The organism is Pectobacterium betavasculorum, from assembly GCF_000749845.1.
In the GTDB taxonomy this organism is placed as follows: Bacteria; Pseudomonadota; Gammaproteobacteria; order Enterobacterales; family Enterobacteriaceae; genus Pectobacterium; species Pectobacterium betavasculorum.
The window spans coordinates 403701-519043 of sequence record NZ_JQHM01000002.1 but is presented as its reverse complement, the minus strand read 5'-3'; the positions used below and the strand labels follow the sequence as shown (position 1 = coordinate 519043).

Here is a 115343-nt window from a genome sequence, read left to right as displayed (position 1 = left end):
AGATCGATAACGAAGAAGTGTTGATCATGTCTGAAAGCGACATTCTGGCAATTGTTGAAGCGTAATTGCGCGTAATCATCTGAACTGAACGAATTTAAGGGAAATATACCATGGCAGCTAAAGACGTAAAATTCGGTAATGACGCTCGCGTAAAAATGCTGCGCGGCGTGAATGTACTGGCTGATGCAGTGAAGGTTACCCTGGGCCCGAAAGGCCGTAATGTAGTTTTGGATAAATCCTTCGGTGCACCGACCATTACTAAAGACGGCGTATCTGTTGCGCGTGAAATCGAACTGGAAGATAAGTTTGAGAACATGGGCGCACAGATGGTGAAAGAAGTTGCCTCTAAAGCGAATGATGCAGCAGGCGACGGCACCACGACCGCAACCGTATTGGCGCAGGCAATCATTACTGAAGGCCTGAAAGCTGTTGCAGCGGGCATGAACCCGATGGATCTGAAGCGCGGTATCGATAAAGCTGTTATCGCTGCTGTTGAAGAACTGAAAGCACTGTCTGTACCGTGCTCTGACTCTAAAGCTATCGCTCAGGTTGGTACCATCTCTGCTAACTCCGACGAGACCGTAGGCAAAATGATTGCCGAAGCCATGGACAAAGTCGGTAAAGAAGGTGTTATCACCGTTGAAGAAGGTACGGGTCTGCAAGACGAGCTGGACGTGGTTGAAGGTATGCAGTTCGACCGTGGCTACCTGTCTCCGTACTTCATCAACAAGCCGGAAACCGGTGCGGTAGAACTGGAAAGCCCGTTCATCCTGTTGGCTGACAAAAAGATCTCCAACATTCGTGAAATGCTGCCAGTACTGGAAGCAGTAGCAAAAGCGGGTAAACCGCTGGTTATCGTTGCTGAAGACGTTGAAGGCGAAGCGCTGGCAACGCTGGTGGTTAACACCATGCGTGGCATCGTGAAAGTTGCTGCGGTTAAAGCACCTGGCTTCGGCGATCGTCGTAAAGCCATGCTGCAAGACATCGCTACGCTGACTGGCGGTACCGTTATCTCTGAAGAGATCGGTCTGGAGCTGGAAAAAGCGACGCTGGAAGATCTTGGTCAGGCAAAACGTGTTGTTATCAACAAAGACACCACCACCATCATCGATGGTACGGGTGAAGAAGCTGCGATCCAGGGCCGTGTTGCTCAGATCCGTCAGCAGGTTGAAGAAGCAACCTCAGATTACGATAAAGAAAAACTGCAAGAGCGTGTGGCTAAACTGGCTGGCGGCGTAGCCGTTATCAAAGTTGGCGCAGCAACTGAAGTTGAAATGAAAGAGAAGAAAGCACGTGTTGAAGATGCCCTGGCTGCGACTCGCGCTGCGGTAGAAGAAGGCGTGGTTGCTGGTGGTGGCGTGGCGCTGGTTCGTGTTGCGGCCAAACTGGCTTCTCTGACTGCTCAGAACGAAGATCAGAACGTGGGTATCAAAGTTGCGCTGCGCGCGATGGAAGCTCCACTGCGTCAGATCGTTTCCAACGCTGGTGAAGAGCCATCTGTGGTTGCGAATACCGTTAAAGGTGGCGAAGGTAACTACGGTTACAACGCTGCAACTGAAGAATACGGTAACATGATCGACTTCGGTATCCTGGATCCGACCAAAGTTACCCGTTCTGCGCTGCAATTCGCTGCTTCCGTTGCGGGTCTGATGATTACCACCGAATGTATGGTAACTGACCTGCCGAAAGGTGATGCACCTGACTTAGGTGCTGCTGGTGGCATGGGCGGTATGGGTGGTATGGGCGGCATGATGTAATGTGATACCCTTGTCGCCGGAAGCCGTTTTCCGGTGGCAGGAAGTCAGGTTACAGAAGCGCGTCTTTCTGTCCTCAAGAGCACTATCCGGTTGTGTACCGGGTAGTGCTTTTTTTATGTGTCGCATTGCTGAAATGTTGCCACATCGGGGATGAATCGGTTTATAGCGTGTTATCAGCGGAGCATTCTGCGCTACAATAGAGACGCTTACTTTATTTACGAATGCTTTATTGACGAATACTTTTATTTGCAAAGTATCCTGTCCGGAGTAGGGAAATGTCTGACGATGCGTCAACGCTTCTGCGCACCATATCCTGGTTTACTGAACCCCCTTCGGTATTGCCTGAGCACATTGGTGACTGGCTGATGGAAACCAGTTCCATGACGCAGCGGCTTGAAAAATACTGTGCCCAACTGAGGGTCACGCTTTGTCGTGAGGGTTTCATTACGCCACAGATGTTGGACGAAGAACGCGACCAACTACCGCCCGACGAACGTTACTGGCTGCGTGAAGTAGTACTGTATGGTGACGATCGTCCCTGGCTTTTCGGTCGAACGGTTGTCCCGCAACAGACGCTAGATGGTTCCGGTGCGGCGTTAACGGAAATAGGCAATCAGCCGTTAGGTCGTTATCTGTTTGAGCAAAAATCGCTGACGCGTGATTATATTCATACCGGATGCTGCGAAGGCTTATGGGCGCGGCGTTCCCGCCTGTGCCTTTCGGGTTATCCGTTACTGTTGACTGAGCTTTTCTTACCGGAATCACCGGTTTATTACACACCTGGTGATGAAGGTTGGCAGGTAATTTGAGGAGATAAATCCTTGGAAAGAAGTGTTACAGCAGGGAAATGGCTGGCTTATTGTCGCTTGATGCGGATTGATAAACCGATAGGTTCTCTGTTACTGCTGTGGCCAACGCTATGGGCGCTGTGGCTGGCGGGAGGAGGGGCACCTGCACCGTGGACGCTGTTTGTTTTTGTCGCTGGCGTTTTCTTAATGCGTGCCGCGGGTTGCGTCATCAATGACTATGCCGATCGACATTTTGACGGCCATGTAAAACGCACGGCTTCTCGCCCACTGCCCAGCGGTGAAGTGAGTGAGCAATCAGCCAAAGTTCTGTTTGTTGTGCTGGTCTTGTTGGCGTTTGGTCTGGTGCTGACGCTGAATAAAATGACGATCTTGTTGTCTGTCGCTGGGCTGGCTTTGGCATGGGTCTACCCGTTTATGAAACGCGTCAGCCATCTGCCTCAGTTTGTGCTGGGTGCGGCATTCGGCTGGTCGATCCCTATGGCCTATGCTGCGGTGAGCGAAAGCTTGCCTGCAACCTGCTGGATGATGTTTCTGGCGTATATTTGCTGGACGGTGGCTTACGATACGCAATATGCGATGGTCGATCGTGATGACGATCTAAAGATCGGCGTGAAGTCTACGGCTATCCTATTTGGCCGCTTTGACAATATCATCATCGGGTTATTGCAGTTCAGTATGCTGGCGTTGCTGTTGGCTTTGGGAAGCATCTCCGGGCTGGGAATGCCCTATACTATTTCGCTTCTGGTGGCTGCTGGGATGTTTATCTATCAGCAAATACTGACGGCGGGGCGCGAACGTGAGGCCTGTTTCAAGGCATTCCATAATAATAAGTACGTCGGTATGGCGATATTTATTGGCGTTCTGTTTGGCCTGTAAGACGGATCGTCAGAGACAAAAAAGCAGCGATTTATCGCTGCTTTTTTTATGAGAGAATGTTCTGTGTGCTTGCTATACCAGAGATATCCACGGTTTGATGACGGTGTTTCTCCGCCATCTTCCCGTTACTTGCGCTTGGCTATTCCTGCGTTGTCTCTTCCACCGTTTGACTACTACTTGCTTCCATCTCAGTAGATGAGCTGGCGCTTTCGATCGTCAAGCGAACTTCTGGAGTGATCAGATCGCCGAGGATATTGTAGATTGCCACGATATCGCCTTGCGCCACTTCCGCACTATCGGTGATATATCCTTCTGTGCGTAAGGTTGCGACCAGCGTTGAGAACACCGCTTTATCAAAGAATTCCGGCGCATTGATGCCGTGCAGGACGGACAGGCGCTGTGCCATGTTTCGGCTTTCTTTCTCCAGCGTTCCACGGTTAATTTCTGGATTTGCGCATAACAGAGACAGTGTAATCGCATAACGTTGCAGTGTTTCACGCACGCCTGCTGACAGCAGTTGTAGTGTACGAATACGTTGCGGGTTGATGGCTAATTGACCGTCACGGCTGCACAGCAGCTCTTGTCGAATCAGTTCATTAGCCAACGTCTCCAGCACGTCCGGCAACTGCTCTTTGGAATAGTGCAGGAAAAGCTCGGCTTGCAGCAGCGGATAGATCAGCGTGATTTGTCGCACAACTTCGGCAAGTGTAATCCGACGATGGTGAATGACGATGCTGGCAATCAGCGACGGCAAGACCAACAGATGCTGGATATTATTGCGGTAATACGTCATCAAAACAGCCTGCTCACGCGGCAGAATGATGATGTCGCCAATACTGTCCTTCTCCACTTCGAACTTGTTCATGCCTAGCGCGTGTTCCAACAGTTCATCCGCTGTCTTCTTCGGCGCTGTAATATCTTTGTGGTAAGGAACCTGACGCAGCAGTTGCAGGTAGCAATCCAGCTGTTCGTGCATTTGCTCACGTGTGAGTGAACGCTGGCGCGAGGCTAACAGGGCAGTGGAGCACAGATTCATGGCGTTTGCTGCCGCAGAATTATTGATGCGCACCATGATATCCATAGAGATATCCTGCACCGTCGGCGTTAGCCAGCTTGGACGCTGCGCCTCGATAGGGTCAATCGCATCACGCCATTGCGGTACATGTTGGTTCAGATAGGTTGTTAGCGGAAGTGGTTCGCCGAAGTTCACGTAACCCTGGCCCAGATTACGCAGCTTACGCAAACCGCGCACCATCTGCATGAAGCCTTCTTTTTCCTTCACCGCGCCACGCAACTCTTTCGCATAGGTGCCGACCTCCATCACATGCTCGTAACCGACATAAATCGGCACCAGCGTGATAGGGCGTGTGCCGCCTCTGAGCATGGCCTGAATGGTCATGGCAAGCGTACCGGTTTTGGGATCCAGAAGACGCCCCGTGCGTGAACGCCCGCCTTCCATGAAGTATTCAACCGAATAACCACGGGCAAACAGCTCGCCTAGATATTCACGGAAAATCGTGGAATAGAGCTTATTGCCTTTGAAGGTTCGACGAATAAAGAACGCACCCAGACGGCGGAAGATCGGTCCCGCTGGCCAGAAATTAAGATTGATACCTGCGGCGATATGCGGCGGTACTAAGCCTTGGTGGTACAGGACATAGGAGAGCAGCAGATAATCCATATGGCTACGGTGGCAGGGCACATAGACAATGCCGTGACCATCCTGCGCCAACTGCCGAACGCGTTCGGCATTATGGACATTAATCCCCTGATAAAGGCGGTTCCACGTCCAGCTCAATACGCGATCTGACAGACGCACGGCCTCATAGGAGAAGTCGGCAGCGATTTCTTCCATGAGCGCAATGGCATTTTGCTGCGCTTTCTCATGAGAAATCTTCTTACTGCGTGCCTCGTCGTCTACGGCTTTCTTGATCGCTTTGGAATCCAGCAGCTTGTTAAACAGCTCCTGACGTACTGGCAAACGTGGGCCAACTGCTGCCAAACGCTGGCGAGAGAAGTGCATACGCGCGACGCGTGCCAGTTTGTGGGCTATGGTTTTGTCAGTGCCATGTTCGGTCGCCATATAGCGCAGCGACACGGGGCTGGAGAAGCGGACAAAGCTGTCGCGGCCTAACCACAGGACGGCGAAGAATTTTTCAATACCGTTGAGCAATCGCAGGTGTGGCATGGCCTGAGAGTGACCTTCCCGACCTGGAGAGCGCCCAAACATCACGGAAACCGGCACCATCTGCACATCTAAATCTGGATTGGCGCGATGCAGATCCAGATAGTCATGGAACAGCTTGACGGATTTCTGCTTGGGAACGTAATAACGGAAGACGCGCGGCCCGTCATTAATAAAGACGTGGCTAGGGAGTTCAACGCCATTGAATTCGAACGGTTGTGAGGGATCGGGTAAGCCCAATGCCAGACATTTCGCACGTAGCGTCAAGAGATCCGCCTGAGAGTTATAAGGCAGAACATAGAGTATAGGACGTGAGGGGTCTAACCCCAACTCGACCACGGGATCTGCGGGAATAACTTTGCTTTTTACCAGCAGTTTCAGCGGGAGATTCAATAAGTTATAGTAGATTTTACGCCAACCTGACATAACAACGTGGAGCCTCTTGTTAGCAATTCGCCGCAAGGATACCAGAAACTGCGCCGGAGATCTGTGGTGATGAGACAACGTAAGCGCGTTAAAATGCGAACTATTTTGCATATACTCGTCATACTTCAAGTTGCATGTGCGTTGGCTGCGTTTAAATACTCGGCCCGTTGTGGGCCTCGCCCTGAAGGGCCGCTGCAAGCAGCGTTCAAATCTGCTCTCGGCAGATTTGTCACCCGAATCACTTACTTGAGTAAGCTCATCGGGACCCCCTCTCTTGCCGCCTGCCTGAAACTCGAATTATTTAGAGTAAAAAAACGGAGGATAAATGAATAAAGCAACGGGGATGACCCGGATTATTAAGGCGACCGGTTATTCCTTTAAGGGGCTGAAGCAGGCGTGGCAGCATGAGGCGGCATTTCGTCAGGAAACGATACTGACCATTGTCGGTGTCATTATCGCGTGTTTACTGCCGGTTACGCTGGTCGAGAAGCTCCTGCTGATTGGTTCTGTGGTACTGATTATGCTGTTTGAGCTGGCCAATAGCGCCATTGAAGCCGTGGTCGATCGCATTGGTCTCGAGCACCACGAATTATCCGGTCGGGCGAAAGATATTGGCTCGGCTGCTGTTTTTGTTGCCATCTTGTTAGCCGCTGTCGTGTGGGGCAGCATCCTCTGGCAGCATTTTGCCTGACGGTACGCATAAATGAGTAAAAGTCAGAGGCTTTGCCTATATCCCGATTCCCAATTGTGCCTTACCTGTATATACTCACAGCAAGACTGTATAAACAACCAGGGGGCGGGATGAAAGTATTAACAGCAAGGCAGCAGCAGGTTTATGACCTGATCCGCGATCATATTGCGCAAACCGGAATGCCGCCAACGCGCGCGGAAATCGCTCAACAACTGGGGTTTCGCTCTCCTAATGCGGCTGAAGAACATCTGAAAGCGCTGGCGCGTAAAGGTGTGATTGAAATTGTATCGGGCGCTTCTCGCGGTATTCGTCTGCTAATGGAAGAAGAAACGGGTATTCCTCTGGTTGGGCGCGTGGCCGCAGGTGAACCGCTACTGGCACAGGAACATATTGAGTGTCGCTATCAGGTTGACCCCGCAATGTTCAAACCCAGCGCTGATTTCTTGCTCCGTGTCAGCGGCATGTCTATGAAAAATATCGGTATTATGGATGGCGATTTACTAGCCGTGCATAAAACAGAAGATGTGCGTAACGGGCAGATTGTTGTCGCGCGTATTGACGATGAAGTGACGGTGAAGCGCTTGAAAAAGCAGGGTAATACGGTGCACCTCCTCGCTGAAAATGAAGAATTTGCCCCGATTGTTGTCGACCTGCGTCAGCAAAGTTTTTCGATAGAAGGCTTAGCGGTTGGCGTGATTCGCAACAGCGACTGGAGCTAACCATTCGCAGAGATGCACTGCTCGTTCGTCTAGGTCAGTGCATCATGTTCTGTGTGTTAATCTGCTAACCATATATATTTAGTTACATTTCGCGCACGTTTCTACGATTCCTATTATCCTTCTGTTTTTTCACTGCTTTTTGCGGTTATTTTCCCTTTCTTAACGTTAACTCCAGTCACAGATTCTTGATTTTCAATGTTAAGTGAAATATTTGACTATAATTTTTATCGAGGTAAGCATTTTTATCTTGATTGTTCGTTTGCCGATTGATCATTAGCCATCACATTTAGATAGCCCGGTAATCAAGGGAGACAGTGGCGAAGAGCACCGTCATGGTTCACATAGTTATGATGCTGCTTACTGAATAAATCTATTTATCTGACACTGACGCATAAGCCGTTAGTCACGATTTTTTATGCGCAATTCACCTAAGGTACGGAGATTCTTATGAATAAAGACCAAGCCAGCGGTAACTGGAAACAGTTTAAAGGTAAAGCGAAAGAGCAATGGGGCAAATTAACGGATGACGATCTGACGGTCATCGAAGGTAAACGTGACCAACTGGTGGGTAGGATCCAGGAGCGTTACGGGTACGAAAAGGAAGCGGCAGAGAAAGAAGTGAAACACTGGGAAGATCACCACAAATATCACTGGTAGTAAATGTGGTGTCCCCTAAGAAAACGAACGATAGCCCTTAGGGCTATCGTTTTTTAATAGGAACGGTATGGTCGTGATCGCAATGATCCGGCTGCTTGCATGTCGCCACTTCCTGACAGCCGCCGCACAAGCCGTGTGCTTCCACCACGCTGTGACGCAGCGTAAATCCCGACTGTTGCGCCAGACTACGCAGCGTTTCTTCCACACCTTCGGTTTGACGTTCGGTGACTTGCCCACAGCGGTCGCAGATGAAAAGGGCGGACGTATGGCTGTGGTCTTCGATATGGTGACACAGCACGTAGCTGTTGTTTGATTCGACTCGATGAATGAAGCCTTGTTCCAGCAGAAAATCCAGCGCGCGATAGACTGTCGGCGGTTTCGCCTGAGGTTCGGAAACGCGCAGCAGATCCAGCAGGTCATAAGCGCTGATAGCACCAGACTGTTGTGCCATAAGGCGTAAAACCTCTAACCGCTGTGGAGTTAGACGCACAGCGCGCTGCTGACAAATCTGTTCAGCCTGGGCAAGAAGTTTGTCCTGTTTGGTTGAATCCATTGTCATATCACCCTGACGCATTGAGGAACAAGAGGGATATCTTACCACGACTGAGTAAAAACGCCGAGATAGTGGCGTTTTCCTGAGAAGACAATGGACGGAAGAGCTAGACGACCAGATCGATGAGTAGCGCCCGCAACGGTGATTCTGCCTGTAGCGTCAACGTCGTTTCCTCCTTGATAAAGGCTCCGTCACCACAGTGTAATGTTTCAGCGTGCTGGCTGCCTTTCACCGTCATTGAACCATGGATCAACTGGAGGTAAGCCTGATTTCCCTGTAGGGCGATCGTGCTTTGCTCATTGGGCTGGAGATCGACATGATGGATCCAGACCTGCTGGCGCAGTTGCAAACTATCCTGCTCGCCTTCCGGTGATGCAAGTAAAGTATGATTTGATGAATCCAGTCCCATACGCTGTAACGGGCTATTTTCTCGGGTCTGGCAAGCATTCAGCCATAATTGCAGGCGTGTCAGTGGTTTACTGGAATTGGTGTTATGTTCGCTGTAGCTGATGTTCGGTTGAGTGGCGAGCAACAGCACATCTCCCGCTTTAGCCTGAATGTGGTAGCCGTTGCTGTCGCGGTATTCCGCTTCGCCCTGAAGAATAATGTTCAGGATATCTACGCGTGGGTAGGTTCGAGGCTGGAATGAGGCTCCCGGTGCCAACACTTCCTGATTAAGCACGCGAAGAGAAGCGTAGCCCAGTAACTGTGGATCAAAATAGTGACCGAAAGAGAATGTATAGCGTGCCTGCAACCAGCCATAGTCGGCTTGGCCACATTGCTCCGCTGCTCTTCGTGTGATCATAATCTTTATCCCCCAGAGAATTATTTATTAAACTGATAGTAATTGTGTGGACGTTGGATTGTTAGCTAGTTAATCTGGTCGGTATATTCAAAATTCCTGAATGAGTACGAAGATGGCGAGAGAACGAGCATTGACGCTGGAAGCCTTGAGGGTGATGGATGCGATCGATCGTCGTGGTAGCTTTGCCGCTGCGGCAGATGAGTTGGGTAGGGTGCCTTCGGCACTGAGCTACACCATGCAGAAACTGGAAGAAGAGCTTGATGTCGTGTTGTTCGATCGTTCCGGACATCGTACTAAATTCACGAATGTCGGACGAATGCTGCTGGAACGTGGACGCATCCTGCTGGAAGCCGCAGATAAACTCACTACGGATGCAGAAGCGCTGGCACGCGGTTGGGAAACACACCTGACGATTGTGACAGAAGCCCTGATTCCGACTCAGCGGATTTTCCCATTAATCGATAAACTGGCGCTCAAGGCGAACACGCAGGTATCCATCCTGACGGAAGTGCTGGCGGGGGCGTGGGAGCGTCTTGAGCAAGGGCGCGCTGATATCGTGATTGCGCCGGACATGCATTTTCGGGCGTCTTCCGAAATGAATACGCGCAAACTGTACACGATGAATAACGTTTATGTTGCCAGCCCGGAACACCCCATTCACCAAGAGCCCGAACCGCTGTCGGATGCGACTCGTGTGAAATATCGTGGGATTGCCATGGCGGACACCGCGCGTGAGCGTCCGGTGCTAACAGTACAACTGTTGGATAAACAGCAGCGTCTGACGGTGAGTTCACTGGATGATAAACGGCGTGCGTTGCTGGCTGGATTAGGTGTCGCGACCATGCCTTATCCGATGGTGGCGCAAGATATTGCCGAAGGGCGCTTACTGGTGATTGGGCCAGAGCACCAGATGGAAAGTCAGATTATTATGGCGTGGCGGCGCGACAGCATGGGCGAGGCGAAATCCTGGTTCCTGCGTGAAATTCCCAAGCTACTGAACCAACCCTAAATCCCGCACTTTTTTGCGGCAAGGTGTGGAGTCACACCTTGCCCCTGCCTCAGCATTTCATGCTTTAAGCGTAAATCGAAAAAACCTTAGTATAAATCGACAAACGTCTTATCACGGTGGTGAGGTTGATTCAGATCTTGCTCTGGACCCAGCGAAATCACGCCGTGCGGATTAATCGTACCGTGGCTACGATAGTAGTGGTGACGAATATGCGCCATATCGACGGTATCGGCGATGCCGGGCATCTGATAAATATCACGCAGAAAACCGAACAGATTCGGATAATCGCTCAGACGATATTTATCGCACTTAAAATGCGTGTGATAGACCGGATCAAAACGGATCAATGTCGTCCACAGCCGCAGGTCGGCCTCGGTTAACTGTTCGCCAGTCAGGTAACGCTGCTTTGCCAGTATAGTTTCCAAATCGGATAACGCGGCGAAAACGGTGGTTGCAGATTCATCATAGGCTGACTGAGTCGTCGCAAAACCGGCTTTGTAAACACCGTTGTTGACCTTGTCGTAAATCCAGCTGTTCAATTCGTCAATCTGAGTACGTAGTGCTTCAGGGTAGTAATCTCCCGCTATTGCACCTACGCCATCAAACGCGCTGTTCAGCATGCGGATGATATCGGCGGATTCGTTACTGACAATAGTGTGTTGCTCGGTGTCCCACAGGACGGGTACGGTTACCCGACCGCTATAGTCTGATTTGGCGTGCAGATAGAGTTGATAGAGGAATTCATGCTGATAGAGTGAATCACCCGTTGCGGCCTCAAAATCGGTACCGAACGTCCAGCCGTGATCGAGCATGAGTGGGTGAACCACCGAAACGGCGATGTGATCCTCTAACCCTTTCAACTGCCGCATTAACAGCGTGCGATGTGCCCACGGGCAGGCGAGAGAAACATAGAGATGATAACGGCCAGACTGAGCGGGAAAGCCGCCTTTGCCGGTGAGGCCAGGGGCTCCATCGGGTGTTACCCAGTTGCGAAATACCGATTCTGAACGCTTAAAGTGACCGCCGGTAGATTTGGTTTCATACCAGGTATCGTGCCATACGCCGTCAACCAGTTGTCCCATAAATCCTCCCGTTAGTGAATGATGATAAAACGACGGCAAGCCTTGAATGCTTGCCGCCGCTATTGAGTGTATTTGCTATTCAACTATTAAGTGTAGTACAGGCTGGATAAGGTCTGTCTTACCACTTTTTGCCCAGCAGACGGTCGATGCTGAATGCGCCTGGACCAGTAACAGCTAGCAGGAGGTAGCCACCCGCGATGGTCAGGTTTTTCATGAACATCAGTTGGTTCATGCCTTCAGCAAAGTTAGAGTGGAAAAGCAGTGCAGTCAGCAGCGTAAAGCCAGCAGTGAACAGTGCGACGGTACGAGTCAGCAGTCCGAACAGAACCGCCAGACCCCCACCCAGCTCCAGTAGAATGGTCAGCGGCAGCAGGAAGGTCGGTACGCCCATCGCCTGCATGTACTGTTGTGTGCCCGCATAGGCATCGCCCAGCTTGCCGTAACCTGCAACGATAAACAGAATCGGCATTAAGATACGAGCAACCAGCAGTGCAGTGCTTTCTAAATTTTTCATCATCTCTCCAATTAATTTTGTTGTGGGCTATGTCGCCCTGTTTTGTTTGTTGTGGCATGTGTTGTCTGAAAACTTTGCCTGCCATCAGGTTATGGGCAGATAGTATAGAGAGATGATTTGCGCTGCCAGCGAGTATAATTGTTGTTTTATTTCAGAAAAATTGATGTTTGGTTAAATGCATAAGAACGCGCTGTATTTATGAGAGCGCGTTAGGCAAAGTGAGACGAAAAGTGTCGTACAGGAAAGGCTGATAATCGATGTAATAGAAGGGATTACGGACGTTGATCAAATGTTTTGCGGACGAGCCTGAATGTTCCCCACAGCCCGACAAAACGGCGTCCCCAGCGAATCATGCGGCTGGGATGACGCACCCCATATAGCGCTATGAGGCTGGAGCCAACGATCCAATATTTACGCCACTGCATCAGACTTTGCCAGCCGCGATCGTAACGGGCAGTGGCATCCAGCCAGTGTTTCTTGCCTGCCGATAAGTCCAGCCGCTGCTGCTGTATCCGGCGCAGTAGCTGGGCTTTTTCTCTGTCTCGCTGCTGACGTTGGTTCATTTGGGATCGTCCTCTAGCAGCGCTCTGTCGGTCGCCAGCTCCTTGCGCGTCGCTTTTAGCAAGGTAGAACGACGTACCTTCACGAGAGTCCATATACCACCTATCAGCGCCAGCCCTAATAATGTAGCGGTGATGCAACCCAGCGTATAAAGACGGTACTGAGGGTCGATACCCCAGACGATCAGCGCAACCAGACTCATGATGCCAAACATGGTGAAAAGCAGTGTCAGCCCGACCAAAAGAAGCAACTGAATGAGGTTTGCTTTTTCTTCCTCTAACTCAATTATGGCCAGACGCAAACGGCTTTCGACCATCTTGACGACAATGGTAAGGATGCGTTGGGCAGAGCCTATGACCCCGCTAGCGGGGCCTCGTTGTGATTTATCCGTCATAACATTCCGCTAATTAGCGACGAGACAACAGGACGCCAAGCACGACGCCGACTGCTGCGCCAATACCGACACCAGTCCACGGGTTCTGGCGCACATAGTCGTCCGCAGATTCAACCGCTTCTTTGGTGTGGGATGCGATGCGTTCACCCGTCTCGCTCAGACGGCTGCGCGTTTCTTTCAGTGCGCTTTCTGCCTTATTGCGTAGCTTGTCGAGTTCTGCTTTAGATTTATCGCTAGAGGTACTTAATACTTCTTCCAGCGTATCCGCCAGTGATTTCAATTCGGCGCGTAGGTACTCAGAATTTTGATCTTTAGCCATATTAATAACCCTTCATATTTTAAACCTGAATGTTAACTATAGCTGAAGCTAAAATTTATGCCGCCCTAAATCGATAGGGACAATTCTGATAACCCGCTGTAAATTTTAGTGATTTACTTTTTGTTCATAAAATAAACAGATGTCGTGTATTTCGTAGGAACAATGTTTTCCAGGTGCAGTGTGATGATAGTCTATTGCGACGTGCCATTTTCCGCTGCGCGCAATTCTTGCTCGGCTTCAGCCAGCTTTCTTTCTCGCTTGAGGATCTTCTCTGCGTCATCCCCTTTCTTACGGCTTTCGCTCAATTCCTGCTGACGTTCAGCGACTTCTTTACGTTTTTCAGCAACGGCTTCCTGACGTTTCTCTGCCAGCCCGGCATCCGTACAATGATTTTTTACGCCGTCCAGCGCCTTTTCTAATCCACTGATTCGGTTCTGGTTACCGTGCTTGTGTGCTTCATCGATTTGGCGCTGAATATCCTGCGCTTTCTGCTGACAGGTTTCCACCTGGCTGGCGGTATTCGCAAGAGCATGACCGGAAAAAAGGACAGATAGTACGATAACAGTTGGAGACAGTTTCATATTCGTCACCCCAGTTTGGATTGTTTTTGTGTCAGTTTCTGCTGCCAAAAAGGTGCAGGGTTTGTCGCCTGCTGTGCGGTAATCGTGAATTTAGGCAGAGATAAACGCAGCACGTCTCTGGCAGCGATGCTCTGTTCTGGCGAAGCAAGACGGACGATCAGGCTATCTTGCTCTGGCGTAATGCTTTTGATCGCAATCCCTTTTTCATTAAGACGCTGATACACGTAAAAGCCGTCGGGCAATGCGGCTCCACCATATGGCTTGATGTGTAGCATAGCATCGTCTTGGGAATGACGTGGCGACTGGGACTGCGTCAATACGATAATGGGCAGAGCAAGCAATAACAGTATGCGGCCTACTTTTTTGCGGGATAACGTAGAGAATAACCATCGGATTGACACAGTTAGCTCCCTTTTTCTGCATTATTTGCGTTAGCATCGCGTTTTTTACGCCACAGTACAAAGAGCGATCCGAACAGACCGATAAACAGTAGCGCCAACGGCAGCATCATGAGGAAGAACATCAGTTCGTCTTCATACTTCATGAAGACCGTCGTTTTGCCTAAGGCGAAGCCCAGCGTAACCAGAATAAACACCCACAGGAACCCGCTAATCCAGTTAAAGAACTGAAAGCGTACGTTATTCAGACCTGATAAGCCTGCAATAGTGGGTAACAGAGTTCGCACAAAAGCCAGAAAGCGGCCAACTAAAAGCGCGGACAGACCGTGACGGTGGAAGAGTTGGTGGGCGCGTTGGTGATAGTGTGCAGGCAAATGTGAAAGCCAGCCCTGAACCACACCCGTATTGCCAAGCCATTTACCTTGAACATAGCTGGCCCAGCAGCCGAGGCTGGCGGCTGTCGTCAGTAAAAATATCGTAAAAGGATAATTCATCGTGCCTTTGGCGACGAGGACGCCGACCAAAATGAGCAGGCTATCGCCAGGTAAGAAAGCGGCGGGGAGCAGGCCATTTTCCAGAAAGATGATCAGAAACAGCAATATGTAGATGGTCCACACCAGCTTTGGGTCGGCTAAAATATCGAAATCCTGATGCCAGAGTGCGTTTAACAGTTCTTTGATTAATTCCATCCGGTATTCCTAATACTGCTTACATTTTAGCCTTGGCGACAATCACGCTTCTAGACATGACAAGAGTGAATACAGTTTTATACCCCTCATACTTCACGTTATTAAGGGGATATCAGGGCACAGGATTGTGATTTTTTGATGATCTCTGTTTTTTCCGCCTGATAATGACGCTGGTGTCTGACTTGATGCTCGTTTTTCGCTGCGAATCGATAAACAGGCAGCTTGGGGATTGTTTGGTCTTGGCAGACTTTAGATCCAAAGCGGCGGATTAAGCGTAAGAAAGACGCGTTAACTGTAACAAAATAGGTGTTTCTGAGACAGAAAAATATTACGACAACTGGGGCGGTTTCGGGGGATTTTTCGAAGAAGAATTGGGGTTTCTGCGATATTTTACACTCGCTGACAGAAATCAACGTTTTCTGACTTTTTCTCTCAGATTCAAAATTTCCCTCCTCGCTCAAAACGAGGGGGGAAGATTGACATCTTAGGACTTGCCTGTGTGTATTTGATCGAGATGAACGACCGGGTTTTCGGCGAACATATAGCGATCGACGTTAAATTCGAAATCGTCCGTCGTGGCGCGAAACAGCATCTGTTTGGTGTTTTCCAGATGTTGCCACATTGCCAGCTTTGCAGCGTAAGGATCTTTGCGAATCAGCGCCTTAAGGATGCGATCGTGCTCTTCACACCAGCTTTCAATCGACTTGTCGTCAATGTGCTCATGCAGTTTGCGCCAGTAGGGATTGTGAATTCGTTGGCTCCACATTTTCTCGACGATAGTTGCCATTGCTGAGTTCTGTGTTGCGAGCGCGACCTGAACGTGAAATTTGAGATCCCACTGAGAATCACGGAAACGATCTTCCTGACGCGCATATTCCTGAATTTCCATCAGTTGGATGATGTCCTGACGGGTCACTTGCGTTGCTGCAAATTCCGCAATATTGCTTTCAATAAGCTGGCGTGCCTGAAGCAGCTCAAACGGACCTGCTGCGACGAACTCAATGTCACCGCTATTGATAAACGGGTTCTTCTGCTGGTTGGAAATAACGTGGATGCCTGAACCCTTGCGGACTTCAACGTAACCTTCGACCTCCAGCATGATGATGGCTTCACGTACCACGGTGCGGCTAACGTTCATTTCTTCAGAAATATAACGCTCCGCCGGTAATTTTTCGCCGACCTGATACATACCGCTTTCGATACGCTGTTTTAATTCTGCGGCTAACTGCTGGTATAGCCGTCGGGGTTCAGTGAGTGCCATGATGATGTCTACTCTCGATAGATGGCGGTCCATGTGCCACGTCTGGGCCTGAGTGTCTATCTCGTTAATCTTTGAGGGATGATTTGTTATACCACTTAATCATAGCAGCAACCAATGTTGTGGTCACAGTTATTACAATGTGTTACCGGGGAGGTGGCTCACCCGGTATCAGATCATACTGGATGAGTCAGAATAATGCAGGAACTATCAGTGCGGGTTAGCTTCTTTCAATGATTCAGCCGCGGCAGCGACCGGTGTGCGCAACCATCGACGCACAGCAATGCGATGGCGACATAAGGACTGGAGAACAGCCCGATCATACCGAGAGCAATCATTAGTACCGCGCCCATGGTGACAACCAGCTTATGGGAAACGATCAGGTTAACTTTGAAATGTTTCTGGAACAGCATCGGCAGATAGCCACCCAAAATGCAGCCGATATCGGCGAACAACATTGGCATCCAGGCGAACATGGCAATTTCTTTCAGGTTAAAGCTATAGGCTTTAAACATGAACAGTGGGATCCATGCGTTGAAGGTTCCCCAGTCAAACTCAGCCAGGAAATGAGGCAGTGCCATGATTATTTGTCATACATCTTTTAAAGTTGAGTGATATCATAAAGCCATTGCTTTTATAGGGAATAGTGGGTTCTTCATTCAAACAGAGAAAATTCAGCCGTACAGAGCTATGAATGCTGACTTATTGTACTGATTGTTACATTTTTGCGATCGTGACCTCACAAATGCTGTGAGATATCACGCATAATTGGTGTGATATCTTTTAACGACCAACCTATTTGGTGCACAAGAAGCACGGTAAGGAAGAAAACATGCCCCAGTTTCTGAGTGAAGATTTTCTGTTAGATACTGAATTCTCCCGTCGCCTTTATCATGAGTATGCCGTCGACCAGCCTATCTTTGACTACCACTGTCATTTACCGCCTGAACAGATTGCGGAAAACTATCGCTTCAAAAATTTGTATGACATCTGGTTGAAAGGCGATCACTACAAGTGGCGTGCGATGCGTACCAACGGCGTGCCTGAGCGCTTGTGTACGGGCGATGCCAGCGACTGGGAAAAATTTGAAGCCTGGGCTGCTACCGTGCCGCACACCATCGGCAACCCGCTTTACCACTGGACACATCTAGAGCTGCGCCGTCCGTTCGGCGTGACTGGCACACTGCTGTCGCCGGGCACAGCAAAAGACATCTGGGATCGCTGTAATGCCATGCTGGAACGTGATGACTTTACTGCGCGCGGCATCATGCAGCAGATGAACGTGAAAATGGTCGGTACGACAGACGATCCGATTGACGATCTGCGCCACCATAAAGCCGTTGCTCAGGATTCCAGTTTTTCTATCAAAGTGTTGCCGAGCTGGCGCCCAGATAAAGCGTTCAACATTGAGTTGGCAACCTTTAACGACTATATGGCGAAGCTGGGTGAAGTCTCTGACACCGACATTCGTCGCTTCAGCGATCTGCAAACGGCGCTGACCAAGCGGCTGGACCACTTCACTGCGCATGGCTGTAAAGTGTCCGACCACGCGCTGGATGTGGTGCTGTTCGCCGAAGCGGATGACGCAACGTTGGACAAGATTCTGGCGCGTCGTCTTTCTGGCGAAACGCTGAGCGAACATGAAGTGGCACAGTTCAAGACCGGTGTTCTGGTTTGGCTGGGAGCGGAATATGCGCGTCGCGGTTGGGTTCAGCAGTATCACATTGGCGCACTACGCAACAATAACCTGCGTCAGTTCAAGCTGCTGGGGCCGGATGTGGGCTTTGACTCCATCAATGACCGTCCGCTGGCTCAGGAACTGTCTCGTCTGCTCAGCAAGCAGAATGAAGAAAATCTACTGCCGAAAACCATCCTTTATTGCCTGAATCCGCGCGATAACGAAGTGCTCGGCACGATGATCGGTAACTTCCAGGGCGAAGGGATGCCGGGCAAGATGCAGTTCGGCTCCGGTTGGTGGTTCAACGATCAGAAAGATGGTATGCAACGCCAGATGACCCAGCTCGCGCAGCTTGGTTTGCTGAGCCGCTTTGTCGGCATGCTGACCGATAGCCGTAGCTTCCTGTCTTATACCCGTCATGAATACTTCCGCCGCATTCTGTGCCAGATGATTGGCCGCTGGGTGGAAGATGGCGAAGCGCCAGCAGATCTGCCGTTGCTGGGCGAAATGGTGAAAAACATCAGTTTCGATAACGCTAAAAACTATTTTGCCATCGAGCTGTAATTCCGCCGCATCGTACGGTGTGAATTGCGCGAGAGGCACGGCAGTAAGATCCCCCAACCGGTTTACGTCGCGTCTCTTGATGTCCGGTCTTTTGTCGTCGGCATCTGTGATTATTTGATGCTGGTGAATATGAATAAGAGGGCAAGGATGACGGTTTATCGGTCGTGCCCTGAATGTGAGATTCGTCCTGAGGTAGCCTGTTAATGCAAACGTTAAATCGTCGTAACTTCCCCGGCCGTCAACACCCGGATCGCGTTATTCAGTTTGGTGAAGGCAACTTCCTGCGTGCTTTTGTCGATTGGCAGTTGGATTTGCTGAATGAGCACACCGATCTGGATGCGGGCATTGTCGTGGTTCGCCCGATCGATTCTGATTTCCCACCGACGCTGGACACTCAGGATGGTTTGTACACCACCATTATCCGTGGCCTGAACGAGCGGGGTGAAGCGGTTCGCGAACCGCGTCTGATCCGTTCGGTAAACCGTGAAATCAATGTATACCGTCAGTTCGATGAATATCTGGCTCTGGCGCACGATCCAAACATTCGCTTCGTTTTCTCTAATACCACCGAAGCCGGTATCAGCTATCACGCAGATGACCGTCTGAGCGATGCTCCACCTGTCAGTTTCCCAGCGAAATTAACCCGTCTGCTGTATGAGCGCTTCTGTCATTTTGACGGCGCGGCGGATAAAGGTTGGGTTCTGCTGCCGTGCGAACTGATTGATTACAACGGTGTGGCGCTGAAGGTGCTGGTGCTGCGCTATGCCGCGCAGTGGGAACTGACGCCAACGTTTACCGCCTGGCTGAACGATCACAACACGTTCTGCTCGACGCTGGTTGACCGTATTGTCACCGGTTACCCGCGTGCCGAAGTTGAGGCGCTACAGCAGGAAATGGGCTATCAGGATACCTTCTGGGATACGGCGGAACACTTCTATCTATTCGTGATTCAGGGCCCGCAGTGGCTGGCAGAAGAATTACGCCTGAACAAGCTGGATCTGAACGTGCGTATCGTTGATGACATCAAGCCATATAAAGAACGCAAAGTGGCAATTCTCAACGGTGCCCATACCGCGCTGGTGCCGGTCGCGTTTCTGGCGGGTCTGGATACCGTTGGCGAATCGATGAATGATGCCCTGATTGGCAAATTTGTGGAAAAGACCATTGCCGAAGAGATTGTGCCAGTATTGGATTTACCGCATGACGAGCTGACCTCGTTTGCTCAGGCTGTGCTAAGCCGCTTCCGCAACCCGTTCATTCAGCATCAACTGTTGTCTATCTCGCTGAATGGCATGACCAAATTCCGCACCCGCATTCTGCCGCAACTGCTGACCTACCGTGAGCGTCACGGTGAACTGCCAGCGCGCTTGACGTTTGCGCTGGCGGCTCTGATTGCATTCTATCGCGGCGAGCGCAGCGGTGAAGGCGATGCGTTACAAACCTATCCGTTGCAGGATGACGCACACTGGCTGGAGCGTTATTCCACACTGTGGGCGGGCGTGAAAGAAAACACCGTCAGCCTGGCTGAGCTAGTGAATGTAGTACTGCGCGATGCAGACCACTGGGAACAGGATTTAACGCAGGTTCCTGGCCTGGCTGCGCAGGTGACAGAACAGTTGCAAACCATTGTTGAGCGCGGCATGCGCGCTGCCGTGGAAGGTTATTGCTAATCAGCAAGAAGGGTTATCCATGCAAAGTATTATAAAAATTCATTCTCTGGACAATGTGGCTGTCGCCTTGCGTGATGTTGAGCAAGGCGAAACGGTGTCGGTGGATAGCCATACGGTGACACTTCAGCAACCTGTCGTGCGCGGACACAAGTTCGCGCTAGAAACCATCGCACCGGGAGAAATGATTACCAAGTATGGCCTGCCGATCGGCCATGCATTGGTGTCTATTGCGCCTGGAGAACATATTCACTCCCAGAATGCGAAAACCAATCTGAGCGATCTGGATGAATACCAGTACCAGCCTGAATTTCTCGAACTGCCGCCACAGATGGGCGATCGGGACGTGCAGCTTTATCGCCGCAAAAATGGCGATGTCGGTATCCGTAATGAACTGTGGATCCTGCCAACCGTCGGCTGCGTGAATGGGATTGCTCGCCAGATTCAGCAGCGTTTCCTGAAAGAAACCAATGATGCTGAAGGTATCGACGGCGTTTACCTGTTTAGCCATACCTTCGGCTGTTCACAGCTCGGTCAGGATCACGAGAATACCCGTACAATGCTGCAAAACATGGTGCGTCACCCGAATGCCGGTGCCGTACTGGTGATCGGTCTGGGATGTGAGAACAATCAGGTTGATGCATTCCGCACGACGCTGGGTGATTTTGATTCTGACCGCGTCACGTTCATGGTATGTCAGCAGCAGGACGATGAGGTTGAAGCCGGCCTGGAGCGGCTGCATACGTTGTATGAAACGATGCGCCATGACAAACGCGAGCCGGGTAAGCTGAGTGAACTGAAGTTTGGCTTGGAATGCGGCGGTTCCGATGGGCTGTCTGGTATTACCGCCAACCCGCTGTTAGGCCGTTTCTCCGACTATCTGATCGCCAACGGCGGCACCACCGTGCTGACCGAAGTACCGGAAATGTTCGGTGCGGAACGTATTCTGATGAGCCGCTGCCGTGATGAAGCCACGTTTGAGAAAACCGTGCACATGGTGAATGACTTCAAACAGTACTTCATCGCGCACAACCAGCCGATTTATGAGAACCCATCGCCGGGTAACAAGGCGGGCGGGATCACTACGCTGGAAGAAAAATCACTCGGCTGTACGCAAAAAGCGGGGCAGAGCAAGGTGGTGGACGTGCTGAAATATGGTGAGCGCTTACACACTCCTGGGCTTAACTTGCTCAGCGCGCCGGGGAATGATGCTGTTGCAACCAGCGCACTGGCGGGCGCGGGTTGTCATATGGTGCTGTTCAGTACCGGGCGCGGCACACCTTACGGCGGATTTGTCCCTACCGTAAAACTGGCGACCAACAGTGAGCTGGCGAAGAAGAAACCGCACTGGATTGATTTCGATGCGGGGCGTCTGATCCACGATATGCCGATGGATGAACTGCTGAGTCAGTTTGTGGAGCTGATTGTAGAGATTACCGACGGTAAACGGACGAAGAATGAAGTAAACGACTTCCGTGAATTAGCCATATTTAAGAGTGGCGTAACGTTGTAAATATCATTCATTCTAATTAAAATAAAACGGCGTTTCATTTTCATAATGGCGCCGTTTTTTTCGCAGCAACTTTTTAGAGGCAGGGATCATGACACAGTATTGGATTGCCCAGTCTGTTGGTGTACTGGCATTTCTGGTCGGTATCACCATGTTTTTCAACCGTAACGATCAAAAATTCAAAATACAGCTATCGGCATACAGCGCCGTGATTGGCCTGCATTTCTTCCTGATGGGGGCAAATGCAGCGGGTGCCAGCGCAGTGTTGAACTCAGCACGTACGCTCATTTCACTGAAAACGCACAATATTATTGTGATGTTCGTCTTCATCTCGCTCACGCTGTTGTTTGGTTTGTCGGGCATGCATCATGCGATGGAACTGCTGCCGATAGCGGGTACTGTCGTCAGTACCTGGGCGCTGTTCCGCACCTCTGGGTTAACGACTCGCTGCGTGATGTGGTGCTCAACTGCCGGCTGGGTCGCGCATAATATCTGGCTGGGATCGATTGGTGGATCGCTGATCGAAGGCAGCTTCCTGCTGATGAATGGTTTTAACATTATCCGCTTCTGGCGCATGCAGCGGCGCGGCATCGACCCGTTCAGCGCAGAGAAGAAGGCATAATTTCAGGTTTTGCTCCTAACCCTAACGCCGCCCGTTTTGAAGCGAACGGCGCTAGAGGATAATCAATTCCCTAATTAATCACAGCAGATTCAAACGCTCTTTTTCCGCCAGTTTGGCATCTTCCGCGTGACACACGGCGGCGATGAACATCACGTCCGTTGAGGAGTTTACCGCAGTTTCTGCTGAGTCCTGCAAGACGCCGATGATGAAGCCAACGGCAACGACCTGCATAGCGATGTCATTGGAAATACCAAACATGCTGCACGCCAGCGGAATCAGCAACAGTGAGCCACCCGCCACGCCCGAGGCACCACAGGCACACAGTGAAGCCACGACGCTAAGCAGTAGCGCTGTCGGCACGTCGATCTGAATGCCCAGCGTATGGGCTGCCGCCAGCGTCAGTACCGTGATGGTAATCGCTGCACCTGCCATATTGATGGTGGCACCCAGTGGAATGGCGACAGAGTAAGTGTCTTCATCCAGATTCAGCTTGCGGCATAACTCCATATTTACCGGAATATTAGCAGCGGAGCTGCGGGTGAAGAAGGCAGTCACACCGCTCTCACGCAGGCAGCGCAGCACCAGTGGATAAGGGTTGCTGCGAATTTTCCAGTAGACGATCAGGGGGTTGATCACCAGCGCGACCAATAGCATACCGCCGATCAGTACCATCAGCAGATGGGCATAGCCCCATAGTGCGCCGAAGCCAGTCTCTGCCAGCGTTGACGCTACTAAACCGAAAATCCCCAGCGGTGCGAAACGAATCACTACACGTACAATCATGGTGACCGCGTTGGAGGCATCGTTAATCATGTTCTTTGTGCTGTCCGAACCGTGTCGGAACGCAATGCCCAGACCAACGGCCCAGACCAGAATACCGATGTAATTCGCATTCAGCAGCGCGTGAATTGGGTTGGCGATGACGCTCATCAACAGCCCTTCCAGCACTTCGACAATCCCTGATGGCGGCGTGATGTCAGTGGCCTGCGCGTTGAGCGCCAGCGTTGAAGGGAAGAGGACGCTTAGCACCACGGCAATCAGCGCCGCAGAGAAGGTGCCGATGAGGTAGAGAAACAGGATAGGGCGGATATTGGTTTTCTGCCCTTGCTGGTGGTTGGCGATAGAGGCCATGACCAGTACCAATACCAGAACGGGCGCGACGGCTTTCAGTGCGCCGACGAACAGCGTTCCCAATAAACCGGCAGCCAACGCGGCCTGCGTAGACAGAGAGGCCAGGATAATACCGGCCGCAAGCCCCAGAAGGATCTGTTTAACCAGACTACCGCGAGTAATGTACTGTAAAAAACGAGACTGTTGAGTTTCCATAATTTTGACGATGTAGCCGTTCCGTTTAGTGATTGTGTACACGGAGTTGACACCTCTGGCATGTGCCGGGTGGCTTTTTCTTTCCGTAACTAAATGTGTTTGCGTGTATCAGTATATGAAGATTTACTTTTGAGAAAAGCGATGATGTGGCTTTTTATGACGGACATCCTTGTCCGTCACCCTGCGGGCCGTTGCTGTGCAACGTTGAAAAACGCTCCCGACGTTTTTTTATGACGGACATCCTTGTCCGTCACCCTGCGGGCCGTTGCTGTGCAACGTTGAAAAACGCTCCCGACGTTTTTTTATGACGGACATCCTTGTCCGTCACCCTGCGGGCCGTTGCTGCGCAACGTTGAAAAACGCTCCCGACGTTTTTTTATGACGGACATCCTTGTCCGTCACCCTGCGTAGCGCTGATATTCGCGCAGAACGCGCGTGGGAATGATTGAATATAGAAATATTGAATGAGGAAAGATATCTCCGCACAGCGGGAGCCGTGCGGAGAGGGGGGTAAGAATTAGCGCTCGGCGCGTTTGTTCACCCAGACGTTGATCAGCATGGTAATGATCAGAATGCTGGCAACGACGCCCAGAGAGATTGCCACCGGAATATGGAAAATGTCGATGAGCATCATCTTGGTACCGATGAAGATCAGGATGACGGCCAGACCATATTTCAACAGCGAGAAGCGTTCAGCCACGCCAGCCAGCAGGAAGTACATCGCACGCAGGCCCAGAATAGCGAACAGGTTAGACGTCAGCACAATAAAGGGATCGGTCGTGACGGCGAAAATAGCCGGGATACTGTCAACGGCGAAAATCACGTCGCTGATTTCAACCATAATCAGCACCAAAAACAGCGGCGTAGCAAACAGTATGCCGTTACGACGGACAAAGAACTTATCGTCCTCGATGCTATCCGTCATGCGCAGATGGCTACGTAGCCAGCGCACCAGCGGTTTGTCACCGATCGCGCCGTCGCCTTCTTTAGCCAGCGCCATTTTAAGGCCAGTAAACAGCAGGAACGCGCCGAACACATAGAGCAGCCACTGGAATTGCGTGACCAGCCAACTACCGCCAAACACCATTAGCGTTCTGAGAACGATGGCACCCAGCACGCCGTAAATCAGCACGCGACGTTGGTATTGCGGAGGAACGGCGAAGTAGCCGAAAAGCATCAGCCAGACAAAGACGTTATCGACGGCAAGCGCTTTCTCAATCAAATAACCGGTCAGGAAGGCCAGCGACTGCGCGTTAGCGACTTCGCGACCTAACGTGCCGTCGAGATACCACCAGAAACCGGCGTTGAATAGCAGAGAGAGGGTGACCCAGATGATCGACCAGACGGCAGCCTGTTTGAACGTCATTACCGTCGACCCTTTGCGCCCTTGATAGAGCAGGTCGATGGCCAGCATCACTATAACAATGGCAGCGAAGCTGCCCCATAACCATGGCGTGCCGATGGTGTGCATAGCAAGATCCTTAAATAGAAACAAAAACGGCCAACATCGGAAGGACGCTGGCCGCTTGTCATTAAAGCTGCAAATGCACCTCGCCTCCCGGCAAGGTCTCACTTACAACGTTAATGAAGCTGCTTCATTAAGAATCAAGCTTTCATCAAAGTTGCCCAGTAACCGGATGCGGAACGCATCGTAATGACGATTAGCTGGCGGAAAAGTTACTCCCCTTTGCCTGACTGAAGATAGGTGAAAAGATGATCCTGGTCAAATAATTATCGCCGTCTTATTCCGCATTTCCTGGTGTCGCCGCATCGGCGGGAAACACGATGCCCGTTTGGCGGCGAATTTCTGTCAGCAGCCCGGCGACGGTGCGTGATCGTGCCAGCTCCGCATGGTTGATATCGTTATCGCTGACCAGCGCAGCAAAGACTTCCGCTTCGTACAGCATGCTGTTGATATGTTGCGGCTGGCTGAGATCGATCTGCTTGCCTTCACGCGGGATGAATTTCACGTTATGGCATTCGGAGACTTTTTCAATCACCAGTGAACCGTCTTCCCCCTGAACTTCGCTGGGAATGGCGGAGTGACTGACTTTGGAGTGGACGATGGTGACATCGAAATCGCCGTAATTCAGGATGATGCTGCCATGCGCATCCACACCGCTTTCCAACAGTGTCGCGCTGGCCTGTGTCGTGCAGGGTTCTCCCCACAGCGCCACGGCGAAGGCCAGACAGTAATAGCCGATATCCATGGTGGAACCGTTAGAAAACACCGGATTGAACGTATTCGGGTTCTCGCCAGCCAGATAGCGCGGGTAGCGTGAGGAATATTGGCAGTAATTCAGCACGACTTTACGCAACCTGCCGACTTTCGGCAGTGCCTGCTGTACCACGTTAAAGTTGGGCAGACAGGCAGTTTTAAACGCTTCAAATAGCACCACCTGATTTTCTCTGGCACAGGCGATCATTTGTTCGACTTCATAGCGGTTGGAAGCCAGTGGTTTTTCACAGATGACATGCTTACCGTGGCTCAGGAAAAGTAAGGCTTGTTCGCAGTGCAGTGAGTTAGGGCTGGCCAGATACACGGCGTCGATAAGGTCGGATTTCGCCATGGCTTCCAGTGAATCAAAGAGCGTATCCACCATGTAATCGGCTTGAAATGGCTGTGCTTTTTCTGCCGTTCGGGAATAGATGGCGGTGAGCTTCAATTTGCCAGTTTCATGGGCGGCATCAACAAACTGACGGGTGATCCAACTGGTTCCTACAATAGCGAAGCGAATCATAAGCGTTTGGTATCCTGAGGGCATCGATGATGAATAGGCAGATTATCACGGTGAAATCACAAGGCAACGCCAATCATTTCCCTTTCTGGCAGAGAAAAGCATTTACTGATGGGCTATTTTAAGGGATAAACAGCGCAAATTTTATGATGTAGGAGAGGCTAATGAGCCAACTCGAATTGGAAACGTGCAACCTGACGTTGGTGCGTTACCCTCAGGTCGCTGAAAACTCGGCGCTACAGGCGTGGGATGCCGCAGATGAATACCTGCTGCGTGAACTGGCCACCATGGAAATTGCGCCGGGCCCGCGCCTGATTTTCAATGATACGTTTGGTGCGCTGGCCTGTGGCTTGCAAGCGCAATCACCTGTCAGCATCAGCGACTCTTATCTCAGCCAACTGGCGACGCGACATAATCTGGAACTGAACGGCTATGATGTCGATGCGGTAACGCTGTTGGATAGCATGGCAGAGTTGCCTGATGCGCCTGCGCTGGTGGTAATGAAAATACCCAAGACAATCGCGCTGCTGGAACAGCAGTTGAGAATGTTGCGTAAGGTTGTCACGCCGCAAACGCGCATCATTGCCGGGGCGAAGGCGAGGGATATTCATACTTCTACGCTGCAACTGTTTGAGCGCGTGATGGGGCCGACGAAAACCTCGCTGGCCTGGAAAAAAGCGCGTCTGGTTCACTGTGAGTGGGCGGAACTCAAAGTCAGTGAGCAGTCACTTACTACCGAGTGGGAGCTGGATGGCTACGGCTATCGTATTCAAAACCATGCTAACGTGTATTCGCGTAATGGGTTGGATATCGGCGCACGTTTCTTTATGCAGCATTTGCCGGAACAGATAGACGGTAAGATCGTCGATCTCGGTTGTGGCAACGGTGTCATTGGGTTGGCCGCGCTGAAAGCTAACCCGGACGCCACCGTCGGCTTCTTTGATGAATCCTACATGGCGGTGGCCTCGAGCCAGATTAACGTTGAGGTTAACTGCCCGGAGGATGTCGATCGGTGTAGCTTCGTGGTGAACAACGGATTGTCCCGCGTTAGGCGCGATACGTTGCAGGCGGTATTGTGTAACCCGCCATTTCATCAGTTACAGGCAGTGACCGATGAAATCGCCTGGCAGATGTTTATGGATGCTCGCCGCTGCCTTCAGGTCGGTGGAGAACTGCGTATTGTGGGTAATCGCCATCTGGATTACTTCCACAAGCTAAAGCGTCTGTTCGGTAACTGTGAAACGATTGCAAGCAACACGAAGTTCGCCGTACTGCGTGCGGTTAAAACGAATTCGTCTCGCTAAGCTGAACCTGCTTAAACTAGAGTGTTAACGCTAGCCGGGTGGCCTGATCGATTGCCCGGCGAGCGTCTAATTCCTGCGCCACATCAGCACCGCCAATCAGATGAATATGACACCCGGCAGCCAGTAAGGGATCATACAGCTTTCGGTTGGACTCCTGACCGGCGCAAATAATGATGTTATCCACTGGCAGACAGCGTATTTGCTGATCGTGGATAATGTGCAGCCCTTCATCATCAATATGGTGATATTCCACGCCGCCCAGCATCGTCACGCCGTGACGCAGCAGCGTAGCGCGGTGTATCCAGCCTGTCGTTTTCCCCAAATTTTCGCCGGGCTTGCCCGCCTTCCGCTGTAATAAGGTAATGTCCCGCTGGTGGGGAAGCTCGTTAGCGTGATGAGGCAATAGACCACCCCGGTGCTTTAACTGCTTATCAATCCCCCATTCCGCATAAAAGTCGCCGTCCGGCTGAGAAGGGAGGGAACTAAGGCCGTGATTGTGATTAAGGAGATGATTGTGGTTAAGAAGATAGTGCGCAGTATCAAATCCGATGCCGCCTGCGCCGATGATCGCCACTCGCTTGCCGACCGGCTTTTTGTCGCGCAGTACGTCCAGATAGCTCAGCACGCTAGGATGATCGATGCCAGCAATCGCGGGGATTCGTGGCACGATGCCAGAGGCCAGGATGATGTCATCAAAACCGAGTAGATCAGTGGCGGTTGCCCGCGTGCTCAGACGAAGCGTGACGCCGTGTAGTTCTAGCTGTCGACGGTAGTAGCGTAGCGTTTCATAAAACTCCGCTTTGCCGGGAACCTGTTTGGCAATGTTGAACTGCCCGCCGATATAGGAAGACGCTTCAAATAGTGTGACCTGATGTCCGCGAGCGGCGGCGTTGACGGCAAAGGCCATACCTGCGGGACCTGCGCCGACCACGGCAAAGCGTTTACTGACTCGCGCTGGTCGGATAGGTAGTTCAGTTTCATGGCAGGCGCGTGGGTTGACCAGACAAGAGGTGACCTTGCCAGCGAAAATTTGATCGAGGCAAGCCTGATTACAGCCGATGCAGGTATTGATTTCATCGGCACGCCCCGATTGTGCTTTTGCCACCAGTTCGGCATCGGCGAGAAAGGGACGCGCCATCGATACCATGTCGGCACAGCCCTCGGCCAGCAACTGTTCCGCCACGCCAGGATCGTTAATGCGGTTGGTGGTAATCAGCGGGATGCGGACTTTCCCCATCAGCTTCTTCGTCACCCAGCCGAATGCACCGCGTGGCACCAGCGTGGCGATAGTCGGAATTCGCGCTTCATGCCAGCCGATACCAGTATTGATGAGGGTGGCTCCCGCTTGTTCAATCGCCTGTGCCAGTTGAACAATTTCCTGCCAGCTTGAGCCTTCTTCTATCAGGTCCAGCATCGATAAGCGGTAGATCAGGATGAAATCAGGCCCCGTTCGTTCCCGTACGGCGCGGACTATTTCAAGCGCGAAACGGCAGCGGCGTTGAAAGTCACCGCCCCATTCGTCATCGCGATGATTAGTATGCGTCACCAGAAACTGATTAATCAGGTAACCTTCAGAGCCCATAATTTCCACGCCATCGTAACCTGCCTGCTGCGCTAGCCCGGCGCAACGGGCAAAGTCGTCAATGGTTTGCACAATATCCTGCGAACTCATTGCCCGTGGCGCAAAGCGGTTAATCGGTGCCTGAATGGCTGATGGTGCAACCGGATCGGGCTGATAGCTATAGCGTCCGGCGTGGAGAATTTGCAGCGCGATTTTTCCACCTGCATCGTGTACCGCTTGCGTCAGAACCTGATGATGCGCCAACTGCGCGTTGTCGTGTAGGGTGGCCCCCCCTTTGGCGACGGCGCCTTTTTCATTTGGCGCAATACCGCCTGTGACAATTAGACCAACGCCGCCCCGTGCTCGCTCGTGGTAAAATGCCGCCAGCCTTTCGGTGCCATCTGGGTGTTCCTCCAAACCGGTATGCATGGATCCCATCACAACGCGGTTTTTTAACGTCGTGAAGCCAAGGTCGAGTGGGGAAAGCAGCGTGGGGTAGGCAGTCATTACACTCTCCGGCGAAGTTAACTGGTCTGATGAGTTATTGAGTTCAATCTAGCTGTAATTGAGTGAGTTGTGAAATTTATGTTTATTTATTGTGATTGATGTCATTGCCGATTGTAGGGGGAACCGTGTGTAGACAAGGGATCGTGCGCTGGAATGTTTGTTGTCGGGGGCGTGTGACATTATAATCCGCGGGTTTATTGGGCAAAGGTATCGTTATGCGGGTGGAAGAGTTGAAATATCGGCTGGATAGCGCGCTTCAGGCGTTAGAGCAAAGCGTTCAGCGTCAGCAGCAGACGTGGCGGCAGGAACATCAGTCCCTTCAGCAGCAGTTGCTTCAGGCTCAAGAGCGTGATGCTTACCTTTGTACGCAGATCGAACGGCTTTCTGCGAAGCTTAGCTCAATGGATAGTTCGCCGGAGCGAAATCCGCTGATTCAGAAAATGAAAGTCATTCATGCCCACCTTGATGCGTTGGCACAAGACGCTACCGCCTTTAGGCGTTCACTTCCGTAAGCGCACTGCCAGCATTTTTACGCTATTGGCTCGTGGTGCTGTAAAAAAGCACCAAGGGTAAAGCAGTAATATCGTGCCACATCGTTCACGCAATACTCCTGTTCCTTACACAATTCCTCCTCATTCTCCACAATTGCCGCAAATGTGGAGCCGACACTTGCAGAGATTTACCCTTACTCTAATTAACTGAAGGTGTTGGGCCTATACTTTCTCTCGTAGCACGGCACTCGCCGTCGACAAGTCAATTCAGAGAGAGGAATAAAATATGCGTAAACTCACTGCAATGCTGGTTGCTTCTTCTTTGGCATTGGGCGCGGCAGGTCTCGCGCATGCTAATGAAGCACCTAAAGGTCCTGGCTCGGAACACAAGATGATGATGAAAGAGGGCCGGGAGCATCGTGGCATGATGGGGCCGGATGCGATGTTTAAGGAGCTGAATTTGACGGAAGCGCAGAAGCAGCAAATTAAAGACATCATGAAAGATTCCCGCGAGAAAATGCACAAAGCTATGCAGGATGATCGTCGTGATATGCATAGCCTGGTCGCATCAGATACGTTTGATGCCGCGAGAGCACAGGCACAGTTGGATAAAGCCGATGCTGCACACAAGGCCAGAATGCTGAGCGGGCTGGAAACCAAAAACAAAATTTACAATGTTCTGACGCCAGAGCAGAAGAAGCAGTACAACGACAGTTTTGAAAAGCGACTGACTCAGCCGCCAAAACCTGACGGCAAGCCCGTTCCTGCGGAATAACGCGTTCGCGCGGAAATAAATATACTCTAAATAATTCGAGTTTCAGGCAGGCGGCAAGAGAAGGACAAATTCGTCGGGAACGAATTTGACCAGCCAACGGCTGGCCTCCGGTGAGAGACAGGATGTCTCTCATTTAATCCCGATGAGCTTACTCAGGTAAGTATTCGGGTGACTGACAAATCTGCCAGAGGCAGGTTTGAACGCTGCTTGCAGCGGCCCCTGCGGGGCGAGGTACACGTAAGTGTGCCGAGTAGCGCGGCCAACGCACATGCAACTTGAAGTATGACGAGTATAAGTTAGTAAGACCACCGGATTGACGTATTACCTCACGGGGAATGCATCAGTTCGGTGGTTTTTTTATTTATTTTCCCCTCCATCATCACACTGTAAGTAGGGAAATGATTAATGTTATTCTCACGGGAGACAGCAGAAGGGATTATTGGATAGCGGGCGGTAAAGGACAGATGAATAACGATTTGACGTTGAAAACTATAAAATTCATGCCGCTTCTGTTTGTAACCACCCTAATAGTGAGCTGTCTGGGATTTCGGTTTCGAGTGCTGGATGAACTGTCGCTATTTTGGCCTGCCAATATTCTGGTTTTTTGTCTCATGATTAGTTTCAGGGTCAGAAAAGGGACGATAAAAGGCAAAACGTTCTCGATCGGTATGGGTTTTTTGGTGAGTTATGCGGCGATGCTGTTGGCTGCGTTATTGATGGATAATAATTCACCGTTAAAAACCAAGGTACTGTTATGTTTGTGCAATATTATCTTTGTGGTGGCGGCCTGGTGCGCCTTTTGCCTGATATGCCGGTTTACCGGAAAGTGGTCGGCATTTGAAAAGTTCAGCAAATATTACGTCTATATTATTTTCGCTTCGACGTTTGTAGGCGCGTTCTCATCCGGAATGGCATATGGTTTTTATGCGTATGTCTATGATACGGGGAACCGCTATGACGAGTTTATGGACTGGTTCAGTGAGCAACTGGGAACCGGTATTATTCTCGCGTTCTTTTTCCTGCGGGGTAAAGATATCCTGCGGGCGCTACGGAATATTCCGCTTTGTCCTAAGCACATCAAAGAAAATATTTTTCCCTTTCTGGTCTTTATTATTTTCTTATTGGTTAGCCTGTTTTTTCTGGATGCCAGTCTTATTACACTGTCCGTTATTCCACTCACGCTGTGTGCGTTTAATTACTCTTTCCCGATTATGTCGCTGCTCTGTGCAATTACGGGCGTAATACTGAATTATCTCTATATTAATCAGGTCGGTATACTGATCAATTCAAATTCTGAAGCGTACATTAATTCGTTTCTCACCACGGCACGACTGAATATTGCGATGCTCATTATGGCGATGTTAAGCGTCTCGCATTTTGTCTCGATGAATCGGCGACTGATTAAAATCATCGAAAGTAACAGCCTGAAGGATGCGCTTACGAATACCTTCAATCGTCGCGCTTTCCTCAGTATGTTGAATGGGAGACAGGGCGTGCTGATGAATAAGAAAAAGCGTCAAATAACGCTGTTATTTCTGGATATCGATTATTTTAAGCAGGTCAACGATACCTACGGCCATGCCTGTGGTGATGAATTGATCGCCAGCTTTGCCCGTATGCTGAGCGCCAATATTCGACCGAGCGACATTCTTTGCCGCTGGGGCGGGGAAGAGTTCATTATTGCGGCTTATGACCTGACGGATGAGCAGTCTGAAGCCATGGCCGAAGCACTGCGGCGTCTTACGGAATCCACGCCGCTTATGCTGTCCGATGGCCGGGAAATTTACTTTACTGTCAGCATTGGCGTTGCCATTTTTCCCCAGTATGAAGGTGGCAATATTTACGATCTCATCGGGCTGGCGGACGAGCAACTCTATAAAGCGAAGGCTCAGGGGCGTAATTGTGTTTGCATGCGTCAGGCTGATGGTTCCTGAATCTTTTCTTGACCTTCCCCTTACTGGAACGTCTACCCTCAAAAAAGTACTGTGACTGATTGAGAGGTTGTGATGAAGAAAGTTCATTTGTTATTAACGGCGACCTTGCTGGTTCCATTTCTCTCGTTTGCGGCCGACAGCGCCCATAGCGGCCATGGTTCAACGAAAGGTGAGTCGTCTTCCCAACAGGCGTATACGAAAGGCATGGATGCGATGCATACCGAAATGATGGAAGGTATGAAGTCCAGCGACCCTGATATTGCCTTCGCCAAAGGGATGATTGCACATCACCGCGGCGCGATTGATATGGCTAAGACGGAACTGCAATACGGCAAAGACCCGGAACTGCGCAAGCTGGCGGAAGAGATTATCAAAGCCCAGCAGCCGGAGATCGACCAAATGGAAGCCTGGCTGAATAAGCAGGGCAAACAATAAAATTCGCCGATGGCGCTTCTTTGAGAAGCGCCTTTTTGTTTATAGAAAACAAAAAGGAGTCACGCTATTAACGTAACTCCTTGATATATCTGGTGGCCCCTGCTGGACTTGAACCAGCGACCAAGCGATTATGAGTCGCCTGCTCTAACCACTGAGCTAAGGGGCCGAATGGGCGATGATTATACGGTAATGTGCAGGGGAAGGTCTATAGCCTATCTGCCGGGTGGTGGTTTTATACTCAAGATAGCTTGTTGTTATTCTTATCAGAATTTACGATGGGCGTAGTCAACGGCAGTAGGTAAAGACATGATTACTGATATTCTGGCAATAAATCTTCAGGTTGTTTTCTGCGGTATTAACCCTGGGCTGTCGACGGCTCATCACGGTTACCATTTTGCTAATCCCAATAATCGCTTCTGGAAAGTGATTCATCAGGCGGGTTTTACCGAACGTTTGCTGACACCTGCGGAAGAGCAGTGTCTGCTGGACACCGGATGCGGCATCACCATGCTGGTGGATCGCCCAACGGTTGAAGCAACCGAACTGGGGCGAGATGAGCTGCTGCAAGGCGGGAATGCGATCGTTGAGAAGATGACGCGTTATCAACCGCGTGCGCTGGCCGTGCTGGGGAAACAGGCGTTCAGTCAGGCGTTTGGCATCAAAAAGGTTTTATGGGGGCGTCAGGAGTGGCGTATTGGCGAGACGCAGGTCTGGGTACTACCGAACCCTAGTGGGCTGAATCGTGCGACGCTGGAGTCACTGGTGGCGTCATATCAGGAACTACATCAGGTATTGCAGGATAATATATAAGCACGGCTGAATATCCTGACTGGCAAAAAATAACCCCGGCGAACCGGGGTTATTGAGTGTGTGGCTATTTATTAGCGTGGATTAGCTGAGAGATGAATTAATCATCCAGGAAGCTACGCAACACTTCGGAACGGCTTGGATGGCGCAGTTTACGCAGCGCTTTCGCTTCGATCTGACGAATACGTTCACGCGTAACGTCAAATTGTTTGCCCACTTCTTCCAGCGTATGGTCGGTGTTCATATCGATACCGAAACGCATGCGCAGGACTTTTGCTTCACGCGCCGTCAGGCCAGCCAGTACGTCGTGTGTAGCAGAACGCAGGCTTTCCGACGTCGCGGAATCCAGCGGCAGCTCCAGCGTCGTATCTTCGATGAAATCGCCCAAATGTGAATCTTCATCATCACCAATCGGGGTTTCCATTGAAATCGGCTCTTTCGCGATCTTCAGCACTTTACGGATCTTGTCTTCTGGCATCAGCATACGTTCAGCCAGCTCTTCCGGCGTCGGTTCGCGGCCCATTTCCTGCAACATCTGACGAGAGATTCGATTCAGTTTGTTGATCGTCTCAATCATGTGTACCGGAATACGGATGGTACGCGCCTGATCGGCGATAGAACGGGTAATCGCCTGACGAATCCACCAGGTCGCATAGGTCGAGAATTTGTAACCACGGCGATATTCAAACTTATCTACCGCTTTCATCAGACCGATGTTGCCTTCCTGAATCAAGTCGAGGAACTGCAAACCACGGTTGGTGTATTTCTTCGCGATAGAAATAACCAGACGCAGGTTGGCTTCCACCATTTCTTTCTTGGCGCGACGAGCTTTCGCTTCACCAATCGACATACGGCGGTTGATGTCTTTAACTTGCTCGATCGTCAGGCCGGTTTCTTCTTCGATCTGCTGCAGTTTTTGCAGACTGCGACTGACGTCTTCTTCAACATCATTCAGCTTTTCAGACCAAGGTTTGCCCATCGCTACTGCTGCGGCAAACCAGGTGTTGTTGGTTTCATTGCCAGTGAACATGGTGACGAAGTTTTTCTTCGGCATTTTGCACTGCTCAACGCACAACTTAATAATCAAACGTTCCTGAGTACGGACGCGATCCATCATGGAACGCATGCTGTTAACCAGGAAATCAAACTGTTTTGGCACCAGACGGAACTGTTTGAAGACTTCAGACAGATTCAGGATTTCCTGTGCTGCCAGCGCATGGCTACGACCGTTGGCTTTAATCACCTGACGCGTCGTTTCATATTGATCACGCAGTTCGGTGAACTTTTCACGCGCCAGCTCAGGATCGATACTGTTATCGTCTTCTTCTTCCTCGTCTTCTTCCTCGTCGTCATCGTTTATTTCTTCGCTCGAAAGCTCGGAACCAACGTGAGTCGCGGTAGGGGCAATGTCCTCTTCCGCATTAGGATCGACGAAACCGATGATCAGATCGGACAGGCGGCTTTCGCCCGCTTCGACACGATCATATTGTTCCAGCAGATAGGTAATGGCTTCAGGATACTCTGCTACAGAGCACTGAACCTGATTGATACCGTCTTCAATACGCTTGGCGATATCGATCTCGCCTTCACGCGTTAACAGTTCAACGGTACCCATTTCACGCATGTACATGCGAACCGGATCGGTGGTACGACCAATTTCCGATTCAACACTGGATAGAACCTGAGCAGCAGCTTCTGCCGCATCTTCATCGGCATCATTGGTGTTTTCGGCCAGCAACAGATCGTCGGCATCCGGTGCTTCTTCCATCACCTGGATGCCCATGTCGTTAATCATCTGGATGATATCTTCGATCTGATCCGAGTCGATGATATCTTCCGGCAGATGGTCATTGACCTCAGCATAGGTCAGGTAGCCTTGCTCCTTACCACGGGTAACAAGCAGCTTCAGCTGTGACTGCGGGTTTTGCTCCATAAGACGGTATCCACACTTCAGAGTATTTGGGTTGGTGTCGGTCAGCGTAGTTCGCTAACAATAGCATTAGGGGTATTTTTCTTATCGCCGCGCCCCTGTAGCGGCTCTTGCAGGGCTCAACCCTGCTATTTATCGGCAATTAAGCCTCTGTATCAGTGTTTTCTGGTCAATGCCAGTTGCAACGACCAAAGCTCTTTTTTTTCTTTGGCGTTGAGCCCATGCGTTCTGTCACGGGCAATCAATGTTTCTTGTCGCTGTTTCAACAGTTGATCGTAGAGCTCTGCCAGACTGATTCTGAACTTCTCGTCGAGCTCTTCCTCTTCGATCATATGGTTCCATGAAGCCATGGTTTCAAGCTGTTTGCGGTACTTGCTGTCGCGATATTTTTCCAACAGCAGACCCATATTCATTCCAGGGCTGGTATTACAGGTTCTCACCAAATCCTGAAACAGCGATAAACCAGCAACTTTGTCTTCTTCAATGCCCTCCAGCGCGAGGTCAGGCACCTCCGCCGCCAGTCTCGGGTTTTGTACTAAAAGTCCTACAAGTATACGCATAGTTGTGACTTTTAGTTGCGGCGGCTGGTAGGATTGAGCCTGCACTGCCACTTTGGGTAGCAATCTATCTAACTGGCTGTCGTCCAAAATACCCAGTTTGTTTCCGAGCTGCTGGCGCAAATACAGCCGCAGCGTTTCTCCCGGTACCTGGCCTATCAGCGGCAGTGCCAGCGTGCTGAGCTTGGTACGGCCGTCGGGCGAACTCATATCCACCTGTTGTTGCAAGGTCTCAAACAGAAACTGCGACAGCGGCAGAGCCTGTTCCATGCGCTGCTCAAACGCTTGCTTGCCTTCTTTACGTACCAGCGTGTCGGGGTCTTCACCGTCTGGCAGGAACATAAAGCGTAGCTGGCGACCATCGTTCAAATAGGGTAGTGCAGTTTCCAGTGCGCGCCATGCCGCTTCACGTCCGGCACGGTCTCCGTCGTAACAACACACCACCAGGTCTGTAGCTCGAAATAGTAACTGAATGTGATCGGCTGTCGTGGAGGTCCCCAGCGATGCCACCGCATAATCAATATCAAACTGTGCCAGCGCCACCACATCCATATAACCTTCAACAACCAGCAATCGCTTGAGTTCTGGGTGGTTTTGCTGCGCTTCATACAGGCCGTACAGTTGGCGACCTTTATGAAAAATCTCTGTTTCCGGTGAGTTAAGGTACTTTGGGATACCGTCTCCCAATACGCGTCCGCCGAAGGCTATCACTCGGCCCCGTTTGTCGCGAATGGGAAACATCACTCGCTCACGGAAGCGGTCATACGTTCGACCCTGATCGTTAGTCACCAGCATGCCAGCATCGTTCAATGTGCTGCGATCGTCATTATTGCGGCCAAAGCGTTTTAACACGTTATCCCAGCCGGGAGGGGCGAAGCCAATCGCAAAATGGCTGATAACCTCTGCGCTTAAACCACGCCGTTGCAGATACTGCAACGCTGGCGTACCAACGGATTGACTCAGGGCTTGCTGATAGAACCCGCTGAGCTGTCCCATCAATTCGTACAGGCTTTGCCGTTGGTGACGCTCTAACTGGGTTGGGCCCGTACCGGTTTCATAAGGCACTTCGAGGCCGTATTGGGTGGCCAGTTCTTCAATAGTTTCAACGAATTCGAGGCGATCGTAATTCATCAAAAAATCAATGGCGTTGCCGTGTGCGCCACAGCCAAAACAGTGATAGAACTGTTTGTCACCGTTTACGGTGAATGAGGGGGTTTTTTCGTGATGGAACGGACAGCACGCATGGTAGTTTTTGCCCTGCTTTTTCAGTTTGACGCGCGCGTCGATAAGATCGACGATGTCGGTGCGAGCCAGCAGGTCATTAATAAATACGCGTGGGATTCGTCCAGCCATAAGCCCCTGGTGTATACCTTTTTGTAACGTGGTTACATTGGATATAGCTTATAAACGACAACAAGCCGCGCTTCCTTACGGAAAGCACGGCCTTCGTATGCAACTGCTAAGTCTGCGGATTAATCACGCGTTGGAGGGAAACCCTCCTGAAAATTAATACAGACGAGTGCGGCGTGCGTTTTCTCGAGCCAATTTCTTCGCGTGACGTTTCACTGCAGAAGCTTTAGCGCGCTTACGTTCGGTCGTTGGTTTTTCATAAAACTCACGACGACGAACTTCAGCCAGAACGCCCGCTTTTTCACAGGAACGTTTGAAGCGACGCAGAGCTACGTCGAACGGCTCGTTTTCACGTACTTTAATTACCGGCATGTGCCTCTCACCTCAATAAATTCGGTTTGCCGCTGGCCTTGTGCCAGCCTTTTCAAAATGGTGCGGAATTCTACTGCAAACGTGACACCTTTGTAAAGCATTGCGGTGATCATAAAACACCCAACCGCGGCCAGCGCAGAAATCAGGCCGCTTATGGTAGACTATCCGTAGTTTGAAGCAAGCAGCATTTAACGCGTGCTTTTGTCGTCATTAAAGTAGGAACAGTAATGCGCGTATTAGGTATCGAGACATCCTGTGATGAAACCGGAGTGGCTATCTATGACACGGAAGCGGGTTTGCTCGCCAATCAGCTATACAGTCAGGTTAAATTACATGCTGATTATGGTGGCGTCGTGCCCGAGCTTGCCTCGCGCGATCATGTGCGTAAAACAGTTCCTCTGATTCAGGCGGCGCTGCGTGAAGCCGGGTTACAGGCTGACGGTATTGATGGTGTGGCGTACACCGCCGGCCCAGGCTTGGTTGGTGCATTATTGGTGGGCGCGACTATCGGTAGGTCTTTGGCGTTTGCCTGGGGGGTGCCAGCGGTTCCTGTGCACCATATGGAAGGGCATTTGTTGGCGCCGATGTTGGAAGATAACCCGCCAGCGTTTCCGTTTGTGGCGCTGCTGGTTTCTGGTGGTCATACGCAGCTCATCAGCGTGACAGGTATTGGCGAATATCGCTTGCTAGGCGAGTCGGTTGACGATGCGGCGGGCGAAGCGTTTGATAAAACGGCGAAGTTGCTGGGGTTGGATTATCCCGGTGGTCCAATGTTGTCGAAAATGGCGCAGGCCGGTGACTCTCAACGCTTTACATTCCCGCGTCCGATGACCGATCGCCCAGGTTTGGATTTCAGCTTTTCCGGGCTAAAAACGTTTGCTGCCAATACGATTCGTAGCAACGGTGATGACGAGCAAACGCGTGCTGATATTGCGCGTGCTTTTGAGGATGCCGTCGTGGATACGCTAGCGATAAAATGTCGTCGTGCATTGGATGGCACGGGCTTTAAACGACTGGTCATGGCCGGTGGTGTGAGCGCAAATCGGACATTGCGCCAGCGCTTAGGTGAAGTGATGGCAAAACGCGGTGGTGAAGTATTTTATGCGCGGCCTGAATTCTGCACGGATAATGGCGCGATGATTGCCTATGCGGGCAGCATACGTCTGCTGCATGGCGCAAGCCAGACGCTGGGCGTATCCGTTCGTCCACGTTGGCCGTTGGCTGAATTGCCGGCGGTGTAAGCGTACGAGCGATACTCACTGCGTGTAGTCGATCTACACGTAGTGAGGAAGACGCAGCAAAGAATGAGTAGCAAAAAACGGCAGCGGACGAGCGGAGTTACAACTCTTGTTCGAACAGCACCAGAATCGCTTCGTAAAGCTGTTTGACGCTGAAGCCTCTTGCCGGGGTGGTGAAGATGGTGTCATCACCTGCGATGGTGCCAAGAATGCCTTCTGATTTCCCTAGTGAGTCCAGCAGACGAGCAATGAGCTGTGCGGCACCTGGGCTGGTATGGATCACGATAACCGCGTCGTTGTAGTCTACGTCCAGCACCAGATTCTTCAGTGGGCTGGATGTGGTAGGGACGCCGAGTTCAGCAGGGAGACAATACACCATTTCCATTTTTGCATTGCGTGTGCGCACCGCGCCAAATTTCGTTAGCATGCGTGACACCTTGGATTGGTTGATGTTTTCAAATCCTTCGTCTTGCAATGCCTGAACAATTTCACTTTGAGAGCTGAACTTCTCTTCCTTTAGCAGCGCTTTAAACGCTTTAACGAGGTCTTCTTGTTTTGTCGAATTTCGCATTCTGCACCGGATTAATTGTTATGGTTAATCTTCCTATTATGCAGTTGTGTGAATTTTTATGCAATTAAATTGCGTATAATTCCAGTCTGTTTCCCCATATATGCGCTAGTCGCTGTTTTCAAAATAATTCAACCTTCCTGTTCGTCTGAAAAATGCGTCCTGCGTCACATAAAAGTAAATCAAATGTTATCAGAATGATGTTGTTTGGACGCCGTTGATCGGTGTAATGTAGCCCACTGGTTAAACGCACGTGAATGAACACCACGTTATAGCTCAATAGCTTATTAACTTTACTTACCTTTCTAACGAATGGTTGTTTTTGATTTATTATTAGAGACATAGCGAATTTTTTGTCTCTCGTTCATTTGTTGAAAAGATAGGTAGACTGGTTTTATCCCCACTTTTATATTCTGTTTATAACCAAATGAATTCACGGCACTTTTTTATTTTACTATAATAAGGAGTTTAGGATGAAAGTTGCAGTTCTCGGAGCAGCAGGTGGTATCGGTCAGGCACTCGCACTCCTCCTCAAAACCCAGCTTCCTTCAGGTTCAGAACTATCTCTCTACGATATTGCTCCGGTAACGCCGGGGGTTGCCGTCGATCTGAGCCATATTCCTACAGCAGTGAAGATCAAAGGCTATAGCGGTGAAGATGCTAAACCAGCGCTTGCTGGCGCAGATATCGTGCTGATTTCTGCGGGTGTGGCGCGCAAACCAGGCATGGATCGTTCCGATCTGTTCAACGTCAATGCTGGCATTGTGCGTAACCTGGTAGAGCAAATTGCGGTTACCTGCCCGAAAGCCTGTATCGGTATCATCACGAACCCGGTGAATACGACAGTCGCGATAGCAGCCGAAGTGCTGAAAAAAGCTGGTGTGTACGACAAAAATAAACTGTTCGGCGTCACAACGCTGGATATCATCCGTTCCAACACGTTCGTTGCTGAGCTGAAAGGCAAACAGCCGCAGGATATTAATGTGCCGGTTATCGGTGGGCACTCTGGTGTGACGATTCTGCCTCTGTTATCCCAGGTTCCAGGTATCAGCTTCAGCGAGCAGGAAGTGGCCGATCTGACCAAACGTATCCAGAATGCTGGCACTGAAGTTGTTGAAGCCAAAGCAGGTGGTGGATCGGCAACGCTGTCTATGGGTCAGGCAGCTGCGCGTTTTGGTCTGTCTCTGGTTCGCGCGCTGCAAGGCGAAAGCGGTGTGGTTGAGTGTGCATACGTTGAAAGCGATGGTAAACATGCGCGCTTCTTCGCTCAGCCAATTTTATTAGGCAGGGATGGTGTCGCCGAGCGTAAAGATATCGGCACATTAAGTGCTTTTGAGCTAAATGCACTGAATAGCATGCTGGATACGCTGAAGCAGGATATTGAGCTAGGCGAGACGTTCATCAAGTAATTGATTACTCGTCATACTTCAAGCTGCATGTGCGTTGGCAATACTTGGCTCATTTCTGAGCCTCGTCCTAGAGGGCCGTCGCAAGCGACGTTCAAATTGGCTTAGCCAATTTGTCCACGCTCACCCCAGTCACTTACTTATGTAAGCTCCTGGGGACTCTCTGCGTCGCCGCCTGCCTGCAACTCGAACTATTTAGGGTATTATTGAATGTTAATAATACCCTAAATAAAAAGCCGTAGATCTCGATCTCCGGCTTTTCTTTTTTAATCGGGGCGGATGAGTTTTTTTCTGTCGATAAGCTCATTGGTCTCTGGATTGTAATACCGGCTAGGCCAAATCTCTGATGGGTGAATATTTAGCGCATCAGCAATAAGCCATTCCCCCTTGGGCCAAGGGCGTGAAAGTGCGTTGGCTAACGTAGATGAGCTTAATCCGGCTGCTCGCGATACTGCCGCCAGCGTCGTATTTTTCTTGCGCAGTGCGGCAATGATATCAGCGGGATGCCAGTCTTGTTTCCTTAAAATCATAATCCTTCCCTTATTTGCTATAAGACGACTGTCGATTAGTGGTATAAATAACGGATGTTAGTTATATGCTGAGCTAACATGACATTATTATTTGGAAATAATATAGCATTAGTTTTCCTTAAAACTCTCAATTAATTTCCAAATGATCGCGTTTTTGTTAGGGATGGCACTATCAGGATGAATGGCAATGAAAAAAGAGTGGTTTGCTACCAGCGAATTGGTTGGAGTCGGCGGCCTTCCGAAATCAAGACAAGGATTAAATAAGCGCGCCCGCGAGGATGGATGGGAGAAGCGTCGCCGTAAAGGCGTCCAGGGAAGAGGAGTAGAGTATTCAATTCACAGCTTGCCGGATACGGTAAAAAAATCCCTATTACTCGAAATCGAGCCTTCCGCCTACTCGGCGAAACAGCCTGCGGCATTGGCCGTATGGATGCAGATTTATCAGCAACTATCTGAAAAAGAAAGAGATGAGCTAATTGCTTATATTCTGCGAGTTGGGGTGTCTAGTACGCTGAACCAGTTGGGTATCACACCATCAGATGATGAACCTGCCACATCAATGGTAATTGACTGATTCGCTGCTGGCGATCTTTTCGAACATTAACCTTAACGGTAAAAAGGAATCTGTATTCTCTCTCGCGTTGTCGCATTTTTCTGGCCGCGATGTTTGGACACTGTGCAGAATTTCATCATTTCTTCTATCACTTAGGTGTGCCGGTAACGTGTAAAAGTTAGCGGTTTAGGTAATTATAGTCTATTATATGGAAACTTTTGGGCGAGTTGACGTAATGCCTGTTCAAAACAAACAAGGGAGTGACGAGTATGGACAAAGAATGGTTTGCAACAAGTGAGCTGGTTGGCGTGGGTGGATTGCCTAAATCCCCACAAGGGCTGAACAAACGAGCACGTGACGACGGTTGGGAAAAACGCAGACGAAAAGGGGTTCAAGGGCGTGGCGTCGAATACTCTATTCGCAGTTTGCCGAATGAGGTCAGGAACTCTCTACTGGTAAAAGAGAATCCGCCAACCGAATATTATCGTATAGATAATGAGCCGACCCTGCTGTCATCGTGGGTGCATATTTTCCATCAACTTTCCGTTGAGGAACGAACCCGGCTGATTAATTTCATCTTGCGTGAAGGGACAATAGCGATGCTGTCTCGGCTGGATGATGTCACAATCGACCAGACTGCCTAAGTCTGGCGAACGAGTAGCGCTGCAAGGCAGCGCTACTTATGCAGAATCAAACAAATTGGATGAATTAACGATGTTGTCGGATAAGAATCTACGCTACGTTAGAAATCACGCTGTACAGCTAGGTGGGCGAGGCCTTCAAGTGCTATACGATATGGCGTTTCCGGTAGCAGCTGTAGTGCGCTGATCGCTTTATCCGCCTCTTCTTCCGCACGTTGGCGCGTATAGTCGAGTGAACCACATTGCTGCATCGCAGCAAGAACCGGCTCTAGCAAATGACGCCCGTTTCCTTCTTCAATCGCTTTACGAATTAGCGAACTCTGTTCCGCATTACCCTGACGCATAGCGTGAAGCAGTGGCAACGTCGGTTTGCCTTCATTGAGATCATCGCCCGTGTTTTTGCCTAGCGTTTTACCGTCTGCACTGTAGTCAAGCAGATCGTCAATTAACTGGAACGCGGTACCCAGGTAGCGCCCATAGTCTTGAAGTGCTTTTTCTTGCTCTGGTGTCGCGCCAGCAAGGATGGATGAAGACTGGGCTGCGGCTTCAAATAAACGCGCTGTTTTGCTGTAAATGACGCGCATGTAACTTTCTTCTGTGATATCTGGGTCATTGCAATTCATTAACTGCAAGACTTCCCCTTCAGCAATTATGTTTACCGCTTCTGACATCAGTGCCAATACGCGTAACGATTCAAGGCTGGTCATCATCTGGAAGGCGCGGGTATAAATGAAATCTCCAACCAGCACGCTCGCTGCGTTGCCAAAGGCAGCATTCGCTGTCGCTTTACCCCGGCGCATGTCAGATTCATCTACCACATCATCATGTAACAGTGTTGCGGTATGGATAAATTCGATCAGTGCAGCGACGGTAACATGTTTGTTACCTTCATAGTCGAGGGCTTTGGCTGCAAGCACAGCAATCATCGGGCGTATACGTTTCCCTCCACCGCTGATGATGTAATGGCCAAGCTGGTTGATCAAAACGACGTCGGAATTTAGTTGTTCAAGAATGACTTTATTAACAGCTGCCATATCCTGCGCAGTTAATGTTGTAATTTGTTCTAGATTCATGTTTTGTGCCAACGTATGTCTTCAACACTGCCGTAAGATTGCTGTTGCATATCGGCAAGACGAAACTGATTAAGCCGATTGTACTTGAAAAATGAGAGAGATAAACGGCAGTTCATACGTTGTATTCTTTTTCTTCACATCCGTTGATTATGCACTTGTCATCCTCAGTATTTTTGCGTAGAATTCGCGCCCTATTATGAATATTTATAGCGTGCTCTGAAACCTATTAACGGGTGCGCGGAAAGCGGAGTTTTATATGTACGCAGTTTTCCAAAGTGGTGGTAAACAACACCGAGTAAGCGAAGGTCAAACCGTTCGCTTGGAAAAGCTGGACATCGCAACTGGTGAAGCCGTTGAGTTTGACCAGGTTCTGATGGTTGCTAATGGTGAAGAAATCAAAATCGGCGTTCCTTTCGTCGATGGCGGTAAAATCAAAGCTGAAGTTGTTGCTCATGGTCGTGGCGAAAAAGTGAAGATCGTTAAGTTCCGTCGCCGTAAACACTACCGTAAGCAAGCAGGCCACCGTCAGTGGTTCACTGACGTGAAAATTACCGGCATCAGCGCTTAAGATTAGGAGAGCGGATTAAATGGCACACAAGAAAGCTGGCGGTTCAACCCGTAATGGTCGTGACTCTAACGCACAACGTCTGGGCGTAAAACGTTTTGGCGGCGAAAGTGTACTGGCTGGCAACATCATCGTTCGTCAACGTGGCACCAAATTCCACGCAGGAACTAACGTTGGCTGCGGTAAAGACCATACTCTGTTTGCTTTGACTGATGGTAAAGTTCAGTTTGAAGTTAAAGGCCCGAAAAACCGTAAATTTATCAGCATCGTTTCTGAATAATTTTTCGCGTTAGGTCTTACGGATTTAAGCCCCGCAATTCTTTGCGGGGCTTTTTACATTCTGATTCTGAGTAAGCCATCTGGATAAGTATGCATACTAAACAACAGACGGGTATCGGTCTTTGTCTGGCGCTTACCACAGCTGTTTGCTGGGGGGCGTTGCCGATAGCCATGAAACAGGTTCTGGTGGTTATGGAGCCTTATACGATTGTTTGGTATCGCTTTATTATCGCTTCAATTGGACTCGGAATTATTTTGTCATCCCGTAAGAAGCTACCGCCAATGCGAGTTTTCCGTCATCGGCGTTGGTGGGTTCTGCTGCTGATTGCGACGGCGGGGCTGTTAGGTAATTTTGTTTTTTTTAGCTCGTCTCTGCAATATCTGAGCCCGACAGCATCTCAGGTTATTGGGCAACTTTCCCCCGTTGGTATGATGTTCGCCAGCGTGCTTATCCTAAAGGAAAAGATGCGTGGCACGCAGATCATCGGGGCGATCATGCTGATCTGTGGCCTGATCCTATTCTTCAATACCAGCCTGATCGAGATTTTTACTCGGTTGACGGACTACACGCTGGGTGTACTGCTGGGTGTGTGTGCTTCGGCGGTATGGGTATCCTATGGCGTGGCGCAGAAAGTTCTGTTACGGCGTCTGACTTCACCGCAGATTTTGTTTCTTCTGTATGTTCTGTGTGTCGTCTTTATTACGCCTTTTGCCAAGCCTGAGGTTATTTTCCAACTTAGCGGATGGCAGCTTATCTGCCTGCTATTCTGTGGCGCCAATACATTGATTGGGTATGGTGCGCTAGCAGAGGCTATGGCACGCTGGCAGGCGTCACAGGTTAGCGCGGTCATTACGTTAACACCGTTGTTTACGCTGTTATTTTCCGATTTGTTGGCGTTAGGGTGGCCGACTTTTTTTGCTGCGCCAGTGTTAAATTGGATTGGCTATGTTGGAGCGTTTGTCGTTGTTGCTGGCGCTATGTTTTCAGCGATCGGACATCGCCTTTTCCCTGGAAAGAAAGAATTTGTGCCGCCATTGATGGCGCAAAAATAGCTTAAGAGAAAGCGTATTGCAGTGGTCACTGCCGTATTTTGACATTCTGCACGTGTTGTTTATTTTTAATACAGATGAAATTATTGAAGCGGGCAGGTACAATCCTGCTCCTTTGCTGGAATGCGTTCTGGTGCGTCAGTTTTTTTAATGGTGAGTAGATATACTCTACATACCGTAAAATCAAAAAGTTACGCCAAAGAGAACCAATAACAAGCCTAAAACACGTAGATATTCTCTATTGGTTTTTTGCGGAGAGAATCAATGAAGTTTGTAGATGAAGCCACAATTCTCGTTGTGGCGGGCGATGGCGGTAACGGTTGTGTCAGCTTTCGCCGTGAAAAATATATTCCTAACGGTGGTCCAGACGGCGGTGATGGCGGTGATGGCGGTGATGTTTACCTGCTGGCAGACGAAAACCTGAACACGCTGATCGACTACCGTTTTGAAAAATCCTTCCGCGCTGAGCGTGGACAAAATGGACAAAGCCGTGACTGCACCGGTAAACGCGGTAAAGATATTACGATTAAAGTCCCTGTCGGTACCCGCGTTCTGGATCAGGGCACCGGCGAGGTGCTGGGTGATATGACGCGTCATCAGCAGAATCTGATGGTGGCGAAAGGCGGCTGGCACGGTTTGGGTAACTCTCGTTTTAAATCATCCGTCAACCGTGCTCCCCGCCAGAAAACCAACGGTACGAAGGGTGAAGAACGAGAGTTGACGCTAGAACTGCTGTTGCTGGCCGACGTGGGAATGCTTGGCTTGCCTAATGCGGGTAAATCGACCTTTATTCGTGCGGTATCTGCGGCGAAGCCAAAAGTGGCCGATTATCCGTTTACTACGTTGGTGCCGAGCCTTGGCGTGGTCCGCATGGATAGCGAGCAGAGCTTTGTTGTGGCGGATATTCCTGGTTTGATCGAAGGCGCATCCGACGGTGCCGGGCTGGGTATTCGTTTCCTGAAGCACCTTGAACGCTGCCGTGTGTTGCTCCATTTGGTTGATCTGGCACCGATCGATGAGTCAGATCCGGTTGAAAATGCCAAAATTATTATCAACGAGTTAGAGCAGTATGGCGCAGGTTTGGCAGAAAAACCGCGTTGGCTGGTGTTCAACAAGGTTGATTTGATTGATAAGGCTGAAGCAGAGAAACGTGCCAAAGATATTGCGGCTGCGCTTGGCTGGGATGATAAATACTATCTGATCTCTGCGGCAAACCGTGAAGGTGTCACTCCACTTTGCTGGGACGTGATGAACTTCCTGAAAGCCAATCCGAAAATAGCAGCGATTGCTGAAAGTGCACCGGAGAAAGTTGAGTTCATGTGGGATGATTATCACCGTGAACAACTGGCTGAAGTAGAAAAAGAAGCCGAAGAAGAGTGGGATGATGATTGGGACGATGAAGATGATGAAGGCGTTGAGATTATCTATCAAAAATAATCCATTCTTCAGCTAGTCAATTCTCGCCTATCGCGGCCTTATCCTGTCAGGATAAGGCCGTATTCTTATATTAGTTGCTCTGATAAATGTCTTTGTAGAGGCGGCCTTCAAACCTTACTAACGGGACGCGACGTGCACGCTGGTCTTCTGGCGGTACGGCATAGCCGGACAGGAACTGCACAAATGCCATACGCTGTCCGCTCGCGGTGGTAATGAAGCCAGCGAGATTGTATACGCCTTGTAATGCCCCGGTTTTAGCAGAAACCTTGCCGTCAACGCCAGCCTCATGCAGGCCGCCACGATAGCGTAACGTACCGTCATAGCCGGAAAGTGGAAGCATGGTGATGTAATTCAGTTCATTATCATGTTGCGCGATATACTGTAATACCTGCATCATTGTTTCCGGTGAAATCAGGTTGTGTCTTGACAGGCCTGAACCATCCACGACAATGCTGTTTCCTAAATCCACCCCCGCCTTCTGGCGCAGGATCTGGCGCACGGCATCTGCACCTGCACGCCAGGTTCCTGGTACGCTAAAGCGTTCATGCCCAATGGTGCGAAAAACCGTATCCGCAATCATGTTGTCCGATTTTTTCAGCATGATAGTGAGCAGATCGTGTAACGGGGCTGATTGTGTCTGAGCGAGTACACTTCCCGCTGAACCCGGCTGTGTCTGACGGCGAAGGCTGCCTTTAATGCGGATATCCGCCTGCTGAAGTTCATCTTTAACGATAGCGCCAGCATAGCTGGCCCCATCTTGAATAGCGAACGCCAGCGGAAGTGGCTCCGTGCGCTGAGTCAGGCAGCCAGTGAGCGTAAAGCGATTCAATTCTCCGGGGACTACATCCAGTTCGCAGTACTGGGCATCGGGAGAGCCTTTAGCTAGCGTGCGCACTTCGCTGAACATCTGCACCGGATAATAGGATGCAACGCGGATAAATGCATTATCACCCGCTTTAGGCGCACTGTAGAGTGAGACGGAAAAGCAGTTACGATCGACAATTGCAGCACCCGGCGGGGCGCTGAAGCACTGTGTCATGTCGTTCCAGGGCCAGCCTGGTGCTTTGTCGTGACTGGCAAAAACTGAAGTATCGATCAGCACATCGCCTGAGATTTCCTGTATCCCTCGTTTCCTTAATTCCTGCACCATATTCCGTATTTGTTGGCGCTTCAGGGTTGGGTCGCCGCCAAACCGTACGATCAGGTTGCCGTTCAAAATGCCGCTGGTTACCGGGCCATGGCTCTCCATCGTGGTGATGAATCGATAATCTGGACCCAGTTGCAGTAATGCAGCTAATGCGGTTATCACCTTTTGCGTACTGGCAGGCAGCGCCATTTGCTGGCTATTGAAGGCCATGCTGGGTGTTGTTGCACCAACTTTTTGTACCAATAACGCCAAATTGGCGCCATCAGGCAGATATTGACGATGATCTTCAACAGAAGCTGCATTGGCATGCAGAACAAAAGCGCAGGCGAGTCCAGTAACAATCGATGAAAAACGCATAATCTCAGCTAAGAACGGGGTAACGTGTGGTCATACTACGGTGCAATAAGGTCTAAAGTAAACGATGACCCTCATTGAACTCTGGGGTAAAATACGTATCAAAATGCAAAACCGCTGCTAGCCTGGAAATTTTGTTCCGGGGCTGGTTGCTTTTGTTTTATGTCCAGTGAGGACTGGGACGTTGCAGAGACTCCGTCTCCTTTGATTTTTAGCGCGTCAGGATGACGATTATTTGAGTCTTACAGACTTTTTAGAGGTATAGATAATATGAAACAATTTCCGATGACGTTGCGTGGCGCTGAAAAGTTGCGCGAAGAGCTTGACCACCTGAAATCTGTTCGCCGACCTGAAATTATTGCGGCGATTGCCGAAGCGCGTGAGCACGGCGATCTGAAAGAAAATGCAGAATATCATGCTGCACGTGAGCAGCAGGGCTTCTGTGAAGGGCGTATTCAAGACATTGAAGCCAAACTGTCTAACGCGCAGGTTATCGATGTAACGAAGATGACTGCGAACGGACGGGTTATTTTTGGTTCGACCGTGACAGTGATGAATCTGGATACGGAGGAAGAGCAAACTTACCGGATTGTTGGTGATGATGAAGCCGATTTTAAACAAAATCTGATTTCTGTGAATTCACCGATTGCGCGTGGCTTGATTGGAAAAGAGCAAGATGACGTTGTGGTCATCAGCACCCCCGGAGGGGACGTGGAATATGAGATTCTGAAGGTCGAATATCTATAAATTTTTGCCGCATTGTTGATTAAAACAGCAAAAATTGTAAAGAAAAGAAAAAGGCCGCTTGCGGCCTTTTCTCTAACCGAGAGGCGTGGCACCTTTCCGTTAAAACCGAGTATCCTGAAATAAAAAGTGTTATCGTGGTAACACAATTTTACGTTCTTTCGCGGGACGGTAGAGCACCAACGTATGGCCGATAACCTGAACGTTAGCGGCACCCGTTTCACGAATAATTGCCTCCACAATCAAGGCTTTGGTTTCGCGGTCTTCTGTTGCGACTTTTATCTTGATCAGTTCGTGATGTGCCAATGCTTGTTCGATCTCAGCCAAAACACCTTCGGTGAGACCGTTATTGCCCAGCATGACAACCGGTTTTAGCGGATGTGCCAAGCCTTTCAGGTGTTGTTTTTGTTTATTACTTAGGTTCATTGTCTTTTTTACTTAGGTTGGGATTGAAAACGGTTCATTCTACCGCCATCTCATGATTATAACCAATTTGACTGTTCTGATTGGTAATATGTGAGAAGTTTCTCCCCACCACGAGCGTGTTACTGAGAATAGTTGGAAAATCGATGGCGAATAAAAAGCGTTCTGCAAGCTCCAGTCGCTGGTTGCAGGAACACTTTAGCGATAAATATGTGCAGCAAGCCCAGAAAAAAGGGCTGCGCTCACGTGCTTGGTTTAAACTTGACGAAATACAGCAGGGCGACAAACTGTTTAAACCCGGTATGACGGTTGTAGATTTAGGTGCTGCGCCTGGCGGTTGGTCACAATATGTGGTCACGCAAATTGGTGGAAGTGGTCGAATTATCGCGTGTGATATTTTACCGATGGATCCGATTGTTGGCGTCGATTTTCTGCAAGGGGACTTTCGTGATGAACTTGTCCTCAAAGCCTTGCTCGAAAGGGTTGGCAATAGCAAAGTTCAGGTGGTGATGTCTGACATGGCCCCTAACATGAGTGGTACACCAGCTGTTGATATTCCGAAGTCGATGTATCTGGTTGAATTAGCACTTGGTATGTGTCGGGATGTATTAGCGCCAGGCGGAAGTTTCCTGGTGAAAGTGTTTCAGGGAGAAGGCTTTGATGAATACCTGCGGGAAATTCGCTCCCTGTTTACGAAGGTGAAAATTCGTAAACCAGACGCCTCACGTGCTCGGTCTCGTGAAGTGTATATTGTAGCGACAGGGCGCAAACTGTAGTACCCTAACGCTGTTTTTTAACACAGTTGTAATATGAGGTTAATCCCTTGAGTGACATGGCGAAAAACCTAATTCTCTGGTTAGTCATCGCAGTTGTGCTGATGTCTGTTTTCCAGAGCTTTGGGCCCAGCGAGTCGAATGGCCGTAGGGTGGATTATTCAACCTTCTTGACTGAAGTGAATCAGGATCAGGTCCGTGAAGCACGTATCAACGGGCGTGAGATCAGTGTTATCAAAAAAGACAGCAACAGATACACGACTTACATTCCTGTCAATGACCCCAAGCTACTGGATAACCTGCTAACGAAGAACGTGAAAGTCGTTGGTGAGCCACCGGAAGAACCGAGCTTGTTGGCTTCTATCTTTATTTCCTGGTTCCCAATGCTGTTACTGATTGGCGTCTGGATTTTCTTCATGCGTCAAATGCAAGGCGGCGGCGGTAAAGGTGCCATGTCCTTCGGCAAGAGCAAAGCGCGCATGTTGACTGAAGATCAGATCAAGACGACGTTTGCTGATGTAGCCGGTTGCGACGAAGCGAAGGAAGAGGTTAGCGAGCTGGTCGAGTACCTGCGCGAGCCTAGCCGTTTCCAGAAACTGGGCGGTAAAATTCCGAAAGGCATTCTGATGGTCGGCCCGCCGGGAACAGGTAAAACGCTGTTGGCAAAAGCGATTGCCGGTGAAGCGAAAGTGCCTTTCTTTACGATTTCAGGTTCTGACTTCGTTGAAATGTTTGTCGGTGTCGGTGCTTCGCGTGTCCGTGACATGTTCGAACAGGCAAAGAAAGCCGCGCCTTGTATCATCTTTATCGATGAAATCGACGCCGTTGGCCGTCAGCGTGGCGCAGGTCTGGGCGGTGGTCACGATGAACGTGAACAAACGCTGAACCAAATGCTGGTTGAGATGGACGGCTTTGAAGGCAACGAAGGCATTATTGTTATTGCGGCGACCAACCGTCCCGATGTTCTTGACCCCGCGTTGCTGCGTCCAGGCCGTTTTGACCGTCAGGTTGTTGTTGGTCTGCCAGATGTTCGTGGTCGTGAACAGATTCTGAAAGTTCACATGCGCCGCGTACCGCTGTCTCCAGACATCGATGCATCCGTTATCGCTCGCGGTACACCTGGTTTTTCCGGTGCAGATTTGGCGAACCTGGTTAACGAAGCTGCATTGTTCTCCGCTCGTGGTAACAAACGCGTTGTTTCGATGGTTGAGTTTGAGAAAGCGAAAGACAAAATCATGATGGGTGCAGAGCGCCGTTCCATGGTAATGACTGAAAAGCAGAAAGAATCGACGGCGTATCATGAAGCGGGGCACGCCATCATCGGTCGCCTGGTTCCAGAGCACGATCCGGTCCATAAGGTGACGATCATTCCACGTGGTCGTGCACTGGGTGTGACTTTTTTCCTGCCTGAAGGTGACGCGATCAGCGCGAGCCGTCAGAAGCTGGAAAGCCAAATCTCTACGCTATACGGTGGTCGACTGGCTGAAGAAATTATTTACGGCGTGGAGCACGTTTCTACTGGTGCGTCCAATGACATCAAAGTTGCAACCTCGATCGCCCGTAACATGGTGACGCAGTGGGGTTTCTCTGAAAAACTGGGTCCATTGCTCTATGCGGAAGAAGAGGGTGAAGTATTCCTCGGTCGCTCAGTAGCAAAAGCCAAGCACATGTCAGACGAAACGGCGCGCATCATCGATCAGGAAGTGAAATCTCTGGTTGAACGTAACTATGTTCGTGCTCGTGAACTGTTGATGGCAAATATGGACATCCTTCATTCAATGAAAGACGCGTTGATGAAGTATGAAACCATTGATGCACCGCAGATCGACGATCTGATGGGACGTAAGAAAGATGTACGTCCACCAGCGGGTTGGGAAGAGTCTCGCTCTGACAACGATTCTGGTAATGGCGGCGGTACACCTAAAGCCCCTACGCCAGTGGATGAGCCGCAAACGCCTAATCCTGGTAACACAATGTCTGAGCAAGTGGACGACAAATAATTCGCTCGTGATAGACGTCTGTAACGTTACGAAACCCCAGCTCAGGCTGGGGTTTTTTACTGGTAATGTTCTTCAAATCATATTTCATGCTAACTACACCAGAATGCGGAGGTAAAGCATGCAACTGGTTGCCAGAGATTCAACGCTGGATCTTTCCTGCCCACACGTTATGGGTATTCTTAATGTTACGCCGGACTCTTTTTCCGATGGTGGCAAACACAATAAGCTCGATGCTGCATTACTGCACGTTCAGGAGATGATTACTGCTGGCGCGACCCTGATCGATATTGGCGGAGAATCGACGCGTCCTGGAGCGGCAGATGTGGGCACGGAAGAAGAACTTGATCGTGTGGTACCCGTGGTTGAAGCGATTGCTAAACGCTTTGACGTATGGATCTCGGTCGATACCTCAAAGCCGGAAGTGATGACAGCATCGGCGCAGGCGGGAGCACATCTGATTAATGATATCCGTGCCTTGCAAGAGCCTGGTGCTCTGGACGCTGCTGCTGCAACCGGTTTGCCAGTGTGCCTAATGCACATGCAGGGTATGCCGAGAACTATGCAGCACAAACCGCATTATGATGACCTGATGCAAGACATTGGCGATTTCTTGCAGCAGCAGATTGATCGCTGTGTGAGCGCCAATATTCCGAAAAGTAAGCTATTGCTGGATCCTGGGTTCGGATTCGGTAAGAATCTTGCCCATAATTATGCGCTTCTGGCTCGTCTGAGCGAGTTACATCGTTTTGAACTGCCTCTTCTGGTTGGCATGTCGAGGAAATCCATGATTGGACAGATTCTCAATGTACCGCCTGCGCAGCGGGTTCACGGCAGCATCGCCTGCGCAGTCATCGCGGCGATGCAGGGTGCGCAGATTATTCGCGTTCACGATGTTAAAGAAACGGCTGATGCCATGCGCATTGTTGAGGCCACCCTTTCTGCGAAGGAATAAAAATAAATGAGTAACCGCAAATATTTTGGTACCGATGGTATACGTGGCAAGGTTGGCGATACGCCGATTACCCCTGATTTTGTGCTTAAACTTGGCTGGGCAGCAGGGAAAGTGCTAGCGCGACATGGTTCGCGTAAAATTATTATCGGCAAAGATACCCGTATTTCTGGCTATATGTTGGAGTCTGCGCTGGAAGCTGGGCTGGCCGCTGCCGGTTTGTCGGCTTCTTTTACTGGCCCGATGCCTACGCCTGCGGTTGCTTACCTCACTCGAACATTCCGTGCTGAAGCCGGTATCGTTATTTCTGCTTCTCACAACCCGTATTACGACAATGGTATTAAATTCTTCTCGATTGACGGCACAAAACTGCCTGATGACGTGGAAGAAGCCATTGAAGCTGAGATGGAAAAATCGCTGACGTGTGTTGAATCCTCTGAGTTAGGTAAAGCTAGCCGCATTGTGGACGCGGCTGGGCGCTATATCGAATTTTGTAAGGGGACTTTCCCGAGCGAGCTGAGCCTTAATGGCTTAAAGATTGTTGTCGATTGCGCCAATGGTGCCACCTATCATATCGCACCCAGCGTCTTGCGTGAGCTTGGTGCTAAAGTCATCGCGATTGGCTGTGAGCCGGATGGCATGAATATCAATGAAGAGTGCGGCGCAACGGACGTCAGACAGCTACAGGCTCGCGTTCTGGCTGAAAAGGCGGACGTTGGTTTGGCCTTTGACGGCGATGGCGATCGGCTCATCATGGTCGATCATTTGGGTAACAAGGTCGATGGCGATCAGATTCTGTATATCATCGCCCGTGAAGGCCTACGTCAAGGGCAACTACGTGGTGGCGCGGTGGGTACTCTGATGAGCAACATGGGGCTTGAGGTCGCCTTAAAGCAACTTGGTATCCCGTTTGCTCGTGCCAAGGTGGGCGACCGCTATGTGTTAGAAATGATGCAGGCAAAAGGGTGGCGCATCGGTGCGGAAAACTCCGGCCACGTCATTCTGTTAGATAAAACCACGACGGGTGATGGTGTGATTGCCGGTTTGCAAGTCCTTACCGCGATAGTGAAAAACCATATGAGTTTGCACGATTTATGCAGTGGTATGAAGTTATTCCCACAGATACTGGTTAACGTGCGGTTTACGGGTGAAAACGATCCGCTGGAAGACCGCACTGTGCAGCAGATTACGCAGGATGTAGAAAAAGAGTTGGCCGGACGCGGACGAGTATTGCTGCGTAAATCTGGTACTGAACCACTTATCCGCGTTATGGTTGAAGGCGAACACGAAGAGACAGTGATAGCGTTGGCGAATCGTATTGCTGATGCAGTGAAAGCCGTCAACTGAGGTTTTTGATCCACCAATCAGGTAGATAAGGTTTTCGATAGGCATCTTGCGTCGAAAGCCGCTGTTTTTTTCTGCAATCAAGCTGCGGTGACCAAATTACCCTTGCGTACGCTACATCCTTTGGTTAGTATTCAGACCCGCTTGATAAGGGATTTACACTATATCCTGCTTAGCGGAATGACACGCGGTTTACCGCCAGAATACAGCATCTCCATGAATCATGGGGAAAACGGTTAACGGGTACGACTATGTACGAAGCTCTATTAGTAATTTTCCTGTTGGTATCGATCGGGCTGGTAGTCTTGATCATGCTTCAGCAGGGTAAAGGTGCTGATATGGGAGCCTCGTTCGGAGCAGGTGCTTCTGCCACTTTGTTCGGTTCGAGCGGCGCTGGTAATTTCATGACCCGCATGACGGCGATACTGGCGACCTTGTTCTTCATTATCAGTCTTATTCTGGGCAACTTAAGTTCGCTACAGAAAAGAGGCGGAGCATGGGATAACCTGAGCCAGCCAGAGAAAGTTGAGCAGACGACAACACCTGCTGCGCCTTCAACGCCGGCGAGTGACATTCCGAAGTAAACGTTTTAAAGCAGTAACTGTGATGCCGTGGTGGTGGAATTGGTAGACACGCTACCTTGAGGTGGTAGTGCCCGATTGGGCTTACGGGTTCAAGTCCCGTCCTCGGTACCAACATAAAAAATAGACGTCTATCGACGTCTATTTTTTTGTCTCAAGCCCACGAATTTGCTGATTTTTCCTTCCGTTCACCCCAGTCCCTCCCTTATTTTCTTGTGTTAGCTTGAGTTAACCCACACCAACATACCTGTGAGTATACATTTTGGCGTATACATTCAATCCTCGTCGTTAGCATATGCCAGGATATTGCAGCCTCCCATCAGGATGCCATTACTGACATAAATAAGCTGATGGCATTATGGTAAAAAGCTGGTCAGACATAACAATATGACGTACAAACTGATGCTTATCGGCGGAGGGGTTGAAAACACATAGCGTGATGATACTTTTCTCCATATTTAATTGCGCTTTGAACGAATAATTTTTCCCTTAAACAGCCGCTGAAAGGTGTTAAACGGTTATACATAAAATAGAAATTATTGGCATTTCATAATTCTTCTAACGCATTATTTATTGTTTAAATGATTCAGTTTCATATTTATCTTTCACTAAAAACCACAGGATTATAAACGCTAATTTCCTCAGCCATATTATGATTTTTTAAAGCAGAACTCATATGATTAATTTCTCTTAAATCGGTTTTTAAAGGTTACGTGTCAATATTTACTCCGAGTCTGTGAACGGATTAGGCCAGTCGGCCAATGCCATAAATCGCTCCAGAACAGGCCAACAAAATCATCTATTTTTAAAAGCACTGAACTATGCTTTTTCCTAGGTCGATAAGACCTATTTCTCCCGCTGCTATTACCGGAGTTTTTCTCTCATGTAATACCGTGGGTTTATTGATGGTATGTATTTATTACATGCTTCTGATGGAGAAATTTTATATGGTTTCTATTAAAGATCATCCGGATTTTAATAATCCAATTACCTCCTTACTTGAAGGTAATGGTGCTTCTATTTTGACTGAAGATGCACGTCAGTTACTGGAAGGCGACTTGCTTGCGCTGTCATGGAAAAATCACACAGTTCGTACTGAAAAACTTACTGTCCGTGATTTAAATTCGATCGAGGAAGCATTTGGCAAACATAGCCTCTATGGTTCATCGACTAGCCCTGTTGTCGGTGCAAGCTGCTGTTGTTCTTGTACGCCATGCTGCTGTACCGCTGTAGCGGTTGTGCACGCAGCTTAATCTTAATACTGCACTGCCACTATCCCCTTATGGTAGTGCAGTTTCTGTTATGAGCTATTCACTGGGCATATAAGGGAACTCCATGAGTGAAAAATTAATCCTGTTACCGATACAGATCATTGAGATGGAAGGTTCTGTCATCCTTAAAAGAGGCTTGACGCAAATATTAATTCCAGATCTAAATGTTTTGCTGATTATGCGGGTAATCCAAAAAGCATTGCAGCAGCAGCCTTATTCTGTTGATGAACTGAAACTTTTTTTTGCTGCATCAGTGCAGCCACTGGTCGAAGAACTACTGAAAAAACTTTTAGAAAAACGTTTTTTGCAATTGCAAACAGATGAAGAGTCTACTAATCAACAGTTATCTGTTGAACCTGCCCAGGAAGTATTTTACTGGCATTTTAATCAACATCAGCAACAGGTGGCCAGTACTCTAAACCAGAAATATTGGTTATTTGTTGGCATTAATAAACTTAACAAATCTCTGCTTCAGGCAATGCAACGTGAAGGGTTGCAGAATTATTTAATTGTTGATGATCCTATGCTGAGAAATATTGATTTCTTTGACGATAAGCTTCAGCTATCGATTACCTTCTGGCAGCAGCAGGCGGATCGTATTGTCAGTGAAGATCAGATTTTTTCGGGGAAATATGATTCGCAAATAGGTTTTGTGATTGCTGCTTCAGAGTTTGGCAGTTTCTTTTTACTTGAGCGTTGGAATGAATATGCGGTCAGGCAGGGACTGACTTTCTATCCCGCGTTACTGCAAAACATGGTTGGCTATGCGGGTCCTTTAGTTATTCCACAGGAAAGTGCCTGTTTGACGTGTCTTAAATTACGACAAAACTCACATAGCAACGGATTTGCAGAGCGCCGTATCACAGAACAGCACGCTTTTGCTGGTCAGAAGGTTGCCGCTTACCACGAGTCGATGTTGCAAACTTTGGCTGCTGTTGCGCGATTCGATCTCGTGAAATTTATTAGCAACATTCAGTGGGAAGTTGGAACGCTATGTGAGGTTGATTTGCTTGCTGGCAATATGACCAGACGGAAACTACTAAAAGCTCCTCGTTGCCCAGTCTGTAGCGGTTTACATGGTTTACCTAAGGTCAACCTTTATCGACAAATCACCTCTGATGAAGAGTGGGACGAGATTAGGCAAACGGCAGGTGATTATGAAAATTGAGTTAAAAAGCCCGTTATCCCGAATGACGGATGTGATGCCGTACCTTTTAGATAATCGCACAGGTATTATCGGACACGTACAGGAACACCCAGTAGAAGCTGATTCGCCGAGGTTTTTCCGTTACATCTGTACTGCTGCGGATACCAAAGCTTTTTGTGAGTACCGCAATTTCGTGGTGGGTGGTGGAGCCGCTGCCAGTCGTGAAATGGCGCTAGCCAAAACCATTGGGGAAGCCATAGAACGTTATTGCGCGGCCATTTACGATAAGACGCAAATGCCGCTCACCAGTTATGAACGTGCACCTTTCCCCTGCGTGCATCCAGAGCAGTTTGTATTGTATTCATCAGCACAATATAGCCATCGTGATTTCATGTTTGATCCGTTTCTACCTTCATCCCCCGTTCGCTGGGTACCTGCTGTACATTTAAAAAGTAGCACGCAAGTTTATGTACCGGCCGCAATGGTTTATGTGCCCTACTTTTTTTATAAGGGGGGAGATGAGACGCCGATTGGACAACCTATTTCTACTGGACTGTCCTGCCATTGCAGTTTTGAAGAGGCGGCTATTGGTGGCTTGTGCGAGGTCATTGAGCGAGATTGCTTCATGATCACATGGCAAGCAAGGTTGAGCCGTGACCATATCAGGCAAGATAATCTTTCTGATACCAATCGCGATTTAATACAACGTTTTACTGCTGTCGGCTATCAGGTGTATCTGATGGATATTAGTAATGAAAGCCAGATTCCGGCCGTTATGGCTGTTGCTCGTCACAATACGGACTACGTGCCGCTAGTCGTGGCTGCATCTGTCGCGTTAAGCGCTGAAGAGGCTATCCGTAAGGCATTGGAAGAATTAGCACATACGGAGCGATATGCTTTCCAGATGAAAGGTGAGCTCCCACGGCTGGAAGATGATCCTGAATACAACAACATTTGGGGGCAAGCGGATCATGTCAATTTCTGGTTGAACCCGGCGAATGCTCGACACGCCGATTTTCTGCATGCATCAACCCATTTCCGTGATTTTCAGGACATGCCTGACTTTACCGGCAGCACCCATGCCATCAGCTTGCAGAATATGGTCAATAAGTTGGAACTGACGGGTTATCAGGCACTGATTTGCGATATTACGACGCCAGATGTTCGTGAACTTGGTTTTTGGGTCATCAGAGCGATGATCCCCGGCTATCACCCGCTATTTATGGGACATCACAATAGGCCTCTGGGCGGTAAACGTTTGTGGCAAGTGCCACAATTACTTGGTTTTCCTGGTGTAGCCCCAGACTCTACCGGAAATCCATTCCCCCACCCATTCCCATGATCGCTGCTGAAAAAGGCCATTTATGCTGAATTCTTTATGGAAAAAAATCGCACTGGAATCTGACTCCGCTGATATGGCTTGGGAGCAATTCCATGAAAGTTCCAAAACCAGTCATTATGATGCAGCACTGCCAAATGAGCAGATTGTTGCCGAAATGAATAACCTGTATACCAGCCTGCCGTATAAAAATTTTGAACCTATTCTGTTACCTGAAACGCTGTCACCCATCAACACTGATTTCTCGGCAATTATTCAGGCAAGACAAACGCCAGCTAAAGTTAATGCTGCGCCACTGACATTGACACAGTTACGTACTATTCTGCATTTCGCCTATGGTGAGACTAGAGATAACAATAATAATCCTGGTGTCCAGCGCCCCTTTCGGACTGTCCCATCCGGTGGTGCGTTGTACCCACTGGAATTGTATTTTTACCATTCAGGGCAGATTGAAGGTTTGGCTGCTGGGATTTATCACTATTCACCGGTGCTTAATGCGCTGCATTTTATCAAACCTGGCAATTTTCATTCAGAGTTGGCACAAGCTCTAGTTGAGTTTCAGAGCGATCTGGCAGAACAGCTATCTGTGGTCATCTTTATCACCGGGATGTTTCAACGTTCCATTTTTAAATACCGTAATAAAGGGTATCGCTTCTGCCTTTTGGAGGCCGGACATGTCGCGCAGAATATTAATCTTGCTGCTACCGCATTACAGCTTGGCGTGATCAATATTGGTGGTTTTTATGACCGCAAAATAGACAACTTATTGGGACTAGACGGGCTGAACCACTCCATCCTCTATATGAACGGCTTATGTGCAGGAGGAAACGATGAACCTGATGCCCACTGAACTGCCGGTGATCACCCGTCAAATAACGCCACCCCTACTTGAGGTATGGCACTGGCACCGTCTTTGTGATTTACAAACCCAAATCGGCTGGCAGGATGCCAGCATTGATTGTCTGTTTGCCGATCTGAGCTTAGGGAGCTGGCGTGGACATTGGTTAGCGCATCAGTTAGCAGCTCAGTTGGGTATCCCCTCACCGACCAAGGTACAGCCTGAGTTGTACAGCAGTGCCTCCTTGCAAGGAGGGGATGCTGAAACTATTCGACTGCTTATTGATAATGAAAGTGAAGGCGATCAAAATTTTATAACGGCGTATCAATTCGCGCGCCGTTTGATTGCCGCATTCACGCAACAGCAACGAAAGTTCATCCTCGTTGTTGCTCCTGTCGCTGACCAGCTCTGGGGAAGTGAGAATTTGCAATTACTCAGGCTACTGGCAAATGCGGCGCCATCCTATGGTTTCCGATTGGGTTTGTTATTACGCTCTGATGCAAGTCTGCCGGAATTAGAAGATTTTCAATTCAAAATCAATAATAAACCGGTATCAAAGCTCAACCAGAAGGACGGCTTTGCGTTAAAACGTCCAGAATTTTCCATCCCTGGCATATTGTCAGCAAACTGGCTGCAACCCGATCTCGAACAGCCGGCAGAAATGGTACAGCTTGCTGACGGTAATCTGTTGCTATCGCCTAATTTACGCCCATCGACGTCGATAGAACCTAGTTGTTTACCATCGCTGCCTGATGAACTCAACGTTGTGTTTGCATTGGAGCAACAACCACAGGATATTGAATTTTTACAACAGCAAGCCGGGATACGATTTGCTGAAGGCGGATACGAGCTGGCTTATTTAATTCTCGAACAGATTGAACAATCACCGTTATCTGTTTTGCAGAAGGCATTAATTGAAGCACAGAAACAGAAGATTGCTATTGCTTTAATGGATTTTTCACGCGCAGCGGCTGGTGCCTTGCCTGATATCAGCCTGCCTGATGACGTGCAAGCTTCACTTTATCAGAGCAAAGCCTGGGGACTGGTTATGACCGGTCAGCCTGCTCAAGCCGAACCATATTTTGCCAAAGCCCGTCAGTTGTTAGATCCACAGCATGACCCCCGTTTGTATCTTTATTTACTGAATATTTCGGCGCTGAATCAGTTGCGGCTTGGGGATTCGGAAGCAGCATTGGCGATCGAAAAATCCATTGAACAGCAATTGGCTTTATTACAAACACCGGATTGGCATCTGACTTATATTAATTGTCTTAATCTTGCTCGCATTTATAAAAAACAGCGGAACTTCTCAAAAGCAGAACACTATTATCGTCAAGGTTTTTCAGTCAACGAGCAACTGCGTAATGAAAGCGATTTGCTCTATATGAATTTTTGTTTGGCCCAGCTAGAGGCCTTACAAGAACGACATCAGCAAGCCTTATTTTACTGGCTCCGGACAGCCGTGCATTGGCTGTCAAACCCGCTGCCAGAGGCATTGGCTCCCCGGGTGGTTCAGGCCATTTTGAACCGGCCGCTGTCGAATAAAGAGTCTTCCCCAGAACAGATTTCTGCCTGTATTTTGCAAAGCCTGCGACAATGCAGTCAGCAATTAGGTTTAGAGGTACATAGTGCTGACCGTTGTATTGCCTTTGGCCGCATCAACGACACAGGGCAGGCACAGCAATGTATTGGCGTGCCGGGACTCAGCCTATTAATCAGCAGAGAGTATACGGTGCCACTTCCGTTTGATGGGGATACCTGTCGGCAACTTAATCAATGGGTGCTGGGGCTACTACAGTTGCTGTTGCCGCAGCTTGAACTTGACGGTATTTGCAGCGTGTTAACCGATCAGCAATATGGCGTTGAATTGCCTGCTACAGCCAGAGAAACGCTATGGTCATGTTTGAAATGGCAGGTGCCGGAGCTGATTTTTGCAGGCCAGCATTATGATGTTCCTGTCGAAGACAACAGCGCTACAGCAATAACATCAAGTCAACGCCAACTCAGCCACAATGCACTGTTCAATAGCTTTCGTGTGGTGCACAGCAAAGCCATCAGCTATGTACAAAATGGGCCACAGGGGTGGCAGGTCGTATTTAAACGCTACCGTCCAGCCTTAAAGTTGTCTTCACGACAGCAAGCGTTATTGCACTATGTGCAGGAAGAGCGAAGTCTGGATCAACTGTGCCAATTTTTGCAAATCGCCCCGGAAGAATGCTTGCATAGATTGCATCAATTGACCGAACAACGGCTGATACAGGTGTACTAATGAATAGGGTGTTGCCTTTCATACTTGAAGCCCAGCAGGGACATTTGCAGTGCTGGGCTGCGATAGCGATCTCACTGGGTCGCTTTTATCAGCGGCAGTTTGTCCCAACGCAACAGGAGTTTGCCCGCCAAGTCTTGGGTGCTAATTGTGATCAGGTATGCTCACCTCTGCAGGCGATGCGGCATATGCACTTAGAATACCAAGAGCAGGAAGGCATCCTGCCCTTAATACAGCTCAAGTCGCATCTACAGTCAGGTCATCCGTTATTAGTGGCGATGAGATATTTCATCGGCTGGCATCTGGTCGTCATTTATGGTGTGGATGAAGAAGATAACGTTTGGCTTGCGGATCCATTATATGGCCTGACTTGTTTACCGTACGAACAGCTACAGCAAAGCTATCTGCAACATTACCAGTGGAGTCATAGCTACCTGTTTGTACGCCATATTGAATTGCTGACAGGGAAAAGCGGCTGACTAGGAAAGGACATTCCATTCATGCTGCATCCTAAGAGTCCTTATCGTTATCACCGCCGATCAATTCAGCTCGTCCTGATCCCATGCTACGGTTGTACAAAATGGCTATGGCAGTCTTGACGATGCCGTTAGCTGCTCCTCTGGGATGCCAGGAACACGCCAGGCATCCTTCTATGTGCTGTGTAGATGCGGCGCGTTTGATTACGAAGACGCTTCTTGCTGCTCTATTGGCGCTGTTGGGATTGCGTTTTCCACCGTCTGTGATGTCATTTCCCCTCCGAGAACACTGGGCCTGGTGACGGCATCTGTCAGAAAATCGATGACGCGCATGAGTGCTTCAGGTGCTGCTTGACGTTTTACCTGTGTGTGAATGCTGTATTTGGCGCGAGTATCCGTAGTTCGTGTCTGCGTCGATTTGTGTGATACCCGACCGGCCATTTTGACCTTGAAGGCCCCCCAGCCTAGTGAAGCTGCCAGATTACCGTCTTCTCCAGTGTCATCGGATAAAGACTCACTCTGCGTTACCTCAAGCTCGAAATCTATTGTCCCTTCTTCAATAGAAATAATCGGATGGGTAATCGCGGCAATAAGCGGTATGCGCATCGTTTTTGTCATCATACCCTTTGCGACTCCGCTTTCATCAATAAGCGTTTCATCGTAATCGAATTGGATGGCGACGGCTTTATTGTTCTGAATACATACGGATAATAGAAAGTCCGTATAAGCCTTGCTGGCTTGAACTTGTGCGTTAATCATTGCCTGTAATGGCCCGCTAATCATATTTTCTAGCGGTAATTCATTAATAACAGAAGCAATAAATTTTGAATCCATCTGAACCTCCAATTATCTGTGAGTAGGATGTGGGACACTGTTAATAAAAATAGCAAAGGGAAGATAAAGGTGTATCAGTTAAGATTCCGAAGAGTTTCCGCATTCTGACATAGTCCGTTTAGTATGCGGAGAATAATGGGTTTTATTGGTTAATTCCATGCTCAGATGCTTTTAATTACTAAGGCATGATTTATTTTAGGTTAATGGCCGTTGATAAAATAGCCCTTGGTGCTTGTGCCAAAGAGGCGCTATTATCTTTGAATGTATTGTCGAAAAATTTTAAATGGAAAAACCACGACAGGAAGACAATAAAGAGCCTCCCCGCCCTGTATACAGTTTGAGGGGGTAATGATGGATTAGTGATTAGGTGAGTCTTTGTCATCAGATTTTTTTTCTTGTACATCATTCATCGAGTAGTTGCCTTTTGTCGCTTGCTTAATTTCCGATGCAACATCCAGGATATCGTTATTTTCTCTATGGCTGAAAAAATTTGCCAGTAGCGTAATCACACCTACGCTAATAGCGCCAACCAGATAACCTAATCCTATAGCATTCTCCAGCTTACTGAAATTAATGTGCAGAATTTCGGCGACCATGCCCACTAGTGAAAATGCAGATGAAACACTGATGATGATAATGATTAATGCAGAAGTGTATTTGCTATAATAATTTAGCTTCTGTGGTCGCCAAAAGAAAGAAATGCTCACGCCGCCGAATAATCCTGAAATAGAGGCAATAATATCACTTATCAGAATGTCATAAATGATAGGGAGTACTGAAGTATCCATAATATATCCATCCTGATATTTCCTATTAAATCGTGTTTTTTTACATATTAGTTTGGCGTAACGGGTTGTAGGAAAAGTTTTTTTTCTGCTTCTCTACGGCGTAGAAGCCCTTCTACAACGTGTTCACCATCTTTGTCCCAGCGTGGAAACTGCGCGGCGGCGGCGGCGTAATCACCCTGGTTAAGCAACCGCAATAATGTTGACTCCTCAAGATTTGCGACACCCAAATTGTAGGTAAATGATGTTAATGCACCAAATTGATTTCCGTTGAGATCAACTTTCACTGAGCGTTGAACTCCAGTTTCTGCTGTTTTTAAGTCTTGCCGTAGCAGTAAATCCGCTTCCTGAAGAGTAATCCCGTTATCAAAATTTTCATTCGGCAGTATTAAGTGCCCATACCCAATGGTCCATCTGCCTGCTGTATCGAGATACTTTGTTAATTTCAGCCCTTCAAAGTCCTTAATGAGCTCAAGACCAGCTTCATTGATCGTTTCAGGAATATTAGCCATTGTTTTTTTCCTCTTGTGTTATTTGTGGGAGAATGAGATTGGTGTATTCATCAATTAACCGCATAATGCTTTCTGGGGGAGGGAGTGCTGTGAACTGCATTTCTATATCGACGTGCTGACTATTTCTTCCTTTTTTGTTTTTGTCTGAAGGTGACATGCTGACGTGAAAATTACTGATGTTATAATCGTTTAAATGTGGGGTTATTTCTTCCTTACTTACCGCATCGGCTCTCACCGTCATTTGTACTTTCATCTTTTCCAGCATCAATCCTCTTGGGGTCGATAGGGCAACCAGTGGCAGTTCGATGTGGTGCTGGGAATCAAGTTGAATCGCAACTGTCTTTGGGATTAATGTGCCATTAGCGTCACGTTCAAAAAAGGGATCGAGCGTTTGTTGATATTGATGAGCAATAAATTGATTGGCCGCGGTGGCGGCATGCTGCATGCCCTGAGCAATATCTGCTAATGTCATCGTCTTTGATGATGTAACTTGATCATTTAACGTGGCATGAGGATTTGTCTCTTGGGAGTTATTATTATGATTTGGTTTTTTATTTCCCCATGTAATCCAATTTTTCAATGACATTCTTTCTCCTTACCTTATTCGATAACCAATGAAATAAAAAATTGGGGTAAGTTATAGCTTAATGAAATATTAATATATAATAAGGCAATCCTGTATCAGTCATTATGGTGTGATTTTCATGTAATATGTCATAGGCCGATTTTTAATAATGCAAAAAACATTGTTTTAAATAACTTAGTATATGTTTATTAAATTGTTTATTTATGATGGTTTTTTTCTGAGATAATTCTTTATTGCTACTCGTATTCCTCTTGTGGCTGTTATCTGAAAATATCATGTCAGTATGTGTGAATCCATTTTACTATGTCTATAAGGTAAACGGCATATGCCAAATGGCGTGACATGAATCTTTCAATATAGGCTAAAAATTCTTAGAGGATGTTTTCGAATATGGCATTTTAAAATAAAGATAAATGGAGATTGCACGGTGAATATTGTTATTGTTGACAAATCCCCTGTTTTCATTCAGGGCTTATCTGTTGGGTTGAATGATTTTATTCACGAAGTCGATATTGTTGGAGTAAAGAAAATTGACGACGTATGGCCCTGCCTTGAAGAGATGAAAAACGCTTTTATTTTACTCAATTGTGATAAAGAAAATGGAGAGTACAGTTTTTTTCTCGAAACTCTGCATGAGAAATATGTTGGCGTCAGTGTGATTATTATGGTCGATGTTATTGAAAAGCATGTTTTGAATAACTATCTGAAGCACCATGTTATGGGGGTCATTCTTAAGACATCGCCTGTTGATTCCATTGCTCAGGCATTAAAAACGGTATCTATGGGAATGGTCTGCTTGCCAGATGATGGGGTGGTCTATGAAGGATGGAGTGTTGATAACAGCGTAAAAGGTAAACTCAGCGAAAGACAGCATGAAGTTTTGCAACTGATTGCATCAGGGGCTTCTAATAAACAAATTAGTCGAACATTGAACATTAGTGCAGGAACTGTGAAGTCACATTTGGAGTCGATTTTCAGGCGACTGAATGTGCGTAACAGAACGCAGGCTGCGATCGTGCTGTTAGAAGAAGAACGAAAATAATTTTTGGTCATTACATTATTTATATTTAGTTATTGTTTGATTTAAGCATCAGGGAATCCTCACCGCATCATCTTTTTCTGCTGTCATCGGCAGTCAGTTTTTTCCTTAATGACCAGCCCGCTTTACGGCTCGCGTGACGACATGAGAGCGGTTGACAAAAAATGGCATCCCCATCGTCGTTATGGTCGCCTCCAGACGACCTGCGTTTGTTGACAAAAGAACGTATTCAGCGTATAAAAATCGCCTTCGAACCAATCCTATGGATGACTTGCATTTATGCGGTTGTCAGCGTAGTATTTGCCACGTTTTCGGACGCGGGGTGGAGCAGCTTGGTAGCTCGTCGGGCTCATAACCCGAAGGTCGTCGGTTCAAATCCGGCCCCCGCAACCACTTAACTTCCAGTAAAGTGTTTTTTCAAATACGTTCTTCACTCAATTTCTATCTCTTTTTGCAGTGATTTTTGAAAAAAATCCTTCACCGAAAGTTATGCCGTGCTGTTAGCGGTATTAGGGTCCAGTTGCATAAAGCCCCGATTTATCGGGGTTTTTTGTTATTTGGCAACAAACAACTGGGCTATTAGGCCCTTTTTTTATGTCTTGGGGGTGGACTTGTCCACATTAGAGCAAAAATTAACAGAGATGATTTCAGCACCCGTTGCCGCATTAGGCTATGAATTGGTTGGGATTGAGTTCATCCGCAGCCGTCAATCGACGCTGCGTATCTATATTGATAGTGAGGATGGGATCACTGTTGATGATTGTGCTGATGTCAGCCACCAGGTCAGTGCGGTATTGGACGTAGAAGATCCAATCACTGTCGCCTATAACCTGGAAGTTTCGTCTCCAGGGCTTGAGCGTCCCTTATTCACGGCGGCACATTATCTACATTTCGTCGGTGAAGAGGTGACAGTGGTGCTGCGTATGGCAGTCCAGAATCGCCGTAAATGGTTGGGTGTGATCAAAGCTGTTGACGGCGAAATGATCACCATAACAGTGGAAGGCAAAGATGAAGTATTCGCGCTGAGCAACATTCAGAAAGCGAATCTTGTACCCCACTTTTAAAGTTTGGATGAGGCAACTAGGATGAACAAAGAGATTCTGGCTGTTGTTGAAGCAGTTTCCAATGAGAAAGCCCTTCCGCGCGAGAAGATTTTTGAAGCGCTGGAAACCGCACTGGCGACAGCGACCAAGAAAAAATACGAGCAGGAAATTGATGTTCGCGTCAGTATCGATCGCAAAACGGGCGATTTTGATACCTTCCGTCGTTGGTTAGTGGTGAATGATGTCACTCAACCGACCCGTGAAATTACGCTTGAAGCCGCTCAGTTTGAAGACCCTGCTCTTGATGTCGGCGGTTACGTTGAAGATCAAATTGAATCCGTAACCTTTGACCGTATTACAACGCAAACGGCAAAACAGGTTATCGTACAGAAAGTTCGTGAAGCAGAACGTGCGATGGTTGTTGATCAGTTCCGTGAGCAAGAAGGTGAAATTATCACCGGTGTTGTGAAGAAGGTGAACCGTGATAATATTTCGCTTGAAGTCAGACCAATCGATGGCTCTAACACGAGTGCTGAAGCGGTAATTGGCCGTGAAGACATGCTGCCTCGTGAAAATTTCCGCCCTGGCGACCGTATTCGTGGCGTGCTGTACTCAGTTCGTCCTGAAGCTCGCGGTGCTCAACTGTTTGTCAGCCGTTCCCGCCCGGAAATGCTGGTTGAACTCTTCCGCATTGAAGTGCCAGAAATCGGTGAAGAAGTTATCGAGATTAAGGCAGCGGCCCGCGATCCGGGTTCACGTGCAAAAATTGCAGTGAAGACGAATGACAAGCGTATCGATCCTGTCGGTGCTTGTGTTGGTATGCGCGGTGCGCGCGTGCAGGCCGTCTCCAGTGAACTGGGTGGCGAGCGTATTGATATCATTCTGTGGGATGACAACCCTGCGCAGTTTGTGATCAATGCAATGGCACCTGCCGATGTCGTATCCATCGTAGTTGATGAAGATACCTGCACGATGGATATCGCCGTTGAGTCGAGCAATCTGGCTCAGGCAATTGGCCGAAACGGGCAGAACGTTCGTCTGGCTTCTCAATTGTTGAAACAGCATCGTTCAGATGACCGTTGGGAACTGAACGTGATGACAGTTGAAGATCTTCAAGCCAAGCATCAGGCCGAAGCACATGCCGCAATCGACGTCTTTACCAAGCACCTTGATATTGATGAAGAGTTTGCCACTGTGCTGGTTGAAGAAGGTTTCTCCTCACTTGAAGAACTGGCCTACGTGCCAATCAAGGAACTGTTGGCTATTGAAGGCCTTGATGAAGAAACCGTTGAAGCATTGCGTGAGCGTGCTAAAGCTGCATTAACAACGTTGGCACTGGCGCATGAAGAAAGCCTTGGTGACGGTCAACCTGCTGAAGACTTGCTTAGCTTGCCTGGGCTGTCGCGTGAGTTGGCGTTCAAGCTTGCTGCGATCGGTGTTTGTACGCTGGAGGATCTTGCTGAACAGGGCGTTGACGACCTGACAGATATTGAAGAGCTCAATGATGAGCAAGCGGGCGAACTGATTATGGCCGCACGTAATATCTGTTGGTTTGGCGACGACAACGAATAACGAACTGTAGCAGGAAAGGAACAGCATGACAGATGTAACCGTAAAATCGCTGGCCGCAGAGATTCAAACTCCGGTTGAACGCCTGGTACAGCAGTTTGCTGATGCGGGAATGACCAAGTCTGCATCGGACTCTGTGACCCAGCATGAAAAAGAAACATTATTAGCGCATCTGAACCGCGATCGCGGTAATGCGCCGAGTAAATTGACGCTGCAACGCAAAACGCGCAGCACGTTAAATGTCCCTAGCACTGGCGGTAAAAGTAAGTCGGTGCAGATCGAAGTCCGCAAGACACGCACTTATGTAAAACGCGATCCGATTGAGGCCCAACAGGCTGAAGAGGAAGAGCAGGCACGGCGTGAAGCGGAAGAACAGGCACAACGTGCCGCTGAAGAGCAGGCTAAACGCGAGGCCGATCTGCGCGAAGCCGCTGAGAAAGCGAAGCGTGCTGCCGACGAGCAAGCCAAACGTGAGGCCGCTGAAAAAGCTAAGCGTGATGTAGCGGAAAAAGAAAAAGTGACGAATCAACAAAACGAAAATGTGACCAAGCCGGCTCAATCTGAGAAAGCGAAACGCGAAGCGGAAGCTGCCGAACTTAAGCGTAAAGCAGAAGAAACTGCACGTCTTAAAGTTGAAGAAGAAGCCCGCCGTATCGCTGAAGAAGCCCGTCGTATGGCTGAAGAAAATGCTGGACGTTGGGAAGCGGAAAGCGCTAAACCTGAAGAATCTGCCGATTATCATGTGACGACGTCTCATCATGCCCGTGAAGCGGAAGATGAAAATGACCGTCAGGTTGAAGGCGAACGCCGTACCCGCACCCGTGCTGCTAAAGTAACCAAGCAGAAGAAAGGCAATCGCCAGTCCGAGTCCAAAGCTGACCGCGAAGAAGCGCGTGCCGTTACCCGTGGCGGTAAAGGCAAGCGTAAGCCAAGCTCACTTCAACAGAGCTTCAATAAGCCTGCTCAGGCGGTTAACCGTGATGTCGTGATTGGTGAAACGGTTACCGTTGCTGAACTGGCTAACAAAATGGCCGTTAAAGGCTCTCAGGTCATCAAAACGATGATGAAGCTGGGTGCGATGGCAACAATCAACCAGGTCATCGACCAGGAAACCGCGCAACTCGTAGCGGAAGAGATGGGCCATAAAGTCATCCTGCGTCGTGAAAACGAGCTGGAAGAGGCTGTAATGAGCGACCGTGATATGGGGGTTGCGGCAGAATCCCGCGCGCCGGTCGTGACCATCATGGGTCACGTTGACCACGGTAAAACCTCTCTGCTTGACTATATCCGTTCAACCAAGGTAGCAGCAGGCGAGGCGGGTGGTATTACCCAGCACATTGGTGCTTACCACGTTGAAACCGACAACGGTATGATTACGTTCCTGGATACACCGGGACACGCCGCGTTTACCGCAATGCGTGCTCGTGGTGCTCAGGCTACGGATATCGTGGTACTGGTTGTGGCGGCGGATGATGGCGTGATGCCTCAGACAATTGAAGCTATCCAGCACGCAAAAGCGGCTAAGGTTCCGGTAGTTGTCGCAGTAAACAAAATCGATAAGCCAGATGCCGATCCGGACCGTGTGAAAACTGAGCTGTCTCAGTACGGCATCATGCCGGAAGAGTGGGGCGGTGAATCTCAGTTTGTCCACGTATCTGCTAAAGCCGGTACGGGTATTGACGAACTGCTGGATGCAATTCTGTTGCAGGCCGAAGTTCTGGAACTGAAAGCCGTCCGCAGCGGTATGGCAAACGGTGTTGTGATTGAATCCTTCCTGGATAAAGGTCGTGGTCCGGTTGCAACTGTACTGGTACGTGAAGGTACGCTGAATAAAGGCGATATCGTTCTGTGCGGCTTTGAATATGGTCGTGTCCGTGCGATGCGTGATGAGTTAGGTCGTGAAATTACGTCCGCAGGTCCTTCTATTCCTGTAGAAATTCTCGGTATGTCCGGTGTGCCGGCTGCTGGTGATGAAGCCACGGTTGTCCGTGATGAGAAGAAAGCGCGTGAAGTTGCTTTGTATCGTCAGGGTAAATTCCGTGAAGTCAAACTGGCTCGTCAGCAGAAATCTAAACTGGAAAACATGTTTGCCAACATGACAGAAGGTGAAGTTTCTGAGCTGAACATCGTTCTGAAATCTGACGTCCAGGGTTCTTGTGAGGCGATTTCCGATTCACTACAGAAACTGTCTACTGATGAAGTGAAAGTGAAGATCGTCGGTTCTGGTGTGGGCGGTATCACAGAAACTGACGCCACGCTGGCAGCCGCATCGAATGCGATTATCCTTGGCTTTAACGTTCGTGCAGACGCATCAGCTCGTCGCGTCGTTGAAGCGGAAAGTCTGGATCTGCGTTATTACTCCGTCATCTATGATTTGATTGACGAAGTGAAGCAGGCGATGAGCGGTATGCTGGCGCCGGAATATAAGCAAGAGATCATCGGTCTGGCCGAAGTACGTGACGTCTTTAAATCACCGAAATTTGGTGCTGTCGCCGGTTGTATGGTGACTGAGGGTATCGTTAAGCGTCATAACAAAATCCGTGTACTGCGTGACAACGTGGTTATCTATGAAGGCGAGCTGGAATCTCTGCGCCGCTTCAAAGATGACGTTAACGAAGTCCGTAACGGCATGGAATGTGGTATCGCCGTGAAGAACTACAACGACGTTCGCCCAGGCGATATGATTGAAGTCTTTGAAACGATTGAGATCAAACGTACGATCGCGTAATCCGTTTTCAGCGACGACGTAAGTGATTCGTAAGGGGGGCCTAGTGCCCCCCGATTTTTACTGGAGGATTTATCATGGCAAAAGAATTCAGCCGCACCCAGCGCGTTGCGCAGGAAATGCAAAAAGAAATCGCCATTATCATTCAACGTGAAGTGAAAGATCCGCGCATTGGCATGGCGACCGTATCCGGTGTGGAAGTTTCTCGCGATCTAGCGTATGCCAAGGTTTTTGTGACCTTCCTGAATGATAACGACCCAGAGCAAGTTAAAATAGCGGTGAAAGCACTGCAAGATGCGTCTGGCTTTATCCGTATGATGATTGGTAAGGCAATGCGCCTTCGCGTTGTTCCAGAATTAACGTTCTCCTATGACAACTCATTGGTTGAAGGGATGAGAATGTCCAATCTGGTGACCAATGTGGTCAGAAACGATACGGAACGTCGTTCTGTTACGGGCGAAGATCAGGAGGATTAATGAGTCGTCCTCGTCGCCGTGGCCGTGATGTACACGGCGTATTGTTATTAGATAAACCGCAGGGCGTATCGTCTAATGATGTTTTGCAGAAAGTAAAACGGATTTTTAACGCTAACAGAGCGGGCCATACGGGTGCCTTGGATCCATTAGCAACCGGTATGCTGCCGATTTGCCTTGGGGAAGCGACGAAGTTTTCCCAATATTTGTTGGATTCTGATAAACGTTACCGTGTCATTGCCCGGCTTGGGCAACGAACCGACACCTCTGATGCCGACGGCAACGTGATCGAAGAACGTGCTATTGGTTTTTCTGCTACGGATCTGGAACAGGCGCTGGAGAGTTTTCGCGGCACCACGCAACAAGTGCCATCTATGTACTCGGCGCTGAAATACCAGGGGCGTAAGCTGTATGAGTATGCACGTCAGGGGCTGACGGTTCCACGTGAAGCGCGTGAAATCACCGTTTACGAACTTCAGTTCATTCGCTGGGAAGGTGATGAGCTTGAACTGGAGATTCACTGCTCGAAAGGGACGTACATTCGTACCATTATTGACGATCTGGGTGAGCAACTGGGCTGTGGCGCGCATGTGATTTATCTGCGTCGCTTGCAGGTTGCTACCTATCCAACCGAAAGAATGGTGACGCTGGAGCAGCTAGCGGTATTAGCCGAGCAGGCTCAGACGCAAGAGAATTCGCTTTCGCTGAGTCTTGACCCGCTGCTCATGCCGATGGAAAGCCCAGTTATTGATTTCCCAGAGGTGAATTTGCCGCCCGTTGTTGCAGGCTATTTGAAGCTGGGGCAAGCGGTTCAGGCAGCGAAAGCACCGTTGAACGGCATGGTGAGAATCACCGAAGGTGACGCGCATAAATTTATCGGAATGGGTGAAATTGACGGCGATGGTCGCGTTGCACCACGGCGTTTGGTTGTTGAGTATCCGGTGTAAACCCGCCCGCTGCTGCCTTGCTATCGCAGAACGCTGAGGGTAGAATAGCGCGGCTTGACTATTGGGTGGCTGAATTAGAGATCGGCGCCTGTTTTTTTATCTATAATGTTTGGGGTATTACAATGTCTCTAAGTGTTGAAGCTAAAGCTAAAATCGTAGCGGACTTCGGTCGTGGCACTAACGATAGTGGCTCTACTGAAGTTCAGGTTGCTTTGCTGACTGCGCAGATCAACCATCTGCAAGGCCACTTTTCTGAGCACAAAAAAGATCACCACAGCCGTCGTGGTCTGCTGCGTATGGTTTCTCAGCGTCGTAAGCTGCTGGACTACCTGAAGCGTAAAGATGTAGCACGTTACACCAGTCTGATCGAGCGTCTGGGTCTGCGTCGCTAAGTCTTCTGTGTTTCAGTGGAAAGGGGCCTCTTTTGGCCCCTTTCTTCTAGGAAGCATTAGCAAAACAGAGTAGTGTATTGTTGTTAAATATGATCTTTCATTACAGAGGTTCGCGCGGCTAATGAGAGGCTTTATCTGCATAAGCAAGGTAAGGGTTGTCATTAGTCGTGAGGATGTAGTGCAAAGGTCGGGAGTTCACTGGCGCGTTTATTTGAATACGTGTAACGCGCCCCAGCCAAGGATATTATTTTGCTGAATCCGATCGTTCGTAAGTTTCAATATGGTCAGCATACCGTCACATTAGAGACCGGTATGATGGCACGCCAGGCTACCGCCGCTGTGATGGTAAGCATGGATGACACTGCGGTATTTGTTACCGTTGTCGGCGCTAAAAGTGCTAAACCTGGTCAAAGTTTCTTCCCATTAACGGTTAACTATCAGGAGCGTACTTACGCTGCTGGGCGTTTCCCTGGTGGTTTCTTCCGTCGTGAAGGCCGTCCAAGTGAAGGTGAAACGCTGACCTCTCGTCTGATTGACCGCCCGATCCGCCCTCTGTTCCCAGAAGGTTTCCTGAATGAAGTTCAGGTGATTGCGACCGTCGTTTCTGTTAACCCACAGGTTAGCCCTGACATCGTTGCCATGATTGGTGCCTCTGCGGCGCTGAGCCTGTCTGGTATTCCGTTCAACGGCCCTATCGGTGTTGCACGCGTCGGTTACCTGAACGATCAATATGTCCTGAACCCAACAATGGATGAGCTGAAAGAAAGCCGTCTGGATCTGGTGGTTGCAGGTACAGAAGGCGCGGTTCTGATGGTGGAATCCGAAGCCGACCTGCTGAGTGAAGACCAAATGTTGGGCGCCGTCGTATTTGGTCACGACCAGCAGCAAATTGTTATCGAAAACATTAATTCTCTGGTTGCTGAAGCGGGCAAACCGAAGTGGGAATGGCATGCGCCAGAAGTTAATGTTTCTTTAGAGCAACGTGTACAGGCTCTGTCTGAAGCTCGTTTGGGTGACGCTTACCGCATCACCGAAAAACAAGAGCGTTACGCACAAGTTGACGTCATTAAAGCTGACGTTGTTGCTGCGCTGCAAGCCGAAGACGAAACGCTGAATGCGGGTGAGATTCAGGAAATCCTGGGTAACGTCGAGAAAAACGTCGTGCGTAGCCGCGTGCTGGCTGGCGAACCGCGTATCGATGGCCGTGAAAAAGACATGATTCGTGGTCTGGATGTTCGTACTGGCGTACTGCCGCGTACCCACGGTTCTGCCCTGTTCACCCGTGGTGAAACGCAGGCGCTGGTTACGGCAACGCTGGGGACTGAGCGTGATGCGCAGAATATTGACGAACTGACCGGTGAACGTACCGATCGCTTCCTGCTCCACTATAACTTCCCTCCGTACTCTGTCGGTGAAACCGGTATGGTTGGCTCGCCTAAACGTCGTGAAATTGGTCACGGTCGTCTGGCTAAGCGCGGCGTGCTTGCTGTGATGCCGAAGGCGAACGAATTCCCGTACACCGTGCGTGTGGTATCTGAAATCACGGAATCCAACGGCTCTTCTTCCATGGCGTCTGTCTGCGGTGCTTCTCTGGCACTGATGGATGCAGGTGTGCCAATCAAATCAGCCGTTGCGGGTATCGCGATGGGTCTGGTGAAAGAAGGCGACAACTTTGTTGTACTGTCCGACATTCTGGGTGACGAAGACCACCTGGGCGATATGGACTTCAAAGTTGCTGGTAGCCGTGAAGGTATTACCGCGCTGCAAATGGATATCAAGATCGAAGGGATTACCCGTGAGATCATGCAGGTTGCCTTGAATCAAGCCAAAGGTGCGCGCTTGCATATTCTGGGTGTGATGGAACAAGCAATCAGCACGCCACGTGGCGACATCTCTGAGTTCGCACCGCGTATTCACACCATCAAAATCAGTACCGATAAGATCAAAGATGTGATCGGTAAAGGTGGTTCAGTGATCCGTGCGCTGACTGAAGAGACAGGCACGACCATTGAAATCGAAGACGATGGTACCGTGAAGATCGCTTCAACTGACGGTGAAAAAGCGAAACACGCGATTCGTCGTATTGAAGAGATCACTGCCGAAATCGAAGTCGGCCGCGTGTATCAGGGTAAAGTTACTCGTATCGTTGATTTTGGTGCTTTCGTCGCTATTGGCGGCGGCAAAGAAGGCCTGGTACATATTTCTCAGATCGCCGACAAGCGCGTAGAGAAAGTGACTGACTATCTGCAAATGGGTCAGGAAGTGCCAGTCAAGGTTCTGGAAGTTGATCGCCAGGGTCGCGTGCGCTTAAGCATCAAAGAAGCAACTGCGCAAACTCAGGAAGCGGCGGCCCCGTCTTCTGAGGAATAAGGACTGTTAGAAAACGGTCTTATGGCACCTTGCCTGAGTATGGCAAGGTGCTGTGTGTATCGTAAGGGTATGGATGTCCTTGCGTTGAGCGGTCCGGGACAGGATGTTCATCCAATGTTTGTCTTCGGGAGTGGGAAATGAAGCCTTTCTTGCGCTGGTGTTATGTTGCAACAGCACTCATGCTGGCAGGATGCAGCAACACGGATTGGCGTAAAGACGCAGTATTGGCGATTCCGTTACAGCCGACTTTACAGCAGGAAGTGATTCTGGCACGCATGGAACAAATCCTTGCAAGCCGGGCATTAACCGATGATGAGCGAGCACAGCTATTATATGAGCGCGGAGTGCTGTATGATAGTCTCGGGTTACGGGCATTGGCGCGGAATGATTTTTCACAAGCGCTGACTATCCGCCCTGATATTCCAGAAGTTTTTAACTATTTGGGTATCTATTTAACGCAGGCAGGAAATTTTGATGCTGCCTATGAAGCGTTTGATTCTGTACTAGAACTTGATCCAACTTACAATTATGCGCGTTTAAACCGTGGCATCGCTTTGTATTATGGCGGTCGCTATCTGTTAGCGCAGGATGATCTGCTGGCGTTTTATCGAGACGATCCGAATGATCCTTTCCGTTCGTTATGGCTGTATCTTGTGGAGCGAGAAATCAATCCAGAGACGGCCAAAATTGCGTTGAAGAAACGCTATGACGACGCGAAGAGAGGGCCTTGGGGATGGAATATTGTCGAATTCTACCTGGGTAGTATCAGTGAAAAAACACTGATGCAACGTTTACAGGAAGAAGCTACGGATAACACTTCGCTCGCTGAGCATCTCAGTGAAACTGACTTCTATTTAGGTAAGCACTACCTAAGTCTGGGGGACAAGAACACCGCTTTGGCGCTGTTCAAGCTGACGGTTGCCAACAACGTCCATAACTTTGTTGAGCACCGCTATGCATTGTTGGAATTGGCGCTATTAGGCCAAGAGCAAGACGACCTATCAGGATCGGACCAGCAATAGCTGACGAACACTTAATCAGCCTGAAAAACTTCGGTTATCACCTTCACGGGTGAGGGCTTTTTTGTTCGCTTTTTAATCCAATTTGAGCCGGTTCACACTTTTCAATGAAAATGACTGAAAATTTTCACGACGAGTTATGTAGACTGGCCGCCATGTTTAATGAGGCACGTGTACATGACTGATTTACTTACTTCTTTTTCCGATTTGGGGCTGTCTGCTCCTATTATTAATGCCCTGACCGATCTGGGCTATGAAAAACCATCGCCGATTCAGGCTGAATGTATTCCTCACCTGCTGAACGGTCGTGATGTGCTGGGTATGGCACAGACTGGCAGTGGTAAAACTGCGGCTTTTGCTCTGCCATTACTCAATAATTTAAAACCTGAGTTAAAAGCACCACAGATGCTGGTGTTGGCTCCAACCCGTGAGCTGGCTGTTCAGGTTGCTGAAGCCTGCAATGATTTCTCCAAACATATGCACGGCGTGAACGTCGTTGCCTTGTACGGCGGCCAGCGTTATGACGTTCAACTGCGCGCTTTGCGTGGTGGAGCACAGATTGTTGTGGGTACTCCTGGTCGTCTGCTTGACCACCTGAAACGCGGCACGCTGGATCTGTCCAACCTGAGTGGTCTGGTACTGGATGAAGCTGATGAAATGCTGCGTATGGGCTTCATCGAAGATGTTGAAAACATCATGGCTCAGATCCCTGCTGCGCATCAGACTGCGCTGTTCTCTGCAACCATGCCGGAAGCGATTCGCCGTATTACGCGTCGTTTCATGAAAGATCCACAGGAAGTTCGCATCCAATCAAGCGTGACTACGCGCCCAGACATCAGCCAGAGCTACTGGACGGTGCAGGGTATGCGTAAAAATGAAGCGTTGGTACGTTTCCTGGAAGCGGAAGATTTTGATGCGGCGATTATTTTCGTTCGTACCAAGAACGCTACGCTCGAAGTGGCCGAAGCGTTGGAACGTAGCGGTTATAACAGTGCTGCGCTGAACGGCGACATGAACCAGGCGCTGCGTGAACAAACGCTGGAGCGTCTGAAAGACGGCCGTCTGGATATCCTGATTGCGACCGACGTGGCTGCGCGTGGTCTGGACGTTGAGCGTATCAGCCTGGTAGTAAACTACGATATCCCAATGGATGCCGAGTCTTACGTCCACCGTATTGGTCGTACCGGCCGTGCTGGCCGTGCTGGCCGCGCACTGCTGTTTGTAGAAAACCGCGAGCGCCGCCTGCTGCGCAACGTAGAACGCACAATGAAGCTGACGATTCCTGAAGTGGAATTGCCAAACGCAGAACTGCTGGGTCAACGCCGTTTGGCTAAATTTGCCGCTAAAGTACAGCAACAGCTGGAAAGTAGCGATCTGGATATGTACCGTGCGCTGCTGACGAAACTGCAACCGCAGGAAGAGCTGGATGTTGAAACGCTGGCTGCCGCACTGCTGAAAATGGCACAGGGCGAACGTCCTCTGATTCTGCCGCCAGATCCGGTATTCCGTCCTCGCCGTGAATTCCGCGATCGCGATGAGTCTCGTGGTGATTCACGTGGCGATCGTCGCCGCGATCCGCGTGATTCTCGCGAAAGCCGTGACGGTGACCGTCCGCAACGCCGTGAGCGTCGTGATGCGGGCGAGATGGAACTGTATCGTATCGAAGTGGGTCGTGATGATGGCGTTGAAGTTCGTCACATTGTTGGTGCTATCGCTAACGAAGGGGATATCAGCAGCCGTTACATCGGTAACATCAAACTGTTCGGATCTCACTCAACGATCGAACTGCCGAAAGGTATGCCGGGCGATCTGCTATCACATTTCACCCGCACGCGTATTCTGAACAAACCAATGAATATGCAATTGCTGGGCGATGCAGTCGCACAGCCAGAACGTCGTGGCGGTGGCCGTCCTGGTGGCGAACGTCGTGATGGCGCAGCGCCACGTCGCTCTTTCGGCGGCGGTGAACGCCGTGAAGGTAACGCTAACGGCGGTGAGCGTCGTGAACGTTCTTTCAACCGTGATGCTGCCCCACGCGCTCCACGTCGTCGTCCTGCTGACGCGTAAGCTTCAATACAGTTTGTTTTAATGCGGACTGTTTCAACGAAATAAGCTGCAATGCAAAACGACCCGTTCACGGGTCGTTTTTTTTACTGCAATAAATCTATCTATTCATGTCACAGCGTCTGCCGTACATCCATCGCGATTTCAAAAGATTGTAAACGTGCCTGATGGTCAAAGATCTGGCCATTGATCATCACTTCATCCGCCTGTGTTTCACGTAAAAGACTCTGCAACCCATGACGGACTTTCGTGCGATCGCCGACAATCGACAGCCGCAGTGCTTGCTCCGTGCCAAACTGTTCAGCAGGTGACCCTACTGTGTCGATATTTTCTACTGGCGCGGGCAGCGGGCCCGGTGTGCCACGGCGCAGGTTGATGAACTGTTGCTGCATCGAAGTGAAGAGGAAGCGCGCATCCCGATCGCTATCGGCTGCAACGACATTGACGCAAACCATCGCGTAAGGTTTGGTGTGGGTGGCAGAAGGGACAAAATTCTCACGGTAGAGGCGGAATGCCTCCAGCAACATATCGGGTGCAAAGTGGGCAGCAAAGGCGAAAGGTAAACCCAGTCTCGCTGCCAACTGCGCACTGTACAGGCTCGAACCGAGTAGCCAGATCGGTACGTGTAAGCCTTGTCCTGGGACGGCCTGTACTGCTTGACCCGGTTGTGCATCGGCGAAGTAGCGTTGCAGTTCCTGCACATCGCGTGGGAAATCGTCAATGTCGGCATTAAGGTGGCGGCGCAGCGCCATCATGGTGCGTTGATCGGTGCCGGGAGCACGGCCTAATCCCAGATCGATACGGCCGGGATAGAGTGATTCCAGCGTACCGAACTGCTCGGCGATGACGAGCGGTGAGTGATTTGGCAACATCACTCCGCCAGAGCCAAGACGGATACGCTGCGTACCGGAGGCAAGATAACCGAGAAGCACCGATGTTGCTGCGCTGGCGATACCGGTCATGCTGTGGTGTTCCGCCAGCCAATAGCGGTGATAGCCCCATTTTTCTGTATGTTGCGCCAGCTCCAGCGAGCGATGGAAAGCGTCACGTGCTGTCGCGCCTTGCGGAATCGGTGCAAGATCGAGGACGGAAAACACAGCGGATTGAGAAGGTGTGGACATAATATGGCTCACTTTGTTGTTCACTGACTCTACCTTGTCGGTAGATGCTAATGCCGTCAGTCAATGATGAAAGTCAGAACAGTATGATGGAATGTCGCAGCACTGCGTAATTCAAAAGATGCGTTTAGAAAGGGAAGGGCGGCTGGCCGCCCTGACAGGATGTGAGTTATTGAACGAGTTCAAGGCCAGCAACGCGACGCCAGTAGCCGTTACAGTCGGCCTTATTTTCCAGCGTTAATGGCATATTGCCTTGCTCGTTGGCGCGGAATGTATCCAGCATGGTTGGAGTGGTGATGTCGTTTGGAGACAGGCGGACAATATCGACCAAATCCTGCATTGACGTCAGCTCGTTGCCGAGGTTGTAGCAATAGCCACTTTGCGTCTGGATACCATTGAGGACGAAGACCTGCTGATTCTCCTGCGACAGCATTTTTCTGCCTTGTGGATAGCTGAGGCAGCAGGTTTCACATTCATCTTTTGGCCGATCTTCTGAACGAGCGGTAAAGCAGCGGGCGGAATAGGCTAATGGCAAATGGCCATAGCTGAGCACTTCCACTTCAAACTGATGGCGAAAGCCGAGCTCTTCACATTGGTTCAGCAGGTTTTGTAACCAGTCACGAGAGAGCTCGACCGGCATGCACCAGCGCACCATGCCTTGTTTGTGCAGCACACGTAGGGTGTATGCGTTGTAGCAGTTGAGCGCATGTCCGGCGACAAACGGCAGATTGCGTTCGGCGGCGATGTTAACTGCGCCCAGATCGTTCGCTTCCAGCAAGAACTCGCCGTTCTCCACATAGCGTTTTAGCTCGGTAAGCTCAGACGGCGCTTGTAAGAGCGCTAGCGTAGAAATCACCACCTGTTTACCGCTGTTGGCGACCTCACGAGCAACGTTGAACCAGTCTGCCACCTTCATCAGTCGGCGTTTGCTGCACACTGTTTCGCCGAGATAAACGATATCGGCGCTGCTGTTCACCGCAGCCTGATAAAACGCCTCGACGTCTGCTTTCGGCCAATAGTAGAGGATATTGCCTAGTGCGTATTTCATATGTTCTCCTGCTACTGCCATTTACGATGATACGCGCCAAGCGTGGTCTGTGTGCCTTCTGCCACTGCGCCTAATGCATCCATCCAAGCCTGAGTGGGTATGAATGTCTCAGGATTGGCACGGCAGCGATCGATTGCCTGTCGCCACACTTGTGTAATCTGGCTAACGTAGGCTGGGCTACGCTGGCGACCCTCTATCTTCACGGAAGCAATATTGGCAGCCATCAGTTCAGGCAGAAGCTCCAGCGTGTTCAGGCTGGTTGGCTCTTCCAGCGCATGGTAGCGCTGCCCATTGACCAAATAACGCCCTTTGCACAACGTGGGATAACCGGCGTTTTCATCGTCCTGATAGCGGTCGATCAGGATATTGTTCAGACGCGATTCCATGCCGTTTTCCGTCTGCTGCCAGCGTACAAAGCGCGCAGGCGAGCAGGCACCCACGGTATTCGGTGATTCACCGGTCAGATAAGAAGAGAGATAACAGCGTCCTTCCGCCATGATGCACAGGCTACCGAAGGCGAAAACTTCGAGCGGTACGGGGCTGGTACGAGCGATTTGCTTCACCTGATGAATGGACAGCACACGCGGCAGCACGATGCGTGAGACATCGAAATGGCGATGATAGAAACGGATCGCTTCGGTGTTTGTTGCGGAAGCCTGAACCGACACATGGCGTTCAATATTGGGATAGCGCTCGGCGGCATATTCCAGCATGGCGAGATCGGCGAGGATCAACACATCGGCACCGATCTGTGCGGCCATATCCACGGCGCGTTGCCAGCGTTGATAGCCATCCGGATGAGCAAACGTATTGATGGCGATATGCAGCTTACGTCGGTGGCGGTGCACGTACTCACGTGCTTCCTGTAGTTTCTTATCGGTAAAATTCAGCCCGGCAAAATGACGTGCGTTGGTGTCATCTTTCAGGCCGATATAGACCGCATCTGCGCCATTATCGATGGCAGCTTTCAGTGCTGGCAGGTTACCAGCGGGGCAAAGCAGTTCCATACACAATCCTTCATTAATCCCCTCGGGCCGTAGCAGGTCGGTACGATCAATGATGTTCAGACTGATGACCACTTTTATGACGTGCGTTTTGCCAGTCACTCTTGCGGGTCGTCGTAAGCGATTATTTATCAGTCGATGAATGTTGTTAACGATTGGGAATCTTAATTAACCCATCAGGTAAGGACTTTGATTTAAGGCAGTTTATGGTGCTAATCGTCGCGTAAGGACAAAATCTATTGGGCATAATCGGATAAGCGACTAAATTATTGACATAGACCTCTGCCGCTTGCGGTGGATGTGGCAAAATGTTCGCAGATTATCTGAACAGTCAGATTGCTTTAAGAGGAGTACGCCAGTGTTGGAAAAACTACGAGCGCAGATTGTGCGTCAGGGGCCGAGCTTATTAGGTAAGCCACTCAAGTTCACCCCCTTTGCGCTACAGCGTCAGGTTTTGGAACAGATGTTGGGCTGGCAGTTCCGTCAGGCGCTGGAAGAGGGCGATCTGGCATTTCTCGAAAGTCGCTGGCTGAAAATTGAGGTTCGTGATGTCGGTTTGCAGTGGTTTATGACGCTGCGCGAGGGGCGGCTGGTGGTGAGCCACGATGAGATGCCGGATGTCAGCTTCAGTGCGGATGCAAACGATCTGATTTTGATCGCCGCGCGTAAAGAAGATCCCGACTCGCTGTTTTTCCAACGTCGTCTGCGCATTGAGGGCGACACCGAATTAGGTTTGTATGTGAAGAACCTGATGGATGCTATTGAGCTGGAGGCTATGCCTGCGCCGCTGCGCATTGGCCTGTTGCAACTGGCGAACTTTGTTGAGGCCGGCTTACAGGAGGGCGTAGTGCAAACAACGAATCACGCGCCAGTATCATGCTAGTTCGGGTGGAAATTCCGGTTGACGCGGCAGGGATCGACAGCTTATTGCGCCGTTCTTTTCCTACGGGAGCAGAAGCGGATCTAGTACATCAACTGCGTGAAGACGGCTTATTGACGCTCGGCGTCGTGGCAACCGACGATGAAGGTGGCGTGGTGGGCTATGCTGCATTCAGCCCGGTGCTGATCGAAGGTGAGGATCGGCAGTGGGTGGCGCTTGCGCCATTGGCGGTAGACGACAGTCTGCGCCGACAAGGCGTGGGGGAGAAGTTGGTCTACGAAGGGCTGGATGCGCTGAATGAATTTAGCTATACCGCCGTCGTCGTGCTGGGTGAGCCTGCTTACTATTCCCGCTTTGGTTTCGTTCCGGCTACAGAGCACCAGTTGCATTCTCGCTGGCCGGACAGCGAATCGACTTTTCAGGTCTACCCACTGGCAGACAATCAGGTTGTCGGTGAAGAGTCGCCTGAAGGCGAAAGTGGATTTGAAGATGCGATCGGGCTGGTTGAATACGCCGAACCGTTTAACCGCTTTCTCTAGTCGACAGCGTATCAATACAAATCATCTGAGGCTGGTCTTGTACCAGCTTTTCTTTTTGGTTTTTGCTCAACTGCTTAATACGATATTCCAGCTTGAGTGCGTTTGAACGATTGCCCACCAGACAGTGAAACACCAGCGTCAACTCCCCTTTCCCCCGCAGTGCTTTTGCCCCTTTTCCGGCTTGATGTTGATTCAGGCGGCGGCTGACATCCGTCGTGATACCGGTATACAGCGCCCCATTAACCGTGCGCAGCATGTACAGATACCAGCGAGAGTGTTCGGCGTGTTCAGTCATGGCTTTGTCTGTGGATTATTTTTTGAAAAAGTGGCTCGGCACAGCTAAACATAATTAGTACTTCACACTAATTGTATTTCAAACAATTAACATTTCAAAGAACAGGTACCGCATCATATTAATAGCCGTTACTCACAACGGGCATTTCTTTTACCGATAGGGAAAAGCGTATGACACTGAAACGATATATACCGCCTGCGTTGGCCGTGGCGTTATCTTCTTGCTTCCTTTCACTGGGCTATGCCGCTGAACTGGCTGAGAAGGATCGGGAAACCATAGTTAATGCCGTCGCGAATTACTCTAATCAGATGACGACTGTTGCCCAGCAGATATGGTCGAAGCCTGAGCTGGGCTATTTGGAAACCAACACGTCCCGGCTGTTACAGGATGAGCTGAAAGCGGCAGGGTTCAGCGTCGAAGCGGGTGTCGCAGGGATTCCGACCGCATTTGTGGCGACAGCAGGGAAATCTGGTGGGCCGGTTATCGGTATTCTGGCTGAGATGGATGCACTACCGGGGTTCTCTCAGGCCGCTACGCCGGAACGTTCGCCCGTGGCCGGTATTGAGGCGGGGCATGCCTGCGGACATCACCTGTTTGGTGCGGGATCGGTGGGTGCCGCCATTGCGCTAAAACAGTGGTTGGAGGCGACGGGTAAGCCTGGTCAAATTCGGGTTTACGGCACGCCTGCTGAAGAAGGTGGTTCCGGTAAAGTCTATATGACACGGGAAGGGTTGTTTAAGGATGTGGACGTGATGCTGCACTGGCATCCCGGCGATGAAAACTCAGCCTCGCAAGACTATTCGCTGGCGAACGTGAACGGTAAGTTCCGTTTCTATGGCCGTTCTGCTCATGCGGCGATGGCGCCAGACAAAGGACGTTCAGCATTGGACGGTGTAGAAGCGCTGAATTTTATGGTGAACGCGATGCGTGAACATGTGCCGCAGGAAACGCGCATTCACTATGTGATTACCGATGGTGGCAAAGCGCCGAACGTGGTGCCGGATTTCGCTGAAGTGTATTACTACGTGCGTCACCCCGATCCCGCAGTAGTCGCCAGCGTGACCGATCGCATTCGCAAAGCGGCGGAAGGTGCAGCGCTGGGAACCGAAACGCGTTACGAATTTGAAATTCTCGGCGGTGTGTACAGCCTGTTGCCGAACAACGTGTTGGGAAAAGTGATGGATGACAGCCTCAGAAGCGTTGGTGCACCGAAGTGGGATAGGGCGGATACGGATTTTGCCACCGCGTTACAGAAAACGTTGGATCAATCCAAACTGCCGCCGCTTTCCAGTGCCGCTGACATCGCACCGTACCATTTTGGCGAAACGGGATATGCGTCTACCGATGTAGGTGATGTCAGTTGGGTAGTGCCGACGGTTGGCTTAGGAACCGCGACCTGGGTACCTGGTGTACCGGCGCACAGCTGGCAGGCGGTGGCATCCGGCGGTATGGCGATTGGCTATAAAGGCATGGACGTTGCGGCAAAAACGCTGGCTGTCACGGGGGCTAAGCTGCTGAGCGATCCTGCATTAATTCAACAAGCAAAAGCTGAGTTCGATAAAAGTCGTGGAGAGAATTTCCACTATAAACCGCTACTGGGTGACCGCAAACCCGCGCTGGACTATCGCAAACCTTCCAAAGGGAAATAATTTTCCTGTTCTGCCGCGGTTTCCCCCTGTACTTAGGGAGAAGCCGCTATGCTTATTACATATACCGACCTATAGCAGGCGCTTTGCAACTCGCAAGTTGCTCATGGTCGGAACCCTCTTTTTCCCGATTCAAATAGATCGTTTGGCCGACAAGGTTGTCACTCTTGAATTTATCGGATGAACTTTACCTGGGGTAATATGTGTGATGGAAATCACATATAATTATTATCTATTGCATTTCTCTTACATCAAGTGTGAATGAATGCACAAAATAGTCGGGCATGGCGTGTTCAAATATCTGATATGTCCACGTGTATAAAGCGTTTCTTTCGATATCGTTCTTTCGGTGTTGAAATAATCACAGGATGAAGGGTAGAGGAAGGTTGACTGCGGTGAGAAGGATCTCGGTGCCGCTACAGGTTGTTTCTCCTGAGCGCTATCTTCAAGGAACCAAGTCCGCTCGCCAAACGTGCTGGTTTTGCACCAGTTAATGTTCAGGGCCGGTTAGACCGGCTGACGAGTTGGAGAGTTGTATGACCAAGCTGACCACAGCCGCGCAACGCGCGCTGATGGGGTTAACCACGTTTATTGCCTCTGGCGAAAAAGATCCTACGTGGGTAAGAAACCCCGCCATCTATCTGCAACTGGCGGACGATATCATGGGTGCTGAATGGGCGAATACGCAGCATTTTCGCTTTGGCGCATCCAGTTTGCTGGCGAGCCTGCTACAACGCTCGGCCACGCGCAGCGGCCCCACAGGGCAACTACTAATCACGCGCACACGGCGCACTATTTATTGGTGAAAACATGTTGTTCATGACGGCATTCTGTTTAGGACTGCATGGGTTCACAACAGCAAATGCGCTCACAGCACTAGGCTGCTGAGGCATGTCAGAATTCATCAGGAGTACAGACCTTGTTTCTGATTCAAGAAATTATTCGTAAGAAGCGTGATGGAAACACTCTGAGCGAAGAAGAAATCCGCTTCTTTATCAACGGAGTTCGTGACAATACTGTCTCTGAAGGTCAGATAGCTGCTCTGGCAATGACCATTTACTTTCACGATATGTCGATGGATGAGCGTGTTGCGCTAACGTTGGCGATGCGTGACTCTGGTACGGTGCTGGACTGGAAGAGTCTGAACCTGAATGGTCCGCTGGTGGACAAACATTCTACCGGCGGCGTAGGGGATGTCACCTCGCTGATGCTGGGGCCGATGGTTGCCGCCTGTGGAGGCTACGTCCCGATGATCTCCGGGCGCGGGTTGGGGCATACCGGCGGCACGCTGGATAAGCTCGAATCGATTCCGGGACTGGATATTTTCCCGAACGATGACCATTTTCGTCGCATTATCCAGCAGGTTGGCGTCGCGATTATTGGGCAGACTTCATCGCTGGCTCCGGCGGATAAACGCTTTTACGCCACGCGTGATATTACCGCTACGGTCGATTCGATCCCGCTGATCACCGCGTCGATTCTGGCGAAGAAGCTGGCCGAAGGGCTGGATGCGTTAGTGATGGACGTTAAAGTGGGGTCAGGGGCGTTTATGCCGACCTATGAACTGTCCGAACAGCTGGCGCAGGCAATTGTCAGCGTGGCGAATAACGCAGGATGCCGCACCAGCGCATTACTGACAGATATGAATCAGGTGCTGGCCTCCAGCGCGGGTAACGCATTGGAAGTGCGGGAAGCCGTGCGTTTCCTGACGGGAGAGAGCCGCAATCCACGCTTGTATGATGTTACTATGGCGCTATGTGGCGAGATGCTGCTGGCGGGCGGACTGGCAAGCTCGGCGGACGACGCGCATTCACGTTTGCAGGCGGTGTTGGATAACGGCAAAGCTGCCGACGTCTTTGGCCGCATGGTTGCCGCACAGCGTGGACCGGGCGATTTTGTTGAACACTACGATCGTTACCTGCCGGTAGCGACGTTAAGTAAGCCAGTGTTCGCGACGCGTGAAGGCATTGTGACCGCGATGGATACCCGTGCGTTAGGCATGGCGGTCGTGTCGCTGGGTGGTGGACGCCGTCAGGCCTCGGATACGATCGATTACAGTGTCGGTCTGGATAGCATGATTAGCCTGGGTGAGCGCGTTGACGCGCAGCGCCCGCTGGCGGTGATCCACGCCAATACGGAAGCGCAGTGGCAGCAGGCGGCGAATGAGGTCCGAGCTGCGATCCAACTGGGCGACACGGCACCAGAAAAGACCCCGATGGTCTATCGTCGGGTGAGTGCGGAAGCGTGATCGCGCAGGGTTGGCGATGGGTTGCCTTGAATTGAATTGATTTTCCCTTGCCGGTAGGCAGGGCGTGAGCGCATAACAGCGCAGGAGAGAAAGAATGAAACGTGCATATATTATGGTTCTCGACTCGTTTGGGATCGGTAGCAGTGCTGATGCAGAACGCTTTGGTGATGTGGGTTCGGATACGCTGGGCCATATCGCTCAGGCGTGTGCGGCAGGTACGGCGGATAAAGGGCGCAGCGGCGCGCTGCATTTGCCTAATCTGAGCCGTTTGGGGCTAGGTAAAGCCGCTGAGGCCTCAACGGGAACGTTCCCGGCTGGGCTGGATGAAAATGCAGACATTATCGGTGCTTATGCGCACGCCAGTGAAATTTCTTCGGGTAAAGATACGCCGTCTGGTCACTGGGAAATTGCTGGCGTACCTGTCCTGTTCGACTGGGGCTATTTTAAAGATGAAGAAAACAGTTTTCCGCAGGAACTGCTGGATAAACTGGTGAAACGCGCCAATCTGCCGGGCTATCTGGGCAACTGTCACTCTTCCGGTACGGTGATTCTGGATCAATTGGCTGAAGAACACATGAAAACCGGCAAGCCGATTTTTTACACTTCTGCGGATTCGGTGTTCCAGATTGCCTGCCATGAAGAAACATTCGGCTTGGATAAGCTGTATGAGCTGTGTGAAATTGCTCGCGAAGAGCTGACTGAAGGGGATTACAACATTGGGCGAGTGATCGCGCGTCCATTTATCGGCGATAAACCCGGTAACTTCGAACGTACTGGCAACCGTCACGATCTGGCCGTTGAACCGCCAGCGCCGACCATCCTGAAAAAGCTGGTGGATGAAAAGGGCGGTGAAGTGGTTTCCGTCGGTAAAATTGCGGATATCTATGCGCAAGTCGGTATCACGAAGAAAGTGAAGGCGACCGGCATTGATGCACTGTTTGACGCCACGTTGAAAGAGATGGATAGCGCGGGCGACAACACGATCGTGTTTACCAACTTTGTGGATTTCGACTCTGCCTACGGTCACCGCCGCGATATTCCAGGCTATGCGGCCGCGCTGGAGCTGTTCGATCGCCGTTTACCCGAGTTAATGTCCCGCGTGAAAGGCGATGACATCCTGATTCTGACTGCCGACCATGGCTGTGACCCCAGCTGGCATGGCACCGATCATACCCGCGAAAACGTACCGGTGTTGATCTATGGACCGAAAGTGAAGCCGGGCTCATACGGTCACCGTGAAACCTTCGCCGATATTGGGCAGACGGTTGCAGCCTACTTTGGCCTATCGCCTATGGACTACGGCAAATCGATACTGTAAAAACACCGTTTTAGTGAAACTTGATTAATTAAGGAATAAACGCATGGCTACGCCACATATTAATGCAGAAATGGGTGATTTTGCGGACGTTGTACTGATGCCCGGCGACCCGCTGCGTGCTAAGTTCATTGCAGAAACCTTTCTGGAAAATGCCCGCGAAGTGAACAACGTGCGTGGCATGCTGGGTTTCACCGGTACGTATAAAGGCCGTAAAATTTCGGTTATGGGTCACGGTATGGGTATTCCATCCTGCTCGATCTATGCGAAAGAGCTGATCACCGAATTCGGTGTGAAGAAGATCATCCGTGTGGGTTCCTGCGGTGCGGTACGTGAAGACGTCAAACTGCGCGACGTGGTGATCGGCATGGGCGCCTGTACGGATTCCAAAGTGAACCGACTGCGCTTCAAAGATCACGACTATGCGGCGATTGCCGATTTCGACATGGTGCGTAATGCCGTTGATGCCGCTAAAGCACACGGTGTGTCTGTCCGCGTGGGTAACATCTTCTCTGCCGATCTGTTCTACACGCCAGACCCACAGATGTTCGACGTGATGGAAAAATACGGCATTCTGGGTGTGGAAATGGAAGCGGCCGGTATCTATGGCGTGGCGGCTGAGTTCGGTGCGAAAGCGCTGGCAATCTGTACCGTTTCTGACCACATTCGTACTGGTGCACAAACCACCTCAGAAGAGCGTCAGACTACGTTCAATGAGATGATCGAGATCGCGCTGGAATCCGTTCTGCTTGGCGATAACGAGTAACATTATTTAACCCACGCATACTATTCGGCGGTTTGTCTGTAGCTGCCAGGCAGGTCTGAATTCGCAAGTCAGCGGATTCAGACCCTGCTATTTCCTATGACCCCTATAGCGACAGACGCGCTGACCCGCGCGTAATATCGGTGTTCTACTTTATCAGCGCACGCTTGCTATGGTGCTGCCACGCTACTGTTTTATCTATTTTCCAGGTTCGAGCGCCGTGATTCACGACAAGTTATGTTCTTTGACTTGTTTTATGAAAAGCTGAGTTCATAATTAATAATGAAAATAATAATCATTATTATTAATTCTGGGAAAGAGATGAAAGCATTCATTCTGAAAAAGCGTATCACGGGTATGCCAACGAAACTGGCGGTGTTGATCGGTGCTCTGTGCGGCGGCATGGCCATGCCGCTGTTGGCTGAAGAGCTGCCAACAGCGGCACAACCCACCACTGCATCCTCTGCATCAGAAAATGAAACTCGCGGCGACACGATGACCGTCGTGGCTAAGCCAGGCAATACGTTCCGTGCAGGCGGTGACGATCTGGTTCCCGCCTATCTGGATGGACAAATTGCGAATGGTGGACGTCTCGGTTTTCTGGGGCAGCAGAATGCGCGTGATGTGCCGTTTAACGTGATTAGCTATACCGACAAGATGATCCTGTCCCAGCAGGCGGAAACGCTGGCTGATGTCGTGAAGAACGATGCCTCTATTCAAACTCTGAAAGGCTTTGGCAATTTTATGGAAACCTATCGCATCCGTGGTTTTACGCTGGATGGCGATGATATTACCTTTGGAGGACTGTATGGTGTGATGCCGCGCCAGATGGTGTCGACCAATATGGTTGAACGTGTAGAAGTCTTTAAAGGTGCCAGTGCATTTGTTAACGGGGTATCTGGTAGTGGGATTGGGAGTGGCGTAGGCGGTTCGATAAACGTGGAACCGAAGCATGCGACAGATGATCCACTCACTCGTTTGACCGTTGACTATGAATCGAAAAACAAGATTGGTAGTGGGGTGGATGTCGGTCGTCGTTTTGGTGATAACGATGAGTTTGGTGTACGTGTCAATGTGTTGCACCGCGAAGGAGAAAGCGCCATTCACCACCAAAAAGACCGTATGTCGATGGCCTCTGTTGGCCTTGATTATCGCGGCGATCGTTTCCGTACTTCATTGGATGCAGGCTACCAGCACCAGACCGTGCACGGAGGGCGAATTGCAGTAGGTACTGGGAGCGCCACAGTAATCCCTTCTGCCCCGGATGCCACATTAAATTATGGTCAGAAATGGGTCTCGACTGACCTGGAAACGACTTTCGGTATGTGGCGCAGTGAATATGATGTTGCCGACAACTGGACGTTGTATTCCGGTATCGGTAGCAGTCGAGCGGATGAGTCAGGAAATTATGGGTCGCCAAGGCTTACTGATAACAACGGCAATGCGACAATATCGCGTATGGGGGTGCCTTTGATACGTGATACGTTTTCCGGTCTATTAGGTGTCCGTGGGCAATTCGATACGGGCGTTATCACCCATAAAGTAAACATTGGTTATTCAGGAGTTTATGCAAAAAACCGCACAGCTTGGGATATGTCTACGGGCAACAACACAAATATCTATCAACCCACTCAAATCAATTATCCGTCGGCGCAGTTTGGCGATGGGAATATGGGCAGTCCAAAGGTACGTGCTCGAGTCAGAAGTAGCGGTTTAGCTGTGTCAGATACACTCTCTGCATGGGATGATAAAGTGGCATTAACGCTGGGTCTGCGCCGTCAGGAAATTATGGTGCGTAATTATACCTATGCGGGTGTTGAAGAACGGAATAGCGCCTTTAATCGTACAAAAGTGACTCCAGCCTATGGCTTGGTCGTAAAGCCATGGGAAAATATTTCTCTGTATGCCAACCATATTGAAGCGCTTTCTCCGGGGCAAACTGCCCCACGTGATTTTAATGGCGTACCTGTAGTTAATGGTGGGGGCGTCTCGGGTATCTATGTGGCTAAGCAAAATGAAATCGGGGTTAAGTTTGATTATGAGAGGGTTGGAGGGTCGCTGGCGCTGTTTGAAATCAAGCGTCCATACGAAACAGTGAACCGTTCGACCATGGCATACGGTCTTTATGGCGAGCGCCGCCATCGAGGGATGGAACTTAATGTATTTGGTGAACCGGTCTTCGGCCTGCGGCTGAACGGTAGTGCGACATGGATTGCAGCACAGCAGATTAAAACGGATGGTGGCGCTAACGATGGTAAAGATGTTGTCGGCGTGCCACGCTATCAACTGGTTCTTGGGTCAGAATATGATATCAAATCCGTAGAGGGGCTAACGCTGTCGGGAACGGCGATCCGTTCCGGTTCACAGTATGCGAATAACAGTAATACTATGAAGCTCAAACCGTGGACGCGATTAGATCTTGGCGCGCGCTACAGTATGCCGATGAACGATCACACGCTGGTCTGGCGAGCCAATGTTGAAAACGTAACGAATGAAAAATATTGGTCGTCAGTCAACGATTCCGGTGCCTATCTGTATCAAGGCGACCCGCGCTCGTTGAAGTTGTCTATGTCGATTGATTTCTAAAGTTATCAGATCGGTTGTGTGGACGGATAAACAGAGAAAACCTGGTGAAAGCCAGGTTTTCTCTTTGCATATGATGCGGGTTGCTATTTCTCCTTCACATCACGACGAAGAAACTGGCTGTATTTTGTCTTCTGACTAGATAATCGCATTTTCCTCTCGCGCCAGTGGCGTTAACCGTATCTGATGTGTGAAGCAAGCCAGCACGGCAGGCTGATGGCTGACGGCCAGCACGATGGTTTGTGGCAGCGTTATCCTGATGTGCTCTAACAACTGAAGTGCCGCCGCATCATCAAGCTGGCTGGTGGCCTCATCCAGACAAAGTAATGTCGGGCGCAGCAGCAGCGCTCGCGCGAGTGACAAACGCTGCTGCTCGCCGCCAGATAGCTCTTGGCTCCAGTTCGCCTTGTCATCCAAACGAGGAATCAGTGGGGCGAGTCCAGTTTGTTCCAACACCGTGAAGAGCGGTGAGTTATCGGTTAGCTGCGCCTGCGGGTAACACAATACCTGACGTAGCGTATCCTGCGGCAAATAGGCTTTTTGTGGCAAAAATAGCGCTCGCCCCGCCGGAAAATGCCATTCTCCCTGCGATGCAGGCCACAGCCCCGCCAATGCCCGCAGCAGGGTGGTTTTCCCACTGCCGCTAGCTGCGCTAAGTGCCGCCCACTCGCCAGCCGGAAGCGTGAGCGTAAGCGGGGCGAAATACGGTGAACCATTCGGGCGCGCTACAGATAACGCGTTGATATACAGAGACTGCCCTACATGCCGCTGTGCGTTCTGTGTCGGTAACTGTTGTAAGCGGTGTTGGAATTCCCACAGCCGTTCAATTGTCGAAGACCACTGAACCAACTGACGATAGGCATCGATAAACCAGCCAAAGGCATCCAGCACATACCCAAAGGCGGATCGCGCCTGCATAATCGCCCCGAGGCTAATTTGACGAGCGAGAAACAGCGGCAGGGTAGCGAAAACGGGGATAATCAGGCTGAAACGAAAATAGCTGGTGGTAAAGCTCTCCAGTCGGAATTCTCGCGTCATTAAACGCTGCCAATTTTGCACGATGGGTAAGAAGTGTTGCCGCATCCGCTGCTGCTCAGCGTCGCTGCCCTGATAAAACGCGATTTGCTCGCTGTTGTCCCGCACTCGCAGCAGCGTGGCACGATAGTCGGCCTCTGTACGCTGGCGCTCAATATTTAGCGTGTGCAGATGGTGCCCCAATAGGTGCGTCACGACGCTAGCTAATGACGCGTAAGCTAGCGCGATCCACACCAGATAGCCGTGTATCGTGAGGGTGTAGCCGCCCAGCATGAAGGTTTGGACGCCGGAAAGCTGCCAGAGAATGGCGATGAAGGAAAAGAATCGGGCAATGTTCTTTAGCAAAGAGAGCAGGAGTTCGAGGCTTTGTTCGATCAGCAGACGAATATCTTCCGCAATGCGCTGGTCGGGATTATCCAGCCCCGAGCTGAGCTGGTAGTGGGCATGATTGCTCAGCCAATCCTGTTCATACTGACGCGTCATGATATCGCGCCAGCGGATGATCAGCTGTTTCTTGAGCCAGTTTCCGCAGATGATCACCAACACGAATAGCAGCGTGTAGGCAAGATAGCGCACTGCCATATCGTAGATTGACGCGTGTTGAAAGTAGTCGGCCAGTGCATCGTAAAAATCCCGGCTCCAGTTATTGTACTGCACGCTGATCCACACGACGGACAGCGTCAGACCCATAATCAACAGCAGTAGCAGCCAGAGCAGAGTTGCACGCGTGGTCAGCCAGAAAGGTGCGACCAGCGAATAAAAGCGTTTAAGCGTTTGCATAATGGATTGAGCGATAACCTGCCAGCCGAGGCTGGCAGGCGAGTGCGCTTAGAAATTCCACTTCGCGGTCAGCATAAAATTACGCGGGTCGCCGTAATAGTTATTGCCGCTGAGGTGGCGGTTATTCAGGTTCAGGAAGTAGGTTTTATCCGTCAGGTTATTGCCCACCAGATTGAAGCTCAAATTTTTGCTGTGCTGATAACGGATGTTGGCGTTAAACAGCGTGTAGCCGCCCTGATGCAAGCCATAAACCCGGTGAGGATAGGTTTGCGTTTCGGTTTGTGCCGTCATGCCTGCGCCAATCGTCCATTGGTTCAGCTCACCTGGAAGGTTGTATGAGGTGTACAGCTTGAACATATGTTTCGGCGTGCGCGGGCTGAACTGCGCGGCCTTTTCGCTCTCGCTTCCTTCAAGAATTTTACTGCTGGTCAGGGTATAACCCGCCTGAATTTGCCAGCCTTCAGCCAGTTTCCCCGAGATATCCAGCTCAACTCCCTGGCTTTGCGCCTTGCCTTCGGATTGCGAGCAACTGGTCCCGATCCGGCAAACTGAGCTATCCGCGACGGCCATTGCACGATTCGCTTGAATGATGCGGAACAGCGCCAGCGAGGTATTCAGATCGCCATCAAAGAACTCGCCTTTCACGCCAGTTTCATAGTTAGTGCCGATAATGGCGGGTAGCAGCTTACCGTTACGATCTTTTTCGCTCTGCGGCTTATAGATCTCGGCGTAGCTCAGATACCAGGTGTAGTTGTCGGCAAAGTCCCACAGCAGGCCACCGTAAGGCACGAACTCATTGCTGGCATGCAGGCTACTGAGCGAGGACGTGTTGCGAATATGGTTAGTGAAGTATTCGTCATAGCTGTAGGCGCTGTAGCGGCCACCCAGAATCAGCTTCCAGTCATCAGCCAGTTCGAATCTTGCCGTGGCAAACGCGCCGCGCTGATACAAATTAAAGCGGTCGTTGTAGTGGTTGTTGTAGAGACTCGTATTTGACCAGTCGGGTTCTGCCAGCGAATTGGGCTGCCAGTTGAAGATGTTCACAGTGCTGGTGTTGTTGATGCGGATGTGGTTGTTATCGAAGTTCTCTTTCTGATAATCGCCGCCCACCACCAGCTCATGGTTGCGTCCCAGCAGCTCAAACGGACCGTTCAGGCTCAGGTTGTAGCCCCATTGTTCAGCCTTGTTATCGTAGCGCAGGTTATTGTTTAGTGAAGAATTTCCTGTCGCCGGGTTCACGCCGCTCGTGCTGTTCATGATACCGATATAGCTACTTGCCGCGCGGGAATGGATATAGTTCAGCGCGGTTTTCAGCGTCCAATCGTTATCAAACTGGTGCTCCAGTTCGATGAACGGATTAACTTTTTCAAATTCGATACGGTTCCAGCTTGCGCCCAGGTAGGTCGATCGCGGCAGGTTCAGGCTGCTTTTATTGGTGGCAAACGGGACGCCATACACATCAGGAACGCCCCGGGTCTTCTGCCAGTTGATGCCGCCAGTGACGGTGGTGGACGGCGTGAGGTCGTAGGCCAGTGTACCGAACAGCACTTTTCTTTCGCTGTGCTCGTAATCTTTAAAGCTTTGTTTATCCTGATAAACGCCAACGACACGGCCGCGCAGGCTGGCATCGTCGTTCAGCGGCCCGGAGACATCGAGTTCGCTGCGGTAATTATCCCAACTGCCGGCGCCGACGCTGCCAGAAGCCTGAAAGTTGTGAGTCGGCTGCTTGCGCACCAGATTAACGGTGCCGCCCGGCTCGCCATTACCCTGTGACAGACCAGACGCCCCGCGCAGGATCTCCACACGGTCATAAATCGCCAGATCGGGCGATTCGCTCGAAGACTGAACCGCACCCATGTTGGATACGCTGTTTTGGCTGGAAAAATTAACGCCGTCTTCCTTGATATTATCCATCACGAAGGCGCGCGATTCGTATTTCACCTGATAGCTATTTTGATTAACCACGTTGATTCCGGTGGTTTGTTTCATGGCTTCATCCAGCGAGGTCATATTCTGATCGTCCATGCGCTGGCGCGTTACGATGCTCACTGACTGCGGCGTTTCTCGCGGTGACAGATTCAGCTGTGTCGCGGTGTTCATACTGCGTGTGGTGTAGGACTGTGTTCCTTCGGTTACGCCGTTGCGGTTGATGCCTGCCACGACCATCATTTCATCCCCTTGCGGTATTGTCTGTAAGCGCCAGACACCGTTAGGCTGTGGAATGACCTGAAGCCCGCTCCCAGACAGCAGCGCCGAAAACCCACCATCGACGCTGTAATTTCCCTTTAGGGACTGCCCGGTTTTTCCTGTCGCCAACTGTGCATCGCCGACCAGATAAACGCCAGACTGGGCTGCAAACTGGTTAAGTTGCTGGTTAAGCGGCCCGGCAGGGATGAAATACGTTTTGGTTGTCGCAGTTGCTGTCGTTTCTGTTGCCGTTGCGGTGGAATGCACAAACAGCGGTGCGCCGCACAGTAACAGATGAACGGCAATCGCCAGTTTGGACGGTGTGCGCTGTGTAGAGAAAAATGGAATCAATGCCATGAAAATTCGCCTTCTGACCCAGAGTAAAAATTGGTGGTTTTACTGTGAATCGAACGACAGTGGAAAAAGGGGAACTCAAAAGAGAAAGTTTTTTATTTTTATTCAAAAACGGTCTCTAAAAAGGGTGACGGGTGTGAGAGCGATATCAGCGCGGTTCGACGGTCACCCACCACGGAAAACGTTGATGGATGCGGACTGGGAAGGCTTGCGCCAGCATGTTCAACGCCATGTCGGTATCGGTTAACGGGAAGGTGCCCATCACGCGTAAATCAGCGATGTCAGGCTGGCACGCCAGATAGCCGTGGCGATAGCGCGATAGCTGGGTCACCAGTTCTCCCAGCGGCATGTTGTCCGCCTGTAACATGCCATGTGACCAGTCGGCATCGTTCTGCTGGTTGGGCAAGATGTCTCCCTGACCGTTGGCGTTAAAACGCAGGTGATAGCCTGCATTAACCCGACGTGCGGCGGAAGCGTATGTGGCGCTGGCATCGACCGCATGCTGGTAAACGGTTAGCGTTGTGGTATCTGACTCCTGTGCGACGCTGAATCGCGTGCCCAGCGCCTGTAAACGCCCTTGTGCCGTGGTGACGAAGAAAGGGCGGGTGTCGGTAGCGGTATCAATCAGAATATCGCCTGCCAGTAGAACGATTTCCCGACGCTGGCCGCTGTAGCGGATATCAATCGCGCTGGCGGTGTTCAGCCACAGCCGGGTATTGTCCGACAAGGTGAGGGATTTGATTTCTCCTACCTCACTATGATGATCGGCCGTCATCGCCAGCAATGAACCTTTTAACGGCATATGACGGTACGTGAGCCAGGAAAGCAGTGAACCGGTGCTGAACAGCGCAGCAAGCTTGAGTGCACGGCGGCGGCTAATTGATTCGGGTTGGTGTAGTAGCGTATTCAGCGCGGGCTGCTGACCGTCGCCACGCAGTGGTTGGAAACGCTGGCTGACTGTTTGTACGTATTCCCAGGCGTGGCGATGCTCTTCGCTTTCTTCCATCCAGCGCTGCCAGTGGTGGTAATGCTCATCGCCAGGTTCTCGATCGCACAGTTGGGCGTACCATTGCGATGCCTGCTGCAAGGCAATAAAGCTGGGTTTATTAATGCTGGGTTTACTCATGAATGAACGGCCTGACCGTCCGTGTCTATCTCCGCTTCCAGCAGCACACAGTGCAGCATGGCCTGCGCCATGTATTTTTTCACCATGCGTTCTGAAACGCCCAGCGTCCCGGCAATTTCCCGATAAGGTTGCCCTTGAACCTGCGCCATGATGAAAGCAGCACGCACCTTCTCTGGCAGTGCACGCAGCATGGTATCGACCTGATACAGGGTTTCGAGAATGATATTGCTGTCTTCCGCCGACAGCGCAATCGGCTCTGGCTGTTCGGCTAACGAGGTGAGCCAGACCCGTTCAATTTCGCGTTTACGCCAGAGATCGACGCACATACCCTGCGCCATCACGCTCAGATAAGCCCGCGCACCGGCGTGGTTGTCGAACTGACGGGGTTTCAGCAGCAGCCGTAAAAACACATCCTGCGCCAGATCTGCCGCGTCACACAAATTCCCTAGCCGCTTACGCAATAGCCCTTGCAACCAGCTGTGATGCTGACAATAGAGCTGATGCATATCTGCTGAGGTATCAATGTTGGCTGATGACATATCTGGTGCCTGAAACGAAGCGATAGGAGGTCAAATTTCAGGCGCATCTTAGTTGAGAATGATTTTTATTTCAACGCTAAGGAGAATGTGGGTAACGATGAAGAAGGGGAAAGGCAAGGCGTTGTATGCTGCAAGGCTCGAATGCACCACACCCGTTAGCGTCTGCGGGCATGGTGCTGTTCAACGAAATCGGCATGGACTAGCCTGAGTGCCAGACTATTCCAACACGTTACTTAATCGCTTTAGTTGGAACCTGCGCAGCGCTGTTAAAACTGATTTCGTTGATGGCACTCCATTTGTTCACATTGGTGCCAAACGTATCCAGCTTGAAGAATTTCGCTTTAACGGCAGGGAAGGTGAATTTTTCACCGTCTTTAGCATGGCACCTGCCTTTCCGCGAGTGCCATAGGTAAAAAGTTAACCGAGCGGTAGCGCCATGAGGATCGCGTCTTCCCGGCCTTGTGCCGAGGGGTAATAATCACGGCGCACGGAGACTTCGTTAAATCCCAGGCTTTCATACAGCGCGATAGCCCGCGCGTTTGATTCGCGGACTTCCAGCCATAGCGTCACAATACCGCGCTGCTCCATCTCGTCGATCAAGTGTTCCAGCAACTGGCGACCCAGCCCTTGACGCTGGTGGTCGGGATGCACGGCGATATTGAATAATGTCGCTTCATCCAACACCACTTGCGTGATGGCGTACGCGGCAAGCTGCCCATCATGGCTCAATTTCAGGTTGAAATAACGTTCACCCTGATTGCTGATAAACGTTTTTTCCGTCCAGGGAAAGACATGGCTAGCTTGTTCAATTTTAAAGGCTTGTGCCAGATCGGCTGGCGTCAGAGAAGATATCGTGTTCATGTTCACAGATCTGTTGCCACAGCGCCCGTTTGGCGTCGGCATTTTGATAAAGTTCGGAAAGCAGAGGGCTGGAAAGCTGAACGCCCTGTAGCGCAATGGGTTCCACGATGCCCAACCGCCAGCTATGGCAGTGCGCATCGGCGGGCAACATCTCTATCTGCTGCGGCGTCAGGCGATAGGCTTGCGCAGGAGTGAGCGCAAGACTGTGTAGAACGTCGGTCAGTAGCGGTTCATCATCGGCCAGCGGTTCGGCGGAGACGATCACCAGACGCACCTGATCGGGCAGACTGACGGCGATTTCGCCTTGCAGCACCGTCGGGCGACGCAGCGTCCACTGCGTAATCCCCAGTTGCTGTAGCAGCCTGTCACGTCTTGATTCCATGCGTTATCCTGTCTGGCGTGCGAGAAAATGATTCGTACCTATGCTAACAAACCCCGCCATACTGCGCCAATGTCGGCGTGGTTATTTCCTCTCCGCTCTGCAACTTCGGAGGCGAAGCGTATATAATCCCCCGTTCAATGATTAAGGAGCCGTAGCCCGATGTCCGCATTAACCCCCGCCAGTGAAGTCATACTGCGCCATAGTGACGAATTTCTTTCACGCCGAGTTCTGTTTGCCGGTGATTTGCAGGATACCCTGCCCGCTCAATTTGAGGCGGCGTCAGTGCGTGTCCATTGCAACCAATATCACCACTGGCAACAGATGGCAAAGCCACTTGGGGATAACGCTCAATATGGTCTGGTAGCGGATGCGGCGCTGGTGGCGGATAGCGACACGCTGATTTATTACTGGCCGAAGAGCAAACAGGAAGCCGAATTCCAACTGCGTAATCTGCTGTCCTTGCTGCCGGTCGGCGCGGAGATCTTCGTTGTGGGAGAAAACCGCAGCGGTGTGCGTAGCGCTGAAACCGTGCTGTCTGACTTCGTTGAGCTGGTAAAAATCGACAGCGCGCGTCGCTGCGGGCTTTATCATGGTCGAATTGATAAGCAAGCCAGCTTCACACTGGATGAGTGGTGGGATGAGTATGTGACGGACGGCGTGACCGTCAAAACGCTTCCGGGCGTATTCAGTCGTGATGATCTGGATCCGGGTAGCCGACTGCTGCTGTCTACGTTTGAGCCGCATATGAAAGGCAAAGTGCTGGATATCGCCTGTGGTGCGGGCGTGCTGGCATCGGTATTGGCGAAGCAATCACCGAAAATCCGCCTGACGCTGAGTGATGTCAGCGCCGCAGCGGTGGAGTCCAGCAAAGCTACGCTGGCGGCGAATGCGCTGGAAGGCAGTGTGATTGCGAGTAACGTCTATTCAGACATCGACGGCCGCTTTGATGTGATCGTGTCCAATCCGCCGTTCCATGATGGCTTGCAGACTAGTCTCCAAGCTGCGGAAATGCTGATTCGTGGTGCGGTGACTCATCTACCGATTGGCGGGCAGTTACGCATCGTTGCTAACGCCTTCCTACCTTATCCGGCGCTGTTAGATGCCGCATTTGGTAGCCATGAAGTGTTGGCGCAGACCGGACGCTTCAAGGTGTATCAGGCCACCGTTGGACGCCCTCCGCGCACAGGCAAAGGCCGCCGCCGGTAATCCTACTGATTAAGCGCCGCCATACTCTCCTTGCCGTAGCGTTCACCAGCTGCGGCATCGGGCGGGAAGATGGCATTAATAGCAGCCAGTTCCTCTTTCGTCAGTGTGACATCCAGCGCCGCAACGTTCTCTTCCAGATAGCGACGGCGTTTGGTGCCCGGAATCGGCACAATATGTTCGCCCTGCGCCAGTACCCACGCCAATGCCAACTGTGATGGTGTGATCTGTTTTTCCTGCGCCAGTTGGTTAATTTTCTCTACCAGTTGCAGGTTTTTCCTGAAATTTTCCCCTGCGAAGCGTGGATTGGTGCGACGAAAATCGTCGGCTGCCAGATCGTCCGGGCTACGAATCGCGCCAGTCAGAAAACCACGACCGAGCGGGCTGTAAGGTACAAAGCCGATGCCTAAACGCTCACAGGTGGGCAGAATCTCGGCTTCCATATCGCGCGTCCACAATGAATATTCGCTCTGTAACGCCGTAATCGGGTGCACGCGGTGTGCACGTTCCAGCGTGGTGACAGAGGCTTCACTCAGGCCGATGTAGCGAATCTTGCCTTCTTTAACCAGCTCGGCCAGCGCACCCACCGTCTCTTCAATCGGAACCGTCGGATCGATACGATGCTGATAGTAAAGATCGATAACGTCCGTACCGAGCCGCATCAGGCTGCCTTCCACCGCGCGACGGATATAATCCGGTTTACCGCAGACACCGCGAGCGTTGGGATTCGCCGGATCGCGCACGATGCCGAATTTAGTCGCCAGAAAAATCTGCTCGCGCTTGCCTTTTATCGCTTTGCCTAGCAGCAGTTCATTGGTGTGAGGGCCATACATATCGGCGGTATCCAGCAAGGTGACGCCCAGCTCCAGTGCGCGATGCAACGTGGCGATGGACTCTTTTTCATCCTGCGCAGTAGAGTAAAAATCACTCATTCCCATGCAGCCTAGCCCAATTGCTGAAACCTCTGGACCGTTCGCTCCTAATTTGCGCTGTTGCATTGTCATCTTCCTCATCTCGTTGGCAGTGAAAGCAGTCTGGTTGTTTATCCAAAAAAGATAAATACTGCTTTTTATGCAACACTGTTCAAAAATAACCAACAATGGTGGTGGCGATGGATCATATTCAAGCGATGCGGGTTTTTGTTCGTATTGTTGAACTGGGCAGCTTTAGCCGTGCAGCGGAGCGGCTGGCGTTACCGCGTGCAACGGTGAGCAACACCATCAAACAGCTTGAAGGACGGCTGGGTGTACGTTTACTGCAACGCACGACCCGCCAGGTGCACATTACCGATGAAGGGCGCATTTATTATGAACGTTGCCTGCAATTGCTCGCTGAAATTGAAGAGATCGATACGCTTTTCACACAGCAAAAGCTACAGCCGGTTGGTAAAGTGCGGGTGGATATGCCGCACTCGCTGGCGCGAGAAATTGTGGTTCCAGCGTTGGGCGAGTTCTATGCGCGTTATCCGCAAGTGACGCTGATGCTGAGCGCCAACGATGCGGCGATTAATGTGCTACGTGAAGGCGTCGACTGCGTGCTGCGCGCCTGGCAAACGGATGATGAGACGCTAGCGACCCGCCATTTGCCGTCGATGCCGCAGGTCACCTGTGCGTCCGCTGACTATCTGGCGCGATATGGCGTGCCGCGTTCGCTTGATGACCTGTCGGGGCATCACATGGTGGGCTATTTCTCTCTGCGTACCGAGTTCCTCTATCCGCTGGAATTTATGTCTGGCGACGAGCGTATTACGCGTATGTTGCCCAGTGCGTTACAGGTTAACGGCACAGATGCCTATATTGCCAGCGCATGCGCTGGGCTGGGGATTATTCAGGCACCGCGTCGTGGTCTGCGTCCTTTTCTTGAAAGCGGAGATCTGGTAGAAATTTTGCCGCAGATATCGCCGCCCGCAATGCCGCTTTACGTGATGTATACACCCGGTCGCTTTCTTGCGCCGCGGATTCGGGTGTTCATCGAATGGCTCGACGAACTCTTTACGCGCAACGCCGTGGCTAGATGATGTTTTTTACAGCAAACCCCGTATTCCAGAGGAAATAATCATTGACGTGAACGCGAAAACCTCTAGAATTCGCCTCCGTAGTGATATTGCGTAAAGCAGTGTTGCGAAGGTGGCGGAATTGGTAGACGCGCTAGCTTCAGGTGTTAGTGTTCTTACGGACGTGAGGGTTCAAGTCCCTCTCTTCGCACCAACATCACTACAACGGTTCTGGTTTGTCGAACCGAAGCAGTAATCAGTATTGCGTGACCAGAAATAGATGACAGCGTTGCGAAGGTGGCGGAATTGGTAGACGCGCTAGCTTCAGGTGTTAGTGTTCTTACGGACGTGAGGGTTCAAGTCCCTCTCTTCGCACCATGTCGTGATAGATCTAACACGTAAGACAGGTTTACCGCATAAGACAGTTATTGTATAAGACAAGCAACGTTCTCAGTGCGAAGGTGGCGGAATTGGTAGACGCGCTAGCTTCAGGTGTTAGTGTCCTTACGGACGTGAGGGTTCAAGTCCCTCTCTTCGCACCACCGAACGCCTCAGTATCTTCCTGATTTTCCCCTTATTTGTTCCCTTTTGTCCTATTCCTGGCTATAGCGGTTTTCTGCGTTTGTACGCCATTCTGTGTCGTTCATTATTTCACCTGTATCTTGTGTTTATAGCGTCGTCAAATTAAACATGACGGACAGTGCCGCCAAACCGCCAGCCAGCGCAATGCAAGAGGGCAGCAGTAAATAGTGGCGCAAACGTTGATGAAACAGCATGACAAGGGTCGCCAGCAGCGCGATGGCGATAATCACTTTCAGGTGTGTCAGGTTTAGATCGAGCAGCGCGAGTAGCGGCATGATGGCACAAGGTAATAGCACGCCCCAGGCACTAGACAGATGCTTCCCCATACACCAGCTCACACCCCATAGCCCGCAAGCCGTGATCATTGCTGTCAGCATTTTCCCACCCGTCAAAAATGATAATGATAACTAATATCATATAAGAATTTATATCAATTACTAGTTTTTTGACGAGTAGATGGCCGGAATTTTCTACCTGACAACGTTAATCAGTACGTTGGCTGCTCAGATGCTGGCGTATTAGGTGAATCATATTCACGATCGCAGCCGATCGTTCATGTTTGCGCCAGATAGCCGCAATTTGTGTATGGACTTCGGGCATGCCGATATCATGATAGGTCACATTATCAGCCTTAATACAGGCGAGTGATTCTGGTACAAGGGTGATACCGAAGCCTGCTGCGACCATCCCAATGGTGGCCATTAACTGTGGTGCAAAGGGACTGGGTCTGGGACCATAGCCTGACAGATAGCAGGTACGAATAATCATATCGTGCAGTCCTGGACACACCTCGCGTGGGAAAATAATCAGCGGTTCCTGTCGCAGCTCGCTCAGCGAGACCTGTGTTTTATGGCTAAGCGCATGTTCAGCGGGCAACACCAATTTCATTGGTTCTTCTGCCAAAATTTCCCCGTTAATATCATCACTGAGATCGCAGGGTAAGCGCAGAAATGCGATGTCGATATGGCGTTCTTGCAGCGCGGTGATGAGTATTGCCGGGTTTTCTTCCTTCGGTAACGGCTGAACATGAGGATGCTGCTGACAGTAGCGGTGCAGCAGCTCAAGCACGGTGGGATGGAACATGGCCGATGGTGAGAAACCCACGTTCAGGCTACCTTTCTCGCCTCGCGCGATGCTTCTTGTCCGGGCGATTGCTGAATCGGTGAGTTGCAAAATCTGGCGTGCGTCCTCATACAGCGCTTGTCCCGCCTCCGTCATTTCTACACCACGCGTCAGTCGCTTGAACAGCGGTGTACCGATCTCCTGCTCGAATTTCTTGATCTGTTGGCTTAAGGGCGGTTGTGACATTCCCAGATTTTCTGCCGCACGAGTGAAATGCCGGGCTTGTGCAACGGCGACAAAATAGCGTAGGTAACGTAGTTCCATTCACGTAACTCCATATCTTTCCGATCTTGAAATGACCTTTATTGCATATTGGAATTTTGTCCTCTCCCGCGTCAATCTTTATCTAAATATTAGTAATTATTAAGTAATTGGTGCGGTGAGAAGGAATGTATGAAAACGAGTGTAGGTGAACAATCCTGTGAGGAAGCTTTTGCTAACTATGCTAATGACTTCCGGCGGGAGCACGCAGACTGCGTTATTTATCAGACCTCATTAATGAGTGGGCTAATAAATGGCATATACGAAGGCAGCCGAACGATGGCTGAATTACTGGAACACGGTGACTTTGGATTAGGAACATTTAATAGTTTGGATGGGGAACTGGTTGCATTGAATAGCCAGATTTTCCAGCTGTTATCCGATGGCAGCGCACGGGCGGCGAAGCCAGATCAAAAAACGCCGTTTGCAGTCATGACATTTTTTCGCCCGACAGAAATGATCCGTTTTGATCGCTGGACCTCGCGCGAGGAAGTACATCGCCAAATCGATGAAATCGTGGGGACGGACAACCTGTTCTGCGCCTTGCGGATTGATGGGCATTTTCGCTGCGTGGAAACCCGTACTGTTCCCCGTCAGTGTCGGCCTTATAAACCGATGCAGGAAGCGATTGAAGGGCAACCAACGTTTCATTTTGAACACCGCAGCGGCAGCATTATTGGGTTTCGCAGCCCAGCTTATACTCAGGGAATTAATGTCGCGGGTTACCACGAACATTTTATTACTGACGATCGCCAAGGCGGTGGCCATATTCTGAATTATGACGTTGAAAACGGCACGCTGACGTTTGGCGTGATCGCCAAATTGATCATCGACCTGCCTCAGGATCGGGAATTTCTCAATGCCGATCTGTCATCAGAAAACCTCAATAGCGTAATCAAGTCAGTAGAGAGCTAGTCATTTCATCGGAGTTATGTCATGGAAAAGTCCACCGAACAGCAAAGCTGGAATAGCGGAGCCGAGCTGGTTGTAAAGCATCTGGAAGCGCAGGGCGTGAAGCATATTTTTGGTATTCCCGGCGCAAAAATCGATCGCGTGTTTGATGCGCTGGAAGACTCGACGATTCAAACGATCCCGGTACGGCATGAGGCGAACGGCGCATTTATGGCGGCGGCAATAGGCCGTCTCACGGGGAAAGCTGGCGTGACGTTGGTGACATCCGGCCCCGGCTGTTCCAATCTGGTGACCGGATTGGCGACGGCAACCGCAGAAGGGGATGCTGTTGTCGCGCTGGGGGGAGCGGTCAAGCGAGCGGATAAGCTCAAGTTGACGCACCAGAGCCTCGACACTGTCAGCCTGTTTCAACCGGTCAGTAAATTCAGTGCGGAAGTCACCGCATCCAGTGCCATTTCGGAAGTACTGGCTAATGCTTTTCGGGCGGCGGAAAGCGGGCGTCCGGGCGCAGCATTTGTCAGCCTGCCGCAGGATATCGTCAATGAACCGGTGACGAGCCCGGTGCTGGCCTGTCCGCATTTGCCGCTGTTAAACGGTGCGCCACAGAGTGACATTGCCGAAGCGGCCAAACGGCTGCGGCAGGCTAAAAATCCAGTGTTGTTGCTCGGATTAATGGCCAGCCAGCAGGAAAATGCACAGGCACTGCGCCGTTTCCTTCACCATAGCAAACTGCCTGTGACCAGCACGTATCAGGCTGCTGGCGTGATTGATCAGCAGCAGTTCGATCACTTTGCCGGACGTGTCGGATTATTCAACAATCAGGCTGGCGATAAGCTACTGCAACAGGCGGACGTGATCGTGACCGTGGGTTACAGCCCGATTGAGTACGATCCGGTTTTGTGGAATAGCGGTAAGGCGACGCTGATCCACATCGATGTGCTGCGGGCGGAGATCGACAGTGCGTATCGTCCCGATATCGAGCTGTTAGGGAATATCGCGATGACGGTGGACACGTTGAATGCCTGCATCAATGAACCGTTTATCTTGTCCGCTGATACACAGTCTGTATTGCAGGATCGCCAGCGCCAGCGGCACGATCTCAGCACGCGGGCTATCAACATGGCGGGATTTGCGATCCACCCTCTGCGTCTGGTAAGGGCGATGCAGGACATCGTGAATGAGGATGTCACGCTGTGTGTGGATATGGGGAGCTTCCATATCTGGCTGGCGCGTTATCTGTATAGCTTCCGGGCGCGACAGATTCTGATGACTAACGGTCAGCAGACCATGGGCGTGGCATTACCGTGGGCGATAGCCGCATCTCTGATACAGCCTGGCAAAAAAGTGGTCTCTGTTTCTGGCGACGGTGGATTTATGCAATCCAGCATGGAACTGGAAACGGCGGTACGTCTGAAAAGCAATCTCCTACATATCATCTGGGTGGATAACGGCTACAACATGGTAGAAATCCAGCAACAGCACAAATACCATCGTCCGGCAGGCGTGGCGTTTGGGCCGATAGATTTCAAAGCCTATGCGGAAGCATTTGGTGCCAAAGGGTTTGCGGTGGAGTCGGCCGATGAACTGGTTAGCAAACTCAGGCAGGCAATGGACGTTGACGGCCCCGCAGTCATTGCCATTCCGGTTGATTATTCCGACAACCACTGGTTAATGGGGAATTTGAACATCAGCGTACTGATCTAATATTACAGACGACTGTCCGCTCGTATTGGCTCGGGCGGACATGATGCGTTTCCCTGAATAATACGGTGTGCGCCTGCATCATTTTCTTTAGAATCTTCGGCATGGTCATACGGTAATGAGAAGGGATACACCATGCTGAAATCTGTACGGCGACGCATCAGACGCGGTCTTATCGTGATCGGGGTTATCGCGATAACACTGCTGGCTATTCGTGTTTATGATACGCAAAGCGGGCCACCGCTTGCGCCCTGGCATACCTATGTGCCGGATGAATTGTCGGCTGATGAGTTGGATAAGAGCGACTGGACGACGTATTTAAAGCAGGAATCGCTCATCTTCCAGCAGGTTAATCAGCATGTAACGCAGGAGCTGGACGAGGATGAGCAGCGTTCGGTTAACCGTTACTTTTCGGGCAGCCCGGTTTATCCGGGGAAATTTCAGCACGACTGGAACCGTTCCTATGAATTGTCGCCAGAAGGGGAACTGAAAGGCGCAGTGGTGATGTTGCATGGCCTGACCGACTCTCCTTACAGCTTGCGTCATATTGCGGAGCGTTATCGCCAGCGTGGTTTTTTCGTCGTTGGAATTCGTTTGCCTGCGCACGGGACGGTGCCGGGGGCGCTGACCGACGTGCAATGGGAAGATTGGCTGGCAGCCACGCGTCTGGCGGTACGTGAGGCGACATCGCACTTGAAGACGCCGCAGGGCCAGACGCTGCCGCTGCATATCGTCGGGTTTTCCAATGGTGGTGCGCTGGCACTGAAGTACACACTGGATACGTTGGATAATCCGGCGCTGGTGCGTCCCGATCAACTTATCCTCATTTCCCCCATGATCGGCATTACCAGCTATGCGCGCTTTGCAGGGTTGGCTGGGCTGCCCGCGATCTTCCCGGCCTTTGCCAAATCTGCCTGGCTGGGTATTTTGCCGGAATTCAATCCCTTCAAGTACAACTCCTTTCCGGTAAACGGCGCGCGCCAATCCTGGCTGTTGACGCACGAGCTTCAGAGTCAGCTAAGTCGTAAAGCGCAGGCGAACGCGTTGGTTAATTTGCCACCTGTGCTGACATTTCAGTCGGTGATGGATTTCACTGTCAGTACGCGTGCGGTCATTACGGCGTTCTATAATTTGCTGCCTGCTAACCGCAGTCAGTTGGTGCTCTTTGATGTCAACCGTACCGTCAATTTCGGCCCGCTTCTGCGTGAGTCGACGAATGGTGCCGTCAGCCAACTGTTACCTGCCACACCGCGTCATTACGATACGACAGTGATTTCCAACGCCGCACCGAATAGCGCACATGCTGTGGCATTTGACGTCGCGGCGGGAACGATGCAAGAACAGACTCGCGAACTGGGAATGGATTATCCATCGGACGTGTATTCGCTATCGCATGTCGCGCTGCCGTTCCCGGATTCGGATTCGTTGTACGGTCGTTTCTCGCAGAACCCGACCGAGTTTGGCTTACCGCTGGGGAAAATTACTCCAAGAGGGGAGCGCTCCGCGCTGGTGGTCGATCTGGATACGTTATTGCGCCTATCGTCGAACCCGTTTTATCCCTATTTAATTCAACGTATTGAAGAGAAGATCCCGCAATAGCGAAAGGCCACCCACAGGGATTCGCGGGTGGCTATACCTTGTACCTTCCTTGCTATCAGTATGGAAAAAACAAGTGGCGAGCGCCTTCCTCCTGCTGCCATGTCATCTTGTCCGCAGGCACTGAGGTAAAGACGCTTGAGAAGTGGCTCACAGAAACGTGATGGCGGTTGCGTAACGGAAGAAGTAAGGCTGAGATTCGTTGTTAGGTTTTGATTGAAAAAATCTAATTTAAGTCTGTTTTTATCATTATTTTATCTAATCCGAATGGATTTTTTCTTCAGTTGGCATTACCGGAATTATCCAGTTTTAATGTCATTAATTTGTGGTATTCACTCATTTTAATGATTTACGTGCTTAATTTTTTAAGTTATTAAGCATATTACGCTACTTTATTTTTTGTGAGTGACTCGATTTTCCTCTCTTTATATATAATTTATCTTATGACTAAGAGTGTGGTTTAACCTGCGCTTCGGTGGTAAGTTCAGTCAGAAGATATCGTTTGCGCAGTGTGTTTTATCGCCTGAGCGCCATGCGCTGAAGAGGGATGAGGAATGGCAAAGCAGACCCCGTTGTACCAACAACATCTGGCCGATGGCGCCAAAATGGTGGATTTTCACGGCTGGATGATGCCACTGCATTACGGCTCCCAACTGGATGAGCACCACATTGTGCGTCGGGACGCTGGCATTTTTGATGTCTCCCACATGACTATCGTCGATTTGCACGGTGTGAGAACCCGTGAGTTCCTGCGTTATCTGCTGGCGAATGATGTCGCCAAACTCACACAGCCAGGAAAAGCGCTTTATACCGGCATGCTGAATGCTTCCGGCGGCGTGATCGACGATCTGATTGTTTATTTTCTGACGGAAGACTATTTCCGTTTGGTAGTGAACTCCGCAACGCGTGAGAAAGATCTCGCCTGGATCGAGCAGCATGCTGCCGCGTTCGGTGTCGAAATCCGTGAGCGTGACGAGCTGGCACTCGTCGCGGTACAAGGTCCGCAGGCGCAAGAAAAAGTTCAAGGCCTCCTGAAGGCAAAAGGCCTGAGTGATGAAGACGTGGCTGCGGTTGCCAGCATGAAGCCGTTTTTTGGCAAGCAGGTAGGGGACTTCTTCGTCGCCACGACGGGATATACGGGCGAAGCGGGTTATGAAATTGCACTGCCAAATGAGCAGGTGGTCGATTTCTGGCAGCAACTGCTGGCGATTGGCGTGAAGCCTTGTGGACTGGGCGCACGCGATACGCTGCGGCTGGAAGCCGGTATGAACCTGTACGGTCAGGATATGGATGAGGGTATTTCGCCGCTGGCAGCCAATATGGGCTGGACAATCGCCTGGCAGCCGGAAGACCGCCAGTTTATCGGGCGTGAGGCGTTAACGCATCAACGTGAAAAAGGCACTGAGCAACTGGTTGGTTTGGTGCTGACGGAAAAAGGCGTATTGCGCAATGATTTACCTGTGCGCTTTACTGATAGTGATGGTGTGATGCGCGAAGGAACGATCACCAGCGGATCGTTCTCACCGACGCTTGGCGTCAGTATCGCGCTGGCGCGGGTTCCGGCGGGGATTGGTGAACAGGCAATCGTGCAGATTCGTAACCGCGAGCTGCCCGTCCACGTCACCAAACCCGGCTTTGTCCGTGCCGGAAAAGCCATCGTTCAGTATTAATAGCCGCGTGCTTATCACAATAAGCCCATAGGATTGACGATTTTACGAAAGGGGATGCAATGAGCAATGTACCAGCAGAATTAAAATACACCACGTCACATGAATGGGTTCTGCATGAAGGTGATGGTATCTACAGCGTGGGTATTACCGAACACGCGCAGGAGCTTCTGGGTGACATGGTTTTTATCGATTTACCTGAAGTGGGCACGGTCATAGCGGCAGGTGATGATTGCGCGGTGGCGGAGTCGGTAAAAGCAGCTTCGGATATTTATGCGCCTATCAGCGGTGAGATCGTGGAAGTTAACGAAGACCTGGAAAACGCCCCTGAGCTGGTCAACAGCGCACCTTATACCGACGGCTGGCTGTTCCGTATCAGAATTTCTGATGAGTCTGATTTGGATGAACTGCTTGATGCCGAAGGCTATCAGGCGTCGTTAGAAGAAGATGAGTAGTTATCGCGCCCCGGCCTCTGTGCTGGGGCGTTTTATTTTATTCTCTCGCGTCGTATTCCAATGCGGTAGCTATCACGATTGATGCAGGCACGATTGATGCAGGAATTTACTGTAATGACCCAGACACTCAGTCAACTAGAACATGACGGCGCGTTTATCGAGCGCCATATCGGTCCTTCCGTCAGCCAGCAGCAGCACATGCTGTCGGTGGTGGGTGCGACGTCGCTGGATGCGCTGATTCGCCAGATTGTTCCGGCGGACATTCAACTGCCTGGCTCGCCAGCGGTGGGGGAGGCCGTGACGGAGCATGATGCACTAGCTGAGTTGAAGGCCATTGCAGGACGCAATCAACGTTACAAGAGCTATATCGGCATGGGCTATAGCGCCGTGCTGATGCCGCCAGTGATTTTACGTAACGTGCTGGAAAACCCAGGTTGGTACACCGCCTATACGCCGTACCAGCCAGAAGTCTCTCAGGGGCGTCTTGAAGCGCTGCTGAATTTCCAGCAGGTTACACAGGATCTGACTGGGTTGGATCTGGCCTCCGCTTCGTTGCTGGATGAAGCCACCGCCGCTGCGGAAGCGATGGCAATGGCAAAACGCATCAGTAAACTCAAACAGGCCGAGCGTTTCTTTGTTGCCGATGATGTGCATCCGCAAACGCTGGATGTCGTGCGTACCCGTGCGGAAACGTTCGGCTTTGAAATTGTGGTCGGTAAGGCTGAAGAGGCGCTGAAAGACGATGCGGTGTTCGGCGTCCTGCTGCAACAGGCAGGAACCACGGGCGAACTGCACGATTATCGCGACCTGATGGCGGCGCTGAAAGCGCGTAAGGTCGTCAGCTGCGTGGCGTCAGATATTATGGCGTTGGTGCTGCTGACCGCGCCGGGCAAGCAGGGCGCGGATATCGTCTTTGGTTCCGCACAGCGTTTCGGCGTGCCGATGGGCTACGGTGGCCCACACGCGGCGTTCTTCGCCTGTCGTGATGAACATAAACGTGCCATGCCGGGCCGTATTATCGGCGTGTCGCGCGATGCGGCGGGCAATACTGCGCTGCGCATGGCGATGCAGACGCGTGAACAACACATCCGCCGCGAGAAGGCGAACTCTAATATTTGTACTTCGCAGGTGTTGCTGGCCAACATTGCGGGGATGTATGCGGTGTTCCACGGCCCAGAAGGGCTTAAACGTATTGCAGGGCGTATCCATCGTCTGACTGACATTCTGGCGGCAGGGTTAACGCAGAGTGGGCTACTGCTGCGCCACCGCAACTGGTTCGACACGCTAACCATTGAGGTTGCAGATAAAGACGCGGTGCTGAGCCGCGCATTAAGTTTTGGCATCAACCTGCGCAGCGATTTGGCGAGTGCCGTGGGTATCACGCTGGATGAAGCGACCACGCGTGAAGACGTGCTGGCGCTGTTCGCGGTGTTGTTAGGTGACGATCACGGGCTGGATGTTGAAGCGCTTGATGCGTCCATCGGTCAACAGGCTGCAACGATCCCGGCTGGGTTGCTGCGTCATGATGCGATCCTGTCGCATCCGGTTTTCAACCGCTATCACAGCGAAACCGAGATGATGCGCTATCTACACCGTCTGGCGCGTAAGGATCTGGCGCTGAATCAGGCGATGATCCCGCTCGGTTCTTGCACTATGAAGCTTAACGCGGCGGCGGAAATGCTGCCGATTACCTGGCCGGAATTTGCCGAACTGCACCCGTTCTGTCCGCCGGAACAGGCGCTGGGCTATCGTCAGATGATCGAGCAGCTATCGGGCTGGCTGGTGCAGTTGACGGGTTATGATGCGGTTTGCATGCAGCCTAATTCGGGCGCACAGGGTGAATATGCGGGGCTGTTGGCGATCCGTCGCTATCATGAAAGCCGCAATGAGGCTGGCCGTCATCTCTGTCTGATCCCTAGCTCCGCGCATGGGACTAACCCGGCATCGGCGCAGATGGCGGGGATGGAAGTGGTGGTGGTGGCCTGTGACAAACAGGGCAATATCGACCTGCACGATCTGCGTGAGAAGGCGCAGGCAGCGGGCGAACAGCTTTCTTGCATCATGGTGACCTATCCGTCTACCCACGGCGTCTATGAAGAGACGATTCGCGAAGTATGCCAGATCGTGCATCAATACGGCGGTCAGGTATATCTGGACGGTGCGAATATGAACGCCCAGGTTGGCATTACGACGCCGGGCTACATTGGCGCGGACGTATCGCACCTGAACCTGCATAAAACCTTCTGTATTCCGCACGGTGGCGGTGGGCCGGGTATGGGGCCGATTGGCGTGAAAGCGCATCTGGCACCGTTTGTTCCGGGTCATCAGGTGGTCAAAATTGATGGTGTGCTGACGGAACAAGGCGCTGTCTCTGCGGCACCGTTCGGTAGCGCGTCTATCCTGCCGATTAGCTGGATGTACATTCGTATGATGGGCGCGGAAGGCTTGAAACAGGCCAGCCAGATGGCGATCCTGAACGCTAACTACATCGCAACGCGCTTGCAGCAGGCGTATCCGGTGCTTTATACCGGCCGTGACGGTCGTGTCGCGCACGAATGCATTCTGGATATTCGTCCGCTCAAAGAAAGCACTGGCATCAGCGAAATGGATATCGCCAAGCGTCTGATTGATTACGGTTTTCATGCGCCGACCATGTCGTTCCCGGTAGCTGGCACGCTGATGGTGGAGCCGACGGAATCAGAAAGTCAGGTCGAGATAGATCGCTTTATTGATGCGATGCTGGCAATCCGTGCAGAAATCAACCGCGTTGCGCAGGGCGAATGGCCGCTGGACGACAACCCGCTGGTTAATGCGCCGCACACGCAGGCAGAGCTGGTGGCCGACTGGGCGCATCCATATAGCCGCGAGCTAGCGGTATTCCCGGCTGGTAGCGAACACAAATACTGGCCGAGCGTGAAGCGTCTGGACGATGTTTACGGCGACCGTAACCTGTTCTGTTCATGTGTGCCGATGAGCGATTATTAATACGTTCGGTGTGAATATTAGCCTCGCATGTGTTTTAACGTATGCGAGGCTAAATTTATTTGGTTCTGAGGAGAGTTTTAAACTGATACCAGAAGGCGAGTTTGGTTTATTCAATCATTCCTCAATATTCAGCATCTCTTATTTATAATAAGAGAGTGAATTAAGCTGTCTTTCATTTAGAAACTGAAATTTGCTTTCCGTTATTTTTATAATGGCGGGTAATAGCTTCTTAATTCTTTCATGACCATCTGGCTTAATAATCGCAATCACTTGAATATGCAGGGGATGGATATTGTGTATCGCAAACACTAAAAAATTATCACTTACTCTGCGATGAAGAGGCTGTGATGCCGGCCACGGGGTTTCTTCTCCTGGGATACGAATATGAGATTTGTAAATCCC

General features: G+C 50.5%; 106 protein-coding genes, 6 tRNA genes and 3 pseudogenes (2 of these 115 cut by a window edge). 70 read left to right on the top strand and 45 right to left on the bottom strand.

Features of this window, described 5'->3' with window-relative positions; all coding sequences use genetic code 11:
* The 4 genes from KP22_RS09890 to ubiA form a co-directional block, all read left to right on the top strand.
* A protein-coding gene (locus KP22_RS09890) for a co-chaperone GroES (protein WP_005971295.1) crosses the window boundary here: on the top strand, nt 1-65 show its 3' portion. Its footprint begins 229 nt before the window's first position; the window shows 65 of its 294 coding nt (coding positions 230-294); its start codon lies beyond the left edge, outside the window; its stop codon occupies nt 63-65.
* Between the two features lie 45 nt (nt 66-110).
* The gene (groL, locus tag KP22_RS09885; protein ID WP_039303015.1) at nt 111-1757 is read left to right on the top strand and encodes a chaperonin GroEL; all 1647 of its coding nucleotides are present in this window, start codon (nt 111-113) and stop codon (nt 1755-1757) included.
* A 275-nt stretch (nt 1758-2032) separates the two neighbouring features.
* Nucleotides 2033-2566 (top strand): chorismate lyase, encoded by a 534-nt coding sequence (gene ubiC, locus KP22_RS09880; protein ID WP_039323951.1) that lies wholly within the window; start codon nt 2033-2035, stop codon nt 2564-2566.
* A 12-nt stretch (nt 2567-2578) separates the two neighbouring features.
* On the top strand, nt 2579-3442 hold the full coding sequence (gene ubiA / locus KP22_RS09875) for a 4-hydroxybenzoate octaprenyltransferase (RefSeq protein WP_039323950.1): 864 nt from the start codon (nt 2579-2581) through the stop codon (nt 3440-3442).
* A 139-nt stretch (nt 3443-3581) separates the two neighbouring features.
* Here the strand turns inward: ubiA and plsB are convergent, their stop codons facing one another.
* Nucleotides 3582-6053: a glycerol-3-phosphate 1-O-acyltransferase PlsB gene (gene plsB, locus KP22_RS09870; protein ID WP_039303025.1), complete on the bottom strand. Its 2472-nt coding sequence runs from the start codon at nt 6051-6053 to the stop codon at nt 3582-3584.
* Nucleotides 6054-6378: 325 nt separating this feature from the next.
* On the opposite strand from plsB, the gene KP22_RS09860 reads away from it, so the two are divergent.
* From KP22_RS09860 to KP22_RS09850, 3 genes are all read left to right on the top strand, one after another.
* The gene (locus KP22_RS09860; protein ID WP_010282908.1) at nt 6379-6744 is read left to right on the top strand and encodes a diacylglycerol kinase; all 366 of its coding nucleotides are present in this window, start codon (nt 6379-6381) and stop codon (nt 6742-6744) included.
* 110 nt (nt 6745-6854) lie between these two features.
* Nucleotides 6855-7463: a transcriptional repressor LexA gene (lexA, locus tag KP22_RS09855; protein WP_005971310.1), complete on the top strand. Its 609-nt coding sequence runs from the start codon at nt 6855-6857 to the stop codon at nt 7461-7463.
* Between the two features lie 447 nt (nt 7464-7910).
* Complete coding sequence (locus KP22_RS09850) at nt 7911-8120, top strand: CsbD family protein (protein WP_039289892.1); 210 nt, start codon at nt 7911-7913, stop codon at nt 8118-8120.
* Between the two features lie 43 nt (nt 8121-8163).
* Here the strand turns inward: KP22_RS09850 and zur are convergent, their stop codons facing one another.
* Together zur and KP22_RS09840 are read right to left on the bottom strand one after the other, a co-directional pair.
* The gene (zur, locus tag KP22_RS09845) at nt 8164-8673 is read right to left on the bottom strand and encodes a zinc uptake transcriptional repressor Zur (protein WP_039303032.1); all 510 of its coding nucleotides are present in this window, start codon (nt 8671-8673) and stop codon (nt 8164-8166) included.
* Between the two features lie 106 nt (nt 8674-8779).
* Entirely contained in the window at nt 8780-9478 is a 699-nt protein-coding gene (locus KP22_RS09840; RefSeq protein ID WP_039323948.1) for a pirin family protein, read from the bottom strand.
* Between the two features lie 112 nt (nt 9479-9590).
* Here KP22_RS09840 and KP22_RS09835 point away from each other — a divergent pair, with 112 nt between their 5' ends.
* Nucleotides 9591-10487: a LysR family transcriptional regulator gene (locus KP22_RS09835; protein ID WP_039303041.1), complete on the top strand. Its 897-nt coding sequence runs from the start codon at nt 9591-9593 to the stop codon at nt 10485-10487.
* A gap of 86 nt (nt 10488-10573) precedes the next feature.
* Here the strand turns inward: KP22_RS09835 and KP22_RS09830 are convergent, their stop codons facing one another.
* From KP22_RS09830 to KP22_RS09785, 10 genes and pseudogenes are all read right to left on the bottom strand, one after another.
* Nucleotides 10574-11569: a glutathione S-transferase family protein gene (locus KP22_RS09830; protein WP_039323947.1), complete on the bottom strand. Its 996-nt coding sequence runs from the start codon at nt 11567-11569 to the stop codon at nt 10574-10576.
* Nucleotides 11570-11687: 118 nt separating this feature from the next.
* Nucleotides 11688-12083 carry a DoxX family protein gene (locus tag KP22_RS09825; RefSeq protein ID WP_012822487.1) on the bottom strand — a complete coding sequence of 132 codons (396 nt, stop codon included), beginning with the start codon at nt 12081-12083 and terminating at the stop codon, nt 11688-11690.
* Nucleotides 12084-12355: 272 nt separating this feature from the next.
* The gene (locus KP22_RS09820; RefSeq protein WP_039323946.1) at nt 12356-12646 is read right to left on the bottom strand and encodes a YqjK-like family protein; all 291 of its coding nucleotides are present in this window, start codon (nt 12644-12646) and stop codon (nt 12356-12358) included.
* A complete protein-coding gene (locus tag KP22_RS09815) occupies nt 12643-13038 on the bottom strand; it encodes a phage holin family protein (protein ID WP_039303051.1) in 396 nt (131 codons plus the stop codon). The genes KP22_RS09820 and KP22_RS09815 overlap by 4 nt, the downstream gene beginning before the upstream one ends.
* 13 nt (nt 13039-13051) lie before the next feature.
* Nucleotides 13052-13357: an ElaB/YgaM/YqjD family protein gene (locus KP22_RS09810; RefSeq protein ID WP_039303053.1), complete on the bottom strand. Its 306-nt coding sequence runs from the start codon at nt 13355-13357 to the stop codon at nt 13052-13054.
* Nucleotides 13358-13548: 191 nt separating this feature from the next.
* Nucleotides 13549-13938, bottom strand: coding sequence for a DUF1090 domain-containing protein (locus KP22_RS09805; RefSeq protein WP_039323945.1), 390 nt, complete (start codon nt 13936-13938; stop codon nt 13549-13551).
* A 5-nt stretch (nt 13939-13943) separates the two neighbouring features.
* Nucleotides 13944-14339 (bottom strand): EnvZ/OmpR regulon moderator MzrA, encoded by a 396-nt coding sequence (gene mzrA / locus KP22_RS09800; RefSeq protein WP_039323944.1) that lies wholly within the window; start codon nt 14337-14339, stop codon nt 13944-13946.
* Nucleotides 14340-14341: 2 nt separating this feature from the next.
* The gene (locus tag KP22_RS09795) at nt 14342-15025 is read right to left on the bottom strand and encodes a DedA family protein (RefSeq protein WP_039303060.1); all 684 of its coding nucleotides are present in this window, start codon (nt 15023-15025) and stop codon (nt 14342-14344) included.
* A gap of 484 nt (nt 15026-15509) precedes the next feature.
* Nucleotides 15510-16286 (bottom strand): transcriptional regulator ExuR, encoded by a 777-nt coding sequence (gene exuR, locus KP22_RS09790; protein ID WP_039303063.1) that lies wholly within the window; start codon nt 16284-16286, stop codon nt 15510-15512.
* 245 nt (nt 16287-16531) lie between these two features.
* Nucleotides 16532-16864, bottom strand: a pseudogene (locus KP22_RS09785) (MFS transporter); the annotation flags it as partial.
* A gap of 251 nt (nt 16865-17115) precedes the next feature.
* Here KP22_RS09785 and uxaC point away from each other — a divergent pair.
* The 4 genes from uxaC (at nt 17116) to KP22_RS09765 (ending at nt 22324) form a co-directional block, all read left to right on the top strand.
* On the top strand, nt 17116-18525 hold the full coding sequence (gene uxaC / locus KP22_RS09780) for a glucuronate isomerase (RefSeq protein ID WP_039323942.1): 1410 nt from the start codon (nt 17116-17118) through the stop codon (nt 18523-18525).
* 203 nt (nt 18526-18728) lie between these two features.
* Complete coding sequence (locus KP22_RS09775) at nt 18729-20195, top strand: tagaturonate reductase (RefSeq protein ID WP_039323941.1); 1467 nt, start codon at nt 18729-18731, stop codon at nt 20193-20195.
* A 19-nt stretch (nt 20196-20214) separates the two neighbouring features.
* Nucleotides 20215-21705: a UxaA family hydrolase gene (locus KP22_RS09770; protein WP_039303073.1), complete on the top strand. Its 1491-nt coding sequence runs from the start codon at nt 20215-20217 to the stop codon at nt 21703-21705.
* Between the two features lie 88 nt (nt 21706-21793).
* Nucleotides 21794-22324, top strand: coding sequence for a YgjV family protein (locus KP22_RS09765; protein WP_039323940.1), 531 nt, complete (start codon nt 21794-21796; stop codon nt 22322-22324).
* Nucleotides 22325-22402: 78 nt separating this feature from the next.
* On the opposite strand, the gene sstT is transcribed toward KP22_RS09765, so the two are convergent.
* The 3 genes from sstT to KP22_RS09750 all read right to left on the bottom strand — a co-directional run bounded on the left by sstT (nt 22403) and on the right by KP22_RS09750 (nt 26391).
* The gene (gene sstT / locus KP22_RS09760; RefSeq protein ID WP_039303077.1) at nt 22403-23650 is read right to left on the bottom strand and encodes a serine/threonine transporter SstT; all 1248 of its coding nucleotides are present in this window, start codon (nt 23648-23650) and stop codon (nt 22403-22405) included.
* A 517-nt stretch (nt 23651-24167) separates the two neighbouring features.
* Complete coding sequence (locus KP22_RS09755) at nt 24168-25121, bottom strand: TerC family protein (RefSeq protein ID WP_039303081.1); 954 nt, start codon at nt 25119-25121, stop codon at nt 24168-24170.
* Nucleotides 25122-25392: 271 nt separating this feature from the next.
* Nucleotides 25393-26391, bottom strand: a complete 999-nt coding sequence (locus tag KP22_RS09750) for a Gfo/Idh/MocA family protein (protein WP_039303083.1) — start codon at nt 26389-26391, stop codon at nt 25393-25395.
* Nucleotides 26392-26552: 161 nt separating this feature from the next.
* On the opposite strand from KP22_RS09750, the gene rlmG reads away from it, so the two are divergent.
* The gene (rlmG, locus tag KP22_RS09745; protein WP_039323939.1) at nt 26553-27692 is read left to right on the top strand and encodes a 23S rRNA (guanine(1835)-N(2))-methyltransferase RlmG; all 1140 of its coding nucleotides are present in this window, start codon (nt 26553-26555) and stop codon (nt 27690-27692) included.
* Nucleotides 27693-27708: 16 nt separating this feature from the next.
* Here the strand turns inward: rlmG and KP22_RS09740 are convergent, their stop codons facing one another.
* Nucleotides 27709-29760, bottom strand: a complete 2052-nt coding sequence (locus KP22_RS09740; protein ID WP_039323938.1) for an NADPH-dependent 2,4-dienoyl-CoA reductase — start codon at nt 29758-29760, stop codon at nt 27709-27711.
* Nucleotides 29761-29975: 215 nt separating this feature from the next.
* Here KP22_RS09740 and KP22_RS09735 point away from each other — a divergent pair, with 215 nt between their 5' ends.
* The 4 genes from KP22_RS09735 to copM all read left to right on the top strand — a co-directional run bounded on the left by KP22_RS09735 (nt 29976) and on the right by copM (nt 33395).
* Entirely contained in the window at nt 29976-30272 is a 297-nt protein-coding gene (locus KP22_RS09735) for a hypothetical protein (protein WP_039323937.1), read from the top strand.
* A 265-nt stretch (nt 30273-30537) separates the two neighbouring features.
* Nucleotides 30538-31026 carry an ATP-independent periplasmic protein-refolding chaperone Spy gene (gene spy, locus KP22_RS09730; RefSeq protein WP_039303095.1) on the top strand — a complete coding sequence of 163 codons (489 nt, stop codon included), beginning with the start codon at nt 30538-30540 and terminating at the stop codon, nt 31024-31026.
* A gap of 464 nt (nt 31027-31490) precedes the next feature.
* Nucleotides 31491-32960 (top strand): GGDEF domain-containing protein, encoded by a 1470-nt coding sequence (locus KP22_RS09725; protein ID WP_039323936.1) that lies wholly within the window; start codon nt 31491-31493, stop codon nt 32958-32960.
* 72 nt (nt 32961-33032) lie between these two features.
* The gene (gene copM, locus KP22_RS09720; protein ID WP_039303102.1) at nt 33033-33395 is read left to right on the top strand and encodes a CopM family metallochaperone; all 363 of its coding nucleotides are present in this window, start codon (nt 33033-33035) and stop codon (nt 33393-33395) included.
* 90 nt (nt 33396-33485) lie between these two features.
* Here copM and KP22_RS09715 read toward each other — a convergent pair.
* Nucleotides 33486-33561, bottom strand: a tRNA-Ile gene (locus tag KP22_RS09715).
* A gap of 140 nt (nt 33562-33701) precedes the next feature.
* Between KP22_RS09715 and mug the strand changes: the two genes are divergently transcribed.
* Nucleotides 33702-34205, top strand: coding sequence for a G/U mismatch-specific DNA glycosylase (gene mug, locus KP22_RS09710; RefSeq protein WP_039323935.1), 504 nt, complete (start codon nt 33702-33704; stop codon nt 34203-34205).
* 97 nt (nt 34206-34302) lie between these two features.
* On the opposite strand, the gene rpoD is transcribed toward mug, so the two are convergent.
* From rpoD to rpsU, 3 genes are all read right to left on the bottom strand, one after another.
* Nucleotides 34303-36135 carry an RNA polymerase sigma factor RpoD gene (rpoD, locus tag KP22_RS09705; RefSeq protein WP_039303142.1) on the bottom strand — a complete coding sequence of 611 codons (1833 nt, stop codon included), beginning with the start codon at nt 36133-36135 and terminating at the stop codon, nt 34303-34305.
* A 152-nt stretch (nt 36136-36287) separates the two neighbouring features.
* Complete coding sequence (dnaG, locus tag KP22_RS09700) at nt 36288-38042, bottom strand: DNA primase (protein ID WP_039303145.1); 1755 nt, start codon at nt 38040-38042, stop codon at nt 36288-36290.
* A 153-nt stretch (nt 38043-38195) separates the two neighbouring features.
* Nucleotides 38196-38411, bottom strand: coding sequence for a 30S ribosomal protein S21 (rpsU, locus tag KP22_RS09695; RefSeq protein ID WP_001144069.1), 216 nt, complete (start codon nt 38409-38411; stop codon nt 38196-38198).
* A gap of 227 nt (nt 38412-38638) precedes the next feature.
* On the opposite strand from rpsU, the gene tsaD reads away from it, so the two are divergent.
* Nucleotides 38639-39652, top strand: coding sequence for a tRNA (adenosine(37)-N6)-threonylcarbamoyltransferase complex transferase subunit TsaD (gene tsaD, locus KP22_RS09690; RefSeq protein ID WP_039323934.1), 1014 nt, complete (start codon nt 38639-38641; stop codon nt 39650-39652).
* A gap of 97 nt (nt 39653-39749) precedes the next feature.
* Here the strand turns inward: tsaD and argR are convergent, their stop codons facing one another.
* Nucleotides 39750-40220, bottom strand: a complete 471-nt coding sequence (gene argR, locus KP22_RS09685; protein ID WP_012773258.1) for a transcriptional regulator ArgR — start codon at nt 40218-40220, stop codon at nt 39750-39752.
* Nucleotides 40221-40690: 470 nt separating this feature from the next.
* On the opposite strand from argR, the gene mdh reads away from it, so the two are divergent.
* The gene (mdh, locus tag KP22_RS09680) at nt 40691-41626 is read left to right on the top strand and encodes a malate dehydrogenase (protein ID WP_039303150.1); all 936 of its coding nucleotides are present in this window, start codon (nt 40691-40693) and stop codon (nt 41624-41626) included.
* A gap of 263 nt (nt 41627-41889) precedes the next feature.
* On the opposite strand, the gene KP22_RS09675 is transcribed toward mdh, so the two are convergent.
* Entirely contained in the window at nt 41890-42153 is a 264-nt protein-coding gene (locus KP22_RS09675) for a helix-turn-helix domain-containing protein (protein WP_039303153.1), read from the bottom strand.
* A gap of 187 nt (nt 42154-42340) precedes the next feature.
* Here KP22_RS09675 and KP22_RS09670 point away from each other — a divergent pair, with 187 nt between their 5' ends.
* Nucleotides 42341-42727, top strand: a complete 387-nt coding sequence (locus KP22_RS09670) for a DNA-binding protein (protein ID WP_039303156.1) — start codon at nt 42341-42343, stop codon at nt 42725-42727.
* A 248-nt stretch (nt 42728-42975) separates the two neighbouring features.
* Nucleotides 42976-43350 carry a DNA-binding protein gene (locus tag KP22_RS09665; protein WP_039303159.1) on the top strand — a complete coding sequence of 125 codons (375 nt, stop codon included), beginning with the start codon at nt 42976-42978 and terminating at the stop codon, nt 43348-43350.
* A gap of 98 nt (nt 43351-43448) precedes the next feature.
* On the opposite strand, the gene ispB is transcribed toward KP22_RS09665, so the two are convergent.
* Nucleotides 43449-44420, bottom strand: coding sequence for an octaprenyl diphosphate synthase (gene ispB / locus KP22_RS09660; protein ID WP_039303162.1), 972 nt, complete (start codon nt 44418-44420; stop codon nt 43449-43451).
* Between the two features lie 256 nt (nt 44421-44676).
* Between ispB and rplU the strand changes: the two genes are divergently transcribed.
* The 4 genes from rplU (at nt 44677) to cgtA (ending at nt 47751) form a co-directional block, all read left to right on the top strand.
* Nucleotides 44677-44988, top strand: coding sequence for a 50S ribosomal protein L21 (gene rplU, locus KP22_RS09655; RefSeq protein WP_010283026.1), 312 nt, complete (start codon nt 44677-44679; stop codon nt 44986-44988).
* 19 nt (nt 44989-45007) lie between these two features.
* Nucleotides 45008-45265 (top strand): 50S ribosomal protein L27, encoded by a 258-nt coding sequence (gene rpmA, locus KP22_RS09650; protein WP_039303165.1) that lies wholly within the window; start codon nt 45008-45010, stop codon nt 45263-45265.
* An 89-nt stretch (nt 45266-45354) separates the two neighbouring features.
* Nucleotides 45355-46317 (top strand): DMT family transporter, encoded by a 963-nt coding sequence (locus tag KP22_RS09645; RefSeq protein ID WP_039323933.1) that lies wholly within the window; start codon nt 45355-45357, stop codon nt 46315-46317.
* Between the two features lie 261 nt (nt 46318-46578).
* Entirely contained in the window at nt 46579-47751 is a 1173-nt protein-coding gene (gene cgtA, locus KP22_RS09640; protein ID WP_039303171.1) for an Obg family GTPase CgtA, read from the top strand.
* A gap of 70 nt (nt 47752-47821) precedes the next feature.
* Here cgtA and dacB read toward each other — a convergent pair whose 3' ends face one another.
* Nucleotides 47822-49255: a serine-type D-Ala-D-Ala carboxypeptidase gene (gene dacB / locus KP22_RS09635; RefSeq protein ID WP_039303174.1), complete on the bottom strand. Its 1434-nt coding sequence runs from the start codon at nt 49253-49255 to the stop codon at nt 47822-47824.
* Nucleotides 49256-49522: 267 nt separating this feature from the next.
* Here dacB and greA point away from each other — a divergent pair, with 267 nt between their 5' ends.
* Nucleotides 49523-49999 carry a transcription elongation factor GreA gene (gene greA, locus KP22_RS09630; RefSeq protein ID WP_039303176.1) on the top strand — a complete coding sequence of 159 codons (477 nt, stop codon included), beginning with the start codon at nt 49523-49525 and terminating at the stop codon, nt 49997-49999.
* 129 nt (nt 50000-50128) lie between these two features.
* Here the strand turns inward: greA and yhbY are convergent, their stop codons facing one another.
* Nucleotides 50129-50422 (bottom strand): ribosome assembly RNA-binding protein YhbY, encoded by a 294-nt coding sequence (yhbY, locus tag KP22_RS09625; RefSeq protein ID WP_039303179.1) that lies wholly within the window; start codon nt 50420-50422, stop codon nt 50129-50131.
* Nucleotides 50423-50565: 143 nt separating this feature from the next.
* Here yhbY and rlmE point away from each other — a divergent pair, with 143 nt between their 5' ends.
* The 12 genes from rlmE to KP22_RS09565 all read left to right on the top strand — a co-directional run bounded on the left by rlmE (nt 50566) and on the right by KP22_RS09565 (nt 63406).
* The gene (rlmE, locus tag KP22_RS09620) at nt 50566-51195 is read left to right on the top strand and encodes a 23S rRNA (uridine(2552)-2'-O)-methyltransferase RlmE (protein ID WP_039303182.1); all 630 of its coding nucleotides are present in this window, start codon (nt 50566-50568) and stop codon (nt 51193-51195) included.
* Nucleotides 51196-51242: 47 nt separating this feature from the next.
* Nucleotides 51243-53192 carry an ATP-dependent zinc metalloprotease FtsH gene (ftsH, locus tag KP22_RS09615; RefSeq protein WP_029368533.1) on the top strand — a complete coding sequence of 650 codons (1950 nt, stop codon included), beginning with the start codon at nt 51243-51245 and terminating at the stop codon, nt 53190-53192.
* Nucleotides 53193-53310: 118 nt separating this feature from the next.
* Nucleotides 53311-54144, top strand: a complete 834-nt coding sequence (gene folP / locus KP22_RS09610; RefSeq protein ID WP_039303185.1) for a dihydropteroate synthase — start codon at nt 53311-53313, stop codon at nt 54142-54144.
* Between the two features lie 6 nt (nt 54145-54150).
* Nucleotides 54151-55488 (top strand): phosphoglucosamine mutase, encoded by a 1338-nt coding sequence (glmM, locus tag KP22_RS09605; RefSeq protein ID WP_039323932.1) that lies wholly within the window; start codon nt 54151-54153, stop codon nt 55486-55488.
* A 248-nt stretch (nt 55489-55736) separates the two neighbouring features.
* Nucleotides 55737-56069, top strand: a complete 333-nt coding sequence (gene secG, locus KP22_RS09600; RefSeq protein WP_039303191.1) for a preprotein translocase subunit SecG — start codon at nt 55737-55739, stop codon at nt 56067-56069.
* A gap of 24 nt (nt 56070-56093) precedes the next feature.
* Nucleotides 56094-56180, top strand: a tRNA-Leu gene (locus KP22_RS09595).
* Between the two features lie 833 nt (nt 56181-57013).
* On the top strand, nt 57014-57319 hold the full coding sequence (locus KP22_RS09590; RefSeq protein WP_095701558.1) for a hypothetical protein: 306 nt from the start codon (nt 57014-57016) through the stop codon (nt 57317-57319).
* An 82-nt stretch (nt 57320-57401) separates the two neighbouring features.
* Nucleotides 57402-58505 (top strand): TOMM precursor leader peptide-binding protein, encoded by a 1104-nt coding sequence (locus KP22_RS09585; protein ID WP_039323931.1) that lies wholly within the window; start codon nt 57402-57404, stop codon nt 58503-58505.
* The gene (locus KP22_RS09580; protein ID WP_039323930.1) at nt 58495-59826 is read left to right on the top strand and encodes a YcaO-like family protein; all 1332 of its coding nucleotides are present in this window, start codon (nt 58495-58497) and stop codon (nt 59824-59826) included. Before KP22_RS09585 ends, KP22_RS09580 begins: the two co-directional genes overlap by 11 nt.
* Nucleotides 59827-59848: 22 nt before the next feature.
* Nucleotides 59849-60673: a SagB family peptide dehydrogenase gene (locus KP22_RS09575; protein ID WP_052012505.1), complete on the top strand. Its 825-nt coding sequence runs from the start codon at nt 59849-59851 to the stop codon at nt 60671-60673.
* Nucleotides 60674-60851: 178 nt separating this feature from the next.
* Nucleotides 60852-62930, top strand: coding sequence for a tetratricopeptide repeat protein (locus tag KP22_RS09570; protein WP_156107273.1), 2079 nt, complete (start codon nt 60852-60854; stop codon nt 62928-62930).
* Nucleotides 62930-63406, top strand: a complete 477-nt coding sequence (locus KP22_RS09565; protein ID WP_039303208.1) for a papain-like cysteine protease family protein — start codon at nt 62930-62932, stop codon at nt 63404-63406. Before KP22_RS09570 ends, KP22_RS09565 begins: the two co-directional genes overlap by 1 nt.
* Before the next feature lie 201 nt (nt 63407-63607).
* On the opposite strand, the gene KP22_RS09560 is transcribed toward KP22_RS09565, so the two are convergent.
* From KP22_RS09560 to KP22_RS09545, 4 genes are all read right to left on the bottom strand, one after another.
* Nucleotides 63608-64237, bottom strand: coding sequence for a DUF2589 domain-containing protein (locus KP22_RS09560; protein ID WP_039323928.1), 630 nt, complete (start codon nt 64235-64237; stop codon nt 63608-63610).
* A 356-nt stretch (nt 64238-64593) separates the two neighbouring features.
* Entirely contained in the window at nt 64594-65025 is a 432-nt protein-coding gene (locus KP22_RS09555; protein ID WP_039303214.1) for a hypothetical protein, read from the bottom strand.
* Between the two features lie 47 nt (nt 65026-65072).
* A complete protein-coding gene (locus KP22_RS09550) occupies nt 65073-65534 on the bottom strand; it encodes a lysozyme (protein WP_039303217.1) in 462 nt (153 codons plus the stop codon).
* Entirely contained in the window at nt 65527-66120 is a 594-nt protein-coding gene (locus KP22_RS09545; protein WP_039303220.1) for a DUF2589 domain-containing protein, read from the bottom strand. The genes KP22_RS09550 and KP22_RS09545 overlap by 8 nt, the downstream gene beginning before the upstream one ends.
* A gap of 427 nt (nt 66121-66547) precedes the next feature.
* Between KP22_RS09545 and KP22_RS09540 the strand changes: the two genes are divergently transcribed.
* From KP22_RS09540 to KP22_RS09490, 12 genes are all read left to right on the top strand, one after another.
* Nucleotides 66548-67162, top strand: a complete 615-nt coding sequence (locus tag KP22_RS09540) for a response regulator transcription factor (RefSeq protein WP_039303223.1) — start codon at nt 66548-66550, stop codon at nt 67160-67162.
* Nucleotides 67163-67475: 313 nt separating this feature from the next.
* Nucleotides 67476-67552 (top strand) — tRNA-Met (locus tag KP22_RS09535).
* Nucleotides 67553-67770: 218 nt separating this feature from the next.
* Nucleotides 67771-68223 carry a ribosome maturation factor RimP gene (gene rimP, locus KP22_RS09530; RefSeq protein ID WP_010279686.1) on the top strand — a complete coding sequence of 151 codons (453 nt, stop codon included), beginning with the start codon at nt 67771-67773 and terminating at the stop codon, nt 68221-68223.
* Nucleotides 68224-68244: 21 nt separating this feature from the next.
* Nucleotides 68245-69774 carry a transcription termination factor NusA gene (gene nusA, locus KP22_RS09525; protein WP_039303226.1) on the top strand — a complete coding sequence of 510 codons (1530 nt, stop codon included), beginning with the start codon at nt 68245-68247 and terminating at the stop codon, nt 69772-69774.
* Nucleotides 69775-69799: 25 nt separating this feature from the next.
* On the top strand, nt 69800-72499 hold the full coding sequence (infB, locus tag KP22_RS09520; protein ID WP_039303229.1) for a translation initiation factor IF-2: 2700 nt from the start codon (nt 69800-69802) through the stop codon (nt 72497-72499).
* Between the two features lie 74 nt (nt 72500-72573).
* Nucleotides 72574-72972: a 30S ribosome-binding factor RbfA gene (gene rbfA / locus KP22_RS09515; RefSeq protein ID WP_039303232.1), complete on the top strand. Its 399-nt coding sequence runs from the start codon at nt 72574-72576 to the stop codon at nt 72970-72972.
* Nucleotides 72972-73916 carry a tRNA pseudouridine(55) synthase TruB gene (truB, locus tag KP22_RS09510; protein WP_039303235.1) on the top strand — a complete coding sequence of 315 codons (945 nt, stop codon included), beginning with the start codon at nt 72972-72974 and terminating at the stop codon, nt 73914-73916. Before rbfA ends, truB begins: the two co-directional genes overlap by 1 nt.
* A gap of 122 nt (nt 73917-74038) precedes the next feature.
* Nucleotides 74039-74308, top strand: coding sequence for a 30S ribosomal protein S15 (rpsO, locus tag KP22_RS09505; protein ID WP_010279698.1), 270 nt, complete (start codon nt 74039-74041; stop codon nt 74306-74308).
* Between the two features lie 249 nt (nt 74309-74557).
* Nucleotides 74558-76678 (top strand): polyribonucleotide nucleotidyltransferase, encoded by a 2121-nt coding sequence (gene pnp, locus KP22_RS09500; RefSeq protein WP_039323927.1) that lies wholly within the window; start codon nt 74558-74560, stop codon nt 76676-76678.
* Nucleotides 76679-76815: 137 nt separating this feature from the next.
* Nucleotides 76816-77700: a lipoprotein NlpI gene (gene nlpI, locus KP22_RS09495; RefSeq protein WP_039303240.1), complete on the top strand. Its 885-nt coding sequence runs from the start codon at nt 76816-76818 to the stop codon at nt 77698-77700.
* A gap of 104 nt (nt 77701-77804) precedes the next feature.
* Nucleotides 77805-77882 (top strand): protein YrbN, encoded by a 78-nt coding sequence (gene yrbN / locus KP22_RS23030; RefSeq protein ID WP_099606227.1) that lies wholly within the window; start codon nt 77805-77807, stop codon nt 77880-77882.
* Nucleotides 77875-79764 (top strand): DEAD/DEAH family ATP-dependent RNA helicase, encoded by a 1890-nt coding sequence (locus tag KP22_RS09490; RefSeq protein WP_039303242.1) that lies wholly within the window; start codon nt 77875-77877, stop codon nt 79762-79764. Before yrbN ends, KP22_RS09490 begins: the two co-directional genes overlap by 8 nt.
* Nucleotides 79765-79874: 110 nt before the next feature.
* Here the strand turns inward: KP22_RS09490 and KP22_RS09485 are convergent, their stop codons facing one another.
* The 3 genes from KP22_RS09485 to ubiU form a co-directional block, all read right to left on the bottom strand.
* On the bottom strand, nt 79875-80882 hold the full coding sequence (locus KP22_RS09485; RefSeq protein WP_039303850.1) for a luciferase-like monooxygenase: 1008 nt from the start codon (nt 80880-80882) through the stop codon (nt 79875-79877).
* Between the two features lie 166 nt (nt 80883-81048).
* The gene (locus KP22_RS09480; RefSeq protein WP_039323926.1) at nt 81049-81927 is read right to left on the bottom strand and encodes a U32 family peptidase; all 879 of its coding nucleotides are present in this window, start codon (nt 81925-81927) and stop codon (nt 81049-81051) included.
* An 11-nt stretch (nt 81928-81938) separates the two neighbouring features.
* Nucleotides 81939-82934 (bottom strand): ubiquinone anaerobic biosynthesis protein UbiU, encoded by a 996-nt coding sequence (gene ubiU, locus KP22_RS09475; protein WP_039303248.1) that lies wholly within the window; start codon nt 82932-82934, stop codon nt 81939-81941.
* Nucleotides 82935-83289: 355 nt separating this feature from the next.
* Between ubiU and ubiT the strand changes: the two genes are divergently transcribed.
* Both ubiT and KP22_RS09465 read left to right on the top strand, forming a co-directional pair.
* The gene (gene ubiT / locus KP22_RS09470; protein WP_039303252.1) at nt 83290-83814 is read left to right on the top strand and encodes a ubiquinone anaerobic biosynthesis accessory factor UbiT; all 525 of its coding nucleotides are present in this window, start codon (nt 83290-83292) and stop codon (nt 83812-83814) included.
* The gene (locus tag KP22_RS09465) at nt 83808-84350 is read left to right on the top strand and encodes a GNAT family N-acetyltransferase (RefSeq protein ID WP_039303255.1); all 543 of its coding nucleotides are present in this window, start codon (nt 83808-83810) and stop codon (nt 84348-84350) included. Before ubiT ends, KP22_RS09465 begins: the two co-directional genes overlap by 7 nt.
* Here KP22_RS09465 and KP22_RS09460 read toward each other — a convergent pair.
* Complete coding sequence (locus tag KP22_RS09460) at nt 84334-84645, bottom strand: GIY-YIG nuclease family protein (protein ID WP_039303258.1); 312 nt, start codon at nt 84643-84645, stop codon at nt 84334-84336. The two genes, KP22_RS09465 and KP22_RS09460, sit on opposite strands and share 17 nt — an antisense overlap.
* Nucleotides 84646-84815: 170 nt before the next feature.
* On the opposite strand from KP22_RS09460, the gene KP22_RS09455 reads away from it, so the two are divergent.
* The 6 genes and pseudogenes from KP22_RS09455 (at nt 84816) to KP22_RS09430 (ending at nt 93203) form a co-directional block, all read left to right on the top strand.
* Entirely contained in the window at nt 84816-86294 is a 1479-nt protein-coding gene (locus KP22_RS09455) for an amidohydrolase (protein WP_039323925.1), read from the top strand.
* Between the two features lie 614 nt (nt 86295-86908).
* A pseudogene (locus tag KP22_RS23025) lies at nt 86909-87065 on the top strand (deoxyribose-phosphate aldolase); the annotation flags it as partial.
* Nucleotides 87066-87210: 145 nt separating this feature from the next.
* A complete protein-coding gene (gene deoA / locus KP22_RS09445) occupies nt 87211-88539 on the top strand; it encodes a thymidine phosphorylase (RefSeq protein WP_039323923.1) in 1329 nt (442 codons plus the stop codon).
* Between the two features lie 94 nt (nt 88540-88633).
* The gene (deoB, locus tag KP22_RS09440) at nt 88634-89857 is read left to right on the top strand and encodes a phosphopentomutase (RefSeq protein ID WP_039303272.1); all 1224 of its coding nucleotides are present in this window, start codon (nt 88634-88636) and stop codon (nt 89855-89857) included.
* 43 nt (nt 89858-89900) lie between these two features.
* Nucleotides 89901-90620: a purine-nucleoside phosphorylase gene (gene deoD, locus KP22_RS09435; RefSeq protein WP_039303275.1), complete on the top strand. Its 720-nt coding sequence runs from the start codon at nt 89901-89903 to the stop codon at nt 90618-90620.
* A gap of 318 nt (nt 90621-90938) precedes the next feature.
* On the top strand, nt 90939-93203 hold the full coding sequence (locus tag KP22_RS09430; protein WP_039323922.1) for a TonB-dependent receptor: 2265 nt from the start codon (nt 90939-90941) through the stop codon (nt 93201-93203).
* A 135-nt stretch (nt 93204-93338) separates the two neighbouring features.
* Here KP22_RS09430 and KP22_RS09425 read toward each other — a convergent pair whose 3' ends face one another.
* The 7 genes and pseudogenes from KP22_RS09425 to KP22_RS09395 all read right to left on the bottom strand — a co-directional run bounded on the left by KP22_RS09425 (nt 93339) and on the right by KP22_RS09395 (nt 100464).
* Nucleotides 93339-95015, bottom strand: a complete 1677-nt coding sequence (locus tag KP22_RS09425) for an ABC transporter ATP-binding protein/permease (RefSeq protein ID WP_039323921.1) — start codon at nt 95013-95015, stop codon at nt 93339-93341.
* A 48-nt stretch (nt 95016-95063) separates the two neighbouring features.
* Nucleotides 95064-97559 (bottom strand): TonB-dependent siderophore receptor, encoded by a 2496-nt coding sequence (locus tag KP22_RS09420; protein WP_039323920.1) that lies wholly within the window; start codon nt 97557-97559, stop codon nt 95064-95066.
* A gap of 145 nt (nt 97560-97704) precedes the next feature.
* Nucleotides 97705-98682 (bottom strand): FecR domain-containing protein, encoded by a 978-nt coding sequence (locus KP22_RS09415; RefSeq protein ID WP_231566856.1) that lies wholly within the window; start codon nt 98680-98682, stop codon nt 97705-97707.
* Nucleotides 98679-99221, bottom strand: a complete 543-nt coding sequence (locus tag KP22_RS09410; protein ID WP_039303287.1) for a sigma-70 family RNA polymerase sigma factor — start codon at nt 99219-99221, stop codon at nt 98679-98681. Before KP22_RS09410 ends, KP22_RS09415 begins: the two co-directional genes overlap by 4 nt.
* A gap of 229 nt (nt 99222-99450) precedes the next feature.
* A pseudogene (locus KP22_RS23020) lies at nt 99451-99597 on the bottom strand (discoidin domain-containing protein); the annotation flags it as partial.
* 41 nt (nt 99598-99638) lie between these two features.
* Nucleotides 99639-100082, bottom strand: coding sequence for a ribosomal protein S18-alanine N-acetyltransferase (gene rimI, locus KP22_RS09400; protein WP_039303295.1), 444 nt, complete (start codon nt 100080-100082; stop codon nt 99639-99641).
* Entirely contained in the window at nt 100033-100464 is a 432-nt protein-coding gene (locus tag KP22_RS09395) for a DNA polymerase III subunit psi (protein WP_039303298.1), read from the bottom strand. The genes rimI and KP22_RS09395 overlap by 50 nt, the downstream gene beginning before the upstream one ends.
* Before the next feature lie 159 nt (nt 100465-100623).
* On the opposite strand from KP22_RS09395, the gene rsmC reads away from it, so the two are divergent.
* Nucleotides 100624-101670, top strand: coding sequence for a 16S rRNA (guanine(1207)-N(2))-methyltransferase RsmC (gene rsmC, locus KP22_RS09390; RefSeq protein ID WP_039303301.1), 1047 nt, complete (start codon nt 100624-100626; stop codon nt 101668-101670).
* Nucleotides 101671-101672: 2 nt separating this feature from the next.
* On the opposite strand, the gene KP22_RS09385 is transcribed toward rsmC, so the two are convergent.
* Complete coding sequence (locus KP22_RS09385; protein WP_039303304.1) at nt 101673-102665, bottom strand: aldo/keto reductase; 993 nt, start codon at nt 102663-102665, stop codon at nt 101673-101675.
* A 113-nt stretch (nt 102666-102778) separates the two neighbouring features.
* On the opposite strand from KP22_RS09385, the gene KP22_RS09380 reads away from it, so the two are divergent.
* The 4 genes from KP22_RS09380 to KP22_RS09365 all read left to right on the top strand — a co-directional run bounded on the left by KP22_RS09380 (nt 102779) and on the right by KP22_RS09365 (nt 104202).
* The gene (locus KP22_RS09380; RefSeq protein ID WP_039303307.1) at nt 102779-103684 is read left to right on the top strand and encodes a LysR family transcriptional regulator; all 906 of its coding nucleotides are present in this window, start codon (nt 102779-102781) and stop codon (nt 103682-103684) included.
* A 103-nt stretch (nt 103685-103787) separates the two neighbouring features.
* A tRNA-Leu gene (locus KP22_RS09375) sits at nt 103788-103874 on the top strand.
* Nucleotides 103875-103951: 77 nt separating this feature from the next.
* Nucleotides 103952-104038: transfer RNA gene (locus KP22_RS09370), tRNA-Leu, on the top strand.
* Nucleotides 104039-104115: 77 nt separating this feature from the next.
* Nucleotides 104116-104202: transfer RNA gene (locus KP22_RS09365), tRNA-Leu, on the top strand.
* Nucleotides 104203-104328: 126 nt separating this feature from the next.
* On the opposite strand, the gene KP22_RS09360 is transcribed toward KP22_RS09365, so the two are convergent.
* Nucleotides 104329-104619: a DUF1435 domain-containing protein gene (locus KP22_RS09360; RefSeq protein ID WP_039303310.1), complete on the bottom strand. Its 291-nt coding sequence runs from the start codon at nt 104617-104619 to the stop codon at nt 104329-104331.
* A 106-nt stretch (nt 104620-104725) separates the two neighbouring features.
* Nucleotides 104726-105628, bottom strand: a complete 903-nt coding sequence (locus KP22_RS09355) for a LysR family transcriptional regulator (protein WP_039303314.1) — start codon at nt 105626-105628, stop codon at nt 104726-104728.
* Nucleotides 105629-105757: 129 nt separating this feature from the next.
* Between KP22_RS09355 and budA the strand changes: the two genes are divergently transcribed.
* The 6 genes from budA to gcvP all read left to right on the top strand — a co-directional run bounded on the left by budA (nt 105758) and on the right by gcvP (nt 114941).
* Nucleotides 105758-106540, top strand: a complete 783-nt coding sequence (gene budA, locus KP22_RS09350) for an acetolactate decarboxylase (RefSeq protein WP_039303317.1) — start codon at nt 105758-105760, stop codon at nt 106538-106540.
* A gap of 21 nt (nt 106541-106561) precedes the next feature.
* On the top strand, nt 106562-108241 hold the full coding sequence (alsS, locus tag KP22_RS09345) for an acetolactate synthase AlsS (RefSeq protein ID WP_039303320.1): 1680 nt from the start codon (nt 106562-106564) through the stop codon (nt 108239-108241).
* A gap of 132 nt (nt 108242-108373) precedes the next feature.
* Nucleotides 108374-109837, top strand: a complete 1464-nt coding sequence (locus KP22_RS09340) for an alpha/beta hydrolase (protein WP_039303323.1) — start codon at nt 108374-108376, stop codon at nt 109835-109837.
* Nucleotides 109838-110388: 551 nt separating this feature from the next.
* The gene (gcvT, locus tag KP22_RS09335; protein ID WP_039323918.1) at nt 110389-111504 is read left to right on the top strand and encodes a glycine cleavage system aminomethyltransferase GcvT; all 1116 of its coding nucleotides are present in this window, start codon (nt 110389-110391) and stop codon (nt 111502-111504) included.
* 59 nt (nt 111505-111563) lie between these two features.
* Nucleotides 111564-111956 carry a glycine cleavage system protein GcvH gene (gene gcvH / locus KP22_RS09330; protein WP_039323916.1) on the top strand — a complete coding sequence of 131 codons (393 nt, stop codon included), beginning with the start codon at nt 111564-111566 and terminating at the stop codon, nt 111954-111956.
* 114 nt (nt 111957-112070) lie between these two features.
* A complete protein-coding gene (gene gcvP / locus KP22_RS09325) occupies nt 112071-114941 on the top strand; it encodes an aminomethyl-transferring glycine dehydrogenase (protein WP_039323914.1) in 2871 nt (956 codons plus the stop codon).
* Nucleotides 114942-115079: 138 nt separating this feature from the next.
* Here the strand turns inward: gcvP and KP22_RS09320 are convergent, their stop codons facing one another.
* Nucleotides 115080-115343, bottom strand: the 3' portion of a protein-coding gene (locus KP22_RS09320; RefSeq protein ID WP_039323912.1) for a type II toxin-antitoxin system YafO family toxin. Its footprint extends 156 nt past the window's final position; the window shows 264 of its 420 coding nt (coding positions 157-420); the start codon falls outside the window, past its right edge — the gene reads right to left on this strand; it ends in the stop codon at nt 115080-115082.

Excerpts from the sequence above, each read along its gene's own strand:
- groL (WP_039303015.1), top strand. The coding sequence starts at position 111 with ATGGCAGCTAAAGACGTAAAATTCGGTAATGACGCTCGCGTAAAAATG.
- ubiC (WP_039323951.1), top strand. The coding sequence starts at position 2,033 with ATGTCTGACGATGCGTCAACGCTTCTGCGCACCATATCCTGGTTTACT.
- plsB (WP_039303025.1), bottom strand. The coding sequence starts at position 6,053 with ATGTCAGGTTGGCGTAAAATCTACTATAACTTATTGAATCTCCCGCTG.
- KP22_RS09860 (WP_010282908.1), top strand. The coding sequence starts at position 6,379 with ATGAATAAAGCAACGGGGATGACCCGGATTATTAAGGCGACCGGTTAT.
- lexA (WP_005971310.1), top strand. The coding sequence starts at position 6,855 with ATGAAAGTATTAACAGCAAGGCAGCAGCAGGTTTATGACCTGATCCGC.
- KP22_RS09850 (WP_039289892.1), top strand. The coding sequence starts at position 7,911 with ATGAATAAAGACCAAGCCAGCGGTAACTGGAAACAGTTTAAAGGTAAA.
- zur (WP_039303032.1), bottom strand. The coding sequence starts at position 8,673 with ATGGATTCAACCAAACAGGACAAACTTCTTGCCCAGGCTGAACAGATT.
- KP22_RS09840 (WP_039323948.1), bottom strand. The coding sequence starts at position 9,478 with ATGATCACACGAAGAGCAGCGGAGCAATGTGGCCAAGCCGACTATGGC.
- KP22_RS09835 (WP_039303041.1), top strand. The coding sequence starts at position 9,591 with ATGGCGAGAGAACGAGCATTGACGCTGGAAGCCTTGAGGGTGATGGAT.
- KP22_RS09830 (WP_039323947.1), bottom strand. The coding sequence starts at position 11,569 with ATGGGACAACTGGTTGACGGCGTATGGCACGATACCTGGTATGAAACC.
- KP22_RS09825 (WP_012822487.1), bottom strand. The coding sequence starts at position 12,083 with ATGAAAAATTTAGAAAGCACTGCACTGCTGGTTGCTCGTATCTTAATG.
- KP22_RS09820 (WP_039323946.1), bottom strand. The coding sequence starts at position 12,646 with ATGAACCAACGTCAGCAGCGAGACAGAGAAAAAGCCCAGCTACTGCGC.
- KP22_RS09815 (WP_039303051.1), bottom strand. The coding sequence starts at position 13,038 with ATGACGGATAAATCACAACGAGGCCCCGCTAGCGGGGTCATAGGCTCT.
- KP22_RS09810 (WP_039303053.1), bottom strand. The coding sequence starts at position 13,357 with ATGGCTAAAGATCAAAATTCTGAGTACCTACGCGCCGAATTGAAATCA.
- KP22_RS09805 (WP_039323945.1), bottom strand. The coding sequence starts at position 13,938 with ATGAAACTGTCTCCAACTGTTATCGTACTATCTGTCCTTTTTTCCGGT.
- KP22_RS09795 (WP_039303060.1), bottom strand. The coding sequence starts at position 15,025 with ATGGAATTAATCAAAGAACTGTTAAACGCACTCTGGCATCAGGATTTC.
- exuR (WP_039303063.1), bottom strand. The coding sequence starts at position 16,286 with ATGGCACTCACTGAACCCCGACGGCTATACCAGCAGTTAGCCGCAGAA.
- uxaC (WP_039323942.1), top strand. The coding sequence starts at position 17,116 with ATGCCCCAGTTTCTGAGTGAAGATTTTCTGTTAGATACTGAATTCTCC.
- KP22_RS09775 (WP_039323941.1), top strand. The coding sequence starts at position 18,729 with ATGCAAACGTTAAATCGTCGTAACTTCCCCGGCCGTCAACACCCGGAT.
- KP22_RS09770 (WP_039303073.1), top strand. The coding sequence starts at position 20,215 with ATGCAAAGTATTATAAAAATTCATTCTCTGGACAATGTGGCTGTCGCC.
- KP22_RS09765 (WP_039323940.1), top strand. The coding sequence starts at position 21,794 with ATGACACAGTATTGGATTGCCCAGTCTGTTGGTGTACTGGCATTTCTG.
- sstT (WP_039303077.1), bottom strand. The coding sequence starts at position 23,650 with ATGGAAACTCAACAGTCTCGTTTTTTACAGTACATTACTCGCGGTAGT.
- KP22_RS09755 (WP_039303081.1), bottom strand. The coding sequence starts at position 25,121 with ATGCACACCATCGGCACGCCATGGTTATGGGGCAGCTTCGCTGCCATT.
- KP22_RS09750 (WP_039303083.1), bottom strand. The coding sequence starts at position 26,391 with ATGATTCGCTTCGCTATTGTAGGAACCAGTTGGATCACCCGTCAGTTT.
- rlmG (WP_039323939.1), top strand. The coding sequence starts at position 26,553 with ATGAGCCAACTCGAATTGGAAACGTGCAACCTGACGTTGGTGCGTTAC.
- KP22_RS09740 (WP_039323938.1), bottom strand. The coding sequence starts at position 29,760 with ATGACTGCCTACCCCACGCTGCTTTCCCCACTCGACCTTGGCTTCACG.
- KP22_RS09735 (WP_039323937.1), top strand. The coding sequence starts at position 29,976 with ATGCGGGTGGAAGAGTTGAAATATCGGCTGGATAGCGCGCTTCAGGCG.
- spy (WP_039303095.1), top strand. The coding sequence starts at position 30,538 with ATGCGTAAACTCACTGCAATGCTGGTTGCTTCTTCTTTGGCATTGGGC.
- KP22_RS09725 (WP_039323936.1), top strand. The coding sequence starts at position 31,491 with ATGAATAACGATTTGACGTTGAAAACTATAAAATTCATGCCGCTTCTG.
- copM (WP_039303102.1), top strand. The coding sequence starts at position 33,033 with ATGAAGAAAGTTCATTTGTTATTAACGGCGACCTTGCTGGTTCCATTT.
- mug (WP_039323935.1), top strand. The coding sequence starts at position 33,702 with ATGATTACTGATATTCTGGCAATAAATCTTCAGGTTGTTTTCTGCGGT.
- rpoD (WP_039303142.1), bottom strand. The coding sequence starts at position 36,135 with ATGGAGCAAAACCCGCAGTCACAGCTGAAGCTGCTTGTTACCCGTGGT.
- dnaG (WP_039303145.1), bottom strand. The coding sequence starts at position 38,042 with ATGGCTGGACGAATCCCACGCGTATTTATTAATGACCTGCTGGCTCGC.
- rpsU (WP_001144069.1), bottom strand. The coding sequence starts at position 38,411 with ATGCCGGTAATTAAAGTACGTGAAAACGAGCCGTTCGACGTAGCTCTG.
- tsaD (WP_039323934.1), top strand. The coding sequence starts at position 38,639 with ATGCGCGTATTAGGTATCGAGACATCCTGTGATGAAACCGGAGTGGCT.
- argR (WP_012773258.1), bottom strand. The coding sequence starts at position 40,220 with ATGCGAAATTCGACAAAACAAGAAGACCTCGTTAAAGCGTTTAAAGCG.
- mdh (WP_039303150.1), top strand. The coding sequence starts at position 40,691 with ATGAAAGTTGCAGTTCTCGGAGCAGCAGGTGGTATCGGTCAGGCACTC.
- KP22_RS09675 (WP_039303153.1), bottom strand. The coding sequence starts at position 42,153 with ATGATTTTAAGGAAACAAGACTGGCATCCCGCTGATATCATTGCCGCA.
- KP22_RS09670 (WP_039303156.1), top strand. The coding sequence starts at position 42,341 with ATGAAAAAAGAGTGGTTTGCTACCAGCGAATTGGTTGGAGTCGGCGGC.
- KP22_RS09665 (WP_039303159.1), top strand. The coding sequence starts at position 42,976 with ATGGACAAAGAATGGTTTGCAACAAGTGAGCTGGTTGGCGTGGGTGGA.
- ispB (WP_039303162.1), bottom strand. The coding sequence starts at position 44,420 with ATGAATCTAGAACAAATTACAACATTAACTGCGCAGGATATGGCAGCT.
- rplU (WP_010283026.1), top strand. The coding sequence starts at position 44,677 with ATGTACGCAGTTTTCCAAAGTGGTGGTAAACAACACCGAGTAAGCGAA.
- rpmA (WP_039303165.1), top strand. The coding sequence starts at position 45,008 with ATGGCACACAAGAAAGCTGGCGGTTCAACCCGTAATGGTCGTGACTCT.
- KP22_RS09645 (WP_039323933.1), top strand. The coding sequence starts at position 45,355 with ATGCATACTAAACAACAGACGGGTATCGGTCTTTGTCTGGCGCTTACC.
- cgtA (WP_039303171.1), top strand. The coding sequence starts at position 46,579 with ATGAAGTTTGTAGATGAAGCCACAATTCTCGTTGTGGCGGGCGATGGC.
- dacB (WP_039303174.1), bottom strand. The coding sequence starts at position 49,255 with ATGCGTTTTTCATCGATTGTTACTGGACTCGCCTGCGCTTTTGTTCTG.
- greA (WP_039303176.1), top strand. The coding sequence starts at position 49,523 with ATGAAACAATTTCCGATGACGTTGCGTGGCGCTGAAAAGTTGCGCGAA.
- yhbY (WP_039303179.1), bottom strand. The coding sequence starts at position 50,422 with ATGAACCTAAGTAATAAACAAAAACAACACCTGAAAGGCTTGGCACAT.
- rlmE (WP_039303182.1), top strand. The coding sequence starts at position 50,566 with ATGGCGAATAAAAAGCGTTCTGCAAGCTCCAGTCGCTGGTTGCAGGAA.
- folP (WP_039303185.1), top strand. The coding sequence starts at position 53,311 with ATGCAACTGGTTGCCAGAGATTCAACGCTGGATCTTTCCTGCCCACAC.
- glmM (WP_039323932.1), top strand. The coding sequence starts at position 54,151 with ATGAGTAACCGCAAATATTTTGGTACCGATGGTATACGTGGCAAGGTT.
- secG (WP_039303191.1), top strand. The coding sequence starts at position 55,737 with ATGTACGAAGCTCTATTAGTAATTTTCCTGTTGGTATCGATCGGGCTG.
- KP22_RS09590 (WP_095701558.1), top strand. The coding sequence starts at position 57,014 with ATGGTTTCTATTAAAGATCATCCGGATTTTAATAATCCAATTACCTCC.
- KP22_RS09585 (WP_039323931.1), top strand. The coding sequence starts at position 57,402 with ATGAGTGAAAAATTAATCCTGTTACCGATACAGATCATTGAGATGGAA.
- KP22_RS09580 (WP_039323930.1), top strand. The coding sequence starts at position 58,495 with ATGAAAATTGAGTTAAAAAGCCCGTTATCCCGAATGACGGATGTGATG.
- KP22_RS09575 (WP_052012505.1), top strand. The coding sequence starts at position 59,849 with ATGCTGAATTCTTTATGGAAAAAAATCGCACTGGAATCTGACTCCGCT.
- KP22_RS09565 (WP_039303208.1), top strand. The coding sequence starts at position 62,930 with ATGAATAGGGTGTTGCCTTTCATACTTGAAGCCCAGCAGGGACATTTG.
- KP22_RS09560 (WP_039323928.1), bottom strand. The coding sequence starts at position 64,237 with ATGGATTCAAAATTTATTGCTTCTGTTATTAATGAATTACCGCTAGAA.
- KP22_RS09555 (WP_039303214.1), bottom strand. The coding sequence starts at position 65,025 with ATGGATACTTCAGTACTCCCTATCATTTATGACATTCTGATAAGTGAT.
- KP22_RS09550 (WP_039303217.1), bottom strand. The coding sequence starts at position 65,534 with ATGGCTAATATTCCTGAAACGATCAATGAAGCTGGTCTTGAGCTCATT.
- KP22_RS09545 (WP_039303220.1), bottom strand. The coding sequence starts at position 66,120 with ATGTCATTGAAAAATTGGATTACATGGGGAAATAAAAAACCAAATCAT.
- nusA (WP_039303226.1), top strand. The coding sequence starts at position 68,245 with ATGAACAAAGAGATTCTGGCTGTTGTTGAAGCAGTTTCCAATGAGAAA.
- infB (WP_039303229.1), top strand. The coding sequence starts at position 69,800 with ATGACAGATGTAACCGTAAAATCGCTGGCCGCAGAGATTCAAACTCCG.
- rbfA (WP_039303232.1), top strand. The coding sequence starts at position 72,574 with ATGGCAAAAGAATTCAGCCGCACCCAGCGCGTTGCGCAGGAAATGCAA.
- truB (WP_039303235.1), top strand. The coding sequence starts at position 72,972 with ATGAGTCGTCCTCGTCGCCGTGGCCGTGATGTACACGGCGTATTGTTA.
- rpsO (WP_010279698.1), top strand. The coding sequence starts at position 74,039 with ATGTCTCTAAGTGTTGAAGCTAAAGCTAAAATCGTAGCGGACTTCGGT.
- nlpI (WP_039303240.1), top strand. The coding sequence starts at position 76,816 with ATGAAGCCTTTCTTGCGCTGGTGTTATGTTGCAACAGCACTCATGCTG.
- yrbN (WP_099606227.1), top strand. The coding sequence starts at position 77,805 with ATGAAAATGACTGAAAATTTTCACGACGAGTTATGTAGACTGGCCGCC.
- KP22_RS09490 (WP_039303242.1), top strand. The coding sequence starts at position 77,875 with ATGACTGATTTACTTACTTCTTTTTCCGATTTGGGGCTGTCTGCTCCT.
- KP22_RS09485 (WP_039303850.1), bottom strand. The coding sequence starts at position 80,882 with ATGTCCACACCTTCTCAATCCGCTGTGTTTTCCGTCCTCGATCTTGCA.
- KP22_RS09480 (WP_039323926.1), bottom strand. The coding sequence starts at position 81,927 with ATGAAATACGCACTAGGCAATATCCTCTACTATTGGCCGAAAGCAGAC.
- ubiU (WP_039303248.1), bottom strand. The coding sequence starts at position 82,934 with ATGGAACTGCTTTGCCCCGCTGGTAACCTGCCAGCACTGAAAGCTGCC.
- KP22_RS09465 (WP_039303255.1), top strand. The coding sequence starts at position 83,808 with ATGCTAGTTCGGGTGGAAATTCCGGTTGACGCGGCAGGGATCGACAGC.
- KP22_RS09460 (WP_039303258.1), bottom strand. The coding sequence starts at position 84,645 with ATGACTGAACACGCCGAACACTCTCGCTGGTATCTGTACATGCTGCGC.
- KP22_RS09455 (WP_039323925.1), top strand. The coding sequence starts at position 84,816 with ATGACACTGAAACGATATATACCGCCTGCGTTGGCCGTGGCGTTATCT.
- deoB (WP_039303272.1), top strand. The coding sequence starts at position 88,634 with ATGAAACGTGCATATATTATGGTTCTCGACTCGTTTGGGATCGGTAGC.
- deoD (WP_039303275.1), top strand. The coding sequence starts at position 89,901 with ATGGCTACGCCACATATTAATGCAGAAATGGGTGATTTTGCGGACGTT.
- KP22_RS09430 (WP_039323922.1), top strand. The coding sequence starts at position 90,939 with ATGAAAGCATTCATTCTGAAAAAGCGTATCACGGGTATGCCAACGAAA.
- KP22_RS09425 (WP_039323921.1), bottom strand. The coding sequence starts at position 95,015 with ATGCAAACGCTTAAACGCTTTTATTCGCTGGTCGCACCTTTCTGGCTG.
- KP22_RS09420 (WP_039323920.1), bottom strand. The coding sequence starts at position 97,559 with ATGGCATTGATTCCATTTTTCTCTACACAGCGCACACCGTCCAAACTG.
- KP22_RS09415 (WP_231566856.1), bottom strand. The coding sequence starts at position 98,682 with ATGAGTAAACCCAGCATTAATAAACCCAGCTTTATTGCCTTGCAGCAG.
- KP22_RS09410 (WP_039303287.1), bottom strand. The coding sequence starts at position 99,221 with ATGTCATCAGCCAACATTGATACCTCAGCAGATATGCATCAGCTCTAT.
- rimI (WP_039303295.1), bottom strand. The coding sequence starts at position 100,082 with ATGAACACGATATCTTCTCTGACGCCAGCCGATCTGGCACAAGCCTTT.
- KP22_RS09395 (WP_039303298.1), bottom strand. The coding sequence starts at position 100,464 with ATGGAATCAAGACGTGACAGGCTGCTACAGCAACTGGGGATTACGCAG.
- rsmC (WP_039303301.1), top strand. The coding sequence starts at position 100,624 with ATGTCCGCATTAACCCCCGCCAGTGAAGTCATACTGCGCCATAGTGAC.
- KP22_RS09385 (WP_039303304.1), bottom strand. The coding sequence starts at position 102,665 with ATGCAACAGCGCAAATTAGGAGCGAACGGTCCAGAGGTTTCAGCAATT.
- KP22_RS09380 (WP_039303307.1), top strand. The coding sequence starts at position 102,779 with ATGGATCATATTCAAGCGATGCGGGTTTTTGTTCGTATTGTTGAACTG.
- KP22_RS09360 (WP_039303310.1), bottom strand. The coding sequence starts at position 104,619 with ATGCTGACAGCAATGATCACGGCTTGCGGGCTATGGGGTGTGAGCTGG.
- KP22_RS09355 (WP_039303314.1), bottom strand. The coding sequence starts at position 105,628 with ATGGAACTACGTTACCTACGCTATTTTGTCGCCGTTGCACAAGCCCGG.
- budA (WP_039303317.1), top strand. The coding sequence starts at position 105,758 with ATGAAAACGAGTGTAGGTGAACAATCCTGTGAGGAAGCTTTTGCTAAC.
- alsS (WP_039303320.1), top strand. The coding sequence starts at position 106,562 with ATGGAAAAGTCCACCGAACAGCAAAGCTGGAATAGCGGAGCCGAGCTG.
- KP22_RS09340 (WP_039303323.1), top strand. The coding sequence starts at position 108,374 with ATGCTGAAATCTGTACGGCGACGCATCAGACGCGGTCTTATCGTGATC.
- gcvT (WP_039323918.1), top strand. The coding sequence starts at position 110,389 with ATGGCAAAGCAGACCCCGTTGTACCAACAACATCTGGCCGATGGCGCC.
- gcvH (WP_039323916.1), top strand. The coding sequence starts at position 111,564 with ATGAGCAATGTACCAGCAGAATTAAAATACACCACGTCACATGAATGG.
- gcvP (WP_039323914.1), top strand. The coding sequence starts at position 112,071 with ATGACCCAGACACTCAGTCAACTAGAACATGACGGCGCGTTTATCGAG.